The 115,343-nt window shown below is 45.6% G+C and carries 117 protein-coding genes, 2 riboswitches and 1 other annotated feature (2 of these 120 only partly in view); of the genes, 17 read left to right on the top strand and 100 right to left on the bottom strand.

Annotated features, from left to right (window positions below):
* The 5 genes from BHE18_RS10740 to BHE18_RS10720 all read right to left on the bottom strand — a co-directional run.
* Window positions 1-462 carry the 5' portion of a spore maturation protein gene (locus tag BHE18_RS10740; protein WP_071618568.1) on the bottom strand. It extends 69 nt beyond the left edge of the window, so 462 of the gene's 531 nt are visible here — the first part of the coding sequence; its start codon is at window positions 460-462; its stop codon lies off the left edge, out of view.
* On the bottom strand, window positions 463-1,056 hold the full coding sequence (locus tag BHE18_RS10735; protein ID WP_071618567.1) for a nucleoside recognition domain-containing protein: 594 nt from the start codon (window positions 1,054-1,056) through the stop codon (window positions 463-465). It lies immediately after the preceding gene.
* Window positions 1,049-2,215: a D-alanyl-D-alanine carboxypeptidase family protein gene (locus BHE18_RS10730; protein WP_071618566.1), complete on the bottom strand. Its 1,167-nt coding sequence runs from the start codon at window positions 2,213-2,215 to the stop codon at window positions 1,049-1,051. The genes BHE18_RS10735 and BHE18_RS10730 overlap by 8 nt, the downstream gene beginning before the upstream one ends.
* A gap of 138 nt (window positions 2,216-2,353) precedes the next feature.
* Window positions 2,354-2,947, bottom strand: coding sequence for an SMC-Scp complex subunit ScpB (gene scpB, locus BHE18_RS10725; protein WP_071618565.1), 594 nt, complete (start codon window positions 2,945-2,947; stop codon window positions 2,354-2,356).
* Window positions 2,934-3,701: a segregation/condensation protein A gene (locus BHE18_RS10720; protein ID WP_071618564.1), complete on the bottom strand. Its 768-nt coding sequence runs from the start codon at window positions 3,699-3,701 to the stop codon at window positions 2,934-2,936. The genes scpB and BHE18_RS10720 overlap by 14 nt, the downstream gene beginning before the upstream one ends.
* Before the next feature lie 159 nt (window positions 3,702-3,860).
* On the opposite strand from BHE18_RS10720, the gene BHE18_RS10715 reads away from it, so the two are divergent.
* Entirely contained in the window at window positions 3,861-4,382 is a 522-nt protein-coding gene (locus BHE18_RS10715; protein ID WP_071618563.1) for a DUF309 domain-containing protein, read from the top strand.
* Between the two features lie 29 nt (window positions 4,383-4,411).
* On the opposite strand, the gene BHE18_RS10710 is transcribed toward BHE18_RS10715, so the two are convergent.
* The 18 genes from BHE18_RS10710 to BHE18_RS10620 form a co-directional block, all read right to left on the bottom strand.
* Window positions 4,412-4,765, bottom strand: coding sequence for a GNAT family N-acetyltransferase (locus BHE18_RS10710; protein WP_071618562.1), 354 nt, complete (start codon window positions 4,763-4,765; stop codon window positions 4,412-4,414).
* A 372-nt stretch (window positions 4,766-5,137) separates the two neighbouring features.
* Complete coding sequence (lysA, locus tag BHE18_RS10705) at window positions 5,138-6,442, bottom strand: diaminopimelate decarboxylase (RefSeq protein ID WP_071618561.1); 1,305 nt, start codon at window positions 6,440-6,442, stop codon at window positions 5,138-5,140.
* 76 nt (window positions 6,443-6,518) lie between these two features.
* Window positions 6,519-7,994: a spore germination protein gene (locus tag BHE18_RS10700; protein WP_071618560.1), complete on the bottom strand. Its 1,476-nt coding sequence runs from the start codon at window positions 7,992-7,994 to the stop codon at window positions 6,519-6,521.
* On the bottom strand, window positions 7,987-8,556 hold the full coding sequence (locus BHE18_RS10695; RefSeq protein WP_071618559.1) for a stage V sporulation protein AE: 570 nt from the start codon (window positions 8,554-8,556) through the stop codon (window positions 7,987-7,989). Before BHE18_RS10695 ends, BHE18_RS10700 begins: the two co-directional genes overlap by 8 nt.
* 54 nt (window positions 8,557-8,610) lie before the next feature.
* Window positions 8,611-9,033, bottom strand: coding sequence for a stage V sporulation protein AB (locus BHE18_RS10690; protein WP_071618558.1), 423 nt, complete (start codon window positions 9,031-9,033; stop codon window positions 8,611-8,613).
* A complete protein-coding gene (locus BHE18_RS10685) occupies window positions 9,023-9,643 on the bottom strand; it encodes a stage V sporulation protein AA (RefSeq protein WP_071618557.1) in 621 nt (206 codons plus the stop codon). Before BHE18_RS10685 ends, BHE18_RS10690 begins: the two co-directional genes overlap by 11 nt.
* Before the next feature lie 165 nt (window positions 9,644-9,808).
* On the bottom strand, window positions 9,809-10,570 hold the full coding sequence (gene sigF / locus BHE18_RS10680; protein ID WP_032087827.1) for an RNA polymerase sporulation sigma factor SigF: 762 nt from the start codon (window positions 10,568-10,570) through the stop codon (window positions 9,809-9,811).
* A 12-nt stretch (window positions 10,571-10,582) separates the two neighbouring features.
* Complete coding sequence (spoIIAB, locus tag BHE18_RS10675) at window positions 10,583-11,026, bottom strand: anti-sigma F factor (protein ID WP_058297668.1); 444 nt, start codon at window positions 11,024-11,026, stop codon at window positions 10,583-10,585.
* 2 nt (window positions 11,027-11,028) lie between these two features.
* Entirely contained in the window at window positions 11,029-11,379 is a 351-nt protein-coding gene (spoIIAA, locus tag BHE18_RS10670; protein ID WP_032087825.1) for an anti-sigma F factor antagonist, read from the bottom strand.
* A 115-nt stretch (window positions 11,380-11,494) separates the two neighbouring features.
* Complete coding sequence (locus BHE18_RS10665; RefSeq protein ID WP_071618556.1) at window positions 11,495-12,661, bottom strand: D-alanyl-D-alanine carboxypeptidase family protein; 1,167 nt, start codon at window positions 12,659-12,661, stop codon at window positions 11,495-11,497.
* A 545-nt stretch (window positions 12,662-13,206) separates the two neighbouring features.
* The gene (locus BHE18_RS10655) at window positions 13,207-14,511 is read right to left on the bottom strand and encodes a pyrimidine-nucleoside phosphorylase (RefSeq protein ID WP_071618554.1); all 1,305 of its coding nucleotides are present in this window, start codon (window positions 14,509-14,511) and stop codon (window positions 13,207-13,209) included.
* A 67-nt stretch (window positions 14,512-14,578) separates the two neighbouring features.
* Complete coding sequence (locus BHE18_RS10650; protein ID WP_071618553.1) at window positions 14,579-15,394, bottom strand: purine-nucleoside phosphorylase; 816 nt, start codon at window positions 15,392-15,394, stop codon at window positions 14,579-14,581.
* Between the two features lie 102 nt (window positions 15,395-15,496).
* The gene (gene deoB, locus BHE18_RS10645; RefSeq protein ID WP_071618552.1) at window positions 15,497-16,681 is read right to left on the bottom strand and encodes a phosphopentomutase; all 1,185 of its coding nucleotides are present in this window, start codon (window positions 16,679-16,681) and stop codon (window positions 15,497-15,499) included.
* Between the two features lie 224 nt (window positions 16,682-16,905).
* The gene (xerD, locus tag BHE18_RS10640) at window positions 16,906-17,799 is read right to left on the bottom strand and encodes a site-specific tyrosine recombinase XerD (protein ID WP_071618551.1); all 894 of its coding nucleotides are present in this window, start codon (window positions 17,797-17,799) and stop codon (window positions 16,906-16,908) included.
* Window positions 17,800-17,805: 6 nt separating this feature from the next.
* Window positions 17,806-18,033, bottom strand: a complete 228-nt coding sequence (locus BHE18_RS10635; protein WP_032087819.1) for a YqzK family protein — start codon at window positions 18,031-18,033, stop codon at window positions 17,806-17,808.
* A 250-nt stretch (window positions 18,034-18,283) separates the two neighbouring features.
* Window positions 18,284-18,739, bottom strand: a complete 456-nt coding sequence (gene fur, locus BHE18_RS10630) for a ferric iron uptake transcriptional regulator (RefSeq protein ID WP_032087818.1) — start codon at window positions 18,737-18,739, stop codon at window positions 18,284-18,286.
* A 109-nt stretch (window positions 18,740-18,848) separates the two neighbouring features.
* Window positions 18,849-19,502, bottom strand: a complete 654-nt coding sequence (spoIIM, locus tag BHE18_RS10625) for a stage II sporulation protein M (protein ID WP_071618550.1) — start codon at window positions 19,500-19,502, stop codon at window positions 18,849-18,851.
* Window positions 19,503-19,792: 290 nt separating this feature from the next.
* Window positions 19,793-20,341, bottom strand: coding sequence for an NUDIX hydrolase (locus BHE18_RS10620; RefSeq protein ID WP_071618549.1), 549 nt, complete (start codon window positions 20,339-20,341; stop codon window positions 19,793-19,795).
* A gap of 81 nt (window positions 20,342-20,422) precedes the next feature.
* On the opposite strand from BHE18_RS10620, the gene mciZ reads away from it, so the two are divergent.
* On the top strand, window positions 20,423-20,554 hold the full coding sequence (mciZ, locus tag BHE18_RS10615; protein ID WP_071618548.1) for a Z-ring formation inhibitor MciZ: 132 nt from the start codon (window positions 20,423-20,425) through the stop codon (window positions 20,552-20,554).
* A 100-nt stretch (window positions 20,555-20,654) separates the two neighbouring features.
* Window positions 20,655-21,578 (top strand): aldo/keto reductase, encoded by a 924-nt coding sequence (locus tag BHE18_RS10610; protein WP_071618547.1) that lies wholly within the window; start codon window positions 20,655-20,657, stop codon window positions 21,576-21,578.
* A gap of 317 nt (window positions 21,579-21,895) precedes the next feature.
* Here the strand turns inward: BHE18_RS10610 and BHE18_RS10605 are convergent, their stop codons facing one another.
* The 4 genes from BHE18_RS10605 to BHE18_RS10590 all read right to left on the bottom strand — a co-directional run bounded on the left by BHE18_RS10605 (window position 21,896) and on the right by BHE18_RS10590 (window position 25,096).
* Window positions 21,896-22,126 (bottom strand): YqkE family protein, encoded by a 231-nt coding sequence (locus tag BHE18_RS10605; RefSeq protein WP_071618546.1) that lies wholly within the window; start codon window positions 22,124-22,126, stop codon window positions 21,896-21,898.
* A gap of 376 nt (window positions 22,127-22,502) precedes the next feature.
* The gene (locus BHE18_RS10600) at window positions 22,503-23,165 is read right to left on the bottom strand and encodes a CoA transferase subunit B (protein WP_071618545.1); all 663 of its coding nucleotides are present in this window, start codon (window positions 23,163-23,165) and stop codon (window positions 22,503-22,505) included.
* Between the two features lie 18 nt (window positions 23,166-23,183).
* A complete protein-coding gene (locus BHE18_RS10595) occupies window positions 23,184-23,873 on the bottom strand; it encodes a CoA transferase subunit A (RefSeq protein WP_071618544.1) in 690 nt (229 codons plus the stop codon).
* Window positions 23,874-23,908: 35 nt separating this feature from the next.
* Window positions 23,909-25,096 (bottom strand): acetyl-CoA C-acetyltransferase, encoded by a 1,188-nt coding sequence (locus tag BHE18_RS10590; protein ID WP_141771855.1) that lies wholly within the window; start codon window positions 25,094-25,096, stop codon window positions 23,909-23,911.
* Window positions 25,097-25,265: 169 nt separating this feature from the next.
* Between BHE18_RS10590 and BHE18_RS10585 the strand changes: the two genes are divergently transcribed.
* From BHE18_RS10585 to BHE18_RS10575, 4 genes are all read left to right on the top strand, one after another.
* Entirely contained in the window at window positions 25,266-26,174 is a 909-nt protein-coding gene (locus BHE18_RS10585) for a hydroxymethylglutaryl-CoA lyase (protein WP_071618542.1), read from the top strand.
* Window positions 26,175-26,240: 66 nt separating this feature from the next.
* Entirely contained in the window at window positions 26,241-26,372 is a 132-nt protein-coding gene (locus BHE18_RS23765) for a hypothetical protein (protein WP_268876307.1), read from the top strand.
* A 127-nt stretch (window positions 26,373-26,499) separates the two neighbouring features.
* Window positions 26,500-27,429 (top strand): alpha/beta hydrolase, encoded by a 930-nt coding sequence (locus BHE18_RS10580; RefSeq protein ID WP_071618541.1) that lies wholly within the window; start codon window positions 26,500-26,502, stop codon window positions 27,427-27,429.
* Window positions 27,430-28,347, top strand: a complete 918-nt coding sequence (locus BHE18_RS10575; RefSeq protein ID WP_071618540.1) for an aminoglycoside phosphotransferase family protein — start codon at window positions 27,430-27,432, stop codon at window positions 28,345-28,347.
* A gap of 15 nt (window positions 28,348-28,362) precedes the next feature.
* On the opposite strand, the gene BHE18_RS10570 is transcribed toward BHE18_RS10575, so the two are convergent.
* Complete coding sequence (locus BHE18_RS10570; protein ID WP_071618539.1) at window positions 28,363-28,695, bottom strand: iron-sulfur cluster biosynthesis family protein; 333 nt, start codon at window positions 28,693-28,695, stop codon at window positions 28,363-28,365.
* A 127-nt stretch (window positions 28,696-28,822) separates the two neighbouring features.
* Between BHE18_RS10570 and BHE18_RS10565 the strand changes: the two genes are divergently transcribed.
* The gene (locus BHE18_RS10565; protein ID WP_032087805.1) at window positions 28,823-29,038 is read left to right on the top strand and encodes a CDGSH iron-sulfur domain-containing protein; all 216 of its coding nucleotides are present in this window, start codon (window positions 28,823-28,825) and stop codon (window positions 29,036-29,038) included.
* Window positions 29,039-29,075: 37 nt separating this feature from the next.
* On the opposite strand, the gene BHE18_RS10560 is transcribed toward BHE18_RS10565, so the two are convergent.
* The 7 genes from BHE18_RS10560 to BHE18_RS10530 form a co-directional block, all read right to left on the bottom strand.
* Window positions 29,076-29,414, bottom strand: a complete 339-nt coding sequence (locus BHE18_RS10560; RefSeq protein ID WP_071618538.1) for a YolD-like family protein — start codon at window positions 29,412-29,414, stop codon at window positions 29,076-29,078.
* A 21-nt stretch (window positions 29,415-29,435) separates the two neighbouring features.
* The gene (locus BHE18_RS10555) at window positions 29,436-30,698 is read right to left on the bottom strand and encodes a Y-family DNA polymerase (RefSeq protein WP_071618537.1); all 1,263 of its coding nucleotides are present in this window, start codon (window positions 30,696-30,698) and stop codon (window positions 29,436-29,438) included.
* A 228-nt stretch (window positions 30,699-30,926) separates the two neighbouring features.
* On the bottom strand, window positions 30,927-31,712 hold the full coding sequence (locus BHE18_RS10550) for a glucose-1-dehydrogenase (protein WP_071618536.1): 786 nt from the start codon (window positions 31,710-31,712) through the stop codon (window positions 30,927-30,929).
* Between the two features lie 43 nt (window positions 31,713-31,755).
* Window positions 31,756-32,610: a GRP family sugar transporter gene (locus BHE18_RS10545; RefSeq protein WP_071618535.1), complete on the bottom strand. Its 855-nt coding sequence runs from the start codon at window positions 32,608-32,610 to the stop codon at window positions 31,756-31,758.
* A 250-nt stretch (window positions 32,611-32,860) separates the two neighbouring features.
* Complete coding sequence (locus BHE18_RS10540; protein WP_071618534.1) at window positions 32,861-33,391, bottom strand: DUF3221 domain-containing protein; 531 nt, start codon at window positions 33,389-33,391, stop codon at window positions 32,861-32,863.
* Between the two features lie 54 nt (window positions 33,392-33,445).
* Window positions 33,446-34,240, bottom strand: a complete 795-nt coding sequence (locus BHE18_RS10535; RefSeq protein ID WP_071618533.1) for an SDR family NAD(P)-dependent oxidoreductase — start codon at window positions 34,238-34,240, stop codon at window positions 33,446-33,448.
* Window positions 34,241-34,254: 14 nt separating this feature from the next.
* Window positions 34,255-35,217 (bottom strand): MBL fold metallo-hydrolase, encoded by a 963-nt coding sequence (locus BHE18_RS10530; RefSeq protein WP_071618532.1) that lies wholly within the window; start codon window positions 35,215-35,217, stop codon window positions 34,255-34,257.
* A 164-nt stretch (window positions 35,218-35,381) separates the two neighbouring features.
* Window positions 35,382-35,601, top strand: a binding site (T-box leader).
* 70 nt (window positions 35,602-35,671) lie between these two features.
* On the opposite strand from BHE18_RS10530, the gene proC reads away from it, so the two are divergent.
* Both proC and namA read left to right on the top strand, forming a co-directional pair.
* Entirely contained in the window at window positions 35,672-36,499 is an 828-nt protein-coding gene (proC, locus tag BHE18_RS10525; protein WP_071618531.1) for a pyrroline-5-carboxylate reductase, read from the top strand.
* Between the two features lie 96 nt (window positions 36,500-36,595).
* The gene (namA, locus tag BHE18_RS10520; protein WP_071618530.1) at window positions 36,596-37,612 is read left to right on the top strand and encodes an NADPH dehydrogenase NamA; all 1,017 of its coding nucleotides are present in this window, start codon (window positions 36,596-36,598) and stop codon (window positions 37,610-37,612) included.
* 840 nt (window positions 37,613-38,452) lie between these two features.
* Here the strand turns inward: namA and BHE18_RS10515 are convergent.
* Together BHE18_RS10515 and rnz are read right to left on the bottom strand one after the other, a co-directional pair.
* The gene (locus tag BHE18_RS10515) at window positions 38,453-38,989 is read right to left on the bottom strand and encodes a histidine phosphatase family protein (RefSeq protein WP_071618529.1); all 537 of its coding nucleotides are present in this window, start codon (window positions 38,987-38,989) and stop codon (window positions 38,453-38,455) included.
* Between the two features lie 18 nt (window positions 38,990-39,007).
* Entirely contained in the window at window positions 39,008-39,934 is a 927-nt protein-coding gene (gene rnz / locus BHE18_RS10510) for a ribonuclease Z (RefSeq protein ID WP_071618872.1), read from the bottom strand.
* Between the two features lie 349 nt (window positions 39,935-40,283).
* On the opposite strand from rnz, the gene zwf reads away from it, so the two are divergent.
* A complete protein-coding gene (zwf, locus tag BHE18_RS10505; RefSeq protein WP_071618528.1) occupies window positions 40,284-41,786 on the top strand; it encodes a glucose-6-phosphate dehydrogenase in 1,503 nt (500 codons plus the stop codon).
* A 55-nt stretch (window positions 41,787-41,841) separates the two neighbouring features.
* Here the strand turns inward: zwf and gndA are convergent, their stop codons facing one another.
* The 6 genes from gndA to mce form a co-directional block, all read right to left on the bottom strand.
* Window positions 41,842-43,251, bottom strand: a complete 1,410-nt coding sequence (gndA, locus tag BHE18_RS10500) for an NADP-dependent phosphogluconate dehydrogenase (RefSeq protein ID WP_071618527.1) — start codon at window positions 43,249-43,251, stop codon at window positions 41,842-41,844.
* A 147-nt stretch (window positions 43,252-43,398) separates the two neighbouring features.
* Window positions 43,399-44,652 (bottom strand): DNA polymerase IV, encoded by a 1,254-nt coding sequence (locus BHE18_RS10495; RefSeq protein ID WP_071618526.1) that lies wholly within the window; start codon window positions 44,650-44,652, stop codon window positions 43,399-43,401.
* A 21-nt stretch (window positions 44,653-44,673) separates the two neighbouring features.
* A complete protein-coding gene (locus BHE18_RS10490) occupies window positions 44,674-45,141 on the bottom strand; it encodes a chemotaxis protein CheW (RefSeq protein WP_071618525.1) in 468 nt (155 codons plus the stop codon).
* 261 nt (window positions 45,142-45,402) lie between these two features.
* Window positions 45,403-46,524 carry a M20/M25/M40 family metallo-hydrolase gene (locus BHE18_RS10485; protein ID WP_071618524.1) on the bottom strand — a complete coding sequence of 374 codons (1,122 nt, stop codon included), beginning with the start codon at window positions 46,522-46,524 and terminating at the stop codon, window positions 45,403-45,405.
* A gap of 73 nt (window positions 46,525-46,597) precedes the next feature.
* The gene (locus tag BHE18_RS10480) at window positions 46,598-48,145 is read right to left on the bottom strand and encodes an acyl-CoA carboxylase subunit beta (protein WP_071618523.1); all 1,548 of its coding nucleotides are present in this window, start codon (window positions 48,143-48,145) and stop codon (window positions 46,598-46,600) included.
* Window positions 48,145-48,564: a methylmalonyl-CoA epimerase gene (mce, locus tag BHE18_RS10475; protein WP_071618522.1), complete on the bottom strand. Its 420-nt coding sequence runs from the start codon at window positions 48,562-48,564 to the stop codon at window positions 48,145-48,147. Before mce ends, BHE18_RS10480 begins: the two co-directional genes overlap by 1 nt.
* A gap of 177 nt (window positions 48,565-48,741) precedes the next feature.
* Here mce and prli42 point away from each other — a divergent pair, with 177 nt between their 5' ends.
* Entirely contained in the window at window positions 48,742-48,855 is a 114-nt protein-coding gene (gene prli42, locus BHE18_RS23215; protein ID WP_171910695.1) for a stressosome-associated protein Prli42, read from the top strand.
* 51 nt (window positions 48,856-48,906) lie between these two features.
* On the opposite strand, the gene BHE18_RS10470 is transcribed toward prli42, so the two are convergent.
* From BHE18_RS10470 to BHE18_RS10385, 18 genes are all read right to left on the bottom strand, one after another.
* Window positions 48,907-49,410 (bottom strand): L,D-transpeptidase, encoded by a 504-nt coding sequence (locus BHE18_RS10470; protein ID WP_071618521.1) that lies wholly within the window; start codon window positions 49,408-49,410, stop codon window positions 48,907-48,909.
* Window positions 49,411-49,437: 27 nt separating this feature from the next.
* On the bottom strand, window positions 49,438-50,424 hold the full coding sequence (locus BHE18_RS10465) for an aromatic acid exporter family protein (protein ID WP_071618520.1): 987 nt from the start codon (window positions 50,422-50,424) through the stop codon (window positions 49,438-49,440).
* Between the two features lie 149 nt (window positions 50,425-50,573).
* On the bottom strand, window positions 50,574-51,290 hold the full coding sequence (locus BHE18_RS10460; protein ID WP_071618519.1) for an amino acid ABC transporter ATP-binding protein: 717 nt from the start codon (window positions 51,288-51,290) through the stop codon (window positions 50,574-50,576).
* Window positions 51,283-51,942 carry an amino acid ABC transporter permease gene (locus BHE18_RS10455; RefSeq protein WP_071618518.1) on the bottom strand — a complete coding sequence of 220 codons (660 nt, stop codon included), beginning with the start codon at window positions 51,940-51,942 and terminating at the stop codon, window positions 51,283-51,285. Before BHE18_RS10455 ends, BHE18_RS10460 begins: the two co-directional genes overlap by 8 nt.
* Before the next feature lie 83 nt (window positions 51,943-52,025).
* Window positions 52,026-52,796: a transporter substrate-binding domain-containing protein gene (locus BHE18_RS10450; RefSeq protein ID WP_071618517.1), complete on the bottom strand. Its 771-nt coding sequence runs from the start codon at window positions 52,794-52,796 to the stop codon at window positions 52,026-52,028.
* A 425-nt stretch (window positions 52,797-53,221) separates the two neighbouring features.
* Complete coding sequence (locus tag BHE18_RS10445) at window positions 53,222-53,659, bottom strand: BrxA/BrxB family bacilliredoxin (RefSeq protein WP_071618516.1); 438 nt, start codon at window positions 53,657-53,659, stop codon at window positions 53,222-53,224.
* Window positions 53,660-53,785: 126 nt separating this feature from the next.
* Window positions 53,786-54,817, bottom strand: a complete 1,032-nt coding sequence (gene meaB, locus BHE18_RS10440) for a methylmalonyl Co-A mutase-associated GTPase MeaB (RefSeq protein WP_083573708.1) — start codon at window positions 54,815-54,817, stop codon at window positions 53,786-53,788.
* Entirely contained in the window at window positions 54,817-56,949 is a 2,133-nt protein-coding gene (gene scpA, locus BHE18_RS10435; RefSeq protein WP_071618871.1) for a methylmalonyl-CoA mutase, read from the bottom strand. Before scpA ends, meaB begins: the two co-directional genes overlap by 1 nt.
* 20 nt (window positions 56,950-56,969) lie before the next feature.
* A complete protein-coding gene (locus BHE18_RS10430; RefSeq protein ID WP_071618514.1) occupies window positions 56,970-58,778 on the bottom strand; it encodes a methylmalonyl-CoA mutase family protein in 1,809 nt (602 codons plus the stop codon).
* 209 nt (window positions 58,779-58,987) lie between these two features.
* The gene (locus BHE18_RS10425; RefSeq protein ID WP_071618513.1) at window positions 58,988-63,346 is read right to left on the bottom strand and encodes a S8 family peptidase; all 4,359 of its coding nucleotides are present in this window, start codon (window positions 63,344-63,346) and stop codon (window positions 58,988-58,990) included.
* A 552-nt stretch (window positions 63,347-63,898) separates the two neighbouring features.
* Complete coding sequence (locus tag BHE18_RS10420; RefSeq protein WP_071618512.1) at window positions 63,899-65,221, bottom strand: dihydrolipoamide acetyltransferase family protein; 1,323 nt, start codon at window positions 65,219-65,221, stop codon at window positions 63,899-63,901.
* 42 nt (window positions 65,222-65,263) lie between these two features.
* Window positions 65,264-66,247 (bottom strand): alpha-ketoacid dehydrogenase subunit beta, encoded by a 984-nt coding sequence (locus tag BHE18_RS10415; protein ID WP_071618511.1) that lies wholly within the window; start codon window positions 66,245-66,247, stop codon window positions 65,264-65,266.
* A 13-nt stretch (window positions 66,248-66,260) separates the two neighbouring features.
* Window positions 66,261-67,259: a thiamine pyrophosphate-dependent dehydrogenase E1 component subunit alpha gene (locus tag BHE18_RS10410; protein ID WP_071618510.1), complete on the bottom strand. Its 999-nt coding sequence runs from the start codon at window positions 67,257-67,259 to the stop codon at window positions 66,261-66,263.
* Window positions 67,260-67,330: 71 nt separating this feature from the next.
* Window positions 67,331-68,755: a dihydrolipoyl dehydrogenase gene (gene lpdA / locus BHE18_RS10405; RefSeq protein ID WP_071618509.1), complete on the bottom strand. Its 1,425-nt coding sequence runs from the start codon at window positions 68,753-68,755 to the stop codon at window positions 67,331-67,333.
* Between the two features lie 19 nt (window positions 68,756-68,774).
* Window positions 68,775-69,881, bottom strand: coding sequence for a butyrate kinase (buk, locus tag BHE18_RS10400; RefSeq protein ID WP_071618508.1), 1,107 nt, complete (start codon window positions 69,879-69,881; stop codon window positions 68,775-68,777).
* 146 nt (window positions 69,882-70,027) lie between these two features.
* Window positions 70,028-71,122 (bottom strand): branched-chain amino acid dehydrogenase, encoded by a 1,095-nt coding sequence (gene bcd, locus BHE18_RS10395; RefSeq protein WP_071618507.1) that lies wholly within the window; start codon window positions 71,120-71,122, stop codon window positions 70,028-70,030.
* A 48-nt stretch (window positions 71,123-71,170) separates the two neighbouring features.
* Complete coding sequence (gene yqiS, locus BHE18_RS10390) at window positions 71,171-72,076, bottom strand: phosphate butyryltransferase (RefSeq protein ID WP_071618870.1); 906 nt, start codon at window positions 72,074-72,076, stop codon at window positions 71,171-71,173.
* A 137-nt stretch (window positions 72,077-72,213) separates the two neighbouring features.
* The gene (locus BHE18_RS10385) at window positions 72,214-74,280 is read right to left on the bottom strand and encodes a sigma 54-interacting transcriptional regulator (RefSeq protein ID WP_071618506.1); all 2,067 of its coding nucleotides are present in this window, start codon (window positions 74,278-74,280) and stop codon (window positions 72,214-72,216) included.
* Window positions 74,281-74,417: 137 nt separating this feature from the next.
* Here BHE18_RS10385 and BHE18_RS10380 point away from each other — a divergent pair, with 137 nt between their 5' ends.
* On the top strand, window positions 74,418-74,663 hold the full coding sequence (locus BHE18_RS10380) for a DUF2627 domain-containing protein (protein WP_071618505.1): 246 nt from the start codon (window positions 74,418-74,420) through the stop codon (window positions 74,661-74,663).
* 36 nt (window positions 74,664-74,699) lie between these two features.
* On the opposite strand, the gene BHE18_RS10375 is transcribed toward BHE18_RS10380, so the two are convergent.
* The 28 genes from BHE18_RS10375 to BHE18_RS10240 form a co-directional block, all read right to left on the bottom strand.
* Entirely contained in the window at window positions 74,700-75,428 is a 729-nt protein-coding gene (locus BHE18_RS10375) for a glycerophosphodiester phosphodiesterase (protein ID WP_071618504.1), read from the bottom strand.
* Window positions 75,429-75,583: 155 nt separating this feature from the next.
* Window positions 75,584-76,363, bottom strand: a complete 780-nt coding sequence (gene spo0A / locus BHE18_RS10370; RefSeq protein ID WP_071618503.1) for a sporulation transcription factor Spo0A — start codon at window positions 76,361-76,363, stop codon at window positions 75,584-75,586.
* Window positions 76,364-76,671: 308 nt separating this feature from the next.
* The gene (gene spoIVB, locus BHE18_RS10365) at window positions 76,672-77,961 is read right to left on the bottom strand and encodes a SpoIVB peptidase (RefSeq protein ID WP_071618502.1); all 1,290 of its coding nucleotides are present in this window, start codon (window positions 77,959-77,961) and stop codon (window positions 76,672-76,674) included.
* A 123-nt stretch (window positions 77,962-78,084) separates the two neighbouring features.
* Window positions 78,085-79,791, bottom strand: coding sequence for a DNA repair protein RecN (gene recN / locus BHE18_RS10360; RefSeq protein ID WP_071618501.1), 1,707 nt, complete (start codon window positions 79,789-79,791; stop codon window positions 78,085-78,087).
* A gap of 143 nt (window positions 79,792-79,934) precedes the next feature.
* A complete protein-coding gene (gene ahrC / locus BHE18_RS10355; RefSeq protein WP_032087939.1) occupies window positions 79,935-80,384 on the bottom strand; it encodes a transcriptional regulator AhrC/ArgR in 450 nt (149 codons plus the stop codon).
* A gap of 287 nt (window positions 80,385-80,671) precedes the next feature.
* Window positions 80,672-81,502: a TlyA family RNA methyltransferase gene (locus BHE18_RS10350; RefSeq protein WP_071618500.1), complete on the bottom strand. Its 831-nt coding sequence runs from the start codon at window positions 81,500-81,502 to the stop codon at window positions 80,672-80,674.
* A gap of 3 nt (window positions 81,503-81,505) precedes the next feature.
* Window positions 81,506-83,398 (bottom strand): 1-deoxy-D-xylulose-5-phosphate synthase, encoded by a 1,893-nt coding sequence (gene dxs, locus BHE18_RS10345; protein ID WP_071618499.1) that lies wholly within the window; start codon window positions 83,396-83,398, stop codon window positions 81,506-81,508.
* Between the two features lie 30 nt (window positions 83,399-83,428).
* Window positions 83,429-84,040 (bottom strand): hypothetical protein, encoded by a 612-nt coding sequence (locus tag BHE18_RS10340; RefSeq protein WP_071618498.1) that lies wholly within the window; start codon window positions 84,038-84,040, stop codon window positions 83,429-83,431.
* 701 nt (window positions 84,041-84,741) lie between these two features.
* The gene (locus BHE18_RS10335) at window positions 84,742-85,614 is read right to left on the bottom strand and encodes a polyprenyl synthetase family protein (protein ID WP_071618869.1); all 873 of its coding nucleotides are present in this window, start codon (window positions 85,612-85,614) and stop codon (window positions 84,742-84,744) included.
* A 21-nt stretch (window positions 85,615-85,635) separates the two neighbouring features.
* The gene (gene xseB, locus BHE18_RS10330; protein WP_071618497.1) at window positions 85,636-85,869 is read right to left on the bottom strand and encodes an exodeoxyribonuclease VII small subunit; all 234 of its coding nucleotides are present in this window, start codon (window positions 85,867-85,869) and stop codon (window positions 85,636-85,638) included.
* Window positions 85,856-87,223, bottom strand: a complete 1,368-nt coding sequence (xseA, locus tag BHE18_RS10325) for an exodeoxyribonuclease VII large subunit (RefSeq protein WP_071618496.1) — start codon at window positions 87,221-87,223, stop codon at window positions 85,856-85,858. The genes xseB and xseA overlap by 14 nt, the downstream gene beginning before the upstream one ends.
* 131 nt (window positions 87,224-87,354) lie before the next feature.
* Window positions 87,355-88,221 carry a bifunctional methylenetetrahydrofolate dehydrogenase/methenyltetrahydrofolate cyclohydrolase FolD gene (folD, locus tag BHE18_RS10320; protein WP_071618495.1) on the bottom strand — a complete coding sequence of 289 codons (867 nt, stop codon included), beginning with the start codon at window positions 88,219-88,221 and terminating at the stop codon, window positions 87,355-87,357.
* Between the two features lie 22 nt (window positions 88,222-88,243).
* Window positions 88,244-88,627, bottom strand: a complete 384-nt coding sequence (nusB, locus tag BHE18_RS10315) for a transcription antitermination factor NusB (protein WP_071618494.1) — start codon at window positions 88,625-88,627, stop codon at window positions 88,244-88,246.
* A 136-nt stretch (window positions 88,628-88,763) separates the two neighbouring features.
* The gene (locus BHE18_RS10310; RefSeq protein WP_071618493.1) at window positions 88,764-89,174 is read right to left on the bottom strand and encodes an Asp23/Gls24 family envelope stress response protein; all 411 of its coding nucleotides are present in this window, start codon (window positions 89,172-89,174) and stop codon (window positions 88,764-88,766) included.
* A gap of 23 nt (window positions 89,175-89,197) precedes the next feature.
* The gene (gene accC, locus BHE18_RS10305; protein ID WP_071618492.1) at window positions 89,198-90,550 is read right to left on the bottom strand and encodes an acetyl-CoA carboxylase biotin carboxylase subunit; all 1,353 of its coding nucleotides are present in this window, start codon (window positions 90,548-90,550) and stop codon (window positions 89,198-89,200) included.
* A 15-nt stretch (window positions 90,551-90,565) separates the two neighbouring features.
* Entirely contained in the window at window positions 90,566-91,069 is a 504-nt protein-coding gene (accB, locus tag BHE18_RS10300) for an acetyl-CoA carboxylase biotin carboxyl carrier protein (RefSeq protein WP_071618491.1), read from the bottom strand.
* A gap of 236 nt (window positions 91,070-91,305) precedes the next feature.
* Entirely contained in the window at window positions 91,306-91,863 is a 558-nt protein-coding gene (locus BHE18_RS10295) for a SpoIIIAH-like family protein (RefSeq protein ID WP_071618490.1), read from the bottom strand.
* A gap of 14 nt (window positions 91,864-91,877) precedes the next feature.
* Window positions 91,878-92,528 (bottom strand): stage III sporulation protein AG, encoded by a 651-nt coding sequence (gene spoIIIAG / locus BHE18_RS10290; RefSeq protein ID WP_071618489.1) that lies wholly within the window; start codon window positions 92,526-92,528, stop codon window positions 91,878-91,880.
* A complete protein-coding gene (spoIIIAF, locus tag BHE18_RS10285; protein WP_071618488.1) occupies window positions 92,518-93,138 on the bottom strand; it encodes a stage III sporulation protein AF in 621 nt (206 codons plus the stop codon). The genes spoIIIAG and spoIIIAF overlap by 11 nt, the downstream gene beginning before the upstream one ends.
* Before the next feature lie 13 nt (window positions 93,139-93,151).
* Window positions 93,152-94,345 (bottom strand): stage III sporulation protein AE, encoded by a 1,194-nt coding sequence (spoIIIAE, locus tag BHE18_RS10280; RefSeq protein WP_071618487.1) that lies wholly within the window; start codon window positions 94,343-94,345, stop codon window positions 93,152-93,154.
* Between the two features lie 25 nt (window positions 94,346-94,370).
* On the bottom strand, window positions 94,371-94,763 hold the full coding sequence (spoIIIAD, locus tag BHE18_RS10275; protein WP_098151200.1) for a stage III sporulation protein AD: 393 nt from the start codon (window positions 94,761-94,763) through the stop codon (window positions 94,371-94,373).
* Between the two features lie 14 nt (window positions 94,764-94,777).
* Complete coding sequence (gene spoIIIAC, locus BHE18_RS10270; protein WP_006838772.1) at window positions 94,778-94,984, bottom strand: stage III sporulation protein AC; 207 nt, start codon at window positions 94,982-94,984, stop codon at window positions 94,778-94,780.
* A 69-nt stretch (window positions 94,985-95,053) separates the two neighbouring features.
* Entirely contained in the window at window positions 95,054-95,569 is a 516-nt protein-coding gene (gene spoIIIAB / locus BHE18_RS10265) for a stage III sporulation protein SpoIIIAB (protein WP_071618485.1), read from the bottom strand.
* On the bottom strand, window positions 95,570-96,493 hold the full coding sequence (gene spoIIIAA, locus BHE18_RS10260) for a stage III sporulation protein AA (protein ID WP_071618484.1): 924 nt from the start codon (window positions 96,491-96,493) through the stop codon (window positions 95,570-95,572). It abuts the gene before it with no gap.
* 556 nt (window positions 96,494-97,049) lie between these two features.
* Window positions 97,050-97,607, bottom strand: a complete 558-nt coding sequence (gene efp, locus BHE18_RS10255) for an elongation factor P (RefSeq protein WP_071618483.1) — start codon at window positions 97,605-97,607, stop codon at window positions 97,050-97,052.
* 41 nt (window positions 97,608-97,648) lie between these two features.
* Window positions 97,649-98,713: a M24 family metallopeptidase gene (locus tag BHE18_RS10250; protein WP_071618482.1), complete on the bottom strand. Its 1,065-nt coding sequence runs from the start codon at window positions 98,711-98,713 to the stop codon at window positions 97,649-97,651.
* Window positions 98,703-99,164, bottom strand: a complete 462-nt coding sequence (aroQ, locus tag BHE18_RS10245) for a type II 3-dehydroquinate dehydratase (protein ID WP_071618481.1) — start codon at window positions 99,162-99,164, stop codon at window positions 98,703-98,705. The genes BHE18_RS10250 and aroQ overlap by 11 nt, the downstream gene beginning before the upstream one ends.
* Before the next feature lie 91 nt (window positions 99,165-99,255).
* The gene (locus tag BHE18_RS10240; RefSeq protein WP_071618480.1) at window positions 99,256-99,813 is read right to left on the bottom strand and encodes a YqhR family membrane protein; all 558 of its coding nucleotides are present in this window, start codon (window positions 99,811-99,813) and stop codon (window positions 99,256-99,258) included.
* Between the two features lie 318 nt (window positions 99,814-100,131).
* Here BHE18_RS10240 and BHE18_RS10235 point away from each other — a divergent pair, with 318 nt between their 5' ends.
* Window positions 100,132-100,515, top strand: a complete 384-nt coding sequence (locus tag BHE18_RS10235) for an SA1362 family protein (RefSeq protein ID WP_235860314.1) — start codon at window positions 100,132-100,134, stop codon at window positions 100,513-100,515.
* Window positions 100,516-100,535: 20 nt separating this feature from the next.
* On the opposite strand, the gene BHE18_RS10230 is transcribed toward BHE18_RS10235, so the two are convergent.
* From BHE18_RS10230 to BHE18_RS10220, 3 genes are all read right to left on the bottom strand, one after another.
* On the bottom strand, window positions 100,536-101,417 hold the full coding sequence (locus BHE18_RS10230; RefSeq protein WP_071618478.1) for a patatin-like phospholipase family protein: 882 nt from the start codon (window positions 101,415-101,417) through the stop codon (window positions 100,536-100,538).
* A 539-nt stretch (window positions 101,418-101,956) separates the two neighbouring features.
* Entirely contained in the window at window positions 101,957-104,521 is a 2,565-nt protein-coding gene (locus BHE18_RS10225) for a vitamin B12-dependent ribonucleotide reductase (RefSeq protein ID WP_071618477.1), read from the bottom strand.
* 348 nt (window positions 104,522-104,869) lie between these two features.
* A complete protein-coding gene (locus tag BHE18_RS10220) occupies window positions 104,870-105,706 on the bottom strand; it encodes a lipoate--protein ligase family protein (RefSeq protein WP_071618476.1) in 837 nt (278 codons plus the stop codon).
* A gap of 231 nt (window positions 105,707-105,937) precedes the next feature.
* Here BHE18_RS10220 and BHE18_RS10215 point away from each other — a divergent pair, with 231 nt between their 5' ends.
* Window positions 105,938-106,321 carry a rhodanese-like domain-containing protein gene (locus tag BHE18_RS10215; protein WP_071618475.1) on the top strand — a complete coding sequence of 128 codons (384 nt, stop codon included), beginning with the start codon at window positions 105,938-105,940 and terminating at the stop codon, window positions 106,319-106,321.
* A gap of 352 nt (window positions 106,322-106,673) precedes the next feature.
* Here BHE18_RS10215 and gcvPB read toward each other — a convergent pair whose 3' ends face one another.
* The 3 genes from gcvPB to gcvT are packed head-to-tail and all read right to left on the bottom strand — an operon-like array spanning window position 106,674 to window position 110,601.
* Window positions 106,674-108,140, bottom strand: coding sequence for an aminomethyl-transferring glycine dehydrogenase subunit GcvPB (gene gcvPB / locus BHE18_RS10210; RefSeq protein ID WP_071618474.1), 1,467 nt, complete (start codon window positions 108,138-108,140; stop codon window positions 106,674-106,676).
* Window positions 108,133-109,479, bottom strand: coding sequence for an aminomethyl-transferring glycine dehydrogenase subunit GcvPA (gcvPA, locus tag BHE18_RS10205; RefSeq protein ID WP_071618473.1), 1,347 nt, complete (start codon window positions 109,477-109,479; stop codon window positions 108,133-108,135). The genes gcvPB and gcvPA overlap by 8 nt, the downstream gene beginning before the upstream one ends.
* An 18-nt stretch (window positions 109,480-109,497) precedes the next feature.
* Window positions 109,498-110,601 carry a glycine cleavage system aminomethyltransferase GcvT gene (gcvT, locus tag BHE18_RS10200; protein WP_071618472.1) on the bottom strand — a complete coding sequence of 368 codons (1,104 nt, stop codon included), beginning with the start codon at window positions 110,599-110,601 and terminating at the stop codon, window positions 109,498-109,500.
* Between the two features lie 106 nt (window positions 110,602-110,707).
* Window positions 110,708-110,786: riboswitch (glycine riboswitch) on the bottom strand.
* 3 nt (window positions 110,787-110,789) lie between these two features.
* Window positions 110,790-110,880, bottom strand: a riboswitch (glycine riboswitch).
* Between the two features lie 177 nt (window positions 110,881-111,057).
* Here gcvT and BHE18_RS10195 point away from each other — a divergent pair.
* Both BHE18_RS10195 and BHE18_RS10190 read left to right on the top strand, forming a co-directional pair.
* Window positions 111,058-112,758, top strand: coding sequence for a DEAD/DEAH box helicase (locus BHE18_RS10195; RefSeq protein ID WP_071618471.1), 1,701 nt, complete (start codon window positions 111,058-111,060; stop codon window positions 112,756-112,758).
* Window positions 112,727-113,518, top strand: coding sequence for a YqhG family protein (locus BHE18_RS10190; protein ID WP_071618470.1), 792 nt, complete (start codon window positions 112,727-112,729; stop codon window positions 113,516-113,518). The genes BHE18_RS10195 and BHE18_RS10190 overlap by 32 nt, the downstream gene beginning before the upstream one ends.
* Window positions 113,519-113,556: 38 nt before the next feature.
* On the opposite strand, the gene BHE18_RS10185 is transcribed toward BHE18_RS10190, so the two are convergent.
* The 5 genes in view from BHE18_RS10185 to BHE18_RS10165 are tightly spaced (at most 51 nt apart) and all read right to left on the bottom strand, a layout consistent with a single transcriptional unit that may run on beyond the window.
* Entirely contained in the window at window positions 113,557-113,739 is a 183-nt protein-coding gene (locus BHE18_RS10185; protein WP_071618469.1) for a YqzE family protein, read from the bottom strand.
* A gap of 51 nt (window positions 113,740-113,790) precedes the next feature.
* Entirely contained in the window at window positions 113,791-114,288 is a 498-nt protein-coding gene (locus BHE18_RS10180) for a shikimate kinase (RefSeq protein ID WP_071618468.1), read from the bottom strand.
* Between the two features lie 5 nt (window positions 114,289-114,293).
* Complete coding sequence (locus BHE18_RS10175; protein ID WP_071618467.1) at window positions 114,294-114,695, bottom strand: hypothetical protein; 402 nt, start codon at window positions 114,693-114,695, stop codon at window positions 114,294-114,296.
* Entirely contained in the window at window positions 114,643-115,092 is a 450-nt protein-coding gene (gene comGF / locus BHE18_RS10170) for a competence type IV pilus minor pilin ComGF (RefSeq protein WP_071618466.1), read from the bottom strand. Before comGF ends, BHE18_RS10175 begins: the two co-directional genes overlap by 53 nt.
* Window positions 115,070-115,343 carry the 3' portion of a type II secretion system protein gene (locus BHE18_RS10165; protein WP_071618465.1) on the bottom strand. 44 nt of this gene lie beyond the right edge of the window, so only the last 274 of its 318 coding nucleotides appear in the window; the start codon falls outside the window, past its right edge; the stop codon is at window positions 115,070-115,072. Before BHE18_RS10165 ends, comGF begins: the two co-directional genes overlap by 23 nt.

Below are 115,343 nucleotides of genomic sequence, written 5' to 3'. Positions count from 1 at the left end.
TTTAAGGGCATCGCCCATTTTTCTGATGCCGACGGCCCCGAAGTATACGGTCAGGACATAGAGCGTCGTGTCAGTGCTTCCCTGCAGTGTGGATGCAAGCCTTCCGATGAAGGAGTCGGGTCCGTAAGCAGCAACGATATCACTCATCATCCCCAGTGCCGCGGTTCCTGAGATCGGCCTGATGATGGCAAGCGGGACAATTTCAGGGGGGATTCCGAGGGCAAGCAGCGCCGGCCGGATCAGCCCAACAAAGAATTCCAGTGCTCCCGATTCCCTGAATACCGTGATGGCAACAAGCATCCCGATTAAAAAAGGAATGATGGAGATGGCGATTTTAACTCCTTCTTTGCCGCCTTCTACAAAAACTTCGTAGGTGGCGACTTTCTTCAGAGTCCCGTAGATTAGTATAAATCCAATCATGACTGGTATGAGCCACAGCGAAATTGTCGATATCCATTGCATCTATTTCACCTCTCGACGAGTACGTCTGTAATGAAAATATCGGTCTATCAATATTGCCCCTATCGTTGATATCATGGTGGCGATCAATGTCGGCCCCACGATTTCGGTAGGTGAAGCCGAGTCATATTTCATCCTTATAGCGATGACTGTCGTCGGGATGATCGTCAAACTGGATGTATTGATTGCCAGGAATGTGATCATCGATCTGCTTGCAGAATCCCTTCCGCCGTTCAGCTTTTTCAGCTGCTCCATGGCCTTTATACCGAGCGGGGTAGCGGCATTGCCGAGACCGAACATATTCGCGATCATATTCGAAAGGATATATCCCATTGCAGGATGATTATCGGGAACTTCAGGGAAAAGGCGTTTTACAAAGGGTCTGAACAGTCTTGCCAATTTATCAAGCAGCCCGGCTTCCTGCGCGATCCTCATGATCCCCAGCCAGAAAACCAGTACGCTGATTAATCCGATACAAAGGGTCACCGCTTCATTGGCAGAATTGAAGATCGCTTCATTGATCTCTTCCATTCTTCCATTGATGATTGCAAACACCAGGCCGATTATGGTCATTCCAACCCAGATCAGATTAACCATTTTGATTTACTCCCAGGAAGGTTTCAATCGAATATGCCCAAAACTTCCACCAGCTCTTCTCTTTCTCCGGTTCCCTTTCCCCCTTGAAGTAAACCGGCAGATTATCCGCTTCTTCATCCCCTAGATAAATGACCGCTTTGCCTACTACTTCCGGGACATTCCTGTTTTCCTTCCACTCTTTTTTTGGTTTCAGCATTTTGTATTCGATCCTGACCGACTCTTCTTCTCCGCTTTGCAATGACAGGATTGAATCACGTTTTACATACACTTTGTCTTTATAAAATTCATCATCGAATTTTGTGATATCCCCTTTTTCCAGGACAATTTTGTAGTCGAATTGGTCAAATCCGTATTCAAACATTCCGATATGATCGTTCCAGTCATCAGGCGCATTAAGCGTAACCGCGATTAAATTTTCACCATCTTTGGAAGCAGTCGAGACAAGGGTCCTTTTTGCCCGTTTTGTATATCCGGTTTTCCCCCCGGTACTGTATTTATAAAGTTCTGTCACAAGCCGATTTTTATTTTTCCATTTCCGGTCCCATTTTTCTTCAGGATTAGGCGCGGTATGAACTTTCGTCCCGGCAATTTTTTTATAAAGATCATTTTCCATTGCATACTTTGTCAACAGAGCCATGTCATAAGCAGTCGAGTAGTGATCTTCGTGATCATCCAGTCCATGCGGATTTGAAAAGTGAGAATCCTTCATCCCGATTTCAGCAGCCTTTTGATTCATTAAATGCACAAACCCTTCAAGACTCCCGCCAACGAACTCAGCAATGGCGACTGCAGAGTCATTGCCTGACCTGAGCATCAATCCGTATACGAGATCTTCAAGTTTTATCTTTTCCCCTGCTTTCAGATAGAGAGAAGAACCTTCTGTCCCTGAAGCGTTTTCCGACACAGACACATCTTCATCCATCCTGCCGGACTCTACCGCTAATACCGCCGTCATGATTTTTGTGATGCTGGCAATCCTGCTCTTACTGTGGGCATCTTTCTCATATAGCACCCTCCCAGTATCACCGTCCATCAAGACTGCCCTTTGGGCACTGACAGATGGGGCAGCCTGGACTTCCTTTGAAACCATGACAAACACTAAAGCAAATACAAGAATATAATATATGTAAAATTTCTTATTCTTCCTGCGCACACTCATCTACCCCTTTAACCTGAAGTGTTTGTACAAGTTTATGCAGGACAAGGTGCATTATGAATGAAACCTGCACTTTCATGAGAATGAGTGCATCAAAAAAACACGGTGTCCTGTAAACACCGTGTTAAATCTCCTTCTATTTCAATCATTGGAATCCATTGTTTCCTGGAACTTTTCGAAAAACAGATCTGCCTCATCCTCTGCAAAATCATCTTCAACGTTTTCCGGCAGCGGAGGAAGTTCATCAAGATTATTCAAACCAAAATAGTCAAGGAATTCCTTTGTTGTTCCAAACAGATACGCCCGCCCTGTCCCTTCTGCTCTTCCGACTTCCTTTACAAGGCCTTTAGAAGTCAAGGTGTGGATCGGCCGTTCAGTCTTGACTCCTCTTATCTGTTCAATTTCGACTCTTGTAATCGGCTGCTTGTAAGCAATGATCGCCAGTGTTTCAAGAGCAGCCTGTGATAAAGAACTGACATTCGGGGATTCCACCAGTCTCTTGAGATAATCTGCATTACATTTCTTGGTTACAAGCTGGAACGTCCCTGCGAGCTCCGTCATGTATATTCCCCGTTCTTGATTTTCCTCATAATCTCTCTTTAAATCCTGAAGTGTTTCATATGCTTCCTCTTCGTTCAGTTCAAGGACTGAACAGACTTGTTTCAAGGAAAGGCCTTCATCACCAGCTGCAAATAGAAGACTCTCCAGGATTCCTTTCCATTTAATATTGTCCAACAAGTCCAGCCTCCTCACATGACTCCACAAATATTTCTTTGAAATTAGTTTCCTGCTCCACTACGATCTGCTTTCTTTTCATCAATTCCAATACAGCCAGGAACGTCACAACCAGATGCTCTTTGTCATTAGACGGAAAAAGTGCAGTAAACGGCGTCCTCTTTTTAATCTTCGTTAAACTGCCCATGATTTCATCCATCCGCTTTTCAATCGAGATTTCCTGTCTTGTAATTCTTGTCTGAACGGGCCTATGGATTTTCTTGCGTCTCAGCAATTTATGAAAAGCACCAAGCATATCATATAATGAAACTTGAATTTCGGTCTCTTTCGATTCAGCTTCCTCTGCATATTCCGTCAGGTCGCTCGGAGGTTTGGTAAAAACCTGCCCTCTTTCTTCTTCCCGGGTTTTAAGTTCGATTGCAGCATCTTTGAACTTCCTGTATTCTATCAATCTTTCCACTAATTCATCCCGTGGGTCTTCCTCTTCGAACTCAATATCTTCGTCTTCGAGGCCGTCCTCATGCTTCGGCAGCAGCATCTTGCTCTTGATGGCAAGGAGTGTTGCAGCCATGACCAGATATTCACTGGCCACATCCAGCTGAAGGTTTTTCATCGTATGTACATATAATAAATACTGCTCTGTGATTTGTGCCATCGGTATATCATATATATCGACTTCTAAAGAATTGATAAGATGCAAAAGAAGATCGAGTGGACCTTCGAACGCATCGATCTTGACATTGTATTCCACTATATCACCAGTTTCTATTCATTCCTGTTAAGCTGCTTCTATAAGTATAGTAGATTAGGCTCTAATCTCCAATAGTAATTTTTTGAATCATCAAGCTCGCATAGCATAGAGTTTTTTTAGAGTATCATTGATGTGATAAACTAGTTGAAAAGGAGGGATGTCATGTCGTATCCTCAAGCATTTCTTCAGTACCTTGTTTATTTCCACGGAAACAGGGATTATTTTGAATGTCATGAGGTTCTGGAAGAGTATTGGAAGGAAGTTGACGCCGGGAATCGTTCTTCTCATTGGGTGGGGCTGATACAGATCGCCGTCGGGCTCTATCATTACAGGAGGAACAATGTCCAGGGTGCCGGAAGGATGCTTTCAAAGGCTTTGAGAAATTTGAGCGCTAAAAAGGAAGAGCTCGAAAAGCTTGGATTGGAGTCCACCGCGTTAATGCAAATCCTTGAAAAAACGCTGCATAATATAAACGGAAGCGTGCCATATAATAGCATCGACCTTCCAATAAAAGATCCGGATCTTTTAAAAGAAGCCGAAGTGCTTTGCAGGAAGGAAGGATTTACATGGTGCATGCCGAGTGATTTGTCAAACAAGGAACTGATCCACCGGCATTCCAGGAGGGACCGCACTCCTGTCATCACTGAAAGGCTGAATGCACTCAAGAAAAAGAGACTAACTTAGAATCAGGCAAGTTAGTCTCTTTGCTATTTTTAAACGATATTCTCCTCGTCACATCTTTCGAAAAAAGAGGCCGTTTCCGAACTTGGTTTTACGGTCAACTCCGAATACATTTCCTTCAAATGTTTTACCATTGCTTTCCCTATCCCTTCATGACGGTGTGAAGGGTTAACTGATATATGCTGGACTTCCATCGTGCTGTCTGTTTTATACACTCCGATCAACCCGACAATATCTTCTTCTTTCCATAAGAAAAGCTGCCAATTGTCTTCCGTTTCATATTGCTTCATCGTCTGTTGAAGCTTCTTCAAATCTTTTTCATTTGGCATGAAAGATAAAAGACCCATCGCAATCTTTTCAAATGCCTTTTTATACCGAATTAACATAATTACCCCTCGTTACGTTTTGTCGCTTAAATGGATTTTATATCCATTATAGACAAAAACAATAATTTTTAAATCAATGAAGATTGATTTCCGTTCAAGAATAGAATCACGTCAATAAGATGAATGTATATATCTTACTAAAATTAATTTGGTAATTCAACCTACTTTTAGCTCGTTTCAGTTCAATACGAACCAGTAGAGCAGCCCGCCCGATAGACCGAGGAGCAATAAGATCAGGAACAGCAGTCCGTTATTAAGCTTCATGGCATTCTTCACCTTCACTATAAATAAGCTTATTTATATAATTAAACCATATTTTAAGAATAAAAGCAGTTTGAAAGTCAGCGATAACTTTCAAACTGCTTTTTACTTTTAAGTCAGGTATTCATCCAGTGCCGCCAGATCCTGATAGGTTTCGCGGCGGATGACCAGTTTTGCTTTTCCATTTTCGACAAATACGACCGGGGGACGCGGAAGGCGGTTATAGTTATTCGCCATCGAATAGCCGTAGGCCCCTGTGCAGAAGACGGCCAACAGATCCCCTGCTTCAGCAATCGGGAGAGGAAGATCCCAGATGAGCATATCTCCGGATTCACAGCATTTACCTGCAATGGAAACTGTATCCTCGGGTGCCGCATCCGCCTTATTCGCTATGAGTGCCTCGTATTTGGCCCTGTATAGAGCAGGACGTATATTATCGCTCATCCCCCCGTCGACGGCCAGGTATTTCCGGATACCCGGCACCTCTTTGCTTGATCCGATTGTATATAAGCTTGTGCCCGCATCCCCCACCAGCGAGCGCCCGGGTTCTATCCAGATTTCGGGCATCTCCATCCCTCTCCTGGAGACTTCTTCTTTTACTGCAAGGATCATTTCTTTCACATATTGAGACGGCGGGATCGGGTCATCCTCCTGTGTATACCGGATGCCGAAGCCCCCTCCAAGATTGATGACATCAGGGGTGAAGCCATAAGCAGTTTGCCATTCGGCAGCTTTTTCGATCATTTTCCTTGCAGCAAGAATGAATCCGGTCGTCTCGAAGATCTGTGAACCGATATGGCAATGCAGGCCAATCAGTTCTATGTATTCTGATTCAAGTGAGAGTTTCACGGCTTTTTCTGCCTGTCCGTTCTGCAGGTCGAAGCCGAATTTCGAATCTTCCTGACCAGTCAGGATATAATCATGTGTATGTGCTTCGATGCCGGGAGTCACTCTTAATAACACTTTCATTTTCCGCTTCTTTTCAGCTGTGATCTCTGAAAGGAGCCTGAGTTCATGAAAATTATCCACTACAATACAGCCGACCTTATTTTCAATGGCGGTTATCAACTCGCTGCGGGATTTATTGTTCCCATTAAAATGGATACGCTCTGAAGGGAACTGTGCTTTTAACGCCGTATACAGCTCTCCACCCGATACCACATCAAGGGACAACCCTTCTTCTTTCATCAGCTGGAAGATTGCCATGCATGAAAAAGCCTTACTCGCGTATGCCACTTCCGCTTTTACGCCAAGTTCCTTGAAAGTCTCTTTAAATCCTTTCGCTCTTTCCCTGATCAGGGCTGTATCATAGATATACAGGGGGGTTCCGTACTGTTTCGCCAGATCGACCGTACTTACCCCCCCTATCATTAACTCACCGTTTTGATTTACTTCTGCTGATCCATGAAGATGCATGAAACGACCATTCCCCTCTTTGATCCTTATCTGATTAAAAGTAATTTAACACAGATCAAGAGGTGTTGCAATATTCTTACGATTTGGCAGGCTGCTTATATTTATTGCGCGGCTGGACGATGCTCGGGCGGATTTTCGCACCCGGAACCGACCTCCTGATAAGGATCTGCATGAACGCTTTCGGATGGAAAGGAAGCAGCGGCCACAAATAAGGAGTGTTGAGCGATTTAATATTTGCCACATATAAAATATAAAGAGTGCAGCCGACGACGAGACCCGGGATATGGAAGAATGCCACCGCCACCAGGAGGAACAACCTCGCCATTTTATTGGCGACACTGAGTTCATAACTTGGTGTCGCAAAAGTTCCGATTGACGCCACGGCTACATAAAGGATGACTTCAGGCTGAAACAATCCGACATCGATGGCAATTTGTCCGATGAGCACCGCAGCGATCAAACCCATTGCGGTAGACAACGGTGTAGGAGTGTGAATGGCCGCTATCCTGAACATTTCCACCCCAAGGTCCGCAATGAATAATTGAGCGATGATCGGGATGTTCGTCTGTTCATTAGGGCCGACATATTCTAGGCCATCCGGCAGCAGGGTAGGGTCAAGCACAAATAGATACCAAAGAGGCAGAAGGAATAATGAAGCCAGCAGCCCTAAGAACCGAGTCCACCTGACAAGTGTCCCGACAGCAGGGGATTGCCTGTATTCCTCCGCATGCTGCAGATGGTGAAAGTACGTCGTCGGAGTAATGATGACACTCGGGGAAGTGTCCACAAATATCAGGACATGTCCTTCCAATAAGTGAGTGGCCGCCACGTCCGCCCTTTCGGTATAGCGTACAAGCGGGTAAGGGTTATATCCCTGTTTCACAAGGAATTCTTCTATTGTTTTATCGGCCATCGTCAGACCATCGATCTTGATGTTTTTCAATTCCGTTTTGATTACTTCGATCAAACTGGGATTGGCCACGTCATCAATATAAGCAATCGATATATCCGTCTTCGACCTTTCCCCGATCCTGAAGATTTCAAATCTCAATCTAGGATCTCTTATTCTTCTCCTTGTCAACGCGGTGTTTATGATGATATTTTCTACATATCCATCACGGGAACCGCGTACTACCTTTTCGGTATCAGGTTCCATCGGCTGTCGTCCAGGATAACTCCTCACATCCACAATCAACGCCTCAGAATATCCTTCCACCACTACCGCGATCAGGCCGGATAAGACTTCATCGACTGCTTCCTCGATCGTTTTTACCGGTTCTACCGACTGATGGACAAGCCGGTTGTGAACGATATCGAATAAGTGGGTCGACAGGCGTTCATGATCATTTATTCCGACCAGCTGTTCTACTAGTTCAATGATATATCCCGCATCCGTCAATCCATTGATATAGTAAAAATGAACATCCTTCTTCAGGACCTTTAACTTCCTTACGCCAAGGTCGAAGCTTTTATTCAACCCTACATTCTTTTGCATATATTCTTCTAAAACTGCCACGTCCTTTGGAATTGGCGTTTTCCTTATTTCACCCATGATAACCGCTCCTTTCAAAGATGATTTCCACTGCTTTTTTAGTTATGGGAGCTCCTTGTGAGTAATCGTCTCTTTTCGCCATTTTTCCTATATCTCCGATTCCGACAATGACGGGTACATTTAATTCATCCAGGCAATAAACCGTATCGCCGTTCATCTTGCCCATTTCAAGTTCAGGGACCCCGAATTTATCGACTCCATATGGGGTCAGTTCACCAAATTTATCAATGCACACGTCCACCCTGGTCCATTCAGCCTGGCGTGTTTTGCTCGCAACTGCTATTATTCCCAGCACTTCAATATCAGAGTGATTGGCCACGTACTTCAACGCTGTCTCACCGGCTCCTTCACCGATGAAGCCGCTGTCATCGAACATGACAAAGACAGGGTCATTCTTCGCTTTTTTTATGAGCTTTACAATTTCAGGGCCTGGCAGGACGGTAGGATTCCCCTTCGAGCTGGAAATACAGCGGCCGCCATAATCCTTTGCCACCCTTTCAATTGCTCTTTTTGCATATTCATCCCCATCTGTTATAAGGATCACTTTTCTTTTTTCACGCATAAAAAAAACCCCTGTCTGCACTCTCGTTTATTAAAGCTGCCTCTGATCAATCGATCACTGATAAACCAAATACAGCCAATGGAAAAGGGAACCGAATATCTTTCCAAAGACAATTGCCATGATCAATACAACAATCTGCCCTTCTATCCCGATCCTCTTGGCAAGGATGGGAAATACGTTCAGAACTTCTGTCAAGGCAGCTGCCAGAAGACCGATAAATACCCCGCTTGCAAGTCCGATCGGGATCAGTATCAAGGGATTCAGATGCATCGTGTAATTATTAAGGCTGATGAATCCCCCTGCCAGGGCCCCTGTTATAACTGCAATCTCGTAATAGTGGATCATCTTCATCGTTTTTGTCAGTTGCGTCAGTCTCGGAATAATCCCCAGCACCGTCAGGAAGGCCACAAAGCCGGAACCCGCTGCCAAACCGCCGGCAAAACCGATAAACAATGTCAGGATTACACTAATCGTCATCTAATCTTTTCATACTTTCTTTGTTCTCATGCATAATCACGTATTGATCAAGGTCCTGCTGGTAATTGAACATTTCTATTTCCAGAGGGCTCGGTTCCTCGTTAAGCCTCTTGCGGAAGACGTGATTGAAAAAAAGAATCATCCCGAGACCCAGTCCAAATGAGTATGGGATCTGGAACATGAGCGGATGCGGGTCCACCTCACCGGTAATGAAATGGTACAGGGTCTGATGAACCTCTCTCATACTGACATCTTCATGAAAGTTCATGATGGCCATTGCTGCACCTATGAATAATAGAAGCCACACGCCTATGAATAGCGGGAGGGAGACCTTCTTTTTTTCATAGATGACTTCAACGATGCTTTGTGCCGGCCCTACTGTCTGGAGTTCCAATCCGGGATGGTGCACAGAGACCTTGCCGATCACTGTCATGACATCAATGACGATGATATTTTGATCTGAAGGATCCACCTGGTGAATATTGATGCCTTTCAAGTCTTCCAGCAGCTCTTCAGGGGCAATGATCTGCGCCAATTGACCGAGATTGACTAAACTGTCTGATTTCACTTGAACACGATGCCTCAACCGAATGTACACAATTCCTTCCATGCTGTTCACTTCCTGAAAACATGATTTTCCCCTCGTACCAATAGTATGGTTAAACGGAAATAATTTATGTAAGGCGGAAAACGCTGATCAGCATGCATAAAACACTAAAACAGCCTGATCCTTTTTATCCAAATTGATCGGGATAAAAAGGATCAGGCTGTTATTTCATTCCGTATACATATGTTCTTTCATGGTCTGCAGGATTTTCTTTTCAAGCCTGGAGACCTGCACCTGCGATATACCAAGCCGCTCGGCAACCTCAGACTGGGTCTGGTCTTTGTAGTATCTCAAATATACGATCAACCTCTCCCTGTCATCCAATTCCCTGATGGCTTCCTTAAGTGCGATCTTATCAAACCATTTATGATCTGCATTGTCCGCAATCTGGTCCAAAAGGGTAATGGGGTCGCCGTCATTTTCGTAAACTGTTTCATGAATCGATGAAGGTGCCCGGCTTGCTTCCTGGGCCATGATCACTTCCTCGACCGAGTATTCCAGATGCTCTGCGAGTTCACTCACGGTCGGCACCCTGCCGAACTTCTTGGAGAGTTCATCCTTTGCCTTACGGATCTTATTTCCCATCTCCTTCAAGGAACGGCTTACTTTTACGGTACCGTCATCCCTTATGAAACGCTGGATCTCGCCGATGATCATCGGAACGGCATAGGTCGAAAATTTCACATCATAGCTTAAGTCAAACTTATCCACTGATTTCAGCAGCCCGATACAGCCGATTTGGAACAGATCATCCGGTTCATATCCCCGGTTCAGGAAACGCTGCACCACTGACCATACGAGTCTCATGTTTTTCTGCACAATGGTATCCCTTGCAGTCTGATCACCCGCCTGGCTCTGCTTGATGAGTTCCTTCACTTCATGATCCTTCAAAAAAGGCTGGGATTTTTCATTTTTCACTTCGACATCCATAGGCACGACTCCTTAATTGCATAGCGCTTTACTATTGGTCAAGTGCTTTTTCAATCTTACAGTGGTGCCTGTACCCGGTTGTGATGACACTTCTACCTCGTCCATGAAATTCTCCATAATGGTAAAGCCCATACCCGATCGTTCAAGTTCAGGTTTGGACGTATATAAAGGCTGCCTTGCCTCTTCCACGTCTCCAATGCCGACTCCTTCATCCCGGATCGTCATATCGATAAATCCATCCTCTTCCATAATGACCGAGATATACACAGTGCCGCTTGGATTGTTTTCATATCCGTGGATGATGGCATTCGTGACTGCTTCAGAGACCACTGTCTTGATTTCAGTCAATTCATCCATAGTTGGATCCAGCTGCGCGATAAATGATGCGACAGTTACCCGGGCAAAAGATTCATTTTGACTCAGGGAACTGAATTGGATATTCATTTCATTTCTCATATTCAGGCGACCCCCAATCTTTGTAATGCATTTTCTTCAGAAGGTTCAAGACGGATGATCTTAAACAATCCGGACATTTCAAATAATCGGTTGACTGCAGGGGAAATTGCGCAAACCACCATTTCTCCATGCTTTTGTTTGATCTGTTTGTATCGCCCTAATATGACACCCAGCCCCGAGCTGTCCATAAAGCCAAGTTCTTCCAAATTCAAAATGATATGCTTGATATTTTCACTCTCGATAATCCTTGAAGATTGTTCCCTTAATTCCTCTGCCGTATGATGATCCAACTCTCCACTAAGACGGATACATAACACATCTTTTTTCACTTCCAGGTTAATAGCAAGACTCACTATCAGAAAGCCTCCTTCTCTGTCGTATAGTGAGTCATTTCGCTATTACACCTCTGATATCCTTCCCGGGTGACAAAACTAGAAGAAATTCGCCAGAAAATGCGCTTTTTTATTATTAGCTGCCGACTTTCGTAAACATCCCGAAGGAACGCTTGAATAACTGCCACCAGCTTGCTTCATTTACATCCTGTTTGGCCACGAGCTCACTTTCAAGAACTTTCTTCCCTTTATTCTTGATGACCAGTGTCCCCACTTTATCTCCTTTTTTAACAGGTGCTTTTAAGTTTTTGGACAATGTTACCTTTTGTTCAACTTTATCAAGCTTTTCGCCCTTTTTGGCAAGGATGGAGATCGGTTCGTCAGTCACCGCCTGCACCTTGCTCTCCTGTCCCTTGGATACTTTCACCTGGGAAAGCGGATCGCCTTTCTTGAACATCGGTTTGGTCTGGTATTGATTGAAAGCATAGTCAAGCATCTTGGTCACTTCACTATTTCTTTCTTTCGGTGTGGAGGCACCGAATACGACTGCAATGACCCTCATATTTCCTTTTTTCGCCGTCGCCGTCAAGCAGTATTTCGCTTCGTTCGTAAAGCCGGTTTTCAACCCATCCACTCCATCATAAAAACGGACCAGTTTATTTGTATTGACGAGCCAGAACTTATTTTCTGTGTTTTCTCTCAGGTAGGACTCGTAAGTGCCTGTAAACTTTGTGATTTCATTGTATTTGAGCAACTCTTTAGCCATCATGCTCATATCATGTGCAGAACTGTAATGATCTTTTGCAGGAAGGCCGGTAGGATTTTGGAATTGGGTATCCTTCAACCCGATCTCTTTTGCCTTTTTATTCATCTTCTCCACGAATGCCTCTTCGCTTCCCGCAATATGCTCGGCCATCGCTACAGATGCATCATTCGCTGACCCTATTGCAATACCGGTCAGCATCTCTTTGACACTCATTGATTCCCCGGGCTCGAGGAAAATCTGCGATCCGCCCATAGAAGCGGCGTATTCGCTTGTGCGGACTTTGTCATCCCATTTGATCTGGCCCTTTTCAAGTGCTTCCATGATCAAAAGCATAGTCATGATCTTCGTCATAGAAGCAGGTGCCAACCTTTCATGACTATTCTTGTCATATAGAACAGCCCCTGTGTCCCGTTCAATCAAAACAGCAGACTTCGCAGCCTGTGCGAGTTCCGATTTATTTTCCTGTGCAAAACCAAGTGAAGGGAATAGTGACGCTATTAGAATGAATGCTGCCATTATACAACTAACACGTTTCATTTTACTGTCCTCCAATCTAAATCTCTCAATTTATTCAATACTTATAGAACCATTTTTTCCATAGGAACCATTTTTATACAAATAAAATGAAATTATAAGGGCAGGGCGTAAACTCTTTTGCGATTTATTAAAAACAGGCTCCGTTATGTTTCTTTGAATAGAGTGTTTTTAGTCAAATGATTTGTTTATTTGTTCATTTTAAAGGGATTGGGGTTGAATCCCGCCCGTCAGGCATGATCAACGCATCCTGGATGCGGGATTTATCGTTGATTGGAGGTCCTGAGTGCTATTTTAGGCGGCGTTTCATAAGGTGGACTGGAGGAATCTTTCGATTTGGCAGGGTAATCTTCGAAGTCAGGCCGTTAATCTTTTAATTTTGACCATTAATCTTTTAATTCTGCAGATAATTCTGTCACTTGTAAAAATACGGAAATATCCCGAACTCAATCTGTCTTTAGCCCGCCATCACTCTAATTCTCCTGAACAACCAAAAAAAGCCTCTGCAAAAGGAATGATCCCTTCACAAAGGCTTACAATTTTCATGATTAATCTGTGATCTCCGTGTGAATTAATGTTGGAGCGTCCATTTTTTCAGAAGAGACCTTGATGCTTTCATATAGTTTGTTTTTCACATCTTCAATATCTTCCTGGTTACTGTAAATGGTAACGAGTGATTCCCCGGCTTTTACTTCATCGCCGATTTTCTTGCGCAGCTCAAGCCCCACTGCCAGGTCGATCACTGAATCCTTGGTCGCCCTTCCGGCTCCGAGCCACATCGCTGCCGTACCCACGGAATCTGCAATAATTTCCGATACATAGCCGTCTTCCTTCGCTTGAAGTTCAACCTTGTATTGAGCTTGAGGGAGCCTTGATGGATCATCGACAACAGAAGCATCCCCTCCTTGTGATTCAAGGAAAACCTTAAAGCTTTCAAGGGCTGAACCGTCCTCGATTGCTTTTTTCAAAAGTTCCCTTGCTTCTTTTAAGGATGAAGCTTTTTCGGCAAGGAAAACCATGTGACTTCCGAGCGTCAAACATAATTCGGTCAAGTCATCCGGACCTTCACCTTTGAGGGTGTCAATCGCTTCTTTTACTTCCAATGCATTCCCGATTGCAAATCCAAGAGGCTGGCTCATATCAGAGATGACCGCCATTGTTTTTCTTCCGACGTTATTTCCGATGTTCACCATTGCTTTTGCAAGGTTTTCGGAATCTTGAAGTGTTTTCATGAAAGCTCCTGCACCTGTTTTGACATCAAGCACGATCGCGTCTGCACCTGCCGCGATCTTCTTGCTCATGATGGAGCTTGCAATCAGCGGGATGGAGTTGACCGTTGCTGTCACATCACGCAATGAGTAAAGCTTTTTATCAGCAGGGGTAAGATTTCCGCTTTGCCCGATGACGGCTAATTTATTCTTGTTGACCAGACGGATGAATTCATCGTTTTCAATTTCCACATGAAAGCCGTCTACAGCTTCAAGTTTGTCAATCGTTCCGCCCGTATGACCAAGTCCCCGGCCGCTCATTTTGGCGACAGGCACACCTACTGATGCCACCAATGGCCCAAGCACAAGAGTGGTCGTATCACCGACCCCGCCTGTTGAATGCTTGTCTACTTTAATCCCTTCAATAGCCGACAAATCAATCTGATCCCCAGACTCGACCATCGCCATTGTTAAATCGGCACGTTCTCTTTCACTCATATCCTTGAAAAAGATCGCCATCGTCAGGGCACTCACCTGATAGTCAGGAATGGTCCCGTCTGTATACCCATTTATAATAAATTTGATTTCTTCCGTTGTCAGTTCTTTACCTTCGCGCTTCTTTTCAATAAGATCTACCATTCTCATTTTTCGTTCACCAACTTCTATTGATTTTAGTTTTCCCCTCCATATTTATATAAGGAGAATCGATACGTTAGATGGACTTAACTATTTCCTTCACATATGACAGGAAGTTAGCGCGCACCATTTCGGTTGTTTCGATTACTTCATCATGCGAAAGCGGCTGGTCCAGTATTCCTGCAGCCATATTTGAAATGCAGGAGATCCCCAGGACCCTGATCCCGGCATGGCGGGCAACGATCACTTCAGGTACCGTTGACATCCCCACAGCGTCTCCGCCCAACGTACGTACAAGCTTGACTTCAGCAGGCGTCTCATACACAGGACCGGTATTCCCTACATAAACACCTTCTTGAATCTTCAAGGAAAGTCCGTCCGCGATTTCACGGGCCTTTTGGCGAAGTTCTTTATCATACGCCTGAGACATATCCGGGAACCTGTCGCCAAGGCGTGAATCGTTCGGTCCGATCAGAGGGTTCCCTCCCATATTATTGATATGATCTGAAATCAACATTAAATCTCCGGCTTCGAAATTTTCGTTGACCCCGCCTGCAGCGTTGGTCACGATAAGGATTTCCACACCAAGTTCTTTCATGACGCGGACAGGGAATGTCACTTTGTCAAATCCATACCCTTCGTAGAAATGAAAACGCCCCTGCATTGCAACGACTTCCTGGCCGGACAGTTGTCCGAACACCAATTGTCCTGCATGACCGGTCACTGTGGAAACCGGAAAATCCGGTATCTCTTTATAAGGGATTTTCACGGCATTCTGGATTTCATCCGCGAGGACCCCGAGTCCAGAACCCAGGATAAGTCCAATCCTCGGTGATCCTGTATATTGATTTTTTAAATGGTTGGCAGCATTTTGTATCGTTTCAAAATTCATCTTTACCGACTCCTTCTTTCTCGGCTGAACAGAAAAGGAGATGAGATGGCGGAATCCTGTCCACCATTCATCTCTATCACTGTTCAGCCTAGTTTGATTCTTTTATTTCAATTGGGTTAAAAAGCTTTTACCGAATTTAGGCATATTCACATTGAAGTTATCTGCCACAGTTGCCCCGATGTCTGCAAATGTTTCCCTCATCGGGAGTTCATCACCTTTGGTGAAGCGTTTCGAATAGGCAAGAAGAGGAACATATTCTCTCGTATGATCCGTTCCCGGTGCCGTCGGATCATTTCCATGATCGGCAGTGATGAGAAGAAGATCATCTTCCGTCATTTTCTCAAATACCTCCGGAAGGCGTGCATCGAATTCTTCCAGTGCCTTTCCATAACCTTCCGGATCCCGGCGGTGACCATATAATGCATCGAAATCGACCAGATTCAGGAAGCTGAGACCGGTAAATGATTCATCGAAGGTTTTGATGAAAACATCCATCCCGTCCATATTGTGTTTCGTACGGACTGCCTTCGTTACGCCTTCACCATTATAAATGTCTGAGATCTTACCGAGCGCTAGACAATCGAACCCGGAATCCTTCAGCTCATTCATGACAGTACGGTTAAATGGCTTTAACGCATAGTCATGGCGGTTGGATGTCCGCTTAAAGCTTCCCGGCTCTCCGACAAACGGCCGGGCGATGACACGACCGACCAGGAATTCTTCGTCCATTGTAATTTCACGCGCAATTTCACAAATTTTATACTGTTCTTCGATAGGGATAATGTCTTCATGCGCGGCAATTTGCAGAACAGGATCTGCAGAGGTGTAAACGATCAGCGCGCCAGTTTCCATATGTTCTTTCCCCAGCTCTTCGATGATCGCAGTACCGCTGGCAGGTTTGTTTCCTATCACGGTCCTGCCTGTCTCCGCCTCAAGTTTTTGAATCAGCTTTTCAGGAAAGCCGTCTGGATATGTCTTGAACGGCGTATCGATATGAAGGCCCATGATTTCCCAGTGACCTGTCATTGTGTCCTTCCCGACGGACGCCTCCTGCATTTTCGTATAGTAAGCAAGCGGAGAATCTGCTTTCTCCACTCCTTTGACTTCTTTTATATTCGAAAGGCCCAGTTTCGCCATATTCGGCATATTCAGCCCATCCATATGTTCAGCGATATGACCCAGCGTGTCCGTTCCTTGATCATTGAAAAGTTCGGCATCAGGTGCTTCGCCGATCCCGACTGAATCCATCACAACCAAGTGAACCCTTTTATATGTATAGCTGCTCATTTTTAATCCTCCTATTTATAGCTGCTTGTTTGCGCATCTCTATATAACACAACAAAAAAGCGGTTACATTTTGCATCCTTGTGCGTATCATTCCCTTAACGCTGACGCATCAATCGTGTGTAGACCATGTCAGAAGTCTGACATCTATATTCTACTTTTAGGTTATAAAAAAAACAAGAGAGAACCCCTTAAAGTTTGATAAATCTTTAAGAAGTCTCTCTTTATTAGGCCCTGGGATGAAATTTCGAATAAACATCTTTTAAGCGGGTTTTGGTCACATGTGTATATATCTGCGTCGTTGAAATGTCAGCATGCCCGAGCATTTCCTGCACGGCCCTCAAATCAGCGCCGTTTTCCAATAAATGAGTGGCAAACGAGTGCCTGAGCGTGTGAGGTGTCAAATCTTTTTCAATGTTCGCTTTTTTGGCAAGCGCCTTCAGATTTTTCCAGAACCCCTGCCTTGTCAACCCTTTTCCATGATGATTGAGAAAAAGATGTTCATCTTTATGCTTTTTAGACCTTAATTTCAGCCTCGCATTTTCGAGATATTTCTCAAGGACCGTCATGGCCGTCTTTCCGATCGGGATGATCCTCTCCTTATTCCCCTTCCCGATGCAGCGGACAAATCCCATTGTGAGGTGGACATCTTCCATTTTAAGAGAAATGAGCTCACTTACGCGGATGCCGGTTGCATAGAGAAGTTCAAGCATCGCTTTGTCGCGCATTCCAAGCGGTGTCGATTCTTCAGGGGCTTCAAGCAGTGCTTCCACTTCTTCTATACTCAATATCCTTGGGAGATTCCTCTCGGTCTTCGGGGTTTCAATGTGTACTGTAGGATCTTGATCGGCGCTTTTTTCCCTCAGCAGGAACTGGTGGAAGGATCGGATCGAAGCCACATGCCTCGCTACGGTTTTGGAGGATTTCCCCTGATCCTTCAGATGCCCCAGGAACTGGACGATATTGACCCTCGTTACCTCATTGAAAGTTGAAATCTCTTCTACATTGGCCAGGTACAATGAATAGTTCTTCAGGTCGCGCTGATACGATTCAATTGTATTCTTCGCGAGCCCTTTCTCAACGATCAAAAAGTGCATATAGTCTTTAATTTGATCTTCCAAATTGCATTACTCCCCGTTCATGTAAAAAAATAATAAACGATCGTACCAGTGGCTTTCTTCATCCGCGACGGAAGAGAACACTTTCACCGCGGCTCCCTCCGGCTCATCGTATTTGTGGTACCCTTCGTACTCTTCACTTATCCACATGATTCCATAATAGAACAGGATTGTGGATCCGGTAAATAAAATAAATACTTTAATGGTCTGCCAGACCACTCCAAGACCCTTTTTCATAAGTCTGTCCTCCATTTGATATGATTTCTGCAGTCCATCCGTCTCTATAATACAAGCTATGACGATTTTGGGCTGTTTTATACCAAAGGGGACATAATTTATCTTCTTTTATATCGTTCATACGCTGACCGGTTCCGGCCTTCCGGCTATGACAGAAGCAAATTCCGGAAGATTAAAAAAAGCCCTTAAGATATGTATAGAATCGTTTCAGATGAAACAATAACCGGCTTCTTCAGGGCTTTTCCATTTACTATTCAGACTCTTCCTCTTTATCCTGGCATCTTGAGCAGATTCCGTGAAAGGTCAATCGGTGATCTTTAATTTTGAATTTCCAATCTCTCTCAACAATCTTTTCGACATCTTCAAGCAGATCTTCCTGTATTTCATCCACAGCACCGCATTCGATGCAAACTAAATGATGGTGGAAATGGGCGGCTCCTTCTTGACGAAGGTCGTACCGTGAAACTCCATCACCAAAATTGATCTTATCCACGATTTTCAGTTCAGACAGCAGCTCGAGTGTGCGATACACCGTTGCAAGTCCAATTTCCGGAGATTTTTCCTTAACGAGGAGGTATACATCTTCGGCACTCAGGTGATCTTCTTCATGCTCCAACAGCACGCGTACAGTAGCTTCACGCTGTGGTGTCAATTTATAGCTGGCGGAATGAAGCAGCTTTTTGATTCGTTCAATGCGACTTTCCATAGTCCTTCCCTCCCTCGTCAACGTCTATATTATTATATCAAAAAGGGAGGAATAAGCAAAATAAAATTATTATAATCAAGAAACCAAAATGATTCTCATTTAAGAATGATTATTTCAATTTCGAAATGACTGCTTCCATTAAATTGGGAGAAAGATAAGCTTCGATACTTGCGGCGGCGGTCACAATACCTACGGCAATCACGAAGAAAATGACGTACCTTGATAAAAAGGGAACGATTTGAAATTGCAGGGACGAACTGTGCCGGACAAAAATCTTCCGGATCAGCGTGAGTGAAAAGCTCGCACTGACAACTCCTATAAAGATGAAAGCAGGGATGATGATGATGTTTTGGGGCAACACGCTCACAAAAGAAAGCAGAAACCCGCTCCAGCCCATTTGATTCACCAGGAAGCCGACTGAAAATCCGACCACGACCCCTTTCATAAACAATAATACAAAGATAAGCGGCAGACCGATGATGGAGATTCCCAATATCCAGATCAAACCGAGATATTTCACATTGTGAAGGAAGCTTTGCCTGAACAGTTCTTCAGCCGAGGTGAATCTCCCGCCCTCAATTTCACTGAAAAACTTACTTAAATAAAAATATAAATCTTCTTTTTGAGCAAAAGACAGCGAGTTCACCACGATCGCCCCGAAGATGATTCCCATTAAAAACAATGTAATGACAAATAAATAGATTGAGGAATGTGCTTGTACATGTTGGACGAGTGGATTTGAATTTGATATTTTTTTGCGCATCACGACGCTCCTCCCAGATACCGATTAGTAGAATATATGCAAGAAGGGACAATTTATGCCGCTGCTGTTTATTCAAATCCAATAGAAAGACGCCCCTCTTAAGTCAGTTAAAAGGGGCGTCTTTTCTCTGTTTATATATAGGCTGTTTTCAAAAGAGTCTTGCTATCGTACAACATGTAGAATTTAAACGTAGTAAGTACACGTGCTCTTTTCGCATTTGATACTATATATAGCTTGATTTACATATCTGAAAATATCCAAGGTCCGGTATTTTCATGGGAGAAAAGAGCCTATTTATAAAACTGCTGAAGTTGGAGATACTGTACGGCATAGGCTGTTTTGGCATCATAGATTTTTTTCTCTTTTATGAGATTCAGCGCCTCCTCCACCGTCACTTCTATCAGGTCCACAAACTCGTCTTCATCAGGTCCCCTTGCATCCTCTATCCGTGTAATGTTTTCAGCGATATAAAGATGCACTAGTTCATCAGCGAATCCCGGGGAAGTATAGAAGGAAATAAGGTGCCGGAGGTTTTCACATCCGTATCCTGTTTCTTCCTCCAGTTCCCTTGCAGCGGTTTTGACAGGTTCTTCGCCGGGTTCCAGCTTACCTGCCGGAATCTCGACGATCGACTTTTCCAGGGCCTTCCTGTATTGCTCCACCATCACGATCCTGCCTTCGGGTGTCAAAGCGATGACTGCCACTGCCCCTGGATGTTTGATCAGCTCCCTTTTTGACGTCTTTCCATTAGGAAGCTCGACTTCATCGATTTGCAGATCAATGATCTTGCCTTGATAAATGGTTTCACTCGCAAGCGTCTTTTCTTCGAATTTTTTCATTAAACAACTCTCCTTGTTCTTACAATCACGTTACCTTCATACATTTTACCATATTTCATAGAAAGGATGAGGTGACCGCTCATGCAGGTAATCGTAGAGAAAGACCGTGTCATTCTTGCCGGAAAAGCTTGGGAAGTCAGGGCAAAGCTGAAGGAATACAGCAGGAAATATGACACGGTTAAAGAGTGGACGGCTGCACTTATCAAAGAATAAGACCCGGCTGCCGAGTGAAAAAGTCATATCCTTTGTTTAACCGGCCCTTCTTTCGTTAAAATAATAGATAGTGAAAGTATTGATGGAAAGGACGGTTATGATGGAAAAAAGACAAATTGGTGCATCTGATTTATATGTTTCAAAAATGGGACTCGGCTGCATGTCGCTCGGCACCGACGAGACGCATGCCAAAGAAATCGTCCAGACGGCACTTGAGAACGGCATCAACTATTTTGATACCGCTGATTTATATGATTTCGGCAGGAATGAGCAAATCGTCGGCAGCGCCCTCAAAGATGTGAGGGATGATGTGATCATCGCCTCCAAGGTCGGGAACCGGTGGAATGATGTCAAGGACGGGTGGAGATGGGATCCGTCCAAGGAGTATATCAAGTCGGCAGTAAAAGACAGCCTTTCAAGGCTGAACGTGGATTATATCGATTTATACCAGCTTCACGGCGGGACGATCAAGGACAACTTTGAAGAGAGTATAGAGGCATTTGAAGAATTGAAAGAAGAAGGCTGTATCCGTGAATACGGTATTTCTTCGATTCGTCCGAATGTCATCAAACGTTTCTTAAGCCATTCTTCCACTCAGAGCGTGATGATGCAGTACAGCCTGCTCGACCGCCGTCCTGAGGAATGGACGGATCTGCTTGAGGAACATCAAGTAAGCATCATTGCACGGGGTCCCCTTGCAAAAGGGCTCCTTTCCGACAAGATGCTTTCAAAAGCTTCAGATAAAATAAGAAAGGACGGATACCTGGATTATTCCTATGCCGAGCTTGAAGAAGCCCTGGCTGCCATCCGTTCAAAAGCATCGGAGACAAGAAGCATGAATGAACTGGCCCTGCAGTATGACCTTGCCCGCAGCGGGGTCGCATCTGTCATCCCGGGAGCCAGTTCGGCCCGCCAGTTGAAAGAAAACATTGAAGCCGTCAACCGGCCGCCGCTTTCTCCAGAAGAATTGGAGCTGTTAGAGCAATTGACGAAAATTTCACGATATGAACAGCACCGGGATTAGAATGGTGCAAAGCACCCTCGCCGGATCTGCCGGCGGGGTTGCTTTTTGGAATAAAATAGTGAGATGAAAATTAGTGAGGGCGGGATTAAGTTTGGTGTAGGCAGAAGCGGAAGGCGTTTTTTGTCGAAAAATCGGCAGGTCGCCCTTATTTCGAGGATTCCGCCCTTATATTGTTGATTCCGCCCTTAAATCAAGAATTTCGCCCTTAAATTGAATATACCGCCCATAACTGTAAATGAGAGCTGTTTGCTGATTAAGGCATTTCATAGAAAAGCTGCAGGTTCCCCTTGCAGCTTTTTCTCCTTATGAAAGTACTTTTACTTCTTATAATTCTGCCAGTTCATATCGCTTTCATTTAATAGTTCTTCGAAGGATTTGTTTTTCTCTCGTTGTTTTCTTTCTTCCGCTTTACGCTTCCGATCTTCATCTTTTTTTACTTCTTCCACTTTTTCCAGCTCTTTCTTTTTATTTTTGAGCTGTTCAAACAGGTCGGCATTGATTGAGTTTTTTAATGTCAATTCGGCTTCTTGTTTCTTTTTTTTGGACATCGGAGATCCCCCTGTCTATGTAAATAAAATATTCTTCGATCACCGCTGTTGATTTCCGTGCAGGACTTCGCTTCCCGCGGGTAGCCCGTTAGCCTCCCTCGGCAGAGAAGGGAACTGTCCAGCTGCAGGGCTTAGAGGCACATGTCATAAGCCAAACCGACCAAGAAGGCAAAGAGCGTCTTCGTGGCCGATTCGTCTTATGCCACCCGCCTCTGAGCAAAGCCCTTCCGCATTTCGGTTAGGAGTCTTCGTCTTGCACTCTAATCAAAAGCTGGATCAGTTTTAAAACGACGAACTCTCTTCTAACTATATCATTACAACATAAAAAACCATCCGAAAGAAAGAAGAATCCTCTCAGGATGGCTTGTTTGTTAATTTAGTATGCTTCGAGTTTGACGTCTTCTGCCACTTTTAGTTCGGCGGCGGTTGACGATTGGATGTCTTCGACGGTGAATCCGTTCGCGACTTCACGCAGAAGCAGCCCATCTTCTGTTACATCCATGACGGCACGGTCGGTGATGATGCGGTCAACTACTCCCTGCCCTGTAAGAGGGAGGGTGCACTCTTTAAGGATCTTGCTTTCCCCGTTTTTGTTCACATGTTCCATGATGACGATGATCCGCTGGGCACCATGTACGAGGTCCATCGCTCCGCCCATCCCCTTGATCATCTTTCCGGGGATCATCCAGTTGGCAAGGTCGCCGTTTTCAGCAACTTCCATACCGCCAAGAATGGCGATATTGATATGTCCCCCCCTGATCATCCCGAAGGATTCCGCACTGTTAAAGTAAGCGGAGCCGGGGATGGCAGTTACCGTTTCTTTCCCTGCATTGATCAAGTCGGCATCCAGCTCTTCCTCCGTCGGGTATGGCCCGATTCCGAGCAGCCCGTTCTCCGACTGAAGTACAACCTGCTTGTTTTCTGTTATATAGTTGGCGACCAGGGTCGGCATTCCGATTCCTAAATTCACATAAAAGCCATCTTGAATTTCCTTTTCCGCTCTCCTGGCGATCTTTTCACGCATTTTCGCACGATCCATCCTATTCCACTCTCCCTTCTAGGCTTTGACTGTTCTTCTTTCAATGCGTTTTTCCTGCTCTGCCTGAACCAATCGTTGAACATAGATGCTTGGAGTGTGTACTTCATTCGGATTGATGTCCCCAATCTCTACGATTTCTTCCGCTTCAGCTATGGTCACTTTTCCTGCAGCAGCGATCATCGGATTGAAATTCTGCGCTGTCTTGTTATAAACAAGATTGCCCATTTTATCTGCTTTCCAGGCTCTGACGAGTGAGAAATCAGCCGTATATGCTTCTTCCAGCAGATACTCTTTACCATTGAAGGTGCGTGTTTCTTTTCCTTCGGCAACCGGTGTCCCCACTCCTGCAGGCGTATAAAAAGCAGGGATGCCAGCGCCGCCAGCACGGATCTTTTCCGCCAGTGTCCCCTGCGGCACCAATTCCACTTCGAGTTCCCCTGACAATACCTGTCTTTCAAACTCTTTATTCTCACCTACATATGAACCGATCATTTTATCGATCTGCTTATTTTTCAGCAGCAAACCGAGACCCCAGTCATCCACTCCGCAGTTGTTGGAGATGACAGTCAGGTTCTTCACGCCTTTATCCACCAGTGCAAGGATCAATTTCTCGGGGATTCCGCACAGACCGAATCCGCCCACCATCAGCGTGGCTCCGTCCTGTATATCCGCCACCGCTTCACTGTATGAAGTATAAACCTGTTTCATTGTTTTCCCTCCTTAGTTGTCATTCAGCCTGCTTTTTATTGATGCAGTTCAACGACTGTCGCTACACCCTGGCCGCCGCCGATGCATAATGTAGCCAAGCCGTGCTGTACCTTTCTTTTCTTCATTTCATGGATAAGGGTAACAAGGATCCTTGTCCCGCTCGCTCCGATCGGGTGTCCCAAAGCAATCGCTCCGCCGTTTACATTGAGGGCGTCCCGCTTGAATCCAAGTTCTTTATCCACCGCCAATGATTGTGCGGCAAACGCCTCATTTGCCTCGATCAGCTGCATGTCTTCCATGTTCATCTTTGTTTTTTCCAGCACCTTCTTCACTGCCGCAACCGGCCCGATCCCCATCACGCTTGGATCGACACCTGCATTTGCATTCCCCTTAATTGTGACTAGGGGGGTGATGCCGAGCTCATCTGCTTTTTTCTTCGACATGACTACGACAGCTGCCGCCCCGTCGTTGATTCCTGACGCATTGCCGGCTGTGACACTTCCATCCTTTTTGAATGCTGCACGGAGCCCTGACAATTTCTCTGCAGTGGAGCCCTTGCGCGGAAATTCATCCTGGCTGAACTCAACCGGATCCCCTTTGCGCTGTGGAATATGTACTGGGACAATTTCATCCTTGAATCTGCCTGCCTCGATGGCAGCACTTGCTTTCTCCTGGCTCCACGCTGCAAATTCATCCTGTTCTTCACGGGATAAGGAATAGCGGTCACACAGATTTTCAGCGGTGACTCCCATATGATAATCATTGAACGCACACCACAGGCCGTCGGAAATCATGCTGTCCACGACTTTTTGGTCTCCCATTTTGTATCCATTCCTTGCCCCTTTTAATAAATACGGGGCCTGACTCATGTTCTCCATCCCGCCTGCAACAATGATATCGGCATCCCCGGCAAGGATTGCCTGAGTGGCCAGGTGTACGGTTTTCAAACCGGATCCGCATACTTTATTTATCGTCATGGCAGGTACACTCTCGGGTAAACCTGCTTTAATGGAAGCCTGCCTTGCAGGATTTTGACCTAATCCGGCCTGCAGGACATTCCCCATGATCACTTCATCGACATCTTCTTTTTTCACGCCTGCCTTTTCAAGGGCATCTTTGATTACGACCGCTCCAAGCTCAGGAGCCGAAATATCCTTCAATGAGCCGTTAAAGCTCCCGATCGCTGTTCGGACAGCGCTTACAATTACCACTTCGTTCGACATTTCTCTTCCTCCCATTCTGACTGATTCTCATGAATTCCTTCCACTAGAGAATAGGCAAACATATCTCCACTTAAACCTTTTCTATGTAAACGCTTCAATTTCCTTTTTCTTTCTTAAAAAATTTAGTTGATTTTGTTGTCGAAATTTTCCTACAATAATAACAAGGGGGATGGATAAGTTGAAATTACCTGAAAATATTACAATTATCGAAGTGGGCCCGCGGGACGGCCTGCAAAATGAAAAGAACTTTGTTCCGACTGAAACGAAGAAAGAATTTATATTGCGGTTGAAGGACTCCGGCATCAGGGAAATGGAGCTGACGTCTTTCGTCTCTCCCAAGTGGGTTCCCCAGATGCAGGATGCAGGCGATATAGTGGAATCGTGTCTTACCAGTGACTCGCGGGATTTCGTCCTTGCACCGAATGAAAGAGGCCTTCAGCGTGTTTATGAAACGGGCTGCAGGGCAGTGGCTGTATTTGTCGGGGTAAGCAATACGTTCAATCAAAAAAATATTAATAAGACAACTGAAGATTCTCTCAATGACCTTGAACCTCTCATCAACGAGTTAAAAGAACGCGGATATTTTGTGAGGGCCTGTATTTCGACCGCCTTCTACTGTCCATACGAAGGAAAGATCCTCCCTGAGGATACACTTGCCTTATGTAAAAGATTCGCGGATATGGGCGTGGATGAATTGAGTGTAGCGGATACCGTGGGCCGGGCGAATCCGCTTGAAGCCCATGCACTGTTCACTTTACTGAAAAGTGAACTGCCCGGTCTTCTCCTGACCGCTCATTTCCATGATACGAGGAAAATGGCCCTTGCCAACATCCTTGCTTCCATGCAGGCCGGTGTGGACCGCTTTGACAGTTCCGCCGGCGGGCTCGGGGGATGCCCTTTTGCTCCGGGAGCCACTGGGAACGTGGCCACCGAAGATGTCGTATTCATGGCGGAAGAGATGGGTGTGAAAACCGGCATCGACCTCGAAAAGATCTCGCAGGCGATCGATGTCGTGAAGCCTTTTATCTCCCGTCCTGTTGAAAGCGGATATTACCGCCTTTACGAGCTTAATAAATAAGAGTTTGAATACCGCTCCTGCTCCACGAGCATTCTAAGATTGAATGAATGCAAAGGAGATGAAAACATGAGTCAAAAACGCGAAAAGGGAAATAGTCAAAAAGGAAAGACGAACAGCGATACTGTAAGGAACACCCTGTCTGCAGAAGAGCTCGATAAAGCGATTCACCCGACCAAAGGGCAAAATGCAAAATCTTGATTCTTCTTTAGAAGCGCGCTCCCAAACTTTTGGGTGCGCTTCTTTTTTATTCCCTCCCCTGTGAATTCCACTTCTTTCCTCCTGATGTTAAAATGAAAGAACAGCTGAAAGTCTATGAGGTGAAATCATGAAGAAAAAATCTTATTTGATAGGCGGCCTCCTGTCCGCCCTCGGGATCGGCGGGCTGGGCTATTTCATTACGAATACCTTCCTGTACCTTCCCAAGAAAGATGAAAAATCGGTTCGTTCAAGGGAAATCGATGCACTCCGGCTCATCCAGGAAGAGTTTGATGCGCTCCCTAAAGAAGAAGTGTACATCCCCTCGCCTTACGGATATGATCTCAATGCTGTTTTCGTCACTCCCCACCCGCATAAGAGGTATATGATCTTTGCGCATGGTGTTACTGAAAACAAGCTTAATTCCATTAAATATATGAATCTGTTCATTAAAAAAGGATTCAATGCCATCATCTATGACCACCGGCGGCACGGGAAATCCGGCGGGAAGTCGACCAGCTACGGATATTACGAAAAATTCGATTTAAAAGCCGTCGTCGATGAATTGATCCGCCGGGAAGGTGAAGATGTCTTTTTCGGCATACACGGTGAGTCCATGGGGGCAGCCACCATCCTTCTCTACGGGGGCAGTGTCGAGGACCGGGCGGACTTTTATATTGCAGATTGCCCGTATTCCGATTTCGGTGAACAGCTTGCCTACAGGATGAGCGTGGAACTGAAAATTCCTGCGCGATTCCTGCTGCCCCTCGTAAGCCGGACATTAAAATTTCGCGAGGGCTATTCATTAAAGGAACTATCCCCCATTTCGGTCATCGGGAATATCCATAAGCCTGTCCTGTTCATCCACAGCATGGAGGATGATTATATCCTGCCGAAAATGACGGAAGATTTATTTCACAAGAAGCCGGGACCGAAAATGATGCATCTTAACTTCTGCGGCACCCATGCCCAATCCTACAATGAAGATCCCGAAAAGTATGACGGCGTGGTTCAGCACTTCCTTGATGAAGTTGTGGACTATGGAAGGGAGGCAGAGTAAATGATCCCCGAATACTTTCAAGCAAAAATGGAAGCGATGTATGGAGACAAGGGTTCGGCCTGGGTCGGACAGGCAGAGCAAACCATTCTTTCCCTTCAGGAAAAACTCAGCCTGTCACTCGGCGAACCTTTTTCCCTGAGCTATAACTTTGTGGTTCCCGCCGTTCTCCCGGACGGTACTTCTGCGGTATTAAAAATGGGATATTCCAATAAAGAGTTTTCCAATGAGTTCCATGCACTCCGCGAGTTCGCGGGTGATGCCATGGTGAGAGTCATTGATTCGGATCTGGAAGCAGGCTGGATGATCTTGACGCATATACAGCCCGGCCATGCCCTTCATTCCTTGAAGGATGAAATGAAGCAGTTAAAGATTTTCGCTTCTATTGCGGAAAAATTGTGGCACAAGCCTTCAACTTCCCATCCGTTTCCCGATGTCGAAGCCTGGTCGGAAGGCATCAGACGTTATAAATCCCGCTTTAAGGACGGAAACGGTCCCCTGCCGGAGAAGATGATTTCAAAGGCAGAGTCACTTTTCCACAGGCTCCTCAGTTCTTCACAGGAACGATACCTGCTTCACGGCGATCTGCACCATGAGAACATCCTCTATTCCGGATCGGCGGGCTGGACGGCCATCGATCCCAAAGGACTGATCGGGGAGCGGGAATACGACTGCATCCAGTACACCCTGAATCACTGGAAGGACCATGAATATCCTTATGAACTTTTGAAATTCAGGACGGCAGCCTTCTCTTCCCTTCTTTCCCTTTCCTATGAAAGACTGATTTCCTACGGATTCTGCCACTCGGTGCTGTCTGCCTGCTGGTGTACCGAAGACGGGAGCGACTGCTGGAAAAACGGGGCAGCCATCGCGGAAATGTATGAAAGGCTCTTGAACGAAAATAAAGCCGGTTCCCTTTGAGGACCGGCTTTTTCTCTATTCTCCAGGGTACAGGATGAAGTTCATCCTTCCGTTGAGGATCTGTCCCGGACTTTTCAGTTGAAACGTATTACTGGCTGTAGAAAAATCGATTTTCAGCTCTTCGTCAAGGAAAACCGTTTTCGACTTTTCTACCAAAATCGGAAAATGATTGGTCTCGACTGTCACATCGTCAATTTCATCGGGTTCTGATACGTACCATAAGGTCGGGACGCCTGACACTACACATCCGCACCCGTCTATGTCATATTTCAATTTCAAATGGCCTATTTGGCCTGCTGTTTTCTCGGTTATCTTTTCTGCTGCTGCATCTGTAAGTTGAATATTCATGTGACTTCCTCCTCCCCTCCATCCTATCATATTTTTTTGCTTCCTTTTATTATATTGCATTTTTCCCTTTTTCACTTTACTATCAGTATGGGGAAACTTTTGTATTTTATAGAAAGGGTGGTTTTTCATGGCAAAAGCTCAAATCAAAGTCAATGATAACGGTTCTCTTCGTGTAAGCGGGGATGTGGAGCTGATCGATGCTGACGGAAATGTATTTCCTACGAAGCAGGTCTTCTCTCTGTGCCGCTGCGGCCTGTCTGCTAAAATGCCGTTCTGCGACGCGTCCCACAAGGGGAAATTCGAATCCTGTGTACGTGCTGAGAAAGTGCTGGACGAGGAATAATCCTTTAAACCGGAGAGGCCTTCAGCCTCTCTTTTCTTCAGCCTTCTTCAAAAAAGCGGATGTCCGAGATGCCTGTCAAGGGGATATAGCGGACTTTCCCGTCGCTGTCCACCACGTGCAGCTTCCCTTCCAATGAATCGGCGTGATGGATGAGGCCGACGAGCAGTTCATGACGATGATTCACATAGTGGGTGATCGCTACGGCTTTCCCAAACTCCATTGCTTCCGCCACTGTTTCGTTCAATATTTCCAATTCTTGTTCATCGAGCTCTTTTTTCTTTTCGTACGTATCTTCCTTCGCCCAGTCCCGTAATAATTTTACATGCTCCGGGAGCATCATGGACGTCCATTTGATTCTTCCGCGGTCCCGTATCACTTGCTCACCTCCTGGATTTCATCACGATTTATGACCCCCGACCAGACGCGCACGATGTCTTGCCGTTCCCGCCTCCGTATAGGATACTGCCCTGAGCAGGGAAGCCGATCCATATTTGCGGCGGATCCTGTCCACCACATATCCCAATTCCCGCTTCTCCCACCGTTTCGGCTCGAATAAGGAAATCTGCATCGTTTCATCTTCAACAATATTCGAAAGGGCAATGGATATTTTCCGGACAGTCTTTCCGTTATAATTCTCTTCGAAAAGCTCGAGGCAGACCCTGTACAGGTCCATCGTGATATTGGTCGGCTCATCGACTGTCCGCGACCGGTGGAACCCGCCCCCGAATTCCTCCCGGCTGTATCCGATCCCGAAACTGACGGTCCGTCCGGCCTTCTGGTGCGTCCTCGCCCTCCTGGCCACCTCCTCGCACATTTCAAGGATGACCGACTTGATTTCCTTCCTTTCCTTGTAGTCCCTTAAAAGGATCTGGCTCTTGCCGAAGCTGATCTGCCCTTCCATGATCGGCGCCCCGATCTCGGACAAGTCCACACCCCAGGCATGATAATACAGCTGGTTGCCCATCACCCCGAATTTCGCTTCCAGTTTCCCGAGGTCATACTGCGCGAGCTGCCCGACCGAGAAGATCCCCATCCGGTTGAGCGTCTTTTCAAGACGGCGGCCGATTCCCCACATCTCGCTGAGAGGGGACAGGGGCCAAAGCTTTTTCCGCACGTCTTCATATTTCCACTCTGCAATTCCCTCCTTCTTTGCTTCAAGGTCGAGGCAGAGTTTGGATAGAAGCAGATTCGGCCCGATGCCGATCGCACACGGCAGCTGAAACTCCCTTTCCATATCATCTTTGATTTTACGGGCGATGGTCATGGCGTCCCCCCACAGATGGGTGGCCCCGTCGATTTTGATGAAGCTTTCATCGACGCTGTACGTATGGATGGCGTCTTTCGGGACATAGCGATGAAACAAGCGGGTGATTTCAGTGGAAATGCGTACGTAGGTGGCCATTTTCGGCTCCACAAGCCTGATGCGGGGATCCTTTGGGATTTCGAACATCCTCGATCCGGTCTTGATGCCAAAGTCCTTCTTTAACCTGGGAGATGCAGCGAGCACAATGCTTCCCTGCCTGTCCGGGTCCCCGACAACCGCCAAGTGGCATTCGAGCGGATCGAGGCCGAGCATGACAGCCGAACAGCTGGCGTAAAAGCTCTTCATATCGATGCATAAAATCTTGTGATGCGGCAGCCCGCTGTAGTCGACAGTCATCCTTCTCACTCCTTCCTTATCACTGCGAACGTCCGTTCTCTTTTATTATATGTATGATTTTATACGAATATACGTTCGCTTTCAACTTAAATTATTGGGAATGGAGTAAAAATCGAACACAAGAGGAAGTCTCCTGAAGAAATCCACCAAAGAACGGATAGCCGGAGAGCCGCCAAAAAAAGGCCTGCCCCCATTAAAGGACAGACCCTCATGCCAACCTGGAAAACATTATCCCTTCCCGGCCTGAAATCCCGGGTACTTCGTCATCCCGCCGTCTGCGATCAGTGTCGTCCCTGTCACGTAGCCTGCCTGTTCCGAGGCCAGAAATGCAGCACAGGAAGCAATTTGTCCGGGTTCGCCGATGTAGCCCAGCGGTATCAGTTTTTCAACACCTTTTTTCTTCTCCGGGTCGGAGAATTTTTCGGCGTTGATCGGGGTATCGATGGCGCCGGGGGCTATGTTGTTGACACGGATGCCGTCAGGGGCGAATTCCAATGCCAGGCTTTCCATCAAAAGCTTCACTCCTCCTTTGCTGGCAGCATAATGGACAAAATGCGGCCACGGAATGATTTCATGAACGGAAGAAATATTGATGATGGACCCCTTTATGTCATTCTTCAGCATATACTCCGCCGCTTCACGGCAGCCGAGAAATGTTCCGGTCAGATTGGTATTCAGCACCTTGTTCCAATCTTCAAGTGACAGCCTTTCCGAAGGCACTTCATTTTCAATTCCTGCATTATTCACATAGATATCGAGGCTGCCATATGTATCATGGGCGAATTTGACAAAAGCTTCGACATCCTCCTCTTTTGTTACGTCCCCCTGGATGATGGATGCGGTGCCCCCGCCCTGTTCGATTTCCTTCAGCAGTTCTTCCGGATTCTCTTCTTCACTGAAATAATTGATGACCACCTTGCACTTTTCCTCTGCAAACCGTTTGGCAATCGCCTTTCCGATCCCTGTGGCAGCTCCTGTAATAATGACCACTTTCCCTTGTAAATCAGCATACATATGATTTCCTCCTTTATTTTTCAATGAGTCCACGCTGCCCGGACTATTCTTTCGTAAAGCCAAGCAATACGCCGCCGATGATGATCAGGATACATCCTGCAATCACAAGCAGGATTTGTTTCTTCGATTTCTTTTCACCCAGGAAGAACAAGCCTCCGATTGTTGAGATCACGATTCCCGTCTGGGACAATGAGAAACTTGTGGCCACACCGATTCTCGGCAGTGCGAGCAAGAGCCCCAGATTCCCGGCTGCCCACATGAGCCCGGTCAAGATGTTCCTGGCTGTATATTTATTGAATGGCTTATGCCTGATGGTAATGGCGACCGCGCCGATGAACATTCCGATGGCCTGCGGTAAAACGGCTTCCCAGCCGTCGATTTCGAACCAGCGGACGACGACGACATATGCAATATATCCAAGGCTTGAAATAAACAGTGTCAGAAGCCCTTTTTTCAATTGCTGATTGTCTTTGTCTTCGGAATTCTGGGTGTAGGAAGTCAGGATGACGCCGATGATAAGCGCAATGACAGCCCCGCTTCCAAGCATGATGGTTTCAGTGGTCGTCCATTCTTTGAATACCAATACCCCAAAAAGAGTCGTACCGATCAATTGCATCCCTGTAGAAATAGGTACGGTCTTTGCAACCCCGATAAACTTGACACTTGCCAGCTGATTCACCTGGCCCACTGACCAAAATACACCCGATATAAAGCCGACACTCCAGACAAGCATCGATAATTCAGGTGATTTAAAAAGGAAAATACCTGCAGCGAACAGCAGGGAGCCGATCGTGATCCCGACCGTCTGACTGTAGGCATTCCCCCCGAGCTTGACACTTACAAACACAAGACTCCCCCATGCGACCGCGGGGATGAGGGCTAACAATATTCCCGTCATACATTCACATCCTTCTTTCCCTTAGATGATCCTAGTTTCCCACGAAAAAGAAAAAATAGGCATCAAATTTACTGGACAAGGAAAATTTCCCTGTTCAATGATGCATACCCTCATTTTCTTTTGAATAATCCAGTGGAGATGACAGGGGAGATTCGTAAAGACTTGAAGGAAGATGGAAAACCTTTGCTTGCCGCTGCAGCCGATTGAAGGATCATTGCACGAAAAAAAGAGCGGTTTGCCGGCCGCTCTTTCATTCATTGGCAGATGTGTTAATGGGTACGATTACGCGTTTGTCTTCAATGCTGATAAGCACGTGGACATCGCGGTTGAGGGCTAAGTCTGTAAAGCGCAGGGAATACATCCCTGTCGGATTTTTCTCCATCGACTGCACGACAACCTGGGAAAAACGGGGGTCATTCACCACAAGCTCGACGGCGTCCCCTTCTTTTTCGCTTTGTTCATCGGTCAGCAGGATGAATTGCCGCGCTGCTGCACTGCCGGGAAAAGATTCTCCCTTCACCCCGTCATACTTCACCTTTACCTTCTGACCGATTTTTAGACTCTCTTTATGTAACGATTTCTTTTTATCTGAATGAAACTTTGTCTGTTTATCGAATGAAAACCATATGTCATTGATCAGTACTTTATTATTCGAAATGTCTATATCAGTCGCAAAGCCTATGAAATCTTCATCTTGCTGAGGCTTGCCGACCCCGGAAGCATTACATCCGGATAAAAGAAAAAAGACACACAGCATGAATAGTACAGGTTGTTTTTTCATAGACTCGACTCCCTCCTTGTTAGATTAGACGTACTAAAGTACTATTTGGTTTCACTATTTTTTGAAAAAAAGTTTATTTCCCACTTTTTCGACAAATGATGGAATCAATTGATAGATGACACTTCCTGCATTCATCCAGCGCGGCAGATTGATTTCCCGGCGGTTTGTGAAGAGGGCGTCCACCACTTTTTCTGCTACAAAATCAGGCTTCAGCATCCACTTCTCGACATTTTTCACGTATGTGCCTGATTCATCGGCAATGGAAAAGAAGTCTGTGGCGATCGGCCCGGGATTCACGGCTGTGACCCTCACCCCGTATCTTACCGCTTCCATCCGAAGGCTGTTGGTGTAACCGAGAACCGCATGTTTCGACGCCGAATAGGCGCTCGATTTAGGCGTGGCAAATTTTCCAGCCTGCGAAGCTATATTGATGATGTGGCCGGATCCCTGTTCTCGCATATGGGACAGGACTTCTCCCGTACATGCCATCAGGCCCAGGACGTTCACTTCGAACATGCCCTTAACTTCTGCAAAAGGAACCTCATGCGCTTCTTTGAAGATGCCGAATCCTGCATTGTTGATGAGACCGTGGACTTTTCCGAAATCATTCAGGATCTTTTGAAAAACGCCCGGAATTTCTTCGTAGTCGGAAACATCAAGCGGGTAGATTTCCACTTTTGATTGGAAGCGGTCCTCGATCGTTTGCTTCAGCTCCTCCAGACGCGGAAGACGGCGGGCGATCAAGGCCAGGTTCCCTCCGTTCTCAGCCACTTTCAAGGCCATTCTTTCTCCGATTCCCCCCGATGCGCCTGTGATGATGATATTCTTTCCTTTGATTCTGTTATTCATTTCCCTCACCTCGATTATGCATGGTAGTAAAAAGTATCCCCTTGTTTTTCTTTCCTGATTGACCCGAGGGATTCCAGATAATCCAATTGGCCGATTGTTTCTGACAAGGTAAGACCGAGTTCCTTTTTATAAACCGAAGGAAACAGGAGCCTGCAAATATCGAAAACAGTCTGCTGCTTCCCGCGGATCAACCCGAGGACCCCCTCTGCCCTTTCCGCCTGTTTCGTAAGTCTTTTCGGGATCAGGGAATGTACATGATCGACTTCCTCCCCATGTCCTGTATAAGCATATGAAATGGGGATATCCATTAACTTCCTTAAAGAATCATTGTACTGAAGGAGAGGCTTTGTCCGCTTGCCCCCTCCCTCGAAGGGCGGTTCGATGATCGGGTTGGGAGAGATATGGGCGAGGATGTGATCGCCGGCGATCATCACCCCGTCACTTTCCCGGTAAAAAGAAAGGTGGCTCTGGGCATGGCCGAGTGTTTCGATGATCCGCCACCCAGGCAGACCCGGTAAGGCGTCCCCTTCTTTTATCACTTTGTCCAGTGCCCTGTTCCCCATATACTTCAGCGGGCTTTTGAATTTGGGGACTGCATCCAGGTAAACATCCGGAAGTCCCGATTCCTTCCCCAATTGATGAAAAAAACGGTCATAGAATCTATGGAAATATTTATCTCTGTCGATCCAGTACCGGTTATATGAATGGCCGATTATTTTCACGGAATCCGGGAATCTTTCGAGCAACCCTGCATGGTCGGGATGATGATGGGTAAGGATGATCTGTTCGATATCCTCAATTGAATAGCCCAAAGAACCAAGCGCGGATTTCAGCTGTTCCCATGCGGTATCCGTCAGCGGACCGGCATCCATCAGGGAAAGCACGTCCCCTTTTATCAAATAGACATTGACGTCCCCGACCGCATACGGAGTTGACAATGTAATCTTAGCAATATTATTTACAAAAGCTGTTGTCATGGTTTCACCACATTCCAGTTATTCGATCATGAAAAATGAATGATCCTTCATTTCATAGTGTACATTTTATTCCTTTCTTTGTCATTTTTCTTATCTTGTGAATATACTGAAATAAGCACTTGACAGACAAGCTGCTTTTTTAAGATAATCACCTATAACATATTGGTAAAGCGATGATAAAGAATAGTAACAGATGAATGACGCAAGAGAACGGTGCCCGTCAGGCTGGAAGGCACTGTCGTCCACTTTGTCTGTGAACCTGCCTTTAGAGCGTCTTTAAAATAGAACGTCTCCAGCGTTACATGGAAATCAAGTGTATCCCCCGGCTTTTCCGGTGGATAAAACAAGGTGGTACCACGGAAGCATGACCCTTTCGTCCTTTATGGATGAAGGGGTCTTTTGTTTTTTCAAGCAAGGTTTTGCTGCAGCATTTTTCATAAGGAGGGAATAGTAAATGAAGACATTGTTTGTCGGAGCCGGGTCAATGGCATATGCCTTATTAAACGGGGCCCTTGAAGCAAAGGTTTTGGAGAAAGAAAGCGTATTTGTCACAAACCGCTCGAACGGTCAGCTGCTGACAGAAGTAACAAACCATTTCGGCGTAAATGGGGTGCATGACCATCTCCCTTCACATGAACCATTCGACGTGATCATCCTCGCCATGAAGCCAAAGGATTTCCATGGTGCAACTCCTGCCGTCAAGCGTTTTTTGACCAGTGATACACTTATCATTTCTGTTCTTGCGGGCATTAGCATCAAACAGATCCGGGAAGCTCTGGCATTCAACGGAGCGGTTGCCAGGGCGATGCCGAATACGAGTGCTTCAGTTGGACGATCCGCAACGGCCGTCACATGTAATGGATCCCTCTCAGAAAAGCAGAGGGAATGGACGATGAAGTTTTTCTCTTCGGTCGGTTTGGCGGTGGAAGTCCCGGAAGAACAGATGGATTTGATCACAGCCGTATCAGGAAGCGGACCGGCCTATATTTATTATGTCGCAGAGATAATAGAAAAAGCGGCGGTGGACCTGGGACTGCACAGTGAACTGGCAAAAGCCTTGATCAAGGAAACCATTTCAGGTGCATCCGTGATGCTTGAGAAATCCGGTCTCGAAGCTGAAATTCTTCGAAAGAATGTAACCAGCCCGGGCGGAACGACGGAAGCAGGCATCAGTGTCCTTGAACAATATGGAGTAAGCGAAGCCTTTACACATTGTGTCGATGCAGCAAAGAACCGCTCTCAGGAAATGGGAAAAGAATTGAGATTGAACCGGGTAAAGTAAAAAGCAAATTTCTTTCTTCACTAAAATGCTGCTGATATAATGAAAACGCATTATTATTTAGGCACTCGAAATATAGGTGAAAGGGGATTTTTTGCATTGAAATCAAAACTGTTCGAACCGTATACATTGAAGAATATTGAACTGAAAAACCGTATCGTGATGGCACCGATGTGCATGTACTCTTCCCATAATGAAGATGGGAAAGTGGAAAACTGGCACCGCACCCATTATGTGAGCAGGGCTGTCGGCGGTACAGGTTTGATCATACAGGAAGCGACCGCGGTCACACCGCAGGGCAGGATTTCCCCGCAGGACCTCGGCATCTGGAGCGACGACCACATTGAAGGGTTGAGCGAACTTGTGAGCCTTATCAAGGAGCAAGGGGCGAAGACAGGGATCCAGCTGGCGCACGCCGGCAGAAAAGCTGTGTTGGAAGGTAACATCATCGCTCCCTCTCCAATCCCTTTCAATGAGAATATGAAAACCCCATTGGAAATGTCAGCGGATAATATCAAAGAAACCATCACCGCATTCGTGAAAGGCTCGGAAAGGGCCAAGAAGGCTGGTTTCGATGTCATCGAAATCCATGGTGCCCACGGGTACCTCATCAACGAGTTCCTGTCACCGCTCTCGAATAAGCGCAGCGATGAATATGGAGGATCTGCTGAAAACCGCTACCGCTTCCTCCGTGAAGTGATTGACGGCATAAAAACAGTCTGGGACGGCCCGCTCCTCGTGCGTGTATCGGCAAAGGATTACCATGAGGACGGACTGGACGCAGAGGATTATGTGGTATTTTCACAATGGATGAAGGATCAGGGGGTCGACCTGATCGACGTAAGCTCCGGGGCAGTCGTTCCGGCCAGGATTCCGGTTTATCCGGGATATCAGGTGAAGCTTGCCGAAACCATCAAAGAAGGGGCCGGTATACCTGCAGGAGCCGTCGGACTAATCACCTCCGGCCTCCAGGCGGAAGAAATCCTCCAGAATGACCGCGCAGACTTGATCCTCCTCGGAAGGGAACTGCTGAGGAACCCATACTGGCCGCGCACCGCAGCTGGCGAACTGAACGAAGAGATCGAAGCACCGAAGCAGTATGAACGGGGCTGGTGATTAGAAAAGCGGAAGTGGGCGTTTTGCTCCCTTTGAAAAATGTTCTTAGGCTTTGAGGCGCTCTTTGCCTCAAAAGCCTAAGGTTAATTTTCAAACGGGAGCAGACCACTGGAGCTGGACAATAGAAAAGCGGAAGGGCTTTGGTCGGAGGCGAGGGGGCATAAGACGAAGCGGACGGGAAGGCATTTTTTTCTTTCTTGGACGATTTGGCTTATGACCTGTGCCTCTAAGCCCTGGAGCTGGACAATAGAAAGCGGAGGTGGCCCGTTCAGCCCCGACAAGCGTTGGAAGTCCGGCAAGCGAAGTCGTTCTTTGACTTCAGTGGACGGACTGAAACGTCTCGAGGGGCTGGCCGCCGGAGCTGCACATTAGAAAAGCGGAGGCGGCTCGTTCTGGGACGAACGACAAGCTAAGAAGGTCTTCTTCCGTGAGAAAACCGAGCAGGTTCTGCTCGGTTTTCTTTTATGATAGCCCCTCCGATTCAGGTCAAGTTATTTATAATTATTATTAAAAGATCATAAATCTGGAAAATGGATCATATATTTTTGGAATGGATCATAAATTCTGGAAATGGATCATATATTTGCAGAATGGATCATAAATCCGGGAAATGGATCATAAAACATCTGACCGGGACAGATCCCCTCCTAAACCCTGACCGAAACATCAAAAATGTAATAGGTTCAACCCAAAATAGTCAAAAATCTTTTGTTCTTATATCAAATCAACCCTGTGGGACATAAAAAGGATGCTTGGATGAGCAGTTTCACTTCCGCTCTGAACCAAGCATCCTTTTAATATTCCCAAACCGGCCGTCTGCGAAAGACGGCCCGCCTGTAATCACGCATCCCAAATCCGCCGGACCTCCCCTTCTCCCGCTGTCACAAGATACACATCAGGGTTGCTCAATGCGAACAGTTCATCGTATCCATACTTTTCGTCGAAGTAGCGAAGAAGCAAAGTCGTCAGGTTTCCATGACTCACGACGACAATGTGATCTTCTTTTCTTTTCAGGACATCATCAATAAAAGAAGAAGCGCGTGCCATCCCCTGTTCATTCGATTCTCCGCCGGGAAAGGCAAGTGAGAAATCCTCGAAGGTTTCCCTCAGTCTGTCCTTCCAGTCCGGAAGATCTTTTGCGCTGAGGATCCGCTCACCCAGGCGCTCATCTTCCTGAACAGGGATCCCGCTGCAATCTGAGAATGGCTGGATGGTTTGCAGCGTTCGCTTGAAAGGGCTGGAATAAATCGCTTCAATCGGATATTTCCCCAGGAAGGAAGAGAGGCGGTGCGCCTGCTCCTCCCCTTCCGCTGTCAAAGATGCATGAAACGCCTGACCTTCAGCCTTGGCGTGACGGACAATATAGATGGTTTTCATGACAGGGTCTCCTCTCTCCTATTTTTTCACTGGTATCGTATATTCCAAAAAGTCTTTTGCTATGTAGCTTTCAGGAAAGGTTTCCCTTGCCTCTCTTTGCAACTCCGGCCAGGATTCTTTTGCGAACCGGGAAGAGATGTGGGTCAGGAACAGGACGTTCGCCCCGGATTCTGCGGCTGTCTGTGCGGCCTGTTCGGTTGTAGAATGAAAATACTCATAAGCCATTTCTTCCTGATCTTTATTGAATGTCGCTTCATGAACCAGGACATCAGCCGACCTTGCAAGCTCGTATGCAGGCCTGCAGGTTCGTGTATCCCCGAGTATGGTGACCACGCGACCCGGAATGGAAGGGCCTATATACTCTTTTCCGTCGACGATGCTCCCATCATCAAGCACCACTGCTTCGCCCGATTTCAGCCTCTTATAGATTGGCCCGGGCTTCACCCCCCTCTCCTTCAAATGATCCACCTGAAGTTCACCGGGCTTATCCTTTTCCTCCACTCGATAGCCGAACGACTGAAGACCGTGCTCAAGTTCCTTCGCCTCCACTCTGAAACTTTCATCTTCAAAAACAATCCCTTCTTCCACTTCCACTATTTCAAGTGGATATTTCAGGTGGGTCTGGCTGATTGATAAAGAGACTTCTATAAACTCTTTGATCCCTTTTGGTCCATAGACGACAAGCTCCGATTCCCCTCCCTGAAACGACCTGCTCCCAAGAAGGCCGGGGAGTCCGTATATGTGATCCCCATGAAGATGGGTGATAAAGATTTTTTCAATTCTTCTGGGCTTGAGACTTGTATGTAAAATCTGGTGCTGAGTGGCTTCACCGCAATCAAACAGCCACACGCCCCCTCTTTCTTCCAGTAATTTCAAAGCAATGCTTGTTACATTGCGGAGTTTTGCCGGCACACCGGCTCCCGTGCCTAAAAATAACAATTCCACATTTTTCACTCCCGCCTGCTTACGATTGGTATCCTTATCATAGCATATTTTACGGATTGAATCCCTTTGCTGCGATGCATTCAGGTGACGCTTCATCCTTCAGCAGATAACTTGTTATAAGTTTTGAAAATAAAGCCACCATAAAGACGATGATGATTTTGCAATGGAATCACTGCTCCCCGGAAACCGGCAAAAAAATCCCAAAACATTCCCAATCATAAGCTTATCAGCAAATGATTTGCTAAATACCTGTTTAATCTTTAAAATTAAGTAATTGTAATAGATAATAAATAAGAAGAAACCATTCAATTAAGACAGATAAGCAACTAGATAAAGTGAGGTCATGACTGTGAAAAATACTAATACACCCTCTTCTCTGATCACTATTTTTGGAGCTACGGGGGACTTAGCAAAAAGAAAACTATATCCATCCCTTTATCATTTATTCCGAAAAGGAAAAATCTCGGAACAGTTTGCCGTCATCGGTGTCGGACGCCGTGACTGGTCGAAAGAGGAATTCCAAGAGCATGTAAGAACGTCCGTACATAATGCACTGGGCAGCCAGGAAAACATCGAGGGATTCGTTTCTCATTTTTACTATCAGCAAAATGATCTGTCAAACAGTGATTCTTATCAGGCTCAGAAACAATTGTCGGAGGAATTGGATGAACATTATCAGCTGAAAGGAAATCGAATCTTCTACCTGGCAATGGCACCGGAATTCTTCGGTACGATCACGGAAGATCTGAAGACACAAGGGTTGACCGATACGAAAGGCTTCCAGCGCCTGGTCATCGAAAAGCCATTTGGACATGACTTGCCGTCTGCTGAACAGCTGAACAGTCATATTCGCGAATCCTTTTCAGAAGATCAAATTTATCGTATCGATCACTATCTCGGTAAAGAAATGGTGCAGAATATCGAAGTCATCCGTTTTGCGAATGCCATGTTCGAGCCGTTATGGAATAATCGGTATATCTCAAACATCCAGGTAACTTCTTCTGAAGAATTGGGTGTGGAAGAACGCGGAAGATATTATGAAAAAAGCGGTGCACTGAGGGACATGGTGCAAAACCATATGCTTCAAATGGTCGCACTCCTGGCAATGGAGCCGCCGATCAAACTGACTACCGAAGAGATCAGAAGTGAAAAGGTCCGGGTGTTAAGGGCCCTCCGTCCATTCAAACAGGATGAAGTGAAGGACTATTTTGTTCGTGGACAGTATGGTCCCGGCACTTCAAAAGGACAGACTGTCGAAGGGTATCGGGAAGCTGAAAATGTGGACGACTATTCCAATACTGAGACGTTTGTAGCCGGAAAATTGATGATTGATAATTTCCGCTGGGCAGGCGTGCCGTTCTATATCCGTACCGGGAAGCGGATGGCTGCAAAGTCCACGAAAATCGTGATTCAATTCAAGGATATCCCGATGAACCTTTACTATAATACCGATAAGCCATTGGCGCCGAACCTGCTTGTCATCCACATTCAGCCGGAAGAAGGGATCACCCTGCACCTGAATGTGAAGAAATCTGGACAGAATATTGAAACGACTCCTGTTAAATTGAACTTCGCCAATAACAGCGTCGACGGAATGAACACCCCGGAAGCATATGAAAAACTTCTGCATGACTGCATGCGCGGGGACGCAACGAATTTCACCCACTGGGATGAAGTGAAACTCTCCTGGGCATTCGTCGACAAAATTTCCGAAGTATGGGAAAAGACGCGTGATGAACAGTTCCCTAACTATGAGTCCGGTTCTATGGGACCAAAAGCTGCCGATAATCTTCTGGCAAAAGACGGTTACTACTGGTGGCCGATTGCGAATTTAGATGTAGACCAATGTTAATATAAAGAAACATCAAAAAAGCCCCGCTGATTCAGCGGGGCTTTTACTATTATTCTTATTTCATCCACTCGGTGTGGAAAGTACCTTCTTTATCAACGCGCTGATAGGTATGTGCACCAAAGTAGTCACGCTGAGCCTGGATCAAATTTGCAGGAAGCGTCTCTGTGCGGTAGCTGTCATAATAAGCAAGAGCAGCAGAGAATCCAGGTACCGGAACACCGTTTTGAACGGCAACCGAGATGACCTCGCGCAGTGCATATTGATAGCTTTCCACGATCTCTTTGAAGTAAGGATCAAGCAGCAGATTGGCAAGGCCTGATTCACGGTCATACGCTTCCTTGATCTTTTGCAGGAATTGGGCACGGATGATGCAGCCCCCGCGGAAGATCATGGCGATATCACCGTATTGAAGGTTCCAATCATATTCATCGCTCGCTGAACGCATCTGGGCGAATCCTTGTGCATATGAACAGATTTTACTCATATAAAGTGCCTTGCGAATGGATTCGATGAGAGCTTCCTTGTCACCTTTGAACGCGGAAGCGTCAGGACCTTTCAGGATCTTGCTCGCTTTTACGCGTTCGTCTTTGATTGCTGAAATGAAGCGTGCAAAGACGGATTCAGTGATGATCGGAAGGGATACACCGAGGTCAAGTGCACTTTGGCTTGTCCATTTTCCGGTACCCTTTTGACCGGCTTTATCAAGGATCACGTCGACCATCGGCTTCCCTGTTTCCTCATCTTTTTTCGTGAAGATATCTGCCGTAATTTCGATCAGGTAGCTGTCGAGCTCGCCTTTATTCCAGTCGGCAAACACTTCGTGCAGTTCTTCAGCACTTAATCCGAGTACGTTTTTCATGAGGAAGTAAGATTCTGCGATCAGCTGCATATCCCCGTATTCAATGCCGTTGTGGACCATTTTCACATAGTGGCCGGCACCGTCCGGACCGATGTAGGTCGTACATGCTTCGCCGTTCACTTTAGCAGCGATGTCTTCAAGGATGGGAGCAACGAGGTCATACGCTTCTTTCTGGCCTCCAGGCATGATCGAAGGGCCTGTCAATGCCCCTTCTTCCCCGCCTGATACACCCGTACCGATGAAGTGGATGCCGGATTCGCTCAAATCTTGATTACGTCTTCTAGTATCTTCAAAGAATGTATTGCCGCCGTCGATCAGGATATCCCCTTTTTCAAGGAAAGGCTTCAATTGATCGATTGTGGCATCCGTTGCTTTCCCCGCTTTCACCATGAGGAGGATTTTCCTTGGTTTTTCCAGCGAATTAACGAATTCTTCGATTGTGTATGTAGGAACAACGTTCTTTCCTGTTGATTCATTCACCATTTCATCCGTCTTTTCACGGGAACGATTGTAAACAGACACAGAATATCCTCTGCTTTCAATATTCCATGCAAGGTTTTTACCCATTACTGCTAATCCAATAACGCCGATTTCTTGCTTAGACATTTCGGTCAACGTCCTTTCTGTGTGAGTTTTACTGGTTATAGAAATCATTTCTTAAACACGCAGTCAATCCCTTTCAATCTAACAAGAATACGGACCTGATGCAAATCATCCGTTCCCTGCGAGCGCATCAATCATTTAGAATGCCCATTAATCGCGTAAAAAGTCCTTGTTAAAACTTGTGTCCTGTTTTGTATCATATGAAGGTTTCTTGTCTTTTCCCCTGACGCCTTTTGAAATGGCGTCTTTTCCGAACTTTTCCTGCAATTGAGAGAGTACATTGTACAATGGCTCTTCCTTTGCTGCATTTTCATATGAAAAAAGATCCAGCTGCTCTGTCGCTTCATTTTTCTCCATTAAGTCCTGTGCAGTCACTCCAAGCAAGCGGACCGGGTCTCCGTTCCAATGCTTTAAAAACAGCTGACTGGCATGTTGATAGAGATCCTCTTTCGTACTGACAGGATTTTCGGTCTTCCTGCTTCTCGTAATCGTCTTCCTGCGTTTATCCCTGATCATGACCTGGACTGTCGTGCCCACGACGTCCTTTTGATGCAGCCGCTGCGAGACTTTTGCACAAAGTCTTTCAATGGTGGAAAGAAGTTCACTCTGGTTTGCAGTATCCCTCGGGAGTGTGGTGGAATTTCCGACGCTCTTATAATCATAAATAGAATCAGGATCCACGACTCTCCGGTCTATCCCGTTTGCCCGTTCTTTTAAGCGCATTCCGTTGATTCCCAATACAGATTTGAGCTGTATTTCGTTGGCCATTGCAAGATCTTTGCATGTAACGATACCGATTGTTTCCAGCTTTTCGGCGGTTTTAGACCCGACGCCGTGCATTTCGATTACAGGGAGCGGCCATAACTTCCCCGGGATGTCCCGTTTCCTCAATACGGTTATCCCCATCGGTTTTTTCATATCAGAAGCGGTCTTTGCAAGGAATTTATTTGGCGCGATCCCGATCGAGCACGGAAGGTCCAACTGACTCTTGATTTGGTGTTGAATGGAGGAGGCAATTTCAAGCGGGCTTCCTTTTTCATATGAATCGGTAATGTCGATGTACCCTTCATCGATGGACACCGGCTCCACCAGCTCGGAGTATTGCCTTAAAATATCGAACATGCCTCGTGAAGCAGCACGGTACCGATCGAAGTTGGGGGTTTTAATAATCAGGTCCGGGCATAATTTCCTTGCTTCCCATAGAGGCATCGTAGTTTTCACCCCAAAGCTTCTGGCTTCGTAGCTGCATGTAACGATGATGCCTTTTCTCTCTTTCGGGTTTCCCGCGATTGCCAGCGGCTTTCCTTTAAGACTTGGATCAAATGCCATTTCAACCGATGCATAGAAGCTGTTCATATCGACATGAAGAATGACTCTGCCATTCTTGGGATAAAGTGAATTCATACTATCGCGTCTTTCGTTTTATTAGTTTTGGGGGATTTTTTGCTCGTAAACATAGTCCCTGATTTCTTTCATACCTTCAAGACTTCCGATTAAAACCTCCGGATCGATCTTCGTGATCATACGATCCTCCAGATTGATGACACCATCGAAATACCTGGTCCTGGAGTATGCAAGGAGGCCAGCATCTGTCACTGCCCCTTCGGGAACTTCCAAGATCTCTTTCGCTTCTTTTACCACAAGGCCTGCCTGGAGTGTTTCAGTATGTATGACCAGGAGAAATAGCCCTTCTTCATGGAAGCGTTGATTATATAATATGGAAGAAAGATCCAGTACCGGCATGAGTTCATTTCTCACTTTCACCAGGCCGAGAACGTAAGCCGGCAGGTGTGGAACCGGGTTGATGCCCCCCAGTTTTTCAATTGATACGACCTGTTCGATCGGAAGTGCATATTCTTCCCTGCCTGCATGGAATACAACTACTTTTGTCATGATTAGTGATGTCCCCTCTCAACTCTGTTTATGTTACTTCTAATGTACCATAATTAAACATATTTGAAGAGTTTAAGAGGCTGTTTTTAGTAACAATACAGAAATGTCCATTAACAAATCGCTGTTGTTAATGGACATTGGGCCAGCTCCGGCGGGTTGGGACTCGAGGTCATAAGTCAAGCCAGCTAAAAAGGCAAAAAACGCCTTTCCGGCTGACTCGTCTTATGCTTGTCGTCCCAAAACGACCCGCCTCCGCTTTTCTTATTCGGCTACTTCCTGAATGACCGCTACGACCATTTCTGCAAGTTTGTTCAGTTCTTCCACTGGCATTCTTTCATTTTTTGTATGGATTTCTTCATATCCCACAGCCAGGTTCACTGTCGGCACGCCGAAGCCTGCGATGACGTTGGCATCACTTCCGCCACCGCTTGTCAGCAATTCACTCGGGCGACCGATTTTCTTGGCAGCACGTTTGGCAACTTCAACGACTTCGTCTCCGTCACTGAACTTGAAGCCTGGGTACATGACATGGACTTCCACTTCAGCCTTTCCGCCCATTTCTTCCGCTGTGGTTTCAAATGCATGCTTCATTTTTTCTACTTGTGCTTCCATTTTTTCCGGAACCAATGAACGCGCCTCCGCTAAAATGTCTGCTTGTTCGCATACGATATTTGTTGCTTTACCGCCTTCGAAACGTCCGATATTCGCCGTTGTTTCTTCATCGATGCGGCCAAGCGGCATTTTAGCGATCGCTTTGGCTGCAATCGTGATGGCTGATACACCTTTTTCAGGAGCCACACCCGCATGAGCCGTTTTACCAAAGATTGTTGCGAGGATTTTCGCCTGCGTTGGAGCCGCAACGATGATATTGCCGACTTTACCGTCCGAATCCAGTGCAAAACCGTACTTCGCTTTTACAAGAGAGGAATCAAGCGCTTTTGCACCAACGAGACCCGACTCTTCCCCTACGGTAATGATGAATTGAATATCACCGTGTGAGATATTTTGTTCCTTCAGCACCGTGATCGCCTCAAGCATCGCCGCAAGGCCGGCTTTATCATCCGCACCAAGGATCGTCGTTCCGTCGGAGTATACATAACCGTCTTCCTTCAATGTCGGTTTGACACCTTTGGCAGGAACAACCGTATCCATATGGGAAGTGAAATAAATCGTATCCACTCCATCTTTGTTCCCCTTCAGGTTACAGATGAGGTTGCCGGCACCGTGTCCGGTCACACCCATGGTATCGTCCTCGTACACATCGACACCAAGGTCCGTGAACTTCTTTGTCAATACTTTAGCGATCTCAGCTTCATCTTTCGTTTCAGAATCGATTTGCACCAATTCAAGGAATTCATTCAATATCCGTTCTTGATTTATCATTTAATAGACCTCCACAATATGTAATCACTGTTCTAGTATATCGTGAATGCGGGGACCGGACAAATAAACTCCCTTACAGAGGGATGTTGCCGTGTTTCTTCGCCGGTCTCTCTTCTTTTTTATTCCTCATCATTTCAAGGCCCTGGATCAGCTTGATGCGGGTTTCACGCGGATCGATGACATCATCGACCATCCCCCGGGATGCTGCCACGTATGGATTCGCGAATTTCTCGCGGTATTCCTCGATTTTCCGGGCGCGCAGTTCTTCAGGGTTATCGCTTGCGGCAATTTCCCTTGCGAAGATGATATTTGCCGCACCCTGCGGTCCCATGACGGCGATTTCGGCATTAGGCCACGCGAACACAAGATCCGCACCAATAGATTTGCTGTTAAGTGCTACGTAAGCTCCTCCGTAAGCCTTGCGCAGGATAACAGTCATCTTAGGCACCGTAGCTTCTGAGTAAGCATATAAGATTTTGGCGCCATGACGGATGATCCCCCCATGCTCCTGTTTGATCCCCGGGAAGAAACCTGTGACATCTTCAAATGTAATAAGGGGGATATTGAACGAATCGCAGAAACGGATGAACCTGGATGCCTTATCGGATGAATCGATATCCAGTCCTCCCGCCATGAACTTCGGCTGATTGCAAATGAGTCCTACGACCTCACCTTTGATGCGGGCAAAACCGACCACGATATTCTTAGCGAACTCCTTTTGAACCTCCATGAAGCTGCCTGAGTCCACGATTTCATTGATGACTGTCCGCACGTCATACGGGCGGAGCGCATCAAATGGGATGAGGTCGGTCAGGTCGGCACGGTAATCATCTTCCTCCGACGCTTCAAGGCGCGGCGGTTTTTCCTCATTGTTCTGAGGGAGGTAGCTTAATAATCTGCGCACCTCGAGAAGGACCTCTTCCTCGGTCTTCCCCCTGAAATGGGCATTACCGCTGATTGTATTGTGGACTTTCGCACCGCCGAGGTCTTCTGAACTGATTTTTTCCCCCGTCACTGTCTCTATTACCTTTGGACCGGTGATGAACATCTGGCTGGTTTCATCCACCATGAAAACAAAGTCCGTGATCGCAGGGGAATAGACTGCTCCTCCCGCACACGGGCCCATGATGACGGAAATCTGCGGAATCACTCCCGAGTAGATGGAATTACGGTAGAAGATGTGTCCGTATCCGTCGAGGGAAACAACACCCTCCTGGATCCGCGCGCCCCCCGAATCATTCAAGCCGATGAAAGGGGCCCCGTTTTTGACGGCCAAATCCATGACATGGGAAATTTTCTTCGCATGCATTTCCCCCAGTGCCCCGCCGAAAACAGTGAAGTCCTGTGAAAAGAGATAAATCGGCTTACCGTCCACTTTTCCGTATCCAGTGACGACTCCGTCCCCTGGTCCGTCCACTCCGTTCAACCCGAAATCAGAACATCTGTGTTCGATGAATGGGTTCAATTCAACAAAGCTTCCAGGATCGACCAGGATATCGATCCTTTCCCTTGCCGTCAGTTTCCCTTTTTCATGCTGTTTATCAATTTTCGCGTCACCGCCGCCAAGTTCCACTTCCCGTCTTCGGTCATAAAGTTCATTAATTTTCTCATAGATATCCATTATGCAAGATCCTCCTTGGTGTTTGATTTATCACAAAGCTCGTACAGGACGCCGTGGGATGATTTTGGATGCATGAAAGCGACCATGGCTCCGCCAGCCCCCTGTTTCGGGGATTCATTGATCATCTTCACGCCTTTTTCCTTCAATTCGGCAAGGCGGTCTTCGATCCCCTGCACACCGAAGGCGACATGATGTATCCCTTCTCCCCTTTTCTCGATGAATTTTGCAACAGGACTTTCATTATGTAGTGGTTCAAGTAATTCCAGTTTAATATTTCCTCCATCAATAAAAGCCACTTTTACTCCCTGGGATGCCACTTCTTCCATTTTCAGCAGCTTCAATCCAAGCGTTTGTTCATAAAATGGAAGAACATGTTCTATTGATGATACGGCTATCCCGATGTGATCCACTCTGTTCATTCTGCCCATCCCCTTACTAAATTCTGCTTGCCTTCTTTTAATTCATTCGATTCCGGGTGTCGAAAATCCTCCTATTTCCACGAAGAATTAAAGCGTTTTCTTTAAGGGGACAGGTTGTATTCTCAATCTATACGCGATAAAATATGCTTATAAAAAAATTTTCTAGGGTTTTACTGAATGAATGGAGAGATTCAATTGGGTAATAAAAAGATGCGAAAGATCGTTGTTTATTTAATGTTATTTGCAATGATTGCCTCCACGATTATGGCTGGCCTGACATTTTTATTATAAGTTCCGAAAAAAGGATTTGCCCTCCGTTAAATCGGAGAGCAAATCCTTTTTTTATTTCAATGCACCATATTCCTTACCCAGCTGTTTAAAAGTTTTTGGTGATTTGACGACGAGGACCCTTGTGCCGACGGGGACCCTGTCATAGATGAATTCTACGTTTTTGTTAAGCATTCGTATGCAGCCGTTTGAAATATATTTTCCGATGCTTGACGGCTGATTGGTGCCGTGGACGCCGTAGATCCTTCCATCCGTGCCTTTTGCATCGAATCCGATCCATCTCGATCCCAGTGGGTTCCTCGGGTCGCCGCCCGGGATATTCTTTTTGCGATAGTAGGGATTTTTTGCTTTTACCGTTACGGTGAAAAGCCCTTCCGGAGTTAAATCGGTTGTTTTGCCGGTAGCCACACCGTATGTGCCGGCAATCTTTCCTTCATTGATGAAGGAAAGCTGATTATTTTCTTTATTTACGATGAGAAACGGATCTCCCGGCAGCGGGTTCCTGCCCAGCGGCCAGATTGGAGACGCCATCAGCAAAATGGCAAGAAGTATGCGCATTGTTTCTGTCACCCTTTACATTCGATCTTAGGTGTAGTGTACTTCTCTTTTGCCTTTCTCATTCTTTTGAATCCCCTTGAAGGAGCTTTTGATCAACAAATACTGTTCCATCTCACGGACAAACTGATAAAGCGCTGCACGCACTTCAAATTCCTCGCGTGTTTTTGGAAGTTCCATCTGTTCGAACTCGACTTTCATATCGTACAATTTTTTTAGATAAAAAAGAGCTGTGTTGCCCGGATGGATATGCAGACTCAGTTCTTCCAGAAAATGGGCGATTTTTTTACCCGGTTCCACTTTTATGGAGATGGAGGCGGCGATCGGAAGTATGCGCTGCAAAATCTCAAACTGCTTTTCCCTCATCTTAAAGTAAAGATAATATAAATCCTCATGGCGGAGGAAGTGGTTTTCCACTTCTTTGAAAGCCAGGGACTTTGCCTCTTTCAGCAATTCTTCGGTTTCCGTTATTTCTCTGCCGTCCCAGTCACTCTGATTGGTTTTGAGATGGTTGATCAGTTCACAGAAAATTTTATAGAAGTTTGCTTCGATCTGCACCTGGTATTCTGCGAGTTTATTTTCTACACTCGGCATATACAGATTCATGATCAGGGCGATGCCGATGCCGATCACAATGATTCCCAGTTCATTTTCAAAAAGTCCAAGCGTTACATTTCCCGCGGAATAGACGTGAAGGATGATGACCGAACTGGTAACGATCCCTTCTTTTATCCGCATTGAAACGGTGACAGGGATGAAAACAAGAAGCAAGAGACCGATGACGGCCGGGTGGTATGCAATGAATTCAAAGAACGCCGCCGAAAATAACATGGCGATGACACATGCCGCAAATCTGCTTGAGGATGCCTTCACCGATTTTTTCTTTGTGTTTTGAATGCAGAGGATCGTCAAAATCCCCGCCGATACGAAATTATCAAGCTGTAACAATTGGGCGAGACTGATTGCCAGAGCAGTCCCGATCCCGGTCTTAAGTGTACGATATCCAATTCGGAACATGCTTTTTCTCCTAACAGTTAAAATGATTCTTTAAGAATACCATAGAAATGGACGAACGAAAAAGAAGGATTGACTCATTGCCAACCCTTCTTTTCTTCTGTTAGTTCTATACCGTTGCTTGCAGCACCTTTACCGGTAAAAAATCAAGCTTATAGTACTTTTTCAAGAAATTCTTTTGCCCTCGGAGTTTTCGGCTGAAGGAAGAAATCATCCGGATTCCCTTCCTCGACGATTTTGCCGTCATCCATGAATATGACCCTGTCGGCCACTTCTTTGGCAAACCCCATTTCGTGGGTTACAATAATCATGGTCATCCCGGATTTGGCCAAGTCTTTCATGACGGACAATACTTCCTTTACCATTTCAGGGTCAAGGGCGGATGTCGGTTCATCGAATAACATGACTTTCGGTTCCATCGCCAGAGCCCTGGCGATTGCCACACGCTGTTTCTGCCCTCCGGAAATCCGGTTGGGAAATTCACCGCTCTTCTCCTTCAATCCCACTTTTTTTAGTAATTCGATTCCCATGAGCTCTGCTTTTTCACGCTTTACTTTCTTCACCTTGATCGGCGAATAGGTTACATTTTCAAGCACAGTCATATGAGGGAAGAGGTGAAAATGCTGAAAGACCATCCCGACTTCCTGTCTGATCTGACTGATATTCTTATTATCAACAGACATACCCTCAAATTGAATGTTGCCGCCGCTTGGCTGCTCCAGATAATTCAGGCATCTCAGCAAGGTGGACTTCCCGGATCCCGAAGGACCGACCACCGCGAGTACTTCACCTTTTTGAACCGTAATATCAATACCTTTCAATACATCAAGTTTTCCGAATGATTTTGTAATCGCTGTTCCTTTAATCATTTCCTTTCAGTCTCCTTTCAAGCAGCTTGCCGAGCAGTGTCAATATCATGACCATAATATAATAGATGAACCCTGCAAGCAGGAGCGGTTCGAAGAACGAATAAAGATCGCTTCCGACCATATACGATCTTCTCATTACATCCATCGCCCCGATTACCGTGACAATGGCTGATTCCTTTGTCAGCGTGATAAATTCATTCATTAAAGCAGGCAGGATATTTTTTATCGCCTGGGGCAGAATGATATCCTTCATTGTTTGACTGTAGGGGATACCGAGGGCCATCGCGGCTTCCTTCTGTCCCTTATCAACGGCATTGATGCCCGCCCGGATGATTTCCGAGATATACGCAGCCGAGTTTAATGAAAAAGACAGTATCGCCGCAGTATAAGGCTCGATTTGTGTCCCGAACAGCTGGGGCGATCCGTAGAAAATGATCATCAGCTGCAGCACGAGCGGTGTACCTCTGAAGACCGATGTATAAATGTCAGCAAACCATACCAGCGGTTTTACTGAGCTGATTTTGAATAATGATAAAATGATGCCGAATAAAAACCCAAGAATACCTGCTGCTCCGACGATCATCAGAGTGACCTTCAATCCTTCCAGGATAAAAGGAATCGATGGAAGCAGTTGTGCAAAGTCCAGTTTCATATTTCATCCTCCGTCACTGTCTAAATTGAAGAAAGGCCAACCTTTGTGGATGGTCAGCCTTTCGTTTGCGTTTGCCAAAACCCTTATCCGTTGAACCATTTTTCCGCAAGTTTATCGAGTTCCCCGTTTTCTTCAAGTTTCTTTAAGGCAGCATTGAATTCTTCTGTAAGTTTGCTGTCCTTAGGAAAAGCAATGGCAGAGCCTGCTTCTTCCTCGCTGACTTCCATCGTTGTTCCTTGAAGGTCATTGTTCTTGTCGAGATAACCCGCTGCCACTGTATTTTCAATAATGATGGCATCGAACCGGCCATTTTGAAGATCCTGGATCAGTTCAGGGATACGGTCCCTCGTCTGCACCTTCAAATCAATGGATGACTGCATGCCCTCTGCTTCATCCTGCTGGATCGAACCTAACTGAACCCCGACCGTCTTGCCGTCCAGATCTTTTTCCGAGGAAATCCCGCTGTCTGTCTTTGTGAGGATCATGTTTTTTGCAGTGTAATACACATCACTGAAATCCACATTCTTCTTTCGCTCCGGGGTAGGTGTCATCGCCGAAAGGACGAAGTCCACCTGACCAGTCTTCAACGCGGTGATTAGCCCGCTGAACTCCATATCTTTTATTTCAACCTCATATCCCAGCTCGTCAGCCAGCAAATTGGCAAGATCTATATCGTATCCGATGAATTTGTCGCTGTTTGCAGTATCCACGTACTCAAATGGTTTATAGTCTGCGGATGTACCCATGACCAATTTCTTTGAATCACCGGATGCAGTGCTGCTTTCCTTCGAGCCGCATGCAGCAAGACCGGCTGACAATAATAGTGCCAAAGATAAGAGTATAAGCTTTTTCATTTGATTGTTGCCCTCCCGTTATGAATAAATATAAAAATTAATGTATATTAATTAGTATATTTGTAGTTTATCAGGTTTTTATATTTATGCAATACTTTTTATATTTATAAATTAATGTTTATATTTTCAGAAAAATCAAGGGGACTAAACATCCGGTCTGAATGCTGGTGTTTATTACCGGGCTAGCCTTCGCTTTTGGACGGGTGGTTGGTGAGCTTCGTTATTTTTGACAGGAACTGTTATTCTTTAGATTTCCCCCATTAATCTTTCGATTCCGGCGATAATTCCGTCACTTAGGAAAATAAGGAAATACAAACCCGTCCCTGGCCCCCACCACTCAAAACAAAAAACCCGAACCAATTCAAATTGGTCCGGGTTTAACTCAAGGCTCTAACAACATTGTAAGAGCCGATCCCTGAAGATACTTATACTTCTTCGCAATATTCATCAAAATAGGATTGAAGCTTGTTTACAACCGACATCGGGTCGTGGCCTTCGATTTCATGTCTTTCTACCATTGTCAAGAGTTCTCCATCTTTTAGGAGAGCGAAAGATGGCGAGGAAGGTGGATAACCGGTAAAGTAACTGCGTGCTTTAGCGGTTGCTTCTTTATCCTGGCCGGCGAATACCGTTACAAGCTGGTCCGGTCGTTTATCATAATGGATGGCATGTGCCGCTGCCGGACGGGCAATTCCGCCTGCACATCCACATACTGAGTTGATCATGACAAGTGTTGTACCCGGTTTGCTGAAAGCCTGTTCCACTTCTTCTTCTGATGTTAATTGTGAATATCCTGATGCCTCCATTTCCTGGCGGGCCTGGCGGACGATATCGTTCATAAATAAATTGAAATCCATATCCATTCTAAGACGCTCCTTTTCAATACTCTATGTCTTTATCATTCTTCACAGTAGACGAAGTTTGATGTACCCCCATCATACCAAGTTTGTCCCTTTATTTTCAATTAAAATTGACTAAAAAGGTGTGAATTAAGACTGCTTATACAGCTGAAGCAGTTCTTCGATGGCTTTCGAGGTGGTCAGGTCGCCGCTTTTGATTTTTTCTTCCATTTGCGGGACTGCCGGTTTAATTTTTTCGTCAAGGAAGAAATCTGAAAGGATCCGGTCTTTTAACATGGTGTAGAACCATTCTTTCTTTTGGCGAATCCTTCTTTCCTGAAAACCGCCTGTTTCTTTGGTGGCCTTCTCGAATTCATTTATGACATCCCATAACTCTCTCAAGCCTTTTTTTTCAAGGGCCGAGCATGTATACGCCCTTGAGTTCCATCCTTTTGTAGCAGGCACGAGGAAGTGAAGGATCTGGTTCAGTTCACGTCTCGTCTTTTCAGCGAGCTGCTTATTTTTCCCGTCCGCTTTATTGACGACCATGGCATCTGCGAGTTCCATGATGCCCTTTTTCATCCCTTGGAGCTCATCCCCCGCACCGGTGATAGCGAGTAAGAGGAAGAAGTCGACCATCTGCCTGACCATCACTTCACTCTGCCCGACTCCGACGGTCTCGATAATCATGATGTCATAACCTGCGGCTTCACATAAAAGCAGGGTCTCATTCGTCTTCCGGTGAACTCCGCCGAGCGTGCCTGCTGTCGGCGACGGCCTGACAAACGCCTTTGGATTTTTGGAAAGCTGCTCCATCCTTGTTTTATCCCCGAGGATGCTTCCCCCGGATAAGGAGGAGCTTGGATCGATGGCAAGAACCGCGACAGAGTGCCCCTGATTGCATAGCATTTCTCCAAACGCTTCGATGAAGGTGCTTTTCCCTGCCCCGGGGACTCCCGTAATCCCGATCCTGAGGCTGTTCCCGGTATAGGGCAACAATTCCCCGAGAAGTTCCTGTCCCCATTCATAGTGATGGGGGGCGTTGCTCTCTATGAGTGTGATGGCCTTTGCCAGGGAACTCCGATCTCCATTCAGGACTCCTTCTTTCAATGCTGGAATTGAAATGGAATCTCGTTTTCTCTTAACAAATCTCCTCTTTTTCTCCGGCTGCCGGGCATCCATTATTCGGTCACTTCCTCATATCCGAGGACTTCATAGATTTCCTTTATCACTTTTTGAGCCGCAACCGGTATGATCGTACCAGGTCCGAACACGGCGGATGCCCCGTTATTCAGCAGGAACTCATAGTCCTTGGCAGGAATGACGCCCCCTACGACAATCAATATGTCTTCACGGCCGAGTTTCGCAAGCTCTTCTGCAAGCTGCGGCAGGAGGGTTTTATGCCCGGCAGCAAGGGAGCTGAATCCTATGACATGCACATCGTTTTCGACTGCCTGCAGTGCCGTTTCCTCCGGCGTCTGAAACAGCGGTCCGATATCGACATCAAATCCAAGATCGGCAAATGCCGTACTGATTACCTTCGCACCCCTGTCGTGCCCGTCCTGGCCCATCTTAGCAATCAAGATACGCGGTCTCCTTCCTTCGTTTTCAAGGAATTCCTCGGTCATTTCCTGAACAACTGCAATTTCATTTTCATTCGAGAAATTTGAACTGTACACGCCGCTGATGCTCCTTATCGTCGCTTTATGCCTGCCTGATGCTTTTTCGACTGCATCGGATATTTCACCGAGGGTAGCTCTTGCACGTGCTGCGTCAACTGCCTTTTCAAGGAGATTTCCTTCCCCTGTCTGCGCTGCGTTCGTCAAGGTGTCCAGTGCCTTCAAGACTTCATCTTCATTTCTCTCTTCTTTTAACTTTTGGATTCTCTCGATCTGTTTTTGTCTGACGGCAGTATTATCAATATCGAGTGTTTCGATTTCATCTTCTTTTTCCAGACGGTACTTATTGACGCCGATGATCGATTCTTTACCTGAGTCGATCATTGCCTGCCTTCTTGCTGCCGCTTCTTCAATCCTCATCTTCGGCAAACCTGTTTCAATCGCTTTCGTCATCCCGCCGAGCTCTTCGATTTCTTCGATATGCTCCCATGCCTTCTCCATAAGCTGCTGGGTAAGGGATTCGACATAGTGGGAACCGGCCCAGGGGTCGATGACTTTTGTGATCAATGTTTCTTCCTGCAGATAAAGCTGGGCGTTCCGTGCGATCCGCGCTGAAAAGTCAGTCGGCAGGGCGATGGCCTCATCGAGTGCGTTCGTGTGAAGCGACTGGGTATGGCCCATCGCCGCTGCATGCGCCTCAATCAGGGTCCGGGTCACATTGTTGAAAGGATCCTGTTCTGTCAGGCTCCATCCCGATGTTTGGGAGTGGGTTCTGAGCGCCATTGATTTTACATTCAGAGGGGAAAAGGATTTCATCATCTTGGCCCAGATCCTTCTCGCAGCACGCATTTTTGCCACTTCCATGAAATAATTCATCCCGATCGCCCAAAAGAATGACAGTCTGGGTGCGAAAGAATCAATGTCAATCCCTGCCTTCAAACCAGTCCTGACGTATTCAAGCCCGTCTGCGAGGGTATAGGCTAGCTCGATATCGGCAGGTGCCCCCGCTTCCTGCATATGATATCCCGAGATGCTGATGCTGTTGAATTTAGGCATGTTCCTGGAGGTATATTCAAAGATATCCGCTATGATTTTCATGGAAGTCTCCGGCGGGTATATATACGTATTCCTCACCATGTATTCTTTCAGGATATCATTTTGAATGGTACCTGAGAGCTTCTCATGCGGGACACCCTGTTCTTCTGCCGTGACGATATAAAAAGCAAGGATCGGCAGCACGGCGCCGTTCATCGTCATCGATACCGACATTTGATCAAGCGGGATCCCATCGAAAAGTATTTTCATATCGAGGATGGAATCGATTGCCACCCCTGCTTTTCCGACATCCCCCACCACCCTTGGGTGATCGGAATCATAGCCCCTGTGTGTCGCAAGGTCGAAGGCCACCGAAAGGCCCTTCTGCCCCATGCTTAAGTTTCTCCGGTAAAACGCATTACTTTCTTCTGCAGTTGAAAAACCTGCATATTGACGCACGGTCCACGGCCTGTTCACATACATCGTCGGATACGGCCCGCGGGTGAAGGGGGCAATACCAGGCAAATCTTCACGATGGGACATAGCCTTGGTATCTTCCTCTGTATAGAGCGACTTGATCGTTATATTTTCATTTGTTTCATAGGTGCTGCCTGGAGCAGAAAAATCTCCCGCCGCGCCCTTTTGGGAATATGGGTCCATTCCCTGCCAGTCGGGTTTAATCATTTCTTTTCCTCCTCCCAGATGGTCAATAAATCATTCAGTTTCTCCAGCATATTCTGGTTCCGGTGGATACAGCCGTGCAACCCAAGCTGAGTCCAGGCCGCCATCTTCTCTTCGTTCAATTTACCTGCAGCATCGATTTTTATTTGTGAATGGTAATTGCCGGCTGCCTCTATGATCAAAGGGAGCCATGAATCATATTCTTCATCCCTGCCGCAAACAACATAATATGGATAATTGGTTTCTTGCATGAAGGCGAGGACATCCTCCTTCGTAAAACAAGGACGGCTGAGGTGGGAATGAATGCCCCCTGTGGACAAGAAACCACTGACAAAATCTGCGCGCGGCTTGTGATTCTTCAGTTCACCCAGTCCAATGATTCCGGATGCTGGTTTTTCCCCTGACTTTCCGATTTCTTCAGCCCTTCTCCTGAGCTTTTCAAAAGGCAGGGATAGCCTGTTATCATCTGACGCTTTTACGCCGGTAAGCGAATCTTCCGGATTTGAATAGATGTTTGTTCCGATCATGGATTGTGAACGCGTGGATAAATCAGCAAGCCTCTTTTCCAGCACCTTGTTCACGCTCTCCTGTATATCGCCTTTCTTCAATAAAGCGGACATTCCGCCTTCCGAATCGATCCGCAGGAATTCCGACCAGGCTTTTCTTCCGACCTCTTCGGTCAGCCATTCCACATAATAGGAACCCCCGGCAGGATCGATCACTTTATTTAAATGAGCTTCTTCCCCAAGGATCAGCTGTATGTTGCGTGCAGCCCTTTCAGAGAGCGCTGTTGTCTCTCCCGATACGCTGTCAAAAGGATGTACAACCAGATAATCGACGCCGGAAAGAACGGCTGAAAATGCCTCTCCGCCTGTACGGAGAAGGTTCACATGGGGATCAAGGGCCGATTTATTGAACTGTGATGTTTCAGCACTGATACTGATGAAGCGTTCACATAATTCTTTATCAATGCCATAAGAAGCAAGAATGTCCTTCCATACCTTTTTGAACGCTCTTATCTTGGCTAATTCCATGAAGAAGTGACTTCCTGCCGAGAAATGAACATGCATTTTTTCAGCAATCTCTTCAGGCGACCATCCCTTTTCTTGAAATAAATCAAAATATAAGACTCCCGTACTAAATGCATAAGCAAGCTCCTGCACTGCATTCGCTCCATGATTGTGATAGGGTGTCGTATTGATGACGATTGTTTTAATGTGAGGGAGGGTGGATGACACAGCGACAGTCTTTTCTGCCCATTCATCAAGCGGGCAATCCCCCTGCCTGAATCCAATTTCAGATATTGGATCAAATCCGATCACTCCGTGGAAACTTTTCAGCGATTCATCGCTTTCCGCCAAGGAAGACAGTCTGTCAGCCAGATCAGCATTAGTCTTCTCAATGTTGAATAAAGACAGGTTTCCTCCCGCAGCCGCGTGGATAAAGTTGTCAAACCCTTCATCCATTTGCATATCTTCCACTGAAAAAGACAAGCAGTTTTGTCCTCTTGAAACTGCGGCTTGCAGGGCATGTGACAACTCTTCCCATGTTCCCCTTTTTATTATTTGGGCGATGTTCCACTCTTGAATACTGCAAATTTTATTATTTACAGCCGGTATATAGGACTCCACCCGGTCGATCGCGGGAAGGTCTTCTTTGGTAAACAGCGGCTTGAGCCTAATCCCTTCATACGTTTCGGTATGTAATGATTCTATACTACTCCCTTTTAAGGCTTTTTCAGCCGCTTCCTGCCATGTTTGCAGATTGGGTGGATCGAATGTTTGGTTCTTCATCTCACTAAGCTTCATAGTACCCCTCTTTCATTTCACATTTTTGAAATCGTTTTCAAAACAATATTCAGCTTCCCCTTTGTTCCTATTCGCTGCAGGTTTTGATAAAATTCAAAATTTTTATTTAATACTATTTCAGTATATAAAAAAAATCCCTTTTCTTCAATTCTTCATTGATAACAGAAAAAAGAAGAGCCGGCGAGCCGGCTCTTCCCTTTCTTGAATCATTATTTTTTCGCGTTGATGTACAACTTTCCTTCTGCGCGTTTTGTGCTCACATTTCCGAAGTCGTCAGAGATTTTGACTTCAACGACAGCACCAGGTGCTTTCACATTTGAAGTCGCCGTGTAGTAGCCGACGTAATGACCTTCAGACGTCTCCATCATCGGAAGTTCAGTTGCGTTCGTCAACTGGGCTCCTGCATTCGTCAGCGGCATGTGGATGGCGAATGTTGCATCCAATCCAGGTTCGCTGTCAAATTCGATTTTTACCGATTCACCTTTTTTCAATTCTTTATCTTCAGCCGGAAGAAGATTATCGATTTCAATGTCGCCGAACTTGGCAAATACCGTTACCGATTTCTTCTTTTTGTTGCCGGCTTTATCTTTAGCAACAACTTGAATGACATTTTCTCCTTGGTCCAGAAGAAGTCTGTGGCTGAATTCGCCGTCTTTCACAGTTGCTTTTTCACCATTTACTTTCACCCATGCAAGGTGATCCTCGCTAATGGTTCCTTTTACTGTGATGGCTTCACGATTTGTTTTCAGTCCTTCTTCAGGAGAAGTGATGGCGAGTTCCGGCTTCACCTGATCGAGCGTGATCGTGACAGGTTCGGAAGCCCCCGTCATCCCCTGCTCTGTTGCAGCTTTTGCCGTAATGACATTCTCCCCGTCGTTCAAGATAACATCTGCAGAGAATGTTCCGTCTTCAGCCGTTTCGGCTTGAGCCACTTCTTCGTCTCCATTGTATAGATGGACGGTAGTGGTAGGTGCTGAAGTACCTTCAACGGTGACCGATTCGTCCTTCGTATATGAACCGTCTTTAGGTGAAGTGATGACTGGTGCAGTCACTTCGTAATTCACCGTTGCACGGATCATATAGTTTCCTTCATCTTCTGGAGAAGGCGACCATGCTCCGCCGACCAGCTGCCAGCTGCGCGCAGCGTATTCGCCGTCTTCGTCTGTACCCAATCCAGGTGCGTTAGGGTTAGGGGCAGATTGGATGTAGACCATATAGAAGTCTCCATCGACCATGATTCCGTGTTCACTAAGATCGACATGCGTCCATTCTCCATTTCTTAAAGCAGTTGCATCAAATGGACCTGCGAGCTTCTTACCTGGTGCCCCGTCAGTTCCGGAAGCGTCATAGATTGCCACTTGGAAATCAGTTCCGCCCGGCACCGGCCATTCTGTATCCCAGAATCGGAATAGACCTCCGGTTACCATCGCTGAATCGTTTCCTTCTTCCAGTGACATCTTAACGGCCCATCCATTTCCTGCATCATAGAAGGCACGTGCGTTTTCAGCTGTTCCATCATCGTAACCGATTTCACCAGGGTAGCCGATAAATGGCTCAAGGGAAACGTCCGCTTCAGCAGCTTCCCCGCCTTCAATGGTCACACTCACCTCTTGGCTGTAGTAGTAAGGAGCAACGATTTTAAGCGTATATTCACCTTCATAAGCTTCGAGTTCGTATTCACCGTCTGCATTTGTTTCAACCGGAGTTACAACGGCATCTTCCATCAAGAAGACTGTCGCCCCTTCGACAGGTTCGCCTGTCATTTGGTTGGTGACAACACCCGAAACATTTCCGCGCGGGATTTCTTCCAGCGTAAAGTCCGCTGTTGAAGTTTCATCCGCTTCCACTGTGACACTTTGTGTCTGTGATCTGTACCCGTAAGTTGAAGCCTGTAGTGTAAATTCTCCTGCAGCATGGGTCATTTGATAAGATCCATCTGCCGGATTCGTGTAAGCAGACCGCCCTGTTTCCAGCACAGTAACCTCTGCTTGCAGCGGTAATAATACCGGAGCAGGCGAGTTGCCTTCCACTGGTGCTTCTTTCTTGGCTGGCTCAGCCATTTCGATTTTATTAGGATTCACACTAGGTTTCTTTGAAACCGAAGCCGAGCTGTCACTCTTAGACTTCAATCCTAACTTTGCTTTGCCTGCAGGCAAAATGGATTCTGCACTCAATTTCACATCATCCAGATACCACCCTTGTTTCACGACGCTTCCATCCGTCGTCACATTGAATGCCACGTAAACACGCTGTCCGGCATATTCACTTAAGTCAACTTCGCCGTCGACCCAGCCGTCCGTCACATTATTTACTCGCAGAGCCTGTGTCCAGTTCTCTCCGTCTGTAGAGACAAATACATGACCATAATCGTAGTTTCTTTCAAGTTCATGCCACTGCTTGAACTGAAGGAAGCTGTTCCCTTCCGGCAGATCGATAGGAGGCATCTGCAGGGACATATTCGCGCGACTATCATAATTCCCATCAAGATTCGTTGCATACACTTTTTCTCCGGATACTGCGCTGCCAGGACCTGTAGTCGGCACGCCCCACTCCCAGCTGTTTGCATCTCCATATGAAGTCCAGCCGGCAGGAGTTGTTTCAAAATCCTGCTCATATCCAACTGTGATACCCGGTAATAAAGCTACTGTATACGTGTCACTCTCGACTTCATTTCCACCGAAGTCCGCAGCAGTCCACTTATAATTCACTTCGTCACCGGTCAAATCCGCACCCGGGATGACGGCTTCGTAAGATCCGGAAGTATAGTCACCGGATGTTCTTGAAGCATCAACTGTAACCCACTCACCATCAGCTTTTTGATAGCTGAGGGAAACATTTGTGACACTGATATTGTCATTTACATCCGCTTGAAGAGGCAGATCCATTCCTTTGAATGCTTCAGCCGGAGCTTCATGGGAGATCTCAGGAGCTTCTGAATCATCTCCTTCTTTCGATACATTCCCTTCAATCTTACCAATTCCGCTCATGACTGATGACACTGCATCAAATGCGTTCACAAGCCCATGGCCATAACCATTATTAGGTGATTCCGGGAATGTGCCATCAGTCAACGGCACTGCTGTAGACGTCAAGATTTCTTCGATATCATCGACTGTCAAATCAGAATTAACCTGCTTTAACAATGCGGCAACCGCCGATACGTGCGGTCCTGCCATCGATGTACCGTTCCAGCCGCCTTCATAACCACTGCCAGGGACGGATGAACGGATGTTCACGCCTGGAGCTGAAATCTCAGGCTTTACTTCGTCATATGGAGAAGGGCCCTGTAAAGAGAAGCCCGCAAGACGATTGCTGCTGTCTGTCGCGCCTGTTGCAAACGACTCAGGATAGTTTGCCGGTGTAGCTACTGATCCTGGCCCTCCAGGATTGAAAAGAGTCGTGTTTCCTGCAGAGAATTCAGGGAAAATTTCCGCTGCTCTCCATGCAGCAACCATATCGCGGTACCATTCATCTAAACCAGGTCCGCCTCCCCAAGAGTTATTGACTACATCAGGAGCCATTTCAGGATGTGGATTCCCTTCTGCATCAGTAGGGGCAAGAATCCATTCTCCCGCCTCCAATAAGTCAACATCTGTTCCTCCATTGGCAGTGAATGCCTTTACCGCGATCCACTTTGCTCCCGGAGCTACACCGATCTGATTATTTCCATCAGGTTCAGATCCTACCATCGTACCAGTAACATGGGTACCATGCCCCTGGTCATCATATGGAGTGCCCTGGCCTGCTGTTGCATCGAACCAGTTGAATTCATTGTCCGGTGTATCAGGGTTTTGTGGATCATACCCTCTGTACTTTTCCTTCAACGCCGGATGATTCCATTGAACCCCTGTATCGATTGAAGCGACCACTGTCCCTGCTCCGTCGATGCCCATATCCCACACTGCCGGTGCACCGATCTGCTCGAGGTTCCACTCGATTGAAGCCGGCTGATTGTCCGCTTTTTCAGCCTTTTTTACATCCAGGGTGGCTGCAGAGCCATCTGCTTTTACCGGCTGGATGAGCTGGCGGGTTTCATTCGGGAGGATTTTCGCTACTTCAGGATATTGAGCGATTTTTTCCATGACTTCTTTTGTACTTGTGACTGCCATACCGTTGACTACGTAGAAATCCTTCACATTTTTAACGGCACCGCTCTTTTTCTCTTTGTTTAAGTATTTTTTTACTTCTGCCTGAGTTTCAAGTGCAGTGGAACGCAGCTCTGAAACAACCATATTACGCTTCAGCAGCTTTTTATTGTTAGCTGTAAGCTTTTGCTTCTCGGCTTTTTCAGCCGCTTTTTTTGCTACGCCCTTAGTGTCTACCTGCTCCTTGAACTTCACTAAGTATGTGACGTGCTTATCTTTCTTGAATTGATCTTGGAGCTTTGATGTGATTTTCGATTGCGGACTTACTTTTGCAGTATCATTCACCGATGTAGAAGCCTTTCCTTTTGCTACAGTCGGCATCGATGTACTTGCTGCGTTAGAGTTGAATGGAAACATTAGTGGAATGAACATTACTAGGGTCAATACGATTGAAAACCACTTTCTTCTACTTCTTCCCCTCATTTAATTCCCTCCCGGATTAAATTGATGTTTCCTTCAAAATCCACCTCCTCATTCGAGAATCACCTGGTAAAATGTAGGTGTTACACCAAAGATAACCAAAGTTGATTGTAAAATGTTGTAACTTTTTGTCGATATTGATCTGAATTTTCAGAAAATGAACGAATGGTCTGATTCCTCTTTTTTCCTGAAAGGATGAAAGTCTCATATATTCCATAACTTCAGGCATATTCTCTTATTTCAGGAAGATAAACAGGGGTCATTAGACGGAGTTTCAGTAAATTGAAAATTCCGATCCTAAAAAATATGAAATAGGGGTCATAGCGGTTTTATGCTCCATTTCCCTCCCCTAATAAAGCACTACGAAAAAATGTAATTACGGAAAAGGATTATTCTTCCGGGAATAATCCGGCTGATTGTCCCGGGTATTCATTATATCCAATACCATTAATAGGAAAATACGCTGATTATAGGCAATAGAAAAAAGGACTAACCGCTTAGGTCAGTCCTTTTTTTCAAGCCAGTCTGCCTTATATAAACGGCAGCATCGGAATATTAATATACAGACGTATTTTCTTTAGAAGTATTCTCCAGAATCTCTTTGATCCGCTGCAGGAATCTTCCGCAAACTAGGCCGTCAAGAACCCGGTGATCGAGTGACATACACAGATTCACCATATCCCGGACCGCAATCATGCCATTGTTCATGACGACAGGACGTTTAACGATCGATTCAACCTGCAGGATGGCAGCCTGAGGATAGTTGATAATACCCATTGATTGGACAGAACCGAAAGACCCGGTATTATTCACTGTAAAGGTTCCGCCCTGCATATCTTCCGACTTCAGCTTGCCGCTCCGTACTTTTCCGGCAAGATCCGTGATTTCACGTGCAATGCCTTTGATCGTTTTTTCATCTGCATTTTTGATTACCGGAACGAATAATGCATCGTCCGTTGCTACAGCGATTGAGATATTGACGTCTTTCTTCTGGATGATCTTATCCCCTGCCCACATAGAATTGATTTGCGGGAATTCTTTAAGGGCTTGGGATACAGCTTTTACGAAGAAAGCGAAGAATGTTAAGTTAAAGCCTTCACGCTGTTTGAATTCAGTTTTGAGTGAATTCCTGTATTCCACAAGATTTGTCACGTCCACTTCCATCATCGTCCAGGCGTGTGGAGCTTCATGCTTGCTCCTTACCATATTGGATGCGATGGCTTTACGGACACCTGTAACAGGGATTTCAATGTCGCCCGGCATGACCGGTACATTTGGTGCAGGTGCTGCCTGTTTCTGGGCAGCACCTGGTTGTGCTTCATCCTTAGCAGGGGCCTGCTGTGGTGCTGGTGCTGTTTCAGGTTGTTGTGCAGCAGGAGCGTCCCCGGCTTTAGGGATATTTCCGGATTCGATGATTTTCTTGAGATCTTTTCTGGTGATGCGGCCGCCGTTGCCGGTGCCTTCCACCTGATTCAAGTCGATATCATGTTCCTGGGAGAGCTTCAATACGGCCGGTGAATATCTCGCCTTATTACCGTCTTCTTTCTTCGGCGCATTGGATGCTGAAGGAGTTTTCTCACCTGAAGTTTCCTTCTTCTCCTCTTTTGGAGCTTCTTCCGAAGGTTCAGAGCCGGCTCCTTCCACTTCGATCGAGCAGATGATCTCTCCGACTTCCAGTGTATCCCCTTCTTCGGCAATCAATTCTTTTATCGTGCCTGTAAAGGATGATGGCACTTCGGCATTTACTTTATCCGTCTGCACTTCTGCAATCGGATCATATTTGTTAACAGTATCGCCGGGAGATACCAGCCATTTACTGATTGTACCTTCTGTAACACTTTCCCCCAGCTGCGGCATCTTCATTTTTTCTATACCCATGAGGAACCCTCCTAACGTTTTGCTTTCAGTATGTTTGTTGGATTAAAATTCTGCGAGCTCTCGCATCGCTTTTTCTACTTTGTCCGGGTTGATCATAAAGTATTTTTCCATTGTAGGAGCATATGGCATTGCAGGTACATCAGGTCCGGCAAGGCGCTTGATCGGTGCATCAAGCTCGAACAGGCAGTTTTCTGCAATGATGGCTGATACTTCACCCATGATGCTTCCTTCTTTGTTATCTTCAGTCACAAGCAGCACTTTACCGGTTTTAGAAGCAGCTTCGATGATGGCTTCCTTATCCAGTGGATAGATCGTTCTTAAATCCAGGATATGAGCTTCGATGCCATCCTGGGCAAGCTTCTCTGCAGCCTGAAGTGCGAAGTGGACGGATAGTCCGTATGTGATGACAGTGAGATCTTCACCTTCCCGCTTCACATCCGCTTTCCCGATTGGAAGCGTGTAGTCATCTTCAGGTACCTCGCCTTTGATTAAGCGGTAGGCACGTTTATGTTCAAAGAAAAGTACCGGATCCTCATCACGGATTGCCGCTTTCAATAGTCCTTTTACATCATAAGGAGTCGACGGCATCACGATCTTCAATCCAGGCTGATTGGCAAATACTGCTTCAACGGATTGTGAGTGGTATAAAGCTCCATGTACGCCGCCTCCGTAAGGTGCACGGATGACCATAGGACAGCTCCAGTCATTATTCGAGCGGTAACGGATACGGGCCGCTTCGGAGATGATCTGGTTTACGGCCGGCATGATGAAGTCTGCAAACTGCATTTCAGCAATCGGTCTCATACCGTACATCGCAGCACCGATCCCGACTCCCGCAATAGCTGATTCTGCAAGTGGAGTATCAATTACGCGCTCTTCGCCGAATTGGTCATAAAGCCCGTGAGTCGCTTTGAATACACCGCCTTTTTTCCCAACATCCTCACCAAGTACGAATACTTTTTCATCCCGTTCCATTTCTTCTCTAATCGCCATAGTTACGGCATCAATGTATGAAATTACTGGCATAGTCTAGTCCCCCTTACTTCTCTTCTGCGTACACAAACTTCATTGCCGATTCAGGGTCGGCATATGGAGCGTTTTCTGCATAATCTGTTGCTTCATTCACTTGCTTCATCACACGGTCATTGATTTCTTTTTCAAGAGCATCATCCATTACGCCGGTCTCTTTCAGGTAAGCACCGAATGTAATGATCGGATCGTTCGTTTTCGCTTTAGCCACTTCATCCGGAGAACGGTAACTTCTGTCATCATCGTCTGAAGAGTGAGGAGTCAAACGGTATGAAACCGTTTCGATCAGAGTAGGACCTTCTCCGCGGCGGCCGCGGTCTGCTGCTTCTTTAACAGCCTTGTATACTTCCAGAGGATCATTTCCATCAACCGTATATCCAGGCATTCCGTACCCGATAGCACGATCTGATACATTTTCACATGCCAATTGCTTCTCAATCGGAACAGAGATTGCGTATTTATTGTTTTCACACATAAAGATAACCGGAAGTTTATGTACACCTGCGAAGTTGGCACCTTCATGGAAGTCACCCTGGTTTGAAGAACCTTCACCAAACGTGACGAAAGTGACAAGGTCTTTCTTCTCCATTTTCCCGGCAAGGGCGATTCCTACTGCATGCGGGACCTGAGTCGTAACAGGTGAAGACCCGGTTACGATATTATTTTTCTTTTGACCGAAGTGTCCAGGCATCTGGCGTCCGCCTGAGTTTGGATCTTCGGCTTTGGCAAATCCTGAAAGCATCAGCTCCTGAGCCGTCATGCCGAATGTCAGCACAACGCCCATATCACGATAATATGGAAGGACATAATCCTTTTCTTTGTCCAGCGCGAAGGCTGCCCCGATTTGTGCAGCTTCCTGCCCCTGACATGAGATGACAAATGGAATTTTACCGGAACGGTTCAATAACCACATGCGCTCATCAATTTTTCTAGCAAGTAGCATCGTTTCATACATTTCTAATACTTTTTCATTAGAGAGACCTAATTCTTCATGACGTTTCTCTGCCATATCATTTTACCTCCTGCGGGTTAAAGTCTTTTTGAGAGGGAGACATCATACCCCCTCCCGGTTAACGGATATTAAGAATGGATTGCTTTTCCGTCCACTGCCAGTGCGGCTTCCCCGATCGCTTCTGAAAGAGAAGGGTGAGGGTGGATGGTATGCCCGATTTCCCATGGAGTTGCGTCAAGAACCCTTGCAAGTCCAGCTTCGGAAATCATATCGGTCACATGAGGACCAATCATATGAACACCAAGGATATCATCCGTATCCTTATCGGCAATGATTTTCACGAAACCATCAGATTCACCATAAACAAGGGCCTTCCCGATGGCCCTGAAGCTGAATTTCCCAATTTTCAGCTCGAAGCCTTTGTCCTTGGCCTCTTGTTCAGTCATGCCTACACTTGCAATTTCAGGATTGCTGTAAATGCATTTTGAAATCAACGAGTAGTCAATCGACTGCGGTTTCTCATTGGCCAGGTGCTCAACAGCGGTGATGCCCTCGTGAGAAGCAACATGCGCCAGCTGCAGACCGCCGATGACGTCACCGATTGCGTAGATATGTGATTCTTTTGTTTGGAAGAAATCATTTACTTCAACAAAGCCTTTTTCCACTTTTATGTCTGTGTTTTCGATTCCGATACCTTCGACATTTGCCTGGCGCCCTACCGACACTAGGATCTTTTCAGCAGAAAATGACTTTTCTTCACCTTTATGTTCAGCTTTGATCGTTACAGTTCCGTCGCCTTTTTGCAGGGATTCCGGAAGTACTTTTGCACCTGTAACGATTTTCACGCCTTTTTTCTTCATTAAGCGCTGCATTTCTTTTGAAATTTCATGGTCTTCCGTCGGTACGATTTTGTCAGCGTACTCAACTACTGTCACTTCAACGTCAAAGTCGGATAACATGGAAGCCCACTCGATGCCGATTACACCACCGCCGACAATGATGATTGATTTCGGCAGCTGTTCAAGTGACAGCGCTTCATCTGAAGATAATACATATTCGCCGTCGATATCCAGACCCGGCAGCGAACGGGGACGTGACCCTGTGGCCACAATGACGTTTTTTGGAATCAGCATCTCATTCTCTTCACCGTTGTTCATCTCAACTGAAATCGTACCCGGCATCGGAGAAAAGATAGAAGGGCCCAGGATGCGCCCGATCCCTTCATACACATCGATCTTTCCTTGTTTCATCAGGTGCTGCACACCTTTATGAAGCTGTTCGACGATGCCATCCTTACGGGATTGGACCTTCTCAAAATCAAGTTCCACACCGTTGATTTTCACACCGAAGTTGTCACTGTGTTTAGCAGTCGCATAAACTTCCGCGCTGCGTAAAAGTGCTTTACTGGGAATGCATCCCCTATGGAGACAAGTTCCCCCAAGTTTCCCTTTTTCAACGATAGCTGTCTTCAACCCTAATTGTGATGCGCGGATAGCGGCGACATAACCGCCCGTACCCCCGCCCAGAATGACTAAATCATATTCTTGTGCCAAAGCTGCATCCTCCTCAAACTTATACTGTTGCTTCTTCTTTTACTGTTCCGGGATATTCTTTATGGTCTTCTTCATTTTTAAGGACTCTGAGAGCACCTTCAGCCAGCGCCTGAAGCTCATTCTCCCCGGGATGTATGATGACATCCGCTATCCAATTGATTCGTTCACTTATTGCCTTGACGAACTCCTTGCCATACGCAAGTCCCCCAGTTAAGACGATTGCATCGACCTTTCCGTTCAGAACTGCACTGGCAGAACCTATTTCCTTCGCGATTTGATATGCCATTGCAGCATATACTTCCTTGGCCTTTTCATCGCCTTTTTCGATCATCTTCTCTACTTTGACGGCATCATTTGTTCCAAGATATCCTACGAGTCCGCCTTGACCAACCAGCTTTTTCATGATTTCATCCCGATAGTAATCTCCCGAGAAGCAAAGGTCGACCAAATCTCCGGCAGGCACTGTACCTGCCCTTTCGGGACTGAATGGGCCATCCCCGTGAAGTCCGTTGTTGACATCAATCACTTTTCCGCTTTTATGCGCACCGACGGTAATCCCGCCTCCCATATGCGTGATGATCAAATTAAGTTCTTCGTACTTTTTCCCTAATTGTTTAGCCACTCTTCTGGCTACGGCTTTTTGATTCAAGGCATGGAATATGCTTTTTCTTTCAATCAAGGAAAAACCGGAGACCCTCGCCAATGGGTGAAGCTCGTCCACTACGACTGGATCGACGATATAGGAAGGGATATTCAGTCCGGACGCAATTTCAAAAGCCAATATACCGCCAAGATTAGAAGCGTGCTGACCTGAGAATCCTTCTCTAAGATCGTTAAGCATTTCATCATTCACTAAATATGTCCCGCCTTCAATCGGTCTTAACAAGCCGCCGCGTCCGCAGACTGCACTTAGTTTACTGATGTTGATGCCTTCTTCATCAAGCGTCTGTAGAATCGTGTTTTTACGGAATTCATATTGATCGATGATATTTGGGAATTCATTTATTTTTTCCGTTTCATGACGGATCGTCTTTTCAAAAATAGATCGGTCATCATCGAACACACCAATCTTCGTTGAGGTCGATCCGGGATTTATGACTAAAATTCGATGTTTTGTTTCCTGCACTGCTGTTACCTCCATTTGGGTAGCCTGTTTTATTTTCCTGTATTGAAATATCCCCCTATGACAGATAACCCCTTGTTCCCATCAATCCCTTATATCAGGTAAGAAACGCTTCACTTCTGGAGAAGTCAAGCGTCCTTGTTTGTTTATCAGCGTCTGCTCAGAATATGCTGCCCGTTTTGTAAGAATTGACTTCTTGAACGGCGCATTTTCTCAATTCGTTCTTCCGCCATGCGGTCAGCGGCCACATATGTCGGAACGTTGTCACGTTTTGCAATTTCGATGACACGCTCAACATTGTTATAGACCTGCTCCACTTTTTTCATCGCTCTCTCGCTGTTATAACCGTAAAGCTCATCTGCTACATTGATTACACCGCCGGCATTGATGACATAATCAGGTGCATAAACGATGCCCATCTCATGGATGGCATCCCCGTGACGGGTTTCTTTAAGCTGGTTATTCGCAGCACCTGCAATGACCTTGGCCTTGATCTGTGAAATGGTTTCATCATTGATGATGGCACCGAGTGCACATGGTGCAAAGATGTCACAGTCCACACTATAGATTTCAGAAGGGTCGACCGCTTTGGCACCGAAGTCGTTTACAGCACGATCAACGGATTCTTTGTGAATATCCGTCACGATCAGGTTAGCTCCTTCTTCGTGCAGGTGTTTACACATGTTGTAAGCAACATTCCCTACACCTTGGACAGCGATTGTCTTACCTTCAAGCGAGTCCGTACCGAATGCTTCTTTAGCTGCTGCCTTCATACCGCGGTACACTCCGTATGCCGTTACAGGTGAAGGATTGCCCGAAGAACCGAATGCAGGTGAAATACCCGTTACATAATCTGTTTCTTCATGGATCAGATCCATATCAGCCACAGTGGTTCCTACATCCTCTGCTGTGATATAGCGGCCATTTAATCCCTGGATATAACGTCCGAATGCACGGAACATTTCTTCATTTTTGTCTTTTCGCGGATCTCCTATGATAACCGTTTTTCCGCCGCCGAGGTTCAGTCCTGCTGCCGCATTCTTGTAAGTCATGCCTCTTGCCAGGCGAAGGGCATCTTCAATTGCCGCTTCTTCCGATTCATATGTCCACATACGGGTTCCTCCGAGAGCCGGCCCGAGTGTTGTATCATGAATGGCGATGATGGCTTTAAGACCAGATACTTCATCTTGACAGAATACTAATTGCTCGTAGTCATACTTTTCCATATAGCTGAATATTTTCATTTGAAATTCCTCCCCAGGATCATTACTAGTTAAATTTTAATAATTGGTTTATTTGGAAGCAGAGCATATCGCCAGTGCGAGTGAGTATAATTTACTTTCGGCACTGTCCGCTCTGGAAGTCAGCACAATAGGTGCTTTAGCACCGGCGATCACGGCACCCACTTTGGCTTTTGCAAAGTAAATCAGTGATTTATACAACGCATTACCGGTTTCAATATTCGGGACGAGCAGGATATCTGCTTGTCCTGCTACTTCACTTTGAATCCCTTTGTGTTCAGCAGCCTTGTGCGAGATCGCATTATCAAGAGCCAGCGGCCCATCTACAATGCACCCTTTGATCTGCCCTCTGTTATTCATGGCTGTAAGCGCTGCTGCATCCAGGGTGGCCTGCATGGCGGGATTCACCGTTTCCACCGCGGCGATCGGTGCAACTTTAGGTGTCGTGACACCAATTGAAGAAGCTGTCTTGACTGCATTTTCAATGATTTGAGTCTTCTGGTTCAAATCAGGGGTGATATTCATCGCCGCATCTGTCACGAACACAAGCTGATCAAAATTCGGCACTTCAAAGGCAGCAACATGCGATAGTACATTTCCTGTCCTAAGGCCCCACTCTTTGTTCAGCACAGCTTTCAAAATGACTGCCGTAGGGACATTCCCTTTCATCAGGGCCCCCGCTTCGTTTTCCCTTACCGCTTTAACAGCGAGTTCAGCTGCCTTTTGCGGTGAAGCTGCATGCTTGATTTTTATCGCATCATGCGATTTTATCTTGGGCACGCTCTCTTCTATAATGGCTTCGATCTTTTCTTTGTCGCCAAACAAAATGAATTCTGCCATTCCTTTTTCGACTGCCATACCGACAGCCACAAGTACTTCTTTATCTTCTGCCGCCGCCACTGCTACTACAGAATGTTCTTTTTGGGTTGCTTTTTCCACTAAAGACTGAAGATTCATGAATGTAAATTTCAACCCTTTCAATAAAAAATTTGTTCCCACTTAATTTACTTGCAAGAAGCGTGCCAACTTACAAACGTTGAAAACGCTTTATTTTCAGTGTCGGCAACTATGCAAAAAAATTCATACCGTGCAAATTATTTCATGCTATTTGTTTCAATGTTATATTTTTCAAGCTTGTAATACAAATTACGGACCGAAACATTCAATATTTTTGCAGCGGCTGTTTTGTTACCATTATTCTGCTCTAAAACCTCTTGAATTATCTTTTTTTCATATTCCTCAAGCTGGGAATTTAAATCTCTTGCAGACGGCACTGCACCTTCTTTTTTCTTTCCGGCTTCTTTAGCGCTGCTGTCCAGCGGGGGAAGGTGGTGCAAATCTATGGTCGTTTCATTATATTTCATGAAGATCATCGCACGGCCGAGTACGTTTTCAAGTTCCCTTACATTGCCGGGCCAGTGATATTCCATCAGCTTGTTTATCGCACTTTGTGTTATTCCATCCACATTTCTCCCGTAATCCTGATTCAGTTTTGTAATCAAGCTTTCTGAAATGAGGGGGATATCGCTTTTTCTGCTTCTAAGAGGCGGTATCTGGATGGGCATCCTGTTCAGCCGGTAGTACAGGTCTTCCCTGAAGGATCCATCAGCGATCCCTTTCTCAAGATTGACATTGGTTGCAGCAATCACCCTCACATTGATGCTGATGCTCTTGGTCCCTCCTACGCGTACGATTTCATTCTCCTGGAGGACCCTCAATAACTTTGCCTGAGTATTGGCACTGAGCTCACCAATCTCATCCAAAAAGATGCTGCCTTTGTCCGCTTCCTCAAATAACCCTCTTTTTCCTCCCCGCTTAGCACCCGAAAAAGCACCTTCTTCATAGCCGAATAATTCACTTTCAAGGAGGTTCTCCGAAAGGGCCGCACAGTTAACACGGAGGAACTTATTGAATTTACGGTCACTTGCATTATGTATCGCATGGGCAAATAATTCCTTACCGGTACCCGACTCCCCTCTTAAAAGTACGGTTGCGGGAGTCTTTGCTCCGAGTTTGGCCTGCTCTATCGCTATTTGCATCTCATCAGACTCGCCGATTATATCTTCAAACATATATTTGGCTTCAAGAGTGCGGATAATCCTCCTCGCCCTGTCAAGTTCCTGTGTAAGGGACTGGATTTCCGACATATCATGTATGACGCCGACACTCCCTTTCAATTTCCCATTAACGATGATGGGGGCGACATTCACGATGACCTCTTTGCGTTTCGGACCCACCCTCATTTTCGTTCCACGTATCGCCCTCCTGGTCTGGAGTACCTTCAAATGGATACTTTCCCCTTCAGAAATATCGGCTGTGGCAGGCTTCCCGATCACCTCATCCCGGCTCAGGCCTGTAATCCTTGTATAGGCCGGGTTGATCATGATTCCCTTTCCTTCTTCGTCAACCACCGAAATGGCATCATCACTCGAATGGATAATGGCTTCAAGCATCGTTTGTATTTCTTTTAGATTCGTGATTTCTTCAGCCAGATTCACGACCTCCGTAATATCCTTGAAGACCGTGAATGCACCTATTATTTCATCGTTTTCCGTTATCATCGGGATGCGGTTCGAGATGATCTTCAGACCGTTTTTCAGGACTACTTCCTTATTGATCTCGGTTCTCCGCGTTTCAAGAGTCGTAGTGAGCTTACTTTCAGGGATGACCTCATTAATATGTTTCCCGATTACCGCTTCACTGCTGATCCCTATCATCCGTTCGGCACTTTTATTGAACAGCATGACTATCCCCTTGGAATCGATACCGACCATCCCGTCATCAGTCGAATTAAAAATAAGATCCCGTTTAAAAGACTCACTCGTCAACTGACCGATAAGGTCTTCTTTTTCTTCCAGAAGCTTGGATATGAGAAATGCTACGCTTCCGGGTATGAGCACGGTATTCCTCCCCCGCTCTTCGCGGACATCTTCGAACACTTGCAGATCCCCGGTTACTTCAATCACGATATCAACTGAATCATCCAAGAACTTCTTCCAGTCCTTCCCGACAGGGATGCCCCATTCTTCCGCAAGGCGGAGGCCAACAGCATTTTCATTCACATCCGTAATACCGATCACTTTCATTAAAGAGACTTCATGGAGAATTTTCAAAATGGCTGTGCCGCCTTTTCCTCCTCCGATGATTAAAACCTTCTGCAATTTTTTTCACCCCAAAAGTGGATATATGCAATTCATTTCATGTCTGCTATATATTTTACATTACTCAGAACAGCTTGACAATTTTCCAGATGCAGTTAGAATTTCAAGTAGTGAGATGAAAAGGAGTTATGTCCATCATGGTACGGTTAATTGCACTGATCATCATGCTGGTGCCAGGTGCTTTGGCAGCACTCGGAATCAAGTTGATGAGAGATATGCTTTTCGGCATTCTGCAGCCCCCTATTCCGTTTCTGTGGCTGCAATTTATTATAGGATTGATACTCTTCCTGGCCGGCCTTGGGTTCATTGCAGGATTTGTTCTGCATCGGGACAAAAAGAGAAACAAAGTACAGGATCGTTTCAATAATAAAAGCCAGCGTTAATCGCTGGCTTTTTATCATGATGAATTTTAAGGGCCGTCAGTACTCCGATCTCATTTTTATTGCCTTTTCAGGATAATCGGTGACAATGGCAGAGCAGCCGATTGTGAATAGTCTTTTCAGCTGAGGGGCTTTATTTACCGTATAGGGTCTTACGGAAACCCCATTCCTCATTGATTCTGATATGATTTCATCACTCGCCACTTTCTGATTCGGATGTATGGCGTCAGCCCCCAGAGACTGCGCATACACCCAGGGCATATAAAGACCCGTGGAGTATAACGGGGCAATTTCTATTGTTGGATCCAGCCGTTTACAGGCCACGATCGAGTAATGATTGAAAGAAGATATGATGACACGGCCTGCATACCCATAACGATTGATTAAATTTATAACCTTCTCTTCCATGCCTTCATAATCCATGATGCTGTTTTTCAATTCGATATTACATATAAGACTGTTGTTCTTCATCCAATCAAACACTTCATTCAGAGTAGGGATTTTCTGCTTATTGAAAAACTTCTTTTTGAATGTAGAATGTGCATGTAATTTTCTCAGGTCTTTTAAAGAGTAGTCTTTTATAAATCCTTTCCCGTTCGTCGTGCGGTCGACCGTCTCATCATGGATGACCACGATTTCACCATCCCTCGTCAATTGGACATCCAGCTCTATGCCGTCCGCACCGACTCTTTCCGCTTCCAAAAAAGCATCCATTGTATTTTCGGGATGAGTCCCTGCCGATCCCCTGTGTGCAAATATCAATGTCACTACGCGTCACTTCCCATGTAGTTTTTGTACGTTTGATTTACCCTTTTCAGTTATATTATATGTATTAACCTCTCCCCAAAGAAATAAAAAACCCAATAAATCATGGATTCATCGGGTTCATCTGCTATTATAATGTAAAATGATTACTTACCTTTTCAAGAAGCCTTATGCTCCAGTCTCAGCTTATCTGCCACCATGGCAATGAATTCGCTGTTGGTCGGCTTCGCTTTGGTCATACTGACCGTGTAGCCGAACAAGGAAGATATGGAGTCGATATTCCCGCGGCTCCAGGCAACTTCAATGGCATGGCGGATGGCACGTTCCACCCGGGACGCAGTAGTGTTGTATTTCTTTGCAATATCGGGATAAAGGACCTTTGTAATGGAACCAAGCAGCTCGATATCATTATAAACCATGGAAATGGCTTCTCTGAGATAAAGATACCCTTTGATATGTGCAGGTACGCCGATTTCGTGAATGATGCTTGTGATGCTCGCATCCAAGTTTCTAGGTTTAGATTCTGCAGTAATTCTGGATGAGGAATGTTTTTTGATGATCGAATTTGATTTACCGCTGACCTGTCTGATATGACTGACCAGATTCTCCATATCGAAAGGCTTGAGGATGAAATAGGACGCTCCTAAATCGACAGCCTTCTTCGTTACATCTTCCTGACCAAATGCCGTCAGCATGATGACATTTGGGATCGCCTTCTTTTCACGCAGACGCTCGAGTACCGCAAGGCCATCCAGGTGGGGCATGATTATATCCAGTACCAATACATCCGGATCGACTTCTTCCAATAAGTCCAGACATTCCTGACCATTATGGGCAATCCCAACCACTTCCATATCATCCTGTGATGCAATGTAGTCTTCAAGCAAAGAAGTTAACTCCCGGTTATCATCCACGACACATACTTTAATTGATTTCACTACAGGTTTCCTCCTCGAATCCATTTTAATTCGTGTGTATATTTTCATGTCTATAATTTTATTCTAAATTACTTTTTCGACAATGCAACCAAAAATCCTTTTATTTTTTTAAAAATACCAAAAAATATATTATTTTCTCTCATTTACTTAGTTTTCCTTTATTTTTCGACCTCTTTCGCTATTCAAATGAGCGTTTGTCGAATAATCTTTATTTTATCAAGATAATGGCGTTCTTACAAATGGCAATCAAATAAAAAGAACCCATCTGAAGCGCCGTTGGTTCCGGCACTATAGAAGGGTTTGATAAGTCAGCTTGCTCTTTCATGATTTTGTTTGTAGATATCGATTCCTGCTTCGCTCAGCATCCATTCGATATGGACACCGTATCCGCTTGTCGGGTCATTGACGAAAACATGAGTCACTGCTCCAATCAACTTTCCGTCCTGGATGATCGGACTTCCGCTCATCCCCTGTACGATACCGCCGGTTTTCTCCAATAACTCAGGATCCGTTACCTTTATGACCATCCCTTTAGTAGCCGGGAATTTTTGAGGAATCGTACTGACGATTTCCACATCGTATTTTTCCACCTTACTTCCATCCACCACCGTAAGGATTTCCGCCGGCCCTTCTTTTACTTGATGTGAAAGCGCGATCCGCATTGGTTTATCGAGGATATTATTTTCCACTGATTGATTCAGCGCCCCAAAGATACCAAAAGGACTGTTGCGCGTGATATTTCCTATGACATTTCTGTCTGCAGAGAAGCGTGCAAGTTTTTCTCCCGGTTTTCCTCCGCTGCCTTTTTCAATCGAAGTGACTTCCGAATTGACGATCTCTCCGTCTTCGACCATGATCGGTTTTTTCGTATCCATGTCTGAAATCACATGACCCAGAGCCCCATACTTTTTGGATTTAGGATCAAAGAACGTCATTGTACCTATTCCAGCCGCTGAATCACGGATGTATAAACCTAGTTTATAGCCATCCTCGCCTTTTTCCTTCAGGGGCATCAATGATGTCTTTACAATCTCGTCTTCACGCTTGATGACAACTTCCATGCTTTTCGATTCTTCCCCCGCTTTTTGTACAAAAGGGGCGACATCAGCAAGTTGTTCAATTTTCTCCCCATTGATTTCAGTGATCATATCACCAACCTGGATGCCGGCTATTTCGCCAGGGGATACTTTCCCTTTTGCTGTGTCTACGAGATGGTGCCCCACTACAAGAACGCCTACTGTGTTCAGTTTCACCCCGATAGACTGACCTCCGGGTATGACCTTGAAATCTTTAAGGACCTCCACATTGACCTTCTTGACAGGCAGACCTGCCAATTCAAGGACAACCTCGTCTTTTCCTACCGCTTTTCCCTGAATGGACAAAAGTCCTTTCTCTTCATGTAATGCCACATTCTTATCGTTTAACGAACTCATTGCTGTAACGGATGCTGCCTTGGGGAGAGCAACTTGATCCCCTTCCATTACTTTCACTGAATTCGGTATATTGACTAATTGTTGAACAGGTTCATAAAACCCAAAAAAACAAAGCGAAACAAGGAGAATTCCACCTATACATTTCCTTAACCAGTCTAAACTCACTATTTTCACTCTCCTCGCTTCAAATGCACAATCGCTTACTTGGCTACAGTTTTAATTTTGCCTTTAAAAGCTGGATTTATAACTGGTAATAAAGAAAAAAAGCTACCCTGTATGGATAGCTTTTCATGTTTCTTTTATAGTATTTGCAAGCTGGAGAAGCTCTTTCGCATGTTCCTGTGTCAAATCGGTTATTTCCACACCGGAGATCATCCGGGAGATTTCCCTGACCTTTTCGGTTTCATCCAGTCGTTTGACCGATGTGCTTGTCCTGCCTTTGATGAGTCTTTTGGATATAAATAAATGGCTGTCAGCCATTGCAGCAACCTGAGGCAGATGAGAAATGCACATAACCTGTGAATGGGTCGCAACCTGGTAGATCTTTTCCGCTATGGCTTGTGCCACTCTTCCACTAACCCCAGTGTCGACTTCATCAAAAATAATGGAAGTGATGCCTTGATGTTTTGAAAAGATCGTCTTAAGTGCAAGCATGATCCTTGAAAGTTCTCCGCCTGACGCTACTTTCGACAGCGGTTTCAGCGGTTCGCCGGGATTGGTGGAAATATAGAACTCCACCTGATCCCATCCATCCTTTTTAAACAGGGAAAACGAAAAGGTTTCATCCTTGACCGGACTGAAACGCACTTCGAATTTGGTTTTATCCATATAAAGCTGTTTTAACTGTTCATGTATGCTCCCAGTCAATTTCTTTGCCCATTTTTTCCTTGATTGAGTCAGGTTTTTAGCTTCGACGACCAGATCTTTTTCAAGAGAGTGCAGCTTCTTTTGCAACTCGTCGATATGTGAATCCTTGTTCAAAATCGTCTCGATCTCTTCTTCAATCTTGGATCCGTAGGCAAGGATTTCATCGACCGATGATCCGTATTTTCTTTTCAAGCCGTTTATTTCATTCAGCCTGGTTTCAATCAAATCCAGGCGATCAGGCTCAAATTCCAGCTGATCCAATTCCCCCCTGATTTGATGCACGGCATCTTCAAGGACGTAAAAGGCATTCGAGACGGACTCCAGCGTTTTTTGATACTGCTCATCCAGATCTGCAGCCGTTTCAAGATGACTCATCGCAAGCCCGGTCCAGTCGAGACCTTTCCCTTCGCCCTGTATGCTGTTATATGAGGTTTGAAGCGATTCAAATAATTTCTCGAAATTCAACAGTTTCCTTTTTTCTTCCAAGAGCTCTTCATCTTCATTCAGCTTCAAATCGGCTTCCTGAATTTCCTTCAGCTGAAACGTTATAAGATCCAATCTATGAGCCATTTCCTGCTCGTTTTCATTCAATCTCGTCAGCTGCTTGTGTACAGTGCTGTATTCTTTATAAATTTCCCGGTAAGAAGCTAAATTTGCCTGGATTTCTTTTCCCCCGAATTGATCAAGAAGGGATAAATGAAGTTGTTCATTCATTAATTCCTGATGCTCATGCTGCCCGTGAATATCAATCAAAGCACCGCCGATTTCCCTCATGATGGCGATTGTCACCAGCTTGCCATTCACCCTGCATACACTTTTTCCGCTGCTGGCTATCTCTCTCCTGAGAACAATCATTCCTTCTTCGATTTCAATCCCAAATTCGGAAGCTTTCTCAAAACAAGGATGCGCATCATCATCAAGAATGAACAGACCTTCTATCTCTGCTTTTTTCTCACCGTGACGTACGTACTCTGCAGATCCCCTGCCTCCGACCAATAAGTGAATTGCATCAATGATGATCGATTTACCTGCACCAGTCTCCCCTGACAAAACAGTCAGCCCTTCTTCAAAAGATAAAGCCAGCGCATCGATGATGGCAAAATTTTTAATGGATAATTCTTGTAACAAGAAACATTCACCTCAGTTGATAAGGTACTTATTTAGTATTGTCTGTGTATGAGTATATAACCAAATCTTCGCTTAAAGAAACGTTTAAGTTGAAAAGCGGGTGAAACATTTTCCACCCGCTGCTTGTATTATTTAAAAGAATTTTATAACATATCGAGAAAACGTTCGGTGATTACCTTCGTTTCATCCTCTGTTCTGCAAATGATCAGGCATGTGTCATCACCGCAGATCGTTCCAAGGATCTCTTCCCAATCAAGGTTGTCAATCAGGGCTCCGATTGCATTGGCATTGCCGGGAAGCGTCTTCATGACCAGCATATGTCCAGCCGTGTCAATCTTAACAAATGCATCCGTCAGCGTCCGTTTCAGTTTTTGAAGCGGGTTGAAACGCTGATCTGCCGGAAGGCTGTATTTATATCTTCCGTCCATCAAGGGCACCTTAACCAAATGCAGTTCTTTAATATCCCGTGAAACGGTGGCCTGCGTGACATTGAAACCGGCATTTTTCAAGCTGTCCACCAGCTCATCCTGTGTTTCCACATCTCTATTTGTAATGATTTCTCTTATCTTGATATGACGTTGACCTTTGTTCATCATCGAACTAAACACCTCTAACCTAGCCTGTATATTTATACCTCTACGCTTATAGTAGCCTATTTTATGGATTAGTACAACAGAAAAGCGGAGGCGCTTGTTAAGAGGCGACAAGCATAAGGTGAGCAAGCCGGAAAGGCGCTTTTTGCCTTTTTGGCTTGCAGAAAGGGGTAAAATCTAAATGTACTTTGAACAAATTAAAATCCCGAACTAATTTGCCTCATCTTGTGCAAATTAGTTCGGGATTTACTTAACTAGAACACTTTTGCCCCAGCCTCATTTTAGTGTTAGTTATTCGCTTTGAACTGGCTGTGCGCTTCGTCGATGACTTGCTGGGGAGTGATATCCAAATGTGACTTCCCTTCGCTGTCAGAACCCGTCCAGCGGATATGGATAAGGAATTCGATATTTCCGTCTCCCCCTGTGATCGGCGAGAAAGACAACCCGTGGATGTCATATCCTTCGCTCAGTGCCAGGTTCATTATTTTTTCGATGACGGAATGATGGACTTTAGGATCGCGGACGATCCCTTTTTTCCCGACCTGTTCTTTCCCCGCTTCGAATTGAGGTTTAATCAGAGCGATGCAGTCGCCGCCGGGGACTAGAAGCGTCCGCAAGACCGGCAGGATCAAAGAAAGTGAAATGAAAGAAACATCAATGGAAGCAAAAGAAGGCATCTCACCAGGCAGATCAGCCGGTGTAACGTAACGAAAGTTCGTCCTTTCCATCACGATTACCCTGTCATCCTGCCTTAACTTCCATGCAAGCTGATTGTATCCAACATCGATAGCATATGACATATTCGCGCCATTCTGGAGGGCGCAATCCGTGAATCCACCTGTAGAGGATCCGATATCGATCATGACCTTATCTTTTACATCAATATCAAAAACCTTCAATGCCTTTTCAAGTTTCAGCCCGCCCCTGCTTACATAAGGCATCATCTTTCCTTTGATGGTAAGCTGGACATCCTCGCTCACTTTTTCACCGGGCTTATCCAGCCTCTCTTCATTGCTGTAGACAAGTCCCGCCATGATGGCCCTTTTTGCTTTTTCTCTTGTTTCTATAAGTCCTCTATCAACTAAGAGCACGTCTAATCGTTGTTTTTTTGCTTTCATATACTAAGCCCTTTTTTGTTTTTTTGGAGTGATTGTTAAAATCCTGTCCATTACATTTTCTTTCGTCATTCCGATTTCATTCAGTAATTCTTTAACGCTGCCGTGCTCGATGAAGTAATCAGGGATGCCGATCCGTTCTACTACTGCATTCCTGATGCCTTTTTCCTGTACATATTCAAGGACAGCGCTCCCGAATCCGCCCTGCAGTACAGCTTCTTCAATCGTAAGGACAGGTATATCCTCCTCGAAGATGGATTTCAGCATTTCTTCATCCATTGGTTTGATGAATCTGGCATTTATGACACGCACGGAAATTCCCTGTTCCTCAAGTTCATTTGCTGCTTCGAGTGCCATCGGGATGGTCGTGCCAAAAGTAAGCACTGCGACTTCTGTGCCATCTTTCAATACTTCCCATTCCCCGATCGGGATAGCTTTTAATTCTGTATCCATCGGAACGCCGTACCCATTGCCCCTTGGATACCTCAGTGCAATCGGTCCTTGATCATAGTCCATTGCTGTCTTGACCAGATGCTGTCCTTCATTTTCATCTTTCGGCATCATGATGACCATGTTCGGGAGGTGTCTCAAAAATGCAATATCAAATACACCTTGATGCGTCTCTCCATCTGCCCCGACAAGCCCGGCCCGGTCGATTCCGATAAAGACATTCAGGTTTTGTCTGCAAATATCATGCACCACCTGATCGTACGCTCTTTGAAGGAAGGTAGAATAAATGGCAAGGAACGGTTTCATGTTTTGTGTCGCAAGTCCGGCCGCCACGGTTGCTGCATGCTGTTCTGCAATCCCTACGTCGAACATCCGATCAGGAAACTCTTCAGCGAACCCCAGGAGTTTCGAACCTACGGGCATCGCAGGCGTGATCGCCACGATTCGTTCGTCTTCCCTTGCAATCTTCCTCACAGTCTCACTGACAAGTCTGCTCCAGGAAGGGGGTGCATTGACCGGTTTAATGATATCGCCTGTATCGATTTTATACGGGCCAGTCCCATGCCAGTCACCTTTTTTGTCGGACTCCGCGGGACTGAATCCCTTCCCTTTTTTCGTGATGACGTGAAGCAGTACCGGTCCTTTTGTTTTCTTCGCATACTGGATATTTTCTTCGAGTTCATTAAAGTCATGACCGTCGATCGGACCAAGATAGGTGAATCCCAGTTCCTCAAAGAACATACCGGAAACAAAGAGATACTTGAGGCTGTCCTTCACTCTTTCTGCCGTACTGGCAAGCCTTCCCCCGACAGCAGGGATACGTTTGAGAATGTACTCAAGTTCATCTTTCACCCAGTTGTATTTACCGGCGGTGCGCAATCTTCCCAGTACACTGTGCAGGGCTCCGACGTTGGGTGCAATCGACATTTCATTATCATTCAGGACTACGATCATGTCTTTCTTTTCATGTCCGATGTGGTTCAATGCTTCCAGGGCCATGCCGCCAGTCAATGCGCCGTCCCCGATGACCGGGATGATGAACGACTTTTCTTTTTTCACATCACGGGCAATGGCCATCCCCATGGCTGCAGAAAGGGACGTGGAACTGTGTCCTGTCTCCCATACATCATGATCGCTTTCATTCCTTTTCGGGAAACCGCACAGACCTTTGTACTGTCTCAGTGTATCGAACTGGCAGGCGCGGCCTGTCAGGATCTTATGTACATATGATTGATGCCCCACATCCCAGATGATCTTATCAACCGGGCTGTTAAAATGTTTATGAAGGGAAACAGTCAGTTCCACGACACCCAAGTTTGGACCAATATGACCCCCAGTTTTCGAAAGATTACTGATTAAAAACTGGCGTATCTCTTGACTGAGCTCTTCTAACTGCTCATTACTCATCGACTTTAGAAAAGAAGGCTCCTTTATTGATAGTAAATCCATTGGGTCCACTCACTTTCATGACTATATAGTTTATTTCTCTGATTTGCGCTTTTTCTTTTTTTGATCTTTTTTATCTTTTATAAGAACAATATGGAATCGATCTTCAAGGAATTGAAGAACAGTCCCGACTCTAAATATTATATCCTTTGAATACGTAATCGCAAACGTTTTCCCAAGCGCTTTACCGCCTACGGTCAAGGAGGCAATGATGCTGGTGAGGGTGACGCTGACGATATATTCCTTGATCGAACCGCCTTCGAGCTGGAATGAAACCGCCAATTGTATGAGGACGATGGCAGAGGCTGTACCGCTAATGATTCCGGAAATATCACCGATTACATCATTACAGAAACTCGCAAAGCGGTCGGCATTCCTCACGATCCTGATTGAATACTTTGCCCCGTACACTTTCTTTGCCGCCATTGCATGGAAAGGTGTTTCATCCGCTGCGGTGGAAGCAATGCCCAGCATATCGAAAAAGATCCCTATACAAACGATGATGAGAACCACGAATAGTCCCGTTCCCCATGCCACACCGTTAAGAACCATGTTGGATGTAACTGAAAAAATAGCCGCTAACACGAATGTGATAACGGCAATACTAATACTCCATTTTATTGAGTTTTTTAATGTATCATTCATTATCGTCTACACACACCGTTTCTACTGTGTCTATTTACGCATAAGTCCTATGTAGTTGGATGGTCATATATGAAGTAAAAATTGCAGCTTAGGTCCAGTAGGTTTTCCCAATCAGGTACCGGATGTTGCCATACCGGCGGTTTCCCTTTAAACCCGACTTAGCCGCGTCACCACAGGCTAGACTGGATTACCACTTAGTCCGCACTATAATCCTTCATATATGTCAAAGTGAACAGTCTAGGAGTTTTCCTCAACAACCCTTGACACAATCCTTAGCCTCTTTTGCAAAAAGGATTTCATATGGACGAAAAAGCACATACCAATGGCCAACTGATGTGTACTTTGTAACCATAATCCCCTCTCTCTTCACTCAAGGCAGGCTACGCTGCTAGTGATGGATCCCATCACAATCGCAGGTTCATACTCTGCTCTCATTGCACGTGCATGATGCCGGCGTAAGAAACAGAGCCTCCGCGGCTTGCGGGTCAACGCCCACATGCCATTGTGGATCGCCCTCAAGCCTTACTCCCAGATATGACCCAAAGCTGGGCGCCTCAAGCCAAGTCCAGGAACTTCATCGATGTGCCCTTTAGTGGATTTTTAGGCCCACCTTCAGGATTGGTAGGTTGACTAGAATACTGCACCACCCAATGTTTATATCTGTATTATATCATATTTCAGGATTTCCTCAAACAATAACATCAATGATTGCGGTTTACAATGAGATGTGAAATCTGCTTAAGGAGGCCCGTATCCATATCGAGCCCATTGAGAGAATCGAGGGCTTCATCGAAGTGGAACTGTAGTTTTTTCTTGGCGCCGTCTATGGTCAACAGACCGGGATACGTGCTTTTTTGTTTGGATTCATCACTCCCGATCCGCTTGCCGATCAATTCTTCCGTACCTTCGATATCCAGGATATCATCCTGAATCTGAAATGCCAGGCCGATATGATAAGCAAAGCGCTCAAGCATGGTTTGTTCTTCCTCATCCGCCCCAGCAATTACAGCTCCCGCGAGCACACTGAAAATCAACAGCTTTCCTGTTTTATGGACATGTATCGTCTCCAGTTCTTCAACAGACAGCTTTTTATTTTCACCTTCTATATCAGCGACCTGCCCGCCCACCATGCCTTCAGGACCGGCAAAGCGCGCCAGAAGACCGATCAATTTGACTTTTTGATCACTCGTAATAAGCGGATCTTCAGCAATGAGCCCGAAACTGTGTGTCAGAAGTCCGTCACCCGCCAGAATGGCCATCGCTTCCCCAAATACTTTGTGGTTCGTCGGCTTACCCCTTCTCAGATCATCGTCGTCCATTGAAGGGAGATCATCGTGAATTAAAGAATATGTATGAATCATTTCAAGTGCAGCCGCTGTCTTCAATCCAAGCTTCGGGTCTTTTTTAAAACCCTCTATGACAGCCAGTAAAAGGACCGGCCTTATTCTTTTCCCGCCGGCTTGAAGAGAATATACCATGGCTTCTTTTATCGTCGAAGGCATTTCTTTGGCCTGTACATAGCCGATCATCGTTTCTTCTAACTTTTGTTTGTAATTTTGCTGAAATATGTCCAAATCAACATGAAGGCTCACCCATTAGTCCTCCTCTTTGATATCGAAGGATTTTTCACCTTCATCCGTGATCATTTTAGTCAACTGTTTTTCTGCGCTGTTGAGGGTATCATGGCAGTATTTGGAAAGCTCCATTCCTTTTTGATAAAACTGCAGTGCTTTTTCTAAAGGAACCTCTCCTTCCTCCAATTGCTCAACGATGCCTTCCAATTGTTCCATTGCATCTTCAAATGACAATTCGTTCTTAGTCTTTGCCATTATTATCCCGCTCCTTTACCGAGTCTACTTCACATTTTATCGTTCCGTCTTGTACATCTATTTCGAGTTTATCACCTTTTGCCACCTGCCTGAAAGATTTAATCAGTTCCTTTTCCTGTCCATAGACGAGACTGTAGCCTCTGTCCATTATCTTCAGGGGACTGAGCGCATGCAGGGTGGTGATGACCGAGCCCAGCCGCTGTCCTTTTTCTTTCAGGACCGCTCTATATCCTTTTTCCACTTGTTCAGCCAGAAACTTCACCCGTTCCTCTTGTATTTTCAGGATCTGGGAAGGGTGAACCCTCTGCAGCCGGGCATGCAGTCCGTCAATTGAATCCCTCTGCTGCCTGACTTGAAGAGTAACTGTTTTTTGGAGCTGATCCGTCAATCTGTCCACATGTTCGACCTTTTGCTGATAAAGGGTGCGAGGGTTTCTTAAGGCGTACGATTTTGTCAGACTGTTAAGCCGATTACGCTCCCCCTGTATCTTGGTCTTGAACGATTTGATCATTCTCAGCTTACGATTCATGATCCGTTCAAGCAGGTCATCGATATGCGGAACTGCAAGCTCCCCTGCACCAGTCGGGGTGGGGGCACGCAGATCTGCAACAAAATCAGCTATCGTAAAATCTGTTTCATGGCCTACAGCTGAAATGACCGGAATTTTCGAATTCACAATCGCTTCCGCCACCACTTCCTCATTAAAAGCCCACAGCTCTTCAATGGATCCGCCCCCGCGTCCTGCAATCAACACATCGATTCCTTCGTAATCATTTGCCTTCCTGATGGCTTCGGCAATCGAGCCGGCGGCGCGGTCACCTTGTACAAGTGCAGGAAAAATAAGGATTCCCCCAATCGGGTACCTCCTCTTTATAGTGGTGATAATATCCCTTATTGCCGCACCTGTCGGGGAAGTGATAACAGCTATTTTCCCGGGAAACTTAGGAATCATCCTTTTTCTGGCGGGGTCGAAATAACCTGCTTTCTCAAGTTTTTCTTTTAATTGTTCGTAGGCAAGATAAAGTTCGCCGATTCCGTCCGGCTGCATTTCTTTTACATAGATTTGATATTGCCCGCCTGCCTCATAAACGGAAATGTCCCCGCGGATCAAGACATTCATCCCGCTTTCAGGACGGAATTTAAGTGCTTGATTATTGCTTGAGAACATGACCGAAAGAATTCTTGCCTTATCATCTTTCAACGTGAAATACATATGGCCGCTCGAATGCTGTTTGAAGTTCGAAATTTCCCCCCTTACAAATAAATTTGATAAGTGAGGATCCCGGTCGAATTTCCGCTTTATGTATTTTGTGAGAGCCTGTACCGTCAAATAACGTGATTGATCCTGTTCCATGCTGACCCGCCCCCTTCCGACATGCATTTTTTAAAGTAGAACAATATATGTATCAATTCCCTGCAGGAATGCATAAAGGGACAAGCTGGTATGCCGTCCCTCATGAGTTGTCGTATATAGTGTACTATTTTTCATCTCTTTTGGCGATTTTCCAGCTGCCATCGGGCAGATTTCACTGTATTGTACAGAAGCATCGTGATAGTCATCGGCCCGACTCCCCCGGGAACCGGCGTGATCTTGCCTGCCGCTTCGCGGGCACTTTCGAAATCGACGTCGCCGCATAAACGGCCTGCTTCATCACGGTTCATCCCGACATCAATGACCACGGCCCCTTTTTTGATATCACCGGCACCGATCAGTTTAGCCTTACCGACTGCTGAGACGAGGATATCTGCTTTTTTTGTGTAGTCGGTAAGATTGGCAGTTTTAGAATGGCAGTATGTGACCGTTGCATCTCGATTAAGAAACAATTGGCCAGCCGGCTTCCCGACGATGTTACTTCTTCCTAAAATGACTACATGTTTTCCCTTGATATCGATTTTTTCATATTCAAGCATCTTAATGATGCCAAGAGGAGTACATGAATAGAACGTATCCTGATTTGTAACCATCTTACCGATCGAAACAGGATGAAATCCATCCACGTCCTTGGAAGGAGAAATGGTTTCAATGATGGTGATCGGATTGATGTGCTGAGGCAGCGGAAGCTGGACAAGGATTCCGTGAATATGATCCAGCTCATTCAATTCCTCTATTTTCCCCACCAGTTCCTCCTGTGTCAGCGATTCTTGAAACTGGTAAAGTTCAGAGTGGATCCCCAGCTTACTGCAGGCTTTTCTCTTCATCTTCACATAGGTGTGAGAGGCATGATTGTCCCCGACCAAAATCACGGCAAGTCCCGGGGTCACATCATTCGCTTTTAATTCAGAGATTGATTCCTGCAGCCGCTCACGATAATAATCAGCAATGAGTCTGCCATCAATAAGTTCAGCCGACATATCTTCAGCCCCCCTCTCATTGTTAAGATTTACTTATCTTGGAAAGTACGCCGTTTACGAATTTACTCGATTGTTCATCGCCGAAAGTCTTGGCAATTTCTACGGCTTCGTTTATAACGACTTTGTTAGGGACATCTTCAACAAATAATAATTCATACGTACCGATGCGTAAGATATTTCGATCCACTTTGGCAAGACGGTCAAATGACCATTTTTCCAAGTTATTCCGGATTTCCCCATCGACGGTCTCCTTTTTCTTTACATAACCAAGTACAATATCCTTCAGGAAAGCGTCCACTTCCTGCCCTTCAACCACATTCCTCAGGGCTTCCTCGGGTTCCACATCACTCATATCTATTTGAAACAAAGCTTGTAGAGCTTTCTCACGGGCAACTCTTCTCTTCATATCTACTAATTACTCCTTTAATCGTTTGTCAATTTTCATACCTTTGATAATAGCATAAACCGATACCTGTACGCACGTTTTTCTCAAAACAAAAAAGAACGGCCCATAAAAAGGCCGTTCTCCCCTTGAGAACAAATTACATTTCTTCTTCAATTTCAGCTTCAAGTGTCTGGTTTTCAAACTGGACTCCGACAATATGAACATTCACTTCATCTGCATCGAGCGCAGTCATGTTCAACAGGGCTTGGCGAATATTATCCTGTATCTTTTGGGCAACAGTCGGGATGGAGACGCCGAACTTCATGATGCAATATACATCGATGATGATCCCTTCTTCAGCAAGCTCCACCTTTACACCTTTGCCGTGGTTCTTCTTACCAAGACGCTCGACTACACCTGTAGCGAAGCTTCCGCGCATCTGTGATACGCCTTCAACCTCGGAAGCCGCGATTCCGGCAATGACTTCGATTACTTCAGGTGCGATTTCTATCTTCCCAAGTCCGTCTTTACCTTGAGACATTTGTAAAAGGTTTTGATTTTCCGCCATGTCAGGCACCTCCTGAATTCACACTAGGATTTCATTACTTCATATTTTTCCAAGAACTTTGTATTGAATTCCCCACCTACAAAAGTTTCATGTTCTAATAACTTCAAATGGAACGGGATGGTCGTATGCACCCCTTCTACAACAAATTCACTAAGAGCACGTCTCATACGGGCAATTGCTTCTTCACGAGTCGCTCCATAAGTGATGACCTTCGCAATCATACTATCATAGTAAGGAGGGATCATATAACCAGGATATGCAGCAGAATCCACTCTTACGCCAAGTCCGCCGGGAGGAAGATACATTTCTATCCTTCCTGCTGAGGGCATGAAATTCTTTTCTGGATTTTCTGCATTGATCCGGCACTCCATCGCCCATCCGTTGAATGTGACTTCGTCCTGTGTTAGGGAAAGCCTTTCACCCGAAGCCACTTTGATCTGTTCCTTGATCAGATCAACCCCGGTAACCTGTTCAGTGACAGGATGTTCCACCTGGATGCGGGTATTCATCTCCATGAAATAATATGACTGATTGTTGTAGTCATATATAAATTCTACCGTGCCTGCCCCTGTATAATCAACCGCTTTTGCCGCTTTTACTGCGGCCTCCCCCATTTGGGCACGGATTTCTTTATTCAACGCAGGTGAAGGTGTTTCTTCGATCAGTTTTTGAAGACGGCGCTGTATCGTACAGTCACGTTCTCCAAGGTGGATCACGTTACCGAAGTTATCGGCAAGCACCTGGATTTCCACGTGCCTGAAATCTTCGATGAATTTTTCAATATAGACACCCGGATTTCCAAAAGCCGTCATGGCTTCCTGCTGGGTGATATTAACACCCTTCACAAGCTCTTCCTCTGTCTTCGCAACACGGATCCCCTTACCGCCGCCTCCTGCAGTGGCTTTGATGATAACAGGGTATCCCATTGAGTCAGCCAGTCTTACGGCTTCATCCGCATCTTTCACAATCCCTTTTGAACCAGGTACGATCGGAACCCCCGCTTCCCGCATCGTTTCGCGTGCAACGTCTTTTGTCCCCATTTTTGAAATGGCTTCAGGCGAAGGCCCGATGAATGTAATATTGCACTCGCGGCACAGCTCTGCAAAATCTGAGTTCTCTGCAAGGAAGCCGTATCCAGGATGGATCCCCTCACAACCAGTCAGTTTCGCCACTGAAATTATATTCGTAAAATTCAGGTAGCTGTCCTTTGAAGCAGTCGGTCCAATGCAGTATGCTTCATCGGCAAGCTGTACGTGCAAGGCTTCTTTATCCGCTTCGGAATAAACAGCCACACTCTCTATATTCAATTCACGGCAGGCACGTATGATCCTTACCGCTATTTCTCCTCTATTGGCAACCAATACCTTGTTTATCATAAAGTTTATCGCTCCTTATTCAGGTTTGACTAAGAATAACGGCTGTCCATATTCAACTAGTTGACCGTCTTTCACTAAGATTTCAACAATTTCACCTTTTACTTCGGCTTCAATCTCGTTGAACAGCTTCATCGCTTCAACGATGCAGACAACAGAGCTGTCATCCACTTTTGATCCTGCTTTCACATATGCATCGGCTTCAGGTGAAGAAGATGCATAGAACGTCCCTACCATTGGAGACGTGATTTTATGTAGGTTTGCATCATCCGCATTTGCTGCTTCTGACTTCTTCTCTTCTGCAGGCGCAGGCGCCGCTTCTGTTTGAACAGGGGCAGGTGCTTGCTGTACCGCCTGCTGAGCAGGCTGACTCACTTCTGCCTGGACGATCCCGGCTCCTTGTACAGAACCGGTGTTTTTCTTCAGTTCGATTTTTGAACCTTCATGCTCATATGAAAACTCGTCCACGCTGGAATTATCGACAAGCTTTATTATTTCACGGATTTCTTGAATTTTTAACACTTTGGACACCCCTCTTATAGTTTAAAAGATTATGACTAGCTACTAATATCATACGATAATACCTCGTATAAATTCAATATGTGTTTCGAGCTATTCTATAAAGCGCATACATGCTCCCCTGTTATTTTATCTCTTTTTTTCAAAAAAATAAAATAATAGGGGCATTATTTTGTCAAAAGGTGCCTGGCGGCAGAAAAAAAGGACGATCCATTCATCAGGATCGTCCTTTTTGGTTATTAATTTGTTGGCTGGAATTCCACTGCCACAGGTTTTACGTTCCCTACTTCGCTCATGACGAGGCGGATGATTTCGTTGGCATTTGCCTTTGTATGTTCTTTATCTGTTTTGACGGTGATGCGGATGCTGTCTCCATTCGCTCTGACAAGCGCGTCGTCGTAGCCGATCGTCTTGATGGTTGTTTCCAGTACTGATTCAGTCATGGCCAGTTCGCGGAGATTTTCCATTTGTTCATAGGCTGCACTCTTCTCTTCAGCTGATAATTCAGGATCGCCGACCTTCGCTTCAAGCTCTTCACGGAGCTGGGCACGCTGATCTTCAACTTCCATTCTCATCGCTTCGAACATTTCGTTGCCGGCAGAGTCTGTGATGACTTCCACATCACCATTCGCAGACGTTTCTTTATTCACTCCGTCTGCCGCTTTTTTGCCGCTTTCATTCTGTTCCGCAGCCATGTCCGTCACCTGCTGGGTAGGTGAAGTGATATAATAAACGGATAGGACGATCACAAGACTCAACATCGTTAAAAGCCATACAGTTTGTTTTTTTAATAACATCTATTATTTCCCCCTTAATCTTTAGGTTGGACCGATACCCTGTGAACCGGGACATCCAGAACGCGGGTAACAGCTTCCAATATCATTTTTTTGATTTGTATGTTATCGGCTCCCTTTGCTACCACAAGGACGCCGCTGACTTTTGGTTTTCTCGTTTCACTGATGACCGGGACTTCTTTTTCCCCGTCCTGGATCACGACCATCTGTTCTTCGCTTGATTTTTCTTCTATCGATCGTTTCCCGCCCTCTTTGTCTTCCTCATTCGTATGCTGTGACTGCTTGTTTTCATTTTTTTCGTACACTTTCTGTTCAGAGGATTCAACATTGACTACGACTAGGGCTTCGCTGACCCCGGTGATTTGATCGAGTGCCTCTTTCAGCTGGTTTTCATATTGGTCTTCATAGCTCCGCATCGATGAATCGTCCTTGTGATTCTTGCCGAATGCAGGTACGTTTTCTTCCCCTTCTTCCTGGACGGTCTTGTCTACCGCAATGCTGGGTTCTTTCTTCCACAGATCACTGACCAGCATGAAGGCGACCCCGAGAAGCAGGACAATCAGAAAGTACTGAAATTTTTTCCCTTTTTTGTTTTCCGGAGGTGTTTGCGCATTTTCTTTTGACAGCCATTCTTTAATCAGATTTATGGGTCCTTTGCTAAAGTTCATTGCTGCTTTCAGTCCCCCCTTCGGCTATGATTATTTTTTCGGGTGAAAGGTTCCACTTTTCTGCTAGTAAGGAGGTCACCAGGGACATATTCTCAACTGTCTTCTCCGCTTTCGTCTTTTCTCCCGTATCGATCTCCACATTCCGGACGGCTTCGATGGCATGTTCTTCTTCTTTTTCTGAGAGATAGACCGTCACTTCCGTGATGCTGTCTGGGATGTTATCCAAATCAGATGCAGCAATATTCACCTTCTCAATGACTTTTCCGCTCTTCTCCATCAACTCCTTTTCTGCTTCTTGTTTCATTTGGACAGCCACCTGTTCTAAAATATATGCACGTTGTGAGGCTTGTATTTCTTTTTTCTTCATTTCTATTAAATTTTCTACGGAATTATTTTGATATGCTCCGTTAACCCTGAACGATTCTATGATGGTATCAGCATCGGAGGTGAGAAGTTTCAGTAATGGTGTGAGTATGATCGTGATCAATAATAATCCGGTTACGATCTTGACGTATTTCTGCATACTTGAGCTTGGAAGAAGCATATCAATGACGGTTGCCAACAAGACGAATACGATTATATTGGTGATCCATTCAGTCAGGAATGACATCTGTGCTCCTCCTTCATCGAACCATCATGGTTATGTTTCCGGCTGCAATGATGACGGTAATGCTCAAGAAGAACATGAACGAGACTATGGCAAGCGCTGCAAATACATAGATGACACTTTTGGCGATCGTATCGAGACAATCGATGACCGGACCGCCTCCGAGCGGCTGGAGAAGGGCAGCTGCCAGTTTATAAATAAAGGCGATCATCAGGATTTTTATGGCAGGGAACGCAGCGATGATCAGGACGATGGCCACTCCCGCGATACCGACTGTATTCTTCAAGAGAACAGAGGCGCTTATGACGGTATCGGCGGCATCCGTGAACATCCTTCCGATGACAGGGACAAAGTTGCCGGTAATGAATTTAGCGGTGCGGATCGTGATGCCATCGGTGACGGCGGCGGTCGCACCCTGCACAGAGATGACACCGAGGAATACCGTCATGAAGACTCCAAGCAGCCCGATGCTCCAAGTACGCAGTAAATGGGCAAGCTGGGTCACTTTATAATGAGGGGACAGGGTGCTGACAATGCTCAACAATGCGGACAGGAATAAGAGCGGCAGTACGACATTCTGTATCAGCAGGCCGCTTGTGTTCATCAAAAAAAGAATGACCGGATGAAAGAATGCAGCTGATACAACCCCTCCGGAGGCTGCAATCAACGCCAGCAGCAGAGGGATGAGTGCGATGATGAAATTGATCATGGTGGATATCGCTTCCTGGGTATAATCGATTGCAACGTGAAAGCTGTTCAAGGCGATGATGATCAGCACCATGAAGATGATACCGTATGCGACTTTACTTACATTCCCGCCTTCAAAGGCGTTTTGAAGCGATTGGAGGAACATGCTTAAGATCGTTAGCAGAATCAAGGTCCCCAACAGCTTTCCATTCATCACCAGCTCTTGGAACGCAAACTTCAGAACCCCGCTGAACCAGGCTTTTAATGAAAATTCCTTCTCCCCCTTAATGAAGTCCATCAGGCTCCCTTTTTGACTCTCAGGGAGATATCCGCCATATTGATCCACGATGCTTGTCCAAAAGCTTTTCAGTTCGTCTATGCCCAGATCATCCAGCTGCTGGGTCACGACCCCTTCCTGAAAACCGGGATTCTCCTCTTCACTGCTGCCTTCAGCGTGTACGGCGTAAGGACCCAGGATGAATAAAAACAATGCGATGACGAGTATTCGATAGTATTGCTGCAATTTTTTCCACCTCTTTCATCTTCAATCATCCAGTCGGAATCATGTTGATGATCGTTTCTATGATCACTGTCAGGATCGGTACTGCCATGGCCAGGATCAATATCTTGCCTGCGAGTTCCACCTTGGCAGCGATCGCGCCCTGGCCTGCATCTTTTGTAATATGGGAAGCAAATTCAGCTATGTAAGCGATGCCGATGATTTTCAGGATCGTTTCAACATAGACAAGGTTCACGTTGGCATTCGCCGCAAGCTTCTCAAGCATATGGATGATGGTATAAATCTGGTCGATCAGGAAAAGGAATATAGAACAGCCGACGAATACGATGAGTAAAAACGCAAAGTTAGGCTTTTGTTCTTTTACAATCAGTGCAAGAAAGGTGGATACAAGTGCGATACCGACGATTTGAATGATCTCAATCGGAGACTCCCCCTTTACCCTTGAAATAGAAAGACCGATTTTATTTTCTGGAATAAGTCATCCACGATGGAAGCAACCATAAACAGAATATAGATAAACCCAAAAAGCGTGACCCATTGTGCGTATTCTTTTTTTCCCACTTGGTCTAAGATGGTGTGCAAGAAGGCGACGACAATTCCCACCCCTGCTATTTTAAATATGATATCGACATCGATTCCCATAATTTCCCCTCCTGGTTTTCTTTTTCGCACATTGTGGGCTGCATCCCGGCCTGTCGCCTGCGGTCATAATTAAAGCAAAAGGATGATCAGAAGAAGTCCTGATAAAAATCCCAGGCTTTTTGTCATTTTTTCATATTTCCTCTGTCTATCCACCGCTTCGGTCTCTTCTCTTTCCAAATGTTTCAATGCCAGATGGATATGTTTCTGCTGAGTGATTAAATCATGTTTACCAAGGTTTTCCCCGAACTGCTTCATAATTTCATATTCACCCGTTTTGAAAGCCGTCAATTTCCATACTTCATCCAGGCTGTCTTCCCAGGCTTTTTTGACTGATATTTCTTGTGCGGTCAATTTTTTTGAGAAACCTTCGAAAAACCATGAAACCGGCTTTTGAAGCTGTTTGGATATTTTCCTGGCCGCTTCATGGAGAGGGGTATGGCTGTAGGTAATTTCCGCCTCAAGAGACTGAAGGGCAACCTTAAGAAGTCTAAGCTGCCTTGGCCTTTCAGTCAGATACTTGGATACTTCAAAACCTGCCCACGAAGTAGAGAGAAGAATAAAGACTGCTCCTATAACTTTTATCATTTATGTCACACTCACTTTATTCAAAAGAGATTCTCCATGCTCATTCAACACTTTGGATACTTGTCCAGGCTCTGTTCCTCTATGAAGCTCGATGAATCTTTCAATACTCTGCATTTCGATAATTTCCTTGATGACCGGTCTTTTTTTGACCTCTTCAAAAGAAGCTCCATGGATGGTCATCATTAATGTGATGCCTGCATTCACTGCTTCCTGTATGGCCAGACCGTCTTCCGCGCGGCCAATTTCATCTACGATCAGGACATCCGGACTCATAGAACGGATGAGCATCATCATTCCTTCTGCTTTTGGGCATGCATCGAGGACATCCACTCTGGGACCGAACAAAAGCTGCGGCACCCCGTTCACACAACCCGCTATTTCGGAACGCTCATCCACGATCCCCACTTTATATGGGGGGATGTTTTTATCAGGTGCACCTGTTGAAATGATGCGCGCAAGATCCCTCAACAGCGTGGTTTTCCCTGTTTGCGGCGAACCTATGATCATCGTTTGCTTCCAGCCGGAGTTATAGACGAATGGGAGCAGCTGATCTGCGATCCCGATTTTCTGCCTGGCAATCCGAATATTAAAGGAAGACAGATGACGAATCCCTTTTACGGCTCCGCCTTCTAAAATGACTTTTCCGGCAAGCCCCACACGGTGTCCTCCATCTATTGTGATGTAACCTCTCTTGAGTTCTTCCTCGAGAGTATAAAACGAATGCTGTGAAAGTTTATTGATCAGCTGTTCAGAGTCTTCAGGGGTGACGTTGTAAGGAAGAAAGCATGGTTTACCCCTTGCCGTGACTTCCAATATTCTGTTTGTACGGACTCTGATTTCTTCGGCTGTATCCAGAACGTCTTGTGGAAGGGACAGGATTTTTTCGGAAATTGTACTGGGTAGCAGGGCTAGAACTTCTTGCATGGAAGGACCTCCTCATCTTTTTCCACAGGGCTTTTCCGCTGACTTCTTCCATACCGGCGTACAAGCCCCCAGATAATACAATGTATTCTTTGAAAGTAAGAATATGACTGCTCCTTGATGGAATAGCGATTGTGAAGTGTATTGAGAAGAGTCAGGTTTAGTTTAAATTGGTGGATTGAAGCTATTTGCAGGGGTAGATTAGTTAAATTTGCGGATCGGTGCTTTTTCAAAGGACCCGTATAGAGTGAAATAGGGGATAGGAGCAGGTTAATTGGAATTGAAATGAAAATCTTTTAATTTCCACCCTTATTCTTCGAATTTTCCCAATTATCCTTTCAATTCTGCGGTTAATTCCATCACTTACCAATATTAACCACTAAACTACAGAAAAAGCATGGCTGCACACCTTGCTTTTTTCAAAACAAAAGACTAAATTATGACTTGGAATTAAAAGGCACGGTCATCGCTGCACTAAAGTATTAATGATCAAAAAACAGAAAAAAGCCTGAACAGAGTTTGATCTGTTCAGGCTTTTGGTTTGGTATCACATATTACATCAGCCGCGGGAAACGTATGTGCCGTCAGTTGTATTGACGACGAGTGTATCCCCTTCGTTTACGAAGAACGGTACGTTTACGACTAATCCTGTTTCGACTGTAGCAGGTTTAGATCCGCCGGAAGCTGTATCTCCTTTAATTCCAGGTTCTGTTTCCGTTACTGTCAGTACAACTGTATTCGGAAGCTCGACCCCCAGTGTCTCACCTTCATACATCATGATTTGAACTTCCATGTTTTCTTTCAGGAATTTCAATTCATATTCAATGGAAGCTGCCGGTAATTCGATTTGCTCGTAGCTTTCATTATCCATGAACACGTGCATATCGCCATTGGCATACAAATACTGCATCCTGCGGTTGTCGATTTGTGCTTTTGCCACTTTTTCACCTGCACGGAAAGTCTTTTCCTGCACGGCACCTGTACGCAGGTTGCGAAGTTTTGAGCGTACGAATGCCGCTCCTTTTCCCGGTTTAACATGTTGGAAATCCATAACTCTCCAAATTCCGTTATCCACTTCGATGGTCAACCCTGTACGAAAATCATTTACTGAAATCATGTTTGTTCCTCCTATTGTCATTCAGGCCTTTTAAGCAAGGACTAAAATGGTAGAATGATTAGATCTTTAGTTGAATGTGTCAATGTCTCATTGGAATCCTCAGTGATCAGTGTATCATCTTCGATGCGGACACCGCCGACCCCGGGAACATACACTCCCGGTTCCACTGTTACGATCATACCAGGCTCGAGTACGGTTTCTGAACGTGAAGACAGTCCAGGTCCCTCATGAACCTCAAGACCGATTCCATGCCCAAGGGAATGCCCGAAGCACTCACCGTATCCTTTTTCCGTTATGTAATCGCGTGCAATCGCATCTGCTTCTTTCCCTGTCATGCCCGGCTTGATTTTTTCCATGGCCAGAAGCTGGGATTGAAGGACGACATCATAAATCTCCTTCAGTTTTTCACTCGGTTCACCTACTGCCAGGGTCCGCGTCATGTCAGAACAATATCCTTTATAGTATGCACCATAATCCAATGTAACAAAATCACCTTTTTCAATGACTTTATCACTTGCCACTCCATGAGGCAGTGCGGAGCGGTTCCCTGATGCCACTATGATATCAAAAGATGAAGAAGCGGCTCCCGCTTTCCTCATGAAAAATTCCAATTCATTAGACACTTCCAGTTCTGTAACGCCCGGTTTGATAAAATCCAATATGTGTTTGAATGCCGCATCCGCTATGTCAGCCGCATCCTTAATTATCTTAAGCTCTTCAGGTGTCTTAATCAAGCGTAACTTTTCAATCGTATCAGCTACAGGGACGAGTTCTGCTTCGAGTACCTTCTGATAACTCTGAAACGCACTGTATGTCATATAATTTTTTTCAAAACCGAGTTTTTTAATACCCAATTTTCCTGCTTGTTTTGCAACTTCTTCCTGAATAGGGCCGGTGTGCTGGACAATTTCATAATCAGCAGCCTGTTCTGCCGCCTGCTCGGTATATCGGAAATCCGTGATAAACAAAGCCTTATCATGGGATAATAATACAACACCTGAAGATCCCGTGAAGTTCGTCATATAACGACGGTTGTATGGACTCGTAATCAGCATCCCGTCTATACCGCTTTCAGAAAATGTATTGCGTAATCGATCAATTTTCATCCCCTTGCACTCTCCCTTTTATGTATTGAATAATTGCCTCCAAGGCCAGTTCATACCCATGCAGTCCCAGTCCGACGATCTGCCCTATTGTTTCAGCTGCAATGACGGAATGATGTCTGAAACTTTCACGCTGATGGATATTTGAAATGTGGACTTCAATGACAGGTATCGAAACAGAAGCCACACCATCTCTCAAAGCATATGAATAATGCGTAAAGGCACCCGGATTCAAAATGATACCGGCAATCCCTTCATCCTCAGCTTCATGAATATAATCAATCATTTCCCCTTCATGGTTCGATTGAGCGGAAAGTAACTGCCAGCCTTTTTCCTCTGCTTTTTCCTTCAGTTTCGTTTCCAGTTCCTGAAGTGTGGTGTGACCATAGATTTCGGGTTCCCTCTTTCCTAACCGGTTTAGGTTAGGTCCGTTTAATAATAAGATTTTTTTCATAGATAACCCCTAAAAAAAAGAATGTTCAACATGAACATTCTAACATAAACCTATTCCATCTACCTACTAAATTATCTGATAATATAAGACGTTAACGAGCCATCTCCCCTGACTTTTCCTTTTGTTCCTCATGTCTCAGCTCATTCTCCTCATATGAAATCGAATATCCGATAAAGACCCCGTAAAGGATATAGATACAAAGAGACGTGATCAATGTATGATAATCGATTGCAGTAAACGACTTTATACTTGGGAATAGAGGTTTCAAAAGCAGGAATACGGTAAAAAAGAGCACAATCCCATAACCGGCTCCCACCCACATCGACTTAAACTTCCTGAGGACACCATAATAGACGAGCGCGACACCTATGGAAATGATCCCGTAGGCCACTATGGACAGTATGATCCCTATCCATCGTTCCCTCCAATCACCAGCCGCCCAGGGTTCAAAGATAATATTAGGTTCGAGCTTGGTAAAGGAAAAATAATAACAGAGATATGCCATTGAACTCCATATTAGCCCGCCGATAAACCCGGTCAAAATGACCATTCCTAAGAACGACATCGGCTTTTCACTTTGATTTTGTTCCAATGCGGGATTAGTTTGATCACCTTTCACTTTTGCAGCAACGTTTTTTTGTTCGGACATCCAGAACACCTCCGCTCATAGTATGTCCCATTCCTACAAACATTTGCATATAATTCCTTTCAATCTGATTTCATCTTTTTCGATTTCACAGTCTGGCTCTTTTTGAGAATTTTTAGTAAAATAAATGATAAGGATCATTTCTCATCTCACGGAAAAAGGTCGAACTTTCTAAGGTTTAGTAAGCGGTGATTACGTGAATATGTATACTATTACACTAAAAACCCTCACATGAAAATCTACCCAAATTGACGATTAAAATGAATAAACATTGTCTAAAATACTAATATAAAGGATTAAGAACGATTGAATCATAAGGAGGTGGCTTTGTTGAACGCTCGCAATATCCTGGTATTCACCTTATTATTTTTAGCGATTTTAGGTTTGGGCTCATGGCTGATCGAAAATCCCCTGGGACTTCTCCGAAACATCCTGGTCACTGCAGCCGTCATCGGAATCATTTACTTTATTTACCGAAGATGGTTCAGTAAGAGACGCGGCGCAGGCAGCACTGAACAAAGAGCGTTTCTTAAAGCAGCCAAACAATCGAAAAAGCGATTAAAGAAAAAATCGACTACCGCTAAGTCCCATAGACCGACTGTTTCTCAGCTGTCTAAAAAACGTTCCCATCGAAAAAAATCCAGTGCGAACTTAACGGTCATTGAAGGAAAAAAGAATAAAAAAAACAATCGGGCATCTTTCTAAATCGATGCCCGATTGTTTTTTTAAAAGGTCCATTGCTTCAGGAAAAGCTCCCCTTGATACTTACCCGCTTCAAATAATTCAGTTTTTCCTTCATTTGATAATTCAAATTCCGTCGTCTGCACACCATCTGTCGGGATGAATATGATATTCTTTTCATGCTTCCTTGAAATATACCGTGAATCATGTGCATCTTTCATCGTGTGGAAAAGAGCACCGTACAGTTCGATGGCATTATTGATTTTTTTCTTTGGGCGCTGAAGGTAGTTATGACTCAGTTTCACACCTATGACAGGGCGGGGCTTTTTTATATTCTCCCTGTCAAACAGCCACATTGGAAAATTACTGAGAACACCCCCGTCCACCAGTAAACTGGTGCCTTCAAGAGACCGCAGCTTTACAGGTTCAAAAAAGTACGGCAGACTCGCGCTCATCCTGACTGCTCTCGCAACTGGGAAAGTCTGCGGGGCAATCCCGTATTTCTCAAGGTCATCAGGCAATACCAGCAGCCGCCCATTGGATAAATCAGAAGCGATGACCCTGAGCGATTTTTCCGGCAGATCTGCGAATGTATACACTCCTCTTGCCTTAAGCTTCTGTTCAATCCAGTCTTCAAGAGCGGCTCCCTTATATAATCCGAGCCGGTAATAGATCCTGAACCACTTGATGAAAGGCAAGGAAATGAGTGCATTCGAATCCAATAATTTCTTAATATCCATCTCTTCCATTATATTTTTCATCTCTGTGCTCTTATATCCTGCTGCTATAAAAGCGGCAATGATCGCACCAGCACTGGTACCAGCCACTCTCTTTAGCTGCAGCCCTCTCTCTTCGATTGCCTGGCAGGCACCTATCAAGGCGAGCCCTTTAACCCCTCCGCCGGAAAAAACCCCATCTATTTCCATAGGCGCCCCTCCTTCAAAGCTGTATATATTATATCTTTAGGTGAGGAATGCGCCATTTAGAACCTTTTAATGCTGCAGGGGATTGGTTCTAAGTGCAATTAAAGAGAGATGGGTAAAACATGAGACAAAACCACTGTCTATAGACGAATAATTTAGAGTAGTCTTTATAAACCGCTTATGATTTACGTGCAAGACTTCGCTTTCCGCGGGCCCGTGAGGCTCCTCGGCAAGCCTGTGGGAAGAAAAGCGGAGGGGCTTTGGTAAGAGCGGTTGGCATAAGGCGAATCGCCCACGAAGGTGCTCTTTGCCTTCTTGGGCGAGTTGACTTATGACATGTGCCTCTAAGCCCCGCAGCTAGACAAGTCTCACATAAGCTACTCTTTCTTCGTCTTGCAATCCAATCAATCGTAAGAAAGAGCTGAAGTCATAGGGTGCTTCCATACAAAAAACCCGAAGCTGATTTGCCATTTAGAAGGCGAATTAGTTCGGGTTTTACTTAAGCTAAGACTCTTTTGTCCCAGCCCCTTTATATTATATTCTTACAGGCCGCATTTCAGTTGTGCGCCGCAATTGGTACAGGTGTTGCAGCCGCCCATGTCCTTGACGGTACCTTTCCTGCATACCGGACATGTATTTCCGACTTCAGAACCGATCGTCACGTCCGTCGAGCGCACATCCTGGATGGTATCCAGCAGCACAATCGGCTTGTTTTCCGTTTTCACTTCTTCTTGTACTTCTTCTTCGTCAAAGCTGTTTTCTTCCGCTTTCAACGTTAGTACCTGCGAGTCACGGCTTCCGTCAACGTATACTGTACCGCCTTTTGCACCGCCTTTGTACAGTCTTTCATACACTTTCTGTACTTCTTCAACTGTATATCCTCTTGGGGCATTAACCGTTTTGGAAATGGAGCTGTCGATCCAATTCTGAATGACGCACTGAACATCGGCATGCGCTTCCGGGGCAAGATTCATGGAAGAAATGAACCAATCCGGGAGGTCATTTACATCGGCTTCAGGGTTGCGTTTCAAATAATCTTGCACGATATCCGCTTTCACTTCAATGAATTTACCAAGGCGTCCGCTTCTGTAATACGTGAAGGAGAAGTACGGCTCAAGTCCCGTCGATACCCCAACCATCGTTCCGGTCGAACCCGTAGGGGCAACCGTCAATAAATGTGAGTTTCGGATACCGTGCGCAATGATATTTTCCCGTACATCCTCAGGCATCTTTTTCATGAAGCCTGTATTGATGAATGCGTTTCTCAGCCTTTTGGTCTCTTCTTCCGTTTCACCTGTCAGGAACGGGAAGCTTCCTTTCTCTTTAGAAAGTTCCACCGACGCTCTGTAAGCAGTCGTCGCGATGACCTCAAATACTTCATCAACAAGTTTGTTTCCTTCTTCTGATCCATATTCTTTTTCACAGTATATGAGAAGGTCGGCAAGACCCATGACACCAAGGCCGACACGGCGTTCACCGAGTGCCTGCTCCTTATTTTCTTCAAGGAAGTAAGGCGTTGCATCGATGACGTTATCCTGCATGCGCACGCCGACTTCAACGGTTTGCTTCAATTTTTCAAAATCCACTTTCTTAGTATCCTTGTCTGCGAATCGGGCCAAATTGACGGCTGCGAGGTTGCAGACTGAAAATGGTGCGAGGGGTTGTTCTCCACATGGATTTGTTGCGACAACCTTCTGACCGTATGCTTTGGCGTTGGTCATATCGTTTGCATTATCGATAAAGAAGATTCCCGGTTCTGCAGAGTATGTTGCACATACATTGATCAGGTTCCAAAGTTCTTTGGCCTTGATTTTTTTGTATGTCCTCAGCTTGTATCCAAGCTTTTCCCATTCGCGGACATCCCCGACTTCATGCCAATTTTCGTTATAGTACTTCATTTGATCGCCATCATAGCTCTCTACATCAGGGAATCGCAGGTCATATTCTTCGTCTTTATCGACCGCATCCATGAAATCACTTGTCAGGCAGACAGAGATGTTGGCGCCTGTCAGGAATTCCGGGTTGTGTACACTGTATGTACCGCCTGTCCGGAGCTTTTCCTCGGCATTCTTGATGATCTTCTCATTGAAGCCTCCATAGCCCGGAATCTGTTTGTAGTTGATGATTCCCTGATACATCGCCTCTTCCTGCTCTGTAAGGGGAGTGAATTTCAATTTATCTTCTGCAGCCTTCTTAATATTCTCATCTTCTGTATTTTCAAGCAGATAGCGCAGGATACGCGGATTCTGCATTTTAGAAATGATGAATTCGATGATGTCAGGGTGCCAATCTGATAGCATGATCATTTGAGCCCCGCGTCTTGATCCGCCCTGCTCGACCAAGTGGGTCAGTTTCGCGATATCATCCAGCCAGGATACAGATCCCGAGGATTTACCATTGACTCCTTTTGCCAGCGTGTTTCGCGGCCTTAAAGTCGATCCGTTCGTTCCGACCCCGCCTCCGCGGCTCATGATTTCCATGACCTGCTTGCGATGCTCTGAGATCCCTTCGCGTGAATCCTGCACGAACGGCATCACATAACAGTTGAAATAGGTTACGTCGGTCTCTGCACCAGCCCCGTACAGGACACGTCCAGCCGGTACGAAATGCAGATTTACAAGTTCATGATAGAACTTTTCAAACCACTCCTGTTTCTTATCAGGAGTTTTTTCTACTTCTGCCAAACCTGTTGCGTTACGCTTTGCAATTTGTTCATAGTAGACTTCGAGTGGTTTTTCAATGACATCGAGAGTGCGTGTCACTACGCCTGTTTCGATTTCATGCTGTTTATCGATTGCGCTTCTGTATTCCTCTTCGATCCAGACATCCGCTTTTTTGTTTTCCCAGTCAACGGCTGTAATATAGCCAAGGCCCCTTGCCGGGAATTTCGGGTCTTCTTTGATTGTCAGTACGACAAAATCGCCTTCCGAGAGAGTGATCTTTTCAGTATCTTTGAAAGAATAGCGGTCAATCATTACCAAGCGGGATACACCTTTGTGTGTGGTTTTCATATCCGGGGTGACAGGATGCACTTGAGGAAACAATCCGATATCCTGATTCAGTCTTTCCTTGTTCAATTTCATCGTGTTTTTCGACGCAACAGTCAATATAGACAGCTCCTTCTACCATAAATGTTTCTTTTATTTTGTTTTAGCTTGTTTTCTATTTGCACTTAATACGTTATCACATGCTTATTTTAAAATCAATAAATAAACACAATATATGGTGTATAATATATTTTTCGACACACCATATATTGTGTTGCGGGCAGAAAATTATTTTTTTGTCAAACTTCTAAAAAGCAGGAAATAATAGAAAAACGCAGAATCCCATAGATATTATTCCTAAATTACGCGGTAATCTATTAATTTGAGAGTTGCTAAACTTTTATCTTCAGAAATAGTTGGTAAAATAGGAAAAAAGCGACACAAATCGCTTTTTTCTATAAAAGATTTTCACCGTTTGAAATTCCACTCATCGGATTCATATCGGGTTTTTGCCAAATTTTCAACATATTGTGTTTCTTCTTCAGAAAGCACATATGGCTCAAGATTGATATCCAGTCCCTCTTCAAAGCCTTTTTTGAAAGCTTCTTTTGCCATATCCATCGTGATTCTTTCAGATGAAATTTCGTTCATGGCGACTGCTTTATTTTTAAAAGCCCTCTGCATACGCTCTTTTACCCGGTCGGAAGGATACTTAAACAGACTGAACAGTTTGTCTTCATCAAGATCAAGAAGGATGGAGCCGTGCTGCAGGATGACCCCTTTCTGGCGGGTCTGTGCGCTGCCTGCCACCTTCCGGCCTTCCACGACAAGTTCATACCAGCTTGGCGCATCGAAGCAGACTGCAGAACGGGGATTTTTCAACCCCTCCCTTTCTTCAGGCGTCTTCGGAACGGCAAAGTAGGCTTCAAGTCCAAGTGCCTGGAATCCTTTTAATATACCTTCTGAAATGACCCTGTATGCTTCAGTGACAGTCTTCGGCATTTCAGGGTGCTCCTCGGACACGATGACACTGTAAGTGAGCTCCTTATCATGCAGGACTCCCCGTCCCCCGGTCGGCCGCCTTACAAAACCCAGTCCATGTTCCTTCACGGCATCCATGTTGATTTCCTTTTCGACCTTCTGGAAATATCCAACAGAAAGTGTCGCAGGATCCCATCCATAAAAACGGATCGTCGGAGGAATCTTCCCTTCGCTATGCCAATCAAGGAGCGCCTCATCGAGCGCCATATTGAAGGAAGGCGAACAATTGCCTGAATCGATGAATCTCCATGTTTCTTTTGACATTCGACATACCTCTTTTACTTTGGCTTGATTCTTTCACATCTGACCGGTAATCAGGTCATTGTTCTTTCCCTATGTATTCAATCCGTTACTAGTCTACCAAATCATCTTCCAAAAACAAAGGAAAACAGATTGGTAAGTCTTTGCTTTCAATAGTAAATTTCTTTTGATTCTCCGGACAATGATGAATATAATAGTAGTTAGTGCATTTGAAGAAAGGAGCATGAAAGCAAGATGGATGGTTTATTTATACTATTAGTCGTACTTGGAGCGATCATCGCGTATTCGCTGTTTACGTACTTCAATCAAAAAAGAGTGGTCAACACATTATCAGAGGAAGAGTTCAAATCCGGTTACAGAAAGGCTCAACTGATTGATGTGCGCGAAAACAACGAATATAACAACGGTCATATTCTTGGTGCCCGCAATATCCCGCTTTCACAAATGAAAATGAGACAAAAAGAAATCCGCAATGATCAGCCAGTTTATCTATACTGCCAGAGCGGAATGAGAAGTGCGCGTGCAGCACAGATGCTTCACCGCAAAGGCTACCGTGATCTTCACCACCTGCAGGGCGGCTTTAAAAAATGGACAGGTAAAGTCAAGCATAAGAAATAAGAAAAGCGGAGGCGGCTCGTTCAGGAGCGACAAGCATAAGCTAAACTTTCCGGAAAGGCGCCTTTTGCCTTTTTGGGAAGTTTAGCTTATGACCTCGAGCTCCTAGCCGCCGCAGCTGGACCATCGAAAAGCAGAGGCGGCTCGTTCAGAGACGACAAGCATATGACGAGACCCCCGGAAAGGCGTTTTTTGCCTTTTTTGGGGTCTTGGCTTATGACCTCGAGCTCCTGGCCGCCGCAGATGGACCATGAGAAAACCGGAGGCTCCTAGCCGCCGGAGATGGACAAAAAGAAAAGGATTGCCGAAACCGGCAATCCTTTCTTTGTTATAAATACCTCTCCGTAATCCTGTCTTACGCTTCAGGAGTATAACGAAGGATCGGCTTTCTTGCTGCAAGGGTTTCGTCCATTCTTTTGACTACTGTTGTATGTGGTGCTTCCTGTACGATTTCAGGCGTTTCCTCTGCTTCTTTTGCGATCTGGATCATGGCATCGATGAATGAATCCAGTGTTTCTTTAGACTCTGTTTCTGTCGGTTCGATCATCATGCATTCCTCTACATTCAGCGGGAAGTAGATCGTCGGCGGATGATAACCGAAGTCAAGCAGCCTTTTCGCGATATCTAGTGTCCTCACGCCGAGTTTTTTCTGACGCTTTCCGCTGATGACGAATTCATGCTTGCAGTGACGGTCATATGGAAGATCAAAATGAGTAGCCAATCTTCGCATCATATAGTTTGCATTCAGGACCGCATTCTCGGTTACCGCCTTCAACCCGTCAGGTCCCATCGTGCGGATATACGTATAGGCACGTACGTTGATGCCGAAGTTCCCATAATAAGGTTTCACGCGGCCGATTGAATCCGGACGACTGTAGTCGAATTCGAACACATCGCCGTTCTTCACAAGGACCGGTTTAGGCAAGTAGCGGATCAAGTCTTCTTTCACACCGACCGGGCCGCTTCCCGGACCTCCGCCTCCATGTGGACCCGTAAAGGTTTTATGGAGATTCAAGTGAACGACATCGAACCCCATATCCCCCGGTCTCGCCTTGGACAGGACGGCATTCAGGTTGGCACCGTCATAATACAGCTTGCCCCCGGCTTCGTGGATGATCGCTGCCATCTCGAGGATGTTTTCTTCGAATAATCCCAACGTGTTCGGATTTGTGAGCATAAGGGCCGCAGTGTCTTCCCCGACAACCCTCTTCAGATCTTCAAGATCCACAAGGCCATTTTCATCCGATTTCACTGTCACCGTTTCAAACCCGGCCACTGTAGCACTTGCAGGGTTTGTTCCATGAGCGGAATCAGGCACGATGACTTTTGTACGCTTCGTATCACCGTTCGCTTCATGATAAGCACGGATCATCATAAGACCCGTCCACTCACCGTGAGCTCCGGCTGCGGGCTGAAGGGTCACTTCGTCCATACCTGTGATTTCTTTCAGATGTTCCTGAAGATCATACATCAATTCAAGGGCTCCCTGGACACTTTCCGGTTCCTGAAGCGGGTTGATATGTGCAAAGCCATTAAGACGCGCAACATTTTCATTCACCTTCGGGTTGTATTTCATCGTACAAGATCCGAGCGGATAGAATCCTGAATCAACGCCATGGTTACGTTTTGACAGCGCAGTGTAATGGCGCATGATATCAAGTTCCGACACTTCCGGTAAATGCGGCTCCTCCGTCCGGATATAATCGGAAGAAATCAATTCGGAAACATCCACTTCCGGTACATCCAGTTCAGGCAGGCTGTAGCCGACACGGCCTTCTTTCGATAATTCAAAGATAAGAGGCTGATCCTGTTTGTTATTCATGACAATCCCCCAATTCCTGTGCGAATGCATCAATTTCTTCTTTGCTGCGAAGTTCGGTCACGGCAACCAGCATGTGATTCTTCAACTCTTCATCGACTTGCCCGAGATCATATCCGCCGATGATTTCTTTCTCAAGGAGCTTTTTGTTGATTTCTTTGACTGGGGCATTCACTTTCACGACAAATTCATTAAATGAAGGACCTTCGAATGCAATCTCAAAACCTTTTTTCTTGATTGCTTCTTTCGCATAATGAGCTTTTTGGATATTCTGAAGGGCCATCTCTTTTACACCCTGTTTGCCGAGTGCCGTCATTGCAACGGAAGCTGCCAGAGCATTCAAAGCCTGGTTTGAACAGATATTAGAAGTCGCTTTATCGCGGCGGATATGCTGTTCACGCGCCTGAAGGGTCAATACAAAGCCTCTCCGGCCTTCTTCATCGACCGTTTGCCCCACCAGACGGCCGGGAACTTTACGCATCAATTTTTTACTTACTGCAAAATACCCGCAGTGAGGCCCGCCAAACGCACTCGGAATCCCGAACGGCTGGGCATCCCCGACAACGATGTCCGCTCCGAGTTTCCCAGGCGGTGTCAGGGCACCAAGGGATAGAGGGTTGGAAGATACGACAAACATCGCTTTCTCGCCGTGGGTTGCCTCTTCAATCACCTTCAGGTCTTCCACCCTTCCGAAGAAGTTAGGATATTGAACGATGACAGCTGCTATGTCACTGCTCATCAGCTTTTTCAATTCCTCAGTATCCGTGACGCCATTATTATGAGGAATCTCCACAACGTCGATATATTGGCCCTTTGCATATGTTCTTAATACATCCCGAGACTCAGGATGAACCGTACTTGAAACAAGTACTTTTTTGCGGCGGGTCTGCCCTGCACTTAACATGGCTGCCTCGGCAAGTGCCGTCCCCCCGTCGTACATGGAAGAATTCGCTACATCCATTCCCGTCAGTTCACAGATCATTGTTTGAAATTCAAAAATCGCCTGCAGTTCACCTTGTGAGATTTCAGGCTGATACGGTGTATAAGCCGTGTAGAACTCAGATCGTGATAATACATGATCGACGATGATCGGCGCATAGTGATCATAAACACCCGCTCCAAGGAAGGAGGCATGACTTTTCAAATCTGCATTTTTCGCCGCCATTTTAGTCAATTCTTTCACAAGGCCGGTTTCTGACTTGGCAGGCTTGATGTTGTACTCACCTTTGAAGCGGACCTTCTCAGGGATATCCTCAAATAATTCGTCGATGCTGTTTACTCCAATGCTGTCTAACATTTCCCGTTGATCTTGCTCTGTCATCGGTAAATAACGATGCTTCATGACCGTCATTCCTCCCTGTTATTTAGTTCTCTTATAAAATGGTGTAGGAACCACTTTTGCGTTAACTTTCTTACCTCTGATTTCAACCTGGATTTCTGTATCAATGGAAGTGAACTCTTTTTTCAGCAGCGCAAGGCCGACATTTTTCTTTAACGTAGGAGACTGTGTTCCTGTTGTCACTTCGCCGATTTCTTCCTCGCCAGAAAATACTTTGTAGCCGTGACGCGGGATGCCCCGTTCGATCATTTCAATGCCGACAATCTTTCTTGATGCCCCTTCAACTTTCTGTTTTTGCAGAGCGTCCTGGCCGTTGAAAGGAATCTCTTTGTTCACCTTTACTGCAAAGCCGATCCCCGCTTCGATAGGGGAGATGTCTTTTGAAAGCTCCTGTCCATAAAGGGCAAGATTCGCTTCGAAACGCAGGGTATCGCGTGCCCCGAGTCCGCATGGAAGCACCCCGTCCTTCTCGCCTTCTTTTAAAATATCTTTCCAGATTGCCGCCGCATCCTCTGCATCACAATAGATTTCAAAACCGTCTTCCCCTGTGTATCCTGTGCGGGAGACAAGGGCATGGCGGCCATTGATGCTCACGTCGGACTGGAATTTAAAGAACCCGATGCCGCTCAAAGAATGCTCATTTGTCAATCTTTGCAGCACACCTTCAGCAAGCGGCCCCTGCAAAGCGAGCTGAGCCATATGCTCGGAGATATTATTGATTTCGACTCCGTCTGTTTGATGCTGTTTCAGCCATTCAAAATCCTTATCGATGTTTGCTGCGTTTACCACCAATAAATAGTCATAATCTTTAATTTTATAGATCAGAAGGTCATCAACGGTGCCGCCGTCTTCATAGCACATGGCAGTATATTGAGCGCCGCCGCCTTTGAGCTTGGATACATCATTGGTCATCATTTTCTGTAAGTATTCGAGAGCCCCTTCGCCCTTCACTTCAATTTCTCCCATATGTGATACATCAAAGAGCCCTGCACGGGTCCTGACCGCTTCGTGTTCTGCTTTGATACTTGAGAATTGAACCGGTAATGCCCAGCCTCCGAAGTCGATCGTCTTTCCTCCATACTCTTTATACACGTCATATAGAGGTGTTTTTTTCAAATCTGCCATTAGACTTCCCCCTTAATATCATCAAACTTTTCCTTCTGTCCGCTTCCTGCTGCCAAATATCCGCGCATGAAAAAAGGACAGAAAAACCCCTTTTTCAAAAGAGTTTCTCTGTCCTTTCACCTGAAAGTTTACCGGTAAAACGGCTTTCCCCTTTGGTGGCTTCCAAATGGAAACACTCTCCAGAGCTGCGTCCAGCAAGAGTCTTTTTGCCTGAGAGATTCACACATTGATGTTTGCTCCTTCGGCGCTGTATGGTACAGTCTCTCCCCTTGCTATCATTCGCCAATATTCCTTGCAACATTTGGTCATACTAGAAGTATATACAGTAGAAATGTTATTGATGTGAATGTTCGGATTATTATAGTTTTCAAAACATTAGGTAATCTACTTTCATCCTACCATTAAACATAAGTTCCGGGCAATCATTTTTCGATCAAATAAGGAGATGTTTTTCACATGAATGTTGACGTTGTATTTAATGAGGAGTGGGGCGATGGTCTCGATACGTTAATAAATAATGACGGCCCCTGGGGGAGCTGGGAACTTTACAAGCTTGCAATAGAATGTGAGCAGCATCTGGCAATTCCGAACTTTGAAGGGCTTCAGGCACCAAAACATTTGGCTAATGTGACTCCCCTGCCCCACCAGCTGGAAGCTGCCAGACAGGTAGTTGAAACAATGAACGGGAAAGCCATCCTCGCAGATGAGGTCGGCCTTGGAAAAACAATAGAAGCAGGTCTGATATTAAAAGAATATATGATTCGCGGACTTGTAAAAAAGGTGCTGATACTCGTCCCCGCTTCACTGGTGTCCCAATGGGCTTATGAACTGAACAGCAAGTTCTTCATCCCGGCAGTCGCACAGCGTAAGAGCTATGTATGGGATCAGTGCGATATCGTCGTTTCATCCATGGATACCGCCAAACGTAGTCCTCATCGTGAGAAAGTATATGAACAGGATTATGATCTCGTCATCATTGATGAAGCTCACAAACTGAAAAATCATAAAACCAAAAACTATGAATTTGTCCAGAATCTCAAGAAGAAGTTCTGCTTACTTCTAACAGCCACGCCGATTCAAAATAAAGTAGAAGAAATCTTCCATCTTGTTTCACTGTTAAAACCCGGGCACCTGGGGAATGAATCCGGATTCACCGACCGTTACAAAAAAGGAGACCGGACTGTACAGGATGATGACACCTTGAATCAGCTCATTAATAAAGTCATGATCCGGAACAGGAGGAGTGATACAGGAATTGAATGGACGAAGCGTCATGTCAAAACGATACTCATTGATTTCAACCAGCCGGAACGGGATCTATACAACAGCATCAACTTATTGAAAGGGAACCAGGAAGACTGGACCGCGGCCAGTTCTTTTTCACTCCTCACGCTGCAGAGGGAAGCGTGCAGCAGCAGGGAATCCGTTTTTTATACGCTGAAGAACATGATAGAGAAAAAAGAAAATCCGACTGCCGCATTCGAGAATACGATTGGCACACTCATGAAAAAAGTGGAAAACGTGACCGTGAATTCAAAGGCACAGAAAGCCCTGGAACTGATCCAGCAGGTAAACGACAAGGTCATTATCTTCACGGAATACAGGGCGACCCAGCTGTATCTTCAATGGTTCCTGAAGCAGCATGGGATCTCTTCCGTACCGTTCAGGGGCGGTTTCAAAGGAGGAAAGAAGGACTGGATGCGCCAGCTGTTCCAGAACCACGCCCAGGTTCTGATTGCGACAGAAGCGGGCGGGGAGGGAATCAACCTTCAGTTCTGCCACCATGTCATCAATTTCGACCTGCCCTGGAATCCGATGCGGCTCGAACAGCGGATTGGACGTGTACACCGTCTCGGCCAGACCGAGGATGTGCATATATACAACTTTGCCACCAGGGATACGGTGGAAGAACATATCCTGAAACTGCTGTATGAAAAAATCAACCTGTTCGAGAGAGTGATCGGCCAGCTCGATGAGATTTTGACCAGACTTGATTTTTCAGATTTTGAAGAGCATGTCACAGATATCCTATCCTCCTCGCGAACAGAGGGAGAGCTCAAGATCAAAATGGAAAACCTGACCAGTATGATTCAATTTGCAGAAGAATTAAAGGAGGAAAAAGCCAATGCAGCAGCGCGAAATACATCAATTTCTTGAACGCTATTTTACCGCAAACGGCTGCGAGCTGGTTGCAAACGGGGAAGGCTATATGACCGTCCAATTGACGATCGATCTTGATAAAGTATTGATGAACCGCCCATTTTACTGGCACTATTTAGAGAAGACAGGCGGCATCCCAAACCCGATGACCCTTTCACTGGTAACAGATGGGGAAAAAGCACCGGAAGATTTCAAAGGGGAGCTCATTCACTTCGGCTCCCCGCGCTTACACCAGATATTCCGGTCCACAAGAAATCTTGCAGGGTACATCCGCCTCTATGAAGAGAGAGTGAATTTCAACGGGCAGCAGATTCCGCTCCATCCATGGCTGGGATTGAATATCAAGATTTCTCATGTAACAAACTTGAAAAAGGACAGGATTGAAAGCATCGGTCTTAATTTAATCAACGGACATATTAAGGAAGACTTTCACAATCACCTGCTATCCAGAAGACTGACGCCAAAAATTCCCGACTTCTCCTTTACGTTGACACCGATCGTTAAACCGCAGAGCGGAATAAACCGCATTCAAAGTTATCTGCTGAACGGGATTGAGAAGGAATCCTTTTCATGGGCGGACGAAGCAAGGAAAAGATGGGAAGAAGATCTGGATCTCCTGAGTCATTTTTACGGTGATCACGAAGAAAAGCCTGAATCGTATCACCTCGAAAAGCAGGCGTTAAAAGAACAATATGAACCAAAAATTTCAATTGATATCATCAATGGTGGGATATTTTATTTACATAATTCCCCTTGAGCATAGTAAAACCGCCCTGTTATTAACAGAGGCGGTTCCTATTTTTTATTTTTCTTAAACATCACCATGAAGGCATATGGCAATACCCCGAACCATCTGAATAAAAAAGGGGGACGCTCATTCTTCCTTTGATGTTTCAGCGATTTCCGTTCATGTGGAGACTTTTCGTAATGCTGTACAAATGTCTGGGTTATGAACTTTACGTAATCATTTACTGACATAAACGCACCACCTTCCGCTTCTATCAGTATATCCGCACCATCAGAATTTAATCATGATTCGATGAGGCGCATCAATTCGTTCAGTGTCTCTTCAATCGATTTACCGGTGGTGTCGATTTCTGAATTACTGGCGTTTCTATAAAGCGGCAGCCGGCGGTTGTAAAGATTTCGCAATTGGTCACTGGAATTTTTTTGGACGAGCGGCCGCTCGCTGTCTCCCTCCAACCGTTCCCATAATTCTTCAAATGAACAGTAAAGGTGGAATACCTCCCCGCTTTCACTGAGTATGTCCCTGTTCTCTTTTCGTTCAATAATCCCTCCGCCTGTGGTGATCACTGCTTCCTTCTTTTTCAGCTCCATTAAAACTTGTGTTTCGATTGTACGGAAAAAGCCTTCGCCATCTTCCCGGAAGATATCCTTTATCGCACGGCCTTCCTTCTCTTCTATAAAGTGATCCATATCAATTACAGGGAGCCCCTTGAGCAATCCTATTTCCTTGCCGACAGTCGTCTTCCCCACTCCCATGAAACCTATTAAAAAAATCGGCATACACATTACTTCCAATCTATGATTTGTTTTGTTTCCCTATTATACACAACAGATACCGGCTTAAAAACCTTCTCATCTGCTTGATAGGTTATTTCCATTAGCACTTCGTGTTCATTCAGGAGAGAACTCACTACTTCTGTTACACCGAACTCCCCCTCATTTGTGCCTGAAGCGGGCACAGGATCTTTCATACCAAGGAGCGCACCATGGGCAATGCTCACCTTTCTTTCATACACTTCTCCCATATTGACCAGATAGCGGTATTTACTGAGAAAGAGGCTTGTCGACAATACAGCCCCCGTTATAACGATCATGAACAGCAGCATTGAATAGGGAAGCAGGAAACCTCCCTCATTAAGGTACTTCCGGTCGAATTTCCTTGTAATGATAAAATTCACTTTCAACATTCTCTCCCTCTTTAAACACAACTGAGATCTTTATTCCTTGCGGGACCTCTGTAATAATATACGAATCGACTCCTTGAAGCACGACCTCATGCCCTAGTCCGCCAACCCTTCTCCTTACTGAATCTTGGTACCGCTCATACGTAATGGTTTTCCCATTGCTTTCAAACGTGATTTCTTCCGGGGAATACAGGAGATCACTCCCTCCCCACATTTCCATTCTCAGACTCTCACTGAATAGATTCCATTCATAATACCTCGGAGGAATGCTTTCTTTTTGGATGATATGAAGTCCTTTTATGACGAGTGGAAAGCTGAGCGATATGACCGTAAAGATCATAAAGGACAGCAGGGCATCCAGCAGGGTGAACCCCTTATTATTCCGATACACATATTTCATCGGTACCTCCTTCCTTTTCCAAGGTTACACACGGAGTGGTGAGGTCGTTCCCTTTCCAACTCAAGGTATAAAGCACTCCCTTGTATACCCTCGTACTGTTTCTATAGTCACCCGTCACCACTGTATACTCAATTCCTTCCTGAAGGAACTTCAATGCCTCCACCCTTTGCTGCTTTTCTTCCAGCGTAGTAATCATCCTGATGCAGAGAGGGAGGGAAAATGCAAGCATCACCATGAAGCAGCTAAAAGCG

Source organism: Rossellomorea aquimaris (assembly GCF_001877785.1).
Lineage (GTDB): Bacteria > Bacillota > Bacilli > Bacillales > Bacillaceae_B > Rossellomorea > Rossellomorea aquimaris_A.
This window is presented reverse-complemented; position numbering and strand designations above follow the sequence as displayed.

Excerpts from the sequence above, each read along its gene's own strand:
- BHE18_RS10735 (WP_071618567.1), bottom strand. The coding sequence starts at position 1,056 with ATGGTTAATCTGATCTGGGTTGGAATGACCATAATCGGCCTGGTGTTT.
- BHE18_RS10730 (WP_071618566.1), bottom strand. The coding sequence starts at position 2,215 with ATGAGTGTGCGCAGGAAGAATAAGAAATTTTACATATATTATATTCTT.
- BHE18_RS10715 (WP_071618563.1), top strand. The coding sequence starts at position 3,861 with ATGTCGTATCCTCAAGCATTTCTTCAGTACCTTGTTTATTTCCACGGA.
- BHE18_RS10710 (WP_071618562.1), bottom strand. The coding sequence starts at position 4,765 with ATGTTAATTCGGTATAAAAAGGCATTTGAAAAGATTGCGATGGGTCTT.
- lysA (WP_071618561.1), bottom strand. The coding sequence starts at position 6,442 with ATGCATCTTCATGGATCAGCAGAAGTAAATCAAAACGGTGAGTTAATG.
- BHE18_RS10700 (WP_071618560.1), bottom strand. The coding sequence starts at position 7,994 with ATGGGTGAAATAAGGAAAACGCCAATTCCAAAGGACGTGGCAGTTTTA.
- BHE18_RS10695 (WP_071618559.1), bottom strand. The coding sequence starts at position 8,556 with ATGCGTGAAAAAAGAAAAGTGATCCTTATAACAGATGGGGATGAATAT.
- BHE18_RS10690 (WP_071618558.1), bottom strand. The coding sequence starts at position 9,033 with ATGACGATTAGTGTAATCCTGACATTGTTTATCGGTTTTGCCGGCGGT.
- BHE18_RS10685 (WP_071618557.1), bottom strand. The coding sequence starts at position 9,643 with ATGGAAGGAATTGTGTACATTCGGTTGAGGCATCGTGTTCAAGTGAAA.
- sigF (WP_032087827.1), bottom strand. The coding sequence starts at position 10,570 with ATGGATGTCGAAGTGAAAAATGAAAAATCCCAGCCTTTTTTGAAGGAT.
- spoIIAB (WP_058297668.1), bottom strand. The coding sequence starts at position 11,026 with ATGAGAAATGAAATGAATATCCAATTCAGTTCCCTGAGTCAAAATGAA.
- BHE18_RS10665 (WP_071618556.1), bottom strand. The coding sequence starts at position 12,661 with ATGAAACGTGTTAGTTGTATAATGGCAGCATTCATTCTAATAGCGTCA.
- BHE18_RS10655 (WP_071618554.1), bottom strand. The coding sequence starts at position 14,511 with ATGAGAATGGTAGATCTTATTGAAAAGAAGCGCGAAGGTAAAGAACTG.
- BHE18_RS10650 (WP_071618553.1), bottom strand. The coding sequence starts at position 15,394 with ATGAATTTTGAAACGATACAAAATGCTGCCAACCATTTAAAAAATCAA.
- deoB (WP_071618552.1), bottom strand. The coding sequence starts at position 16,681 with ATGAGCAGCTATACATATAAAAGGGTTCACTTGGTTGTGATGGATTCA.
- BHE18_RS10635 (WP_032087819.1), bottom strand. The coding sequence starts at position 18,033 with ATGAAAAAGGGTCTTGGAGTGGTCTGGCAGACCATTAAAGTATTTATT.
- fur (WP_032087818.1), bottom strand. The coding sequence starts at position 18,739 with ATGGAAAGTCGCATTGAACGAATCAAAAAGCTGCTTCATTCCGCCAGC.
- spoIIM (WP_071618550.1), bottom strand. The coding sequence starts at position 19,502 with ATGCGCAAAAAAATATCAAATTCAAATCCACTCGTCCAACATGTACAA.
- BHE18_RS10620 (WP_071618549.1), bottom strand. The coding sequence starts at position 20,341 with ATGAAAAAATTCGAAGAAAAGACGCTTGCGAGTGAAACCATTTATCAA.
- mciZ (WP_071618548.1), top strand. The coding sequence starts at position 20,423 with ATGCAGGTAATCGTAGAGAAAGACCGTGTCATTCTTGCCGGAAAAGCT.
- BHE18_RS10610 (WP_071618547.1), top strand. The coding sequence starts at position 20,655 with ATGGAAAAAAGACAAATTGGTGCATCTGATTTATATGTTTCAAAAATG.
- BHE18_RS10605 (WP_071618546.1), bottom strand. The coding sequence starts at position 22,126 with ATGTCCAAAAAAAAGAAACAAGAAGCCGAATTGACATTAAAAAACTCA.
- BHE18_RS10600 (WP_071618545.1), bottom strand. The coding sequence starts at position 23,165 with ATGGATCGTGCGAAAATGCGTGAAAAGATCGCCAGGAGAGCGGAAAAG.
- BHE18_RS10595 (WP_071618544.1), bottom strand. The coding sequence starts at position 23,873 with ATGAAACAGGTTTATACTTCATACAGTGAAGCGGTGGCGGATATACAG.
- BHE18_RS10590 (WP_141771855.1), bottom strand. The coding sequence starts at position 25,096 with ATGTCGAACGAAGTGGTAATTGTAAGCGCTGTCCGAACAGCGATCGGG.
- BHE18_RS10585 (WP_071618542.1), top strand. The coding sequence starts at position 25,266 with ATGGATAAGTTGAAATTACCTGAAAATATTACAATTATCGAAGTGGGC.
- BHE18_RS23765 (WP_268876307.1), top strand. The coding sequence starts at position 26,241 with ATGAGTCAAAAACGCGAAAAGGGAAATAGTCAAAAAGGAAAGACGAAC.
- BHE18_RS10580 (WP_071618541.1), top strand. The coding sequence starts at position 26,500 with ATGAAGAAAAAATCTTATTTGATAGGCGGCCTCCTGTCCGCCCTCGGG.
- BHE18_RS10575 (WP_071618540.1), top strand. The coding sequence starts at position 27,430 with ATGATCCCCGAATACTTTCAAGCAAAAATGGAAGCGATGTATGGAGAC.
- BHE18_RS10570 (WP_071618539.1), bottom strand. The coding sequence starts at position 28,695 with ATGAATATTCAACTTACAGATGCAGCAGCAGAAAAGATAACCGAGAAA.
- BHE18_RS10565 (WP_032087805.1), top strand. The coding sequence starts at position 28,823 with ATGGCAAAAGCTCAAATCAAAGTCAATGATAACGGTTCTCTTCGTGTA.
- BHE18_RS10555 (WP_071618537.1), bottom strand. The coding sequence starts at position 30,698 with ATGACTGTCGACTACAGCGGGCTGCCGCATCACAAGATTTTATGCATC.
- BHE18_RS10550 (WP_071618536.1), bottom strand. The coding sequence starts at position 31,712 with ATGTATGCTGATTTACAAGGGAAAGTGGTCATTATTACAGGAGCTGCC.
- BHE18_RS10545 (WP_071618535.1), bottom strand. The coding sequence starts at position 32,610 with ATGACGGGAATATTGTTAGCCCTCATCCCCGCGGTCGCATGGGGGAGT.
- BHE18_RS10540 (WP_071618534.1), bottom strand. The coding sequence starts at position 33,391 with ATGAAAAAACAACCTGTACTATTCATGCTGTGTGTCTTTTTTCTTTTA.
- BHE18_RS10535 (WP_071618533.1), bottom strand. The coding sequence starts at position 34,240 with ATGAATAACAGAATCAAAGGAAAGAATATCATCATCACAGGCGCATCG.
- BHE18_RS10530 (WP_071618532.1), bottom strand. The coding sequence starts at position 35,217 with ATGACAACAGCTTTTGTAAATAATATTGCTAAGATTACATTGTCAACT.
- proC (WP_071618531.1), top strand. The coding sequence starts at position 35,672 with ATGAAGACATTGTTTGTCGGAGCCGGGTCAATGGCATATGCCTTATTA.
- BHE18_RS10515 (WP_071618529.1), bottom strand. The coding sequence starts at position 38,989 with ATGAAAACCATCTATATTGTCCGTCACGCCAAGGCTGAAGGTCAGGCG.
- gndA (WP_071618527.1), bottom strand. The coding sequence starts at position 43,251 with ATGTCTAAGCAAGAAATCGGCGTTATTGGATTAGCAGTAATGGGTAAA.
- BHE18_RS10495 (WP_071618526.1), bottom strand. The coding sequence starts at position 44,652 with ATGAATTCACTTTATCCCAAGAATGGCAGAGTCATTCTTCATGTCGAT.
- BHE18_RS10490 (WP_071618525.1), bottom strand. The coding sequence starts at position 45,141 with ATGACAAAAGTAGTTGTATTCCATGCAGGCAGGGAAGAATATGCACTT.
- BHE18_RS10485 (WP_071618524.1), bottom strand. The coding sequence starts at position 46,524 with ATGATAAATCAAGAACGGATATTGAATGAATTCCTTGAATTGGTGCAA.
- BHE18_RS10480 (WP_071618523.1), bottom strand. The coding sequence starts at position 48,145 with ATGGATATCTATGAGAAAATTAATGAACTTTATGACCGAAGACGGGAA.
- mce (WP_071618522.1), bottom strand. The coding sequence starts at position 48,564 with ATGAACAGAGTGGATCACATCGGGATAGCCGTATCATCAATAGAACAT.
- prli42 (WP_171910695.1), top strand. The coding sequence starts at position 48,742 with ATGAATGGAGAGATTCAATTGGGTAATAAAAAGATGCGAAAGATCGTT.
- BHE18_RS10470 (WP_071618521.1), bottom strand. The coding sequence starts at position 49,410 with ATGCGCATACTTCTTGCCATTTTGCTGATGGCGTCTCCAATCTGGCCG.
- BHE18_RS10465 (WP_071618520.1), bottom strand. The coding sequence starts at position 50,424 with ATGTTCCGAATTGGATATCGTACACTTAAGACCGGGATCGGGACTGCT.
- BHE18_RS10460 (WP_071618519.1), bottom strand. The coding sequence starts at position 51,290 with ATGATTAAAGGAACAGCGATTACAAAATCATTCGGAAAACTTGATGTA.
- BHE18_RS10455 (WP_071618518.1), bottom strand. The coding sequence starts at position 51,942 with ATGAAACTGGACTTTGCACAACTGCTTCCATCGATTCCTTTTATCCTG.
- BHE18_RS10450 (WP_071618517.1), bottom strand. The coding sequence starts at position 52,796 with ATGAAAAAGCTTATACTCTTATCTTTGGCACTATTATTGTCAGCCGGT.
- BHE18_RS10445 (WP_071618516.1), bottom strand. The coding sequence starts at position 53,659 with ATGGATATGGATTTCAATTTATTTATGAACGATATCGTCCGCCAGGCC.
- meaB (WP_083573708.1), bottom strand. The coding sequence starts at position 54,817 with ATGGATGCCCGGCAGCCGGAGAAAAAGAGGAGATTTGTTAAGAGAAAA.
- scpA (WP_071618871.1), bottom strand. The coding sequence starts at position 56,949 with ATGGACCCATATTCCCAAAAGGGCGCGGCGGGAGATTTTTCTGCTCCA.
- BHE18_RS10430 (WP_071618514.1), bottom strand. The coding sequence starts at position 58,778 with ATGAAGCTTAGTGAGATGAAGAACCAAACATTCGATCCACCCAATCTG.
- BHE18_RS10425 (WP_071618513.1), bottom strand. The coding sequence starts at position 63,346 with ATGAGGGGAAGAAGTAGAAGAAAGTGGTTTTCAATCGTATTGACCCTA.
- BHE18_RS10420 (WP_071618512.1), bottom strand. The coding sequence starts at position 65,221 with ATGGGTATAGAAAAAATGAAGATGCCGCAGCTGGGGGAAAGTGTTACA.
- BHE18_RS10415 (WP_071618511.1), bottom strand. The coding sequence starts at position 66,247 with ATGCCAGTAATTTCATACATTGATGCCGTAACTATGGCGATTAGAGAA.
- BHE18_RS10410 (WP_071618510.1), bottom strand. The coding sequence starts at position 67,259 with ATGGCAGAGAAACGTCATGAAGAATTAGGTCTCTCTAATGAAAAAGTA.
- bcd (WP_071618507.1), bottom strand. The coding sequence starts at position 71,122 with ATGAAAATATTCAGCTATATGGAAAAGTATGACTACGAGCAATTAGTA.
- yqiS (WP_071618870.1), bottom strand. The coding sequence starts at position 72,076 with ATGAATCTTCAGTCTTTAGTGGAAAAAGCAACCCAAAAAGAACATTCT.
- BHE18_RS10380 (WP_071618505.1), top strand. The coding sequence starts at position 74,418 with ATGGTACGGTTAATTGCACTGATCATCATGCTGGTGCCAGGTGCTTTG.
- ahrC (WP_032087939.1), bottom strand. The coding sequence starts at position 80,384 with ATGAACAAAGGTCAACGTCATATCAAGATAAGAGAAATCATTACAAAT.
- BHE18_RS10350 (WP_071618500.1), bottom strand. The coding sequence starts at position 81,502 with ATGAAAGCAAAAAAACAACGATTAGACGTGCTCTTAGTTGATAGAGGA.
- dxs (WP_071618499.1), bottom strand. The coding sequence starts at position 83,398 with ATGGATTTACTATCAATAAAGGAGCCTTCTTTTCTAAAGTCGATGAGT.
- BHE18_RS10340 (WP_071618498.1), bottom strand. The coding sequence starts at position 84,040 with ATGAATGATACATTAAAAAACTCAATAAAATGGAGTATTAGTATTGCC.
- xseB (WP_071618497.1), bottom strand. The coding sequence starts at position 85,869 with ATGGCAAAGACTAAGAACGAATTGTCATTTGAAGATGCAATGGAACAA.
- xseA (WP_071618496.1), bottom strand. The coding sequence starts at position 87,223 with ATGGAACAGGATCAATCACGTTATTTGACGGTACAGGCTCTCACAAAA.
- folD (WP_071618495.1), bottom strand. The coding sequence starts at position 88,221 with ATGTCGGCTGAACTTATTGATGGCAGACTCATTGCTGATTATTATCGT.
- nusB (WP_071618494.1), bottom strand. The coding sequence starts at position 88,627 with ATGAAGAGAAGAGTTGCCCGTGAGAAAGCTCTACAAGCTTTGTTTCAA.
- BHE18_RS10310 (WP_071618493.1), bottom strand. The coding sequence starts at position 89,174 with ATGGCGGAAAATCAAAACCTTTTACAAATGTCTCAAGGTAAAGACGGA.
- accC (WP_071618492.1), bottom strand. The coding sequence starts at position 90,550 with ATGATAAACAAGGTATTGGTTGCCAATAGAGGAGAAATAGCGGTAAGG.
- BHE18_RS10295 (WP_071618490.1), bottom strand. The coding sequence starts at position 91,863 with ATGTTATTAAAAAAACAAACTGTATGGCTTTTAACGATGTTGAGTCTT.
- spoIIIAG (WP_071618489.1), bottom strand. The coding sequence starts at position 92,528 with ATGAACTTTAGCAAAGGACCCATAAATCTGATTAAAGAATGGCTGTCA.
- spoIIIAF (WP_071618488.1), bottom strand. The coding sequence starts at position 93,138 with ATGTCATTCCTGACTGAATGGATCACCAATATAATCGTATTCGTCTTG.
- spoIIIAC (WP_006838772.1), bottom strand. The coding sequence starts at position 94,984 with ATGGGAATCGATGTCGATATCATATTTAAAATAGCAGGGGTGGGAATT.
- spoIIIAB (WP_071618485.1), bottom strand. The coding sequence starts at position 95,569 with ATGATAAAAGTTATAGGAGCAGTCTTTATTCTTCTCTCTACTTCGTGG.
- spoIIIAA (WP_071618484.1), bottom strand. The coding sequence starts at position 96,493 with ATGCAAGAAGTTCTAGCCCTGCTACCCAGTACAATTTCCGAAAAAATC.
- efp (WP_071618483.1), bottom strand. The coding sequence starts at position 97,607 with ATGATTTCAGTAAATGATTTTCGTACAGGGTTGACCATCGAAGTGGAT.
- BHE18_RS10250 (WP_071618482.1), bottom strand. The coding sequence starts at position 98,713 with ATGAAAATTGATCGATTACGCAATACATTTTCTGAAAGCGGTATAGAC.
- aroQ (WP_071618481.1), bottom strand. The coding sequence starts at position 99,164 with ATGAAAAAAATCTTATTATTAAACGGACCTAACCTAAACCGGTTAGGA.
- BHE18_RS10240 (WP_071618480.1), bottom strand. The coding sequence starts at position 99,813 with ATGTCCGAACAAAAAAACGTTGCTGCAAAAGTGAAAGGTGATCAAACT.
- BHE18_RS10230 (WP_071618478.1), bottom strand. The coding sequence starts at position 101,417 with ATGGAAATAGATGGGGTTTTTTCCGGCGGAGGGGTTAAAGGGCTCGCC.
- BHE18_RS10220 (WP_071618476.1), bottom strand. The coding sequence starts at position 105,706 with ATGTCAAAAGAAACATGGAGATTCATCGATTCAGGCAATTGTTCGCCT.
- BHE18_RS10215 (WP_071618475.1), top strand. The coding sequence starts at position 105,938 with ATGGATGGTTTATTTATACTATTAGTCGTACTTGGAGCGATCATCGCG.
- gcvPB (WP_071618474.1), bottom strand. The coding sequence starts at position 108,140 with ATGAATAACAAACAGGATCAGCCTCTTATCTTTGAATTATCGAAAGAA.
- gcvPA (WP_071618473.1), bottom strand. The coding sequence starts at position 109,479 with ATGAAGCATCGTTATTTACCGATGACAGAGCAAGATCAACGGGAAATG.
- gcvT (WP_071618472.1), bottom strand. The coding sequence starts at position 110,601 with ATGGCAGATTTGAAAAAAACACCTCTATATGACGTGTATAAAGAGTAT.
- BHE18_RS10195 (WP_071618471.1), top strand. The coding sequence starts at position 111,058 with ATGAATGTTGACGTTGTATTTAATGAGGAGTGGGGCGATGGTCTCGAT.
- BHE18_RS10190 (WP_071618470.1), top strand. The coding sequence starts at position 112,727 with ATGCAGCAGCGCGAAATACATCAATTTCTTGAACGCTATTTTACCGCA.
- BHE18_RS10185 (WP_071618469.1), bottom strand. The coding sequence starts at position 113,739 with ATGTCAGTAAATGATTACGTAAAGTTCATAACCCAGACATTTGTACAG.
- BHE18_RS10180 (WP_071618468.1), bottom strand. The coding sequence starts at position 114,288 with ATGCCGATTTTTTTAATAGGTTTCATGGGAGTGGGGAAGACGACTGTC.
- BHE18_RS10175 (WP_071618467.1), bottom strand. The coding sequence starts at position 114,695 with ATGTTGAAAGTGAATTTTATCATTACAAGGAAATTCGACCGGAAGTAC.
- comGF (WP_071618466.1), bottom strand. The coding sequence starts at position 115,092 with ATGAAATATGTGTATCGGAATAATAAGGGGTTCACCCTGCTGGATGCC.